The 83,500-nt window shown below is 60.3% G+C and carries 70 protein-coding genes and 3 tRNA genes; 49 read left to right on the top strand and 24 right to left on the bottom strand.

All coding sequences use genetic code 11. The features are described from left to right. The first annotated feature begins 831 nt into the window (after positions 1 to 831). From Q0I19_RS08870 to Q0I19_RS08830, 9 genes are all read left to right on the top strand, one after another. Positions 832 to 1,209, top strand: a complete 378-nt coding sequence (locus Q0I19_RS08870; RefSeq protein ID WP_294760888.1) for a hypothetical protein — start codon at positions 832 to 834, stop codon at positions 1,207 to 1,209. A 415-nt stretch (positions 1,210 to 1,624) separates the two neighbouring features. Further along, positions 1,625 to 2,026: an OadG family transporter subunit gene (locus Q0I19_RS08865; RefSeq protein WP_294760889.1), complete on the top strand. Its 402-nt coding sequence runs from the start codon at positions 1,625 to 1,627 to the stop codon at positions 2,024 to 2,026. Positions 2,027 to 2,044: 18 nt separating this feature from the next. Then, the gene (locus Q0I19_RS08860) at positions 2,045 to 3,235 is read left to right on the top strand and encodes a sodium ion-translocating decarboxylase subunit beta (RefSeq protein WP_294760890.1); all 1,191 of its coding nucleotides are present in this window, start codon (positions 2,045 to 2,047) and stop codon (positions 3,233 to 3,235) included. Positions 3,236 to 3,361: 126 nt separating this feature from the next. After that, a complete protein-coding gene (locus Q0I19_RS08855) occupies positions 3,362 to 4,069 on the top strand; it encodes a LytTR family DNA-binding domain-containing protein (RefSeq protein ID WP_294760891.1) in 708 nt (235 codons plus the stop codon). Further along, positions 4,069 to 5,298 carry a GHKL domain-containing protein gene (locus tag Q0I19_RS08850; protein ID WP_294760892.1) on the top strand — a complete coding sequence of 410 codons (1,230 nt, stop codon included), beginning with the start codon at positions 4,069 to 4,071 and terminating at the stop codon, positions 5,296 to 5,298. The genes Q0I19_RS08855 and Q0I19_RS08850 overlap by 1 nt, the downstream gene beginning before the upstream one ends. A gap of 782 nt (positions 5,299 to 6,080) precedes the next feature. Continuing rightward, a complete protein-coding gene (locus Q0I19_RS08845; protein WP_294760893.1) occupies positions 6,081 to 8,000 on the top strand; it encodes a glycoside hydrolase family 2 TIM barrel-domain containing protein in 1,920 nt (639 codons plus the stop codon). Positions 8,001 to 8,329: 329 nt separating this feature from the next. Continuing rightward, a complete protein-coding gene (locus Q0I19_RS08840) occupies positions 8,330 to 11,329 on the top strand; it encodes a glycoside hydrolase family 3 C-terminal domain-containing protein (protein ID WP_294760894.1) in 3,000 nt (999 codons plus the stop codon). A 347-nt stretch (positions 11,330 to 11,676) separates the two neighbouring features. After that, positions 11,677 to 13,239, top strand: a complete 1,563-nt coding sequence (locus Q0I19_RS08835; RefSeq protein ID WP_294760895.1) for an MFS transporter — start codon at positions 11,677 to 11,679, stop codon at positions 13,237 to 13,239. Positions 13,240 to 13,360: 121 nt separating this feature from the next. Then, complete coding sequence (locus Q0I19_RS08830) at positions 13,361 to 14,578, top strand: M20 family metallopeptidase (protein ID WP_294760896.1); 1,218 nt, start codon at positions 13,361 to 13,363, stop codon at positions 14,576 to 14,578. Positions 14,579 to 14,952: 374 nt separating this feature from the next. Here Q0I19_RS08830 and Q0I19_RS08825 read toward each other — a convergent pair whose 3' ends face one another. The 3 genes from Q0I19_RS08825 to trxA form a co-directional block, all read right to left on the bottom strand. Further along, a complete protein-coding gene (locus tag Q0I19_RS08825; RefSeq protein WP_294760897.1) occupies positions 14,953 to 16,188 on the bottom strand; it encodes a 6-phosphofructokinase in 1,236 nt (411 codons plus the stop codon). Between the two features lie 426 nt (positions 16,189 to 16,614). After that, positions 16,615 to 17,052, bottom strand: coding sequence for a MarR family transcriptional regulator (locus Q0I19_RS08820; RefSeq protein ID WP_294760898.1), 438 nt, complete (start codon positions 17,050 to 17,052; stop codon positions 16,615 to 16,617). An 11-nt stretch (positions 17,053 to 17,063) separates the two neighbouring features. Further along, positions 17,064 to 17,375 carry a thioredoxin gene (gene trxA, locus Q0I19_RS08815; RefSeq protein WP_294760899.1) on the bottom strand — a complete coding sequence of 104 codons (312 nt, stop codon included), beginning with the start codon at positions 17,373 to 17,375 and terminating at the stop codon, positions 17,064 to 17,066. Positions 17,376 to 17,803: 428 nt separating this feature from the next. Between trxA and Q0I19_RS08810 the strand changes: the two genes are divergently transcribed. The 5 genes from Q0I19_RS08810 to Q0I19_RS08790 all read left to right on the top strand — a co-directional run bounded on the left by Q0I19_RS08810 (position 17,804) and on the right by Q0I19_RS08790 (position 21,691). After that, a complete protein-coding gene (locus Q0I19_RS08810) occupies positions 17,804 to 18,235 on the top strand; it encodes an Lrp/AsnC family transcriptional regulator (protein ID WP_294760900.1) in 432 nt (143 codons plus the stop codon). A 12-nt stretch (positions 18,236 to 18,247) separates the two neighbouring features. Beyond that, positions 18,248 to 19,237 carry a glycosyltransferase family 2 protein gene (locus Q0I19_RS08805; RefSeq protein ID WP_294760901.1) on the top strand — a complete coding sequence of 330 codons (990 nt, stop codon included), beginning with the start codon at positions 18,248 to 18,250 and terminating at the stop codon, positions 19,235 to 19,237. Positions 19,238 to 19,381: 144 nt separating this feature from the next. Beyond that, entirely contained in the window at positions 19,382 to 19,927 is a 546-nt protein-coding gene (gene yfcE, locus Q0I19_RS08800) for a phosphodiesterase (protein ID WP_294760902.1), read from the top strand. Between the two features lie 13 nt (positions 19,928 to 19,940). After that, entirely contained in the window at positions 19,941 to 20,774 is an 834-nt protein-coding gene (locus Q0I19_RS08795; RefSeq protein ID WP_294760903.1) for an MYG1 family protein, read from the top strand. Then, positions 20,771 to 21,691 (top strand): GNAT family N-acetyltransferase, encoded by a 921-nt coding sequence (locus Q0I19_RS08790; RefSeq protein WP_294760904.1) that lies wholly within the window; start codon positions 20,771 to 20,773, stop codon positions 21,689 to 21,691. Before Q0I19_RS08795 ends, Q0I19_RS08790 begins: the two co-directional genes overlap by 4 nt. 364 nt (positions 21,692 to 22,055) lie before the next feature. Here the strand turns inward: Q0I19_RS08790 and Q0I19_RS08785 are convergent, their stop codons facing one another. The 3 genes from Q0I19_RS08785 to Q0I19_RS08775 all read right to left on the bottom strand — a co-directional run bounded on the left by Q0I19_RS08785 (position 22,056) and on the right by Q0I19_RS08775 (position 25,987). Next, the gene (locus Q0I19_RS08785; protein WP_294760906.1) at positions 22,056 to 23,429 is read right to left on the bottom strand and encodes a DUF3048 C-terminal domain-containing protein; all 1,374 of its coding nucleotides are present in this window, start codon (positions 23,427 to 23,429) and stop codon (positions 22,056 to 22,058) included. A 72-nt stretch (positions 23,430 to 23,501) separates the two neighbouring features. Next, positions 23,502 to 24,713: a DUF3048 domain-containing protein gene (locus tag Q0I19_RS08780; RefSeq protein ID WP_294760907.1), complete on the bottom strand. Its 1,212-nt coding sequence runs from the start codon at positions 24,711 to 24,713 to the stop codon at positions 23,502 to 23,504. 623 nt (positions 24,714 to 25,336) lie between these two features. Beyond that, positions 25,337 to 25,987, bottom strand: a complete 651-nt coding sequence (locus Q0I19_RS08775) for a hypothetical protein (protein ID WP_294760909.1) — start codon at positions 25,985 to 25,987, stop codon at positions 25,337 to 25,339. A 360-nt stretch (positions 25,988 to 26,347) separates the two neighbouring features. Here Q0I19_RS08775 and Q0I19_RS08770 point away from each other — a divergent pair, with 360 nt between their 5' ends. The 9 genes from Q0I19_RS08770 to Q0I19_RS08730 all read left to right on the top strand — a co-directional run bounded on the left by Q0I19_RS08770 (position 26,348) and on the right by Q0I19_RS08730 (position 33,778). Then, positions 26,348 to 27,184, top strand: coding sequence for a transporter substrate-binding domain-containing protein (locus Q0I19_RS08770; RefSeq protein WP_294760911.1), 837 nt, complete (start codon positions 26,348 to 26,350; stop codon positions 27,182 to 27,184). A 115-nt stretch (positions 27,185 to 27,299) separates the two neighbouring features. Then, positions 27,300 to 27,959: an amino acid ABC transporter permease gene (locus tag Q0I19_RS08765; RefSeq protein ID WP_294760988.1), complete on the top strand. Its 660-nt coding sequence runs from the start codon at positions 27,300 to 27,302 to the stop codon at positions 27,957 to 27,959. Continuing rightward, positions 27,946 to 28,692 carry an amino acid ABC transporter ATP-binding protein gene (locus Q0I19_RS08760; RefSeq protein WP_294760913.1) on the top strand — a complete coding sequence of 249 codons (747 nt, stop codon included), beginning with the start codon at positions 27,946 to 27,948 and terminating at the stop codon, positions 28,690 to 28,692. Before Q0I19_RS08765 ends, Q0I19_RS08760 begins: the two co-directional genes overlap by 14 nt. Before the next feature lie 340 nt (positions 28,693 to 29,032). Then, a complete protein-coding gene (locus tag Q0I19_RS08755) occupies positions 29,033 to 29,899 on the top strand; it encodes an ABC transporter permease (protein WP_294760915.1) in 867 nt (288 codons plus the stop codon). Positions 29,900 to 29,910: 11 nt separating this feature from the next. Further along, positions 29,911 to 31,197: an ABC transporter ATP-binding protein gene (locus Q0I19_RS08750; RefSeq protein WP_294760918.1), complete on the top strand. Its 1,287-nt coding sequence runs from the start codon at positions 29,911 to 29,913 to the stop codon at positions 31,195 to 31,197. Further along, positions 31,194 to 32,315 carry a glycosyltransferase family 4 protein gene (locus Q0I19_RS08745; protein ID WP_294760920.1) on the top strand — a complete coding sequence of 374 codons (1,122 nt, stop codon included), beginning with the start codon at positions 31,194 to 31,196 and terminating at the stop codon, positions 32,313 to 32,315. The genes Q0I19_RS08750 and Q0I19_RS08745 overlap by 4 nt, the downstream gene beginning before the upstream one ends. Positions 32,316 to 32,324: 9 nt before the next feature. Beyond that, positions 32,325 to 33,044: a glycosyltransferase family 2 protein gene (locus Q0I19_RS08740; RefSeq protein ID WP_294760921.1), complete on the top strand. Its 720-nt coding sequence runs from the start codon at positions 32,325 to 32,327 to the stop codon at positions 33,042 to 33,044. Position 33,045: 1 nt separating this feature from the next. Next, positions 33,046 to 33,426, top strand: coding sequence for a DUF2304 domain-containing protein (locus Q0I19_RS08735; RefSeq protein ID WP_294760922.1), 381 nt, complete (start codon positions 33,046 to 33,048; stop codon positions 33,424 to 33,426). Between the two features lie 64 nt (positions 33,427 to 33,490). Further along, positions 33,491 to 33,778, top strand: a complete 288-nt coding sequence (locus tag Q0I19_RS08730; protein ID WP_294760923.1) for a hypothetical protein — start codon at positions 33,491 to 33,493, stop codon at positions 33,776 to 33,778. 107 nt (positions 33,779 to 33,885) lie between these two features. Here Q0I19_RS08730 and Q0I19_RS08725 read toward each other — a convergent pair whose 3' ends face one another. The 3 genes from Q0I19_RS08725 to Q0I19_RS08715 form a co-directional block, all read right to left on the bottom strand. After that, a complete protein-coding gene (locus Q0I19_RS08725; RefSeq protein WP_294760925.1) occupies positions 33,886 to 34,419 on the bottom strand; it encodes an ECF transporter S component in 534 nt (177 codons plus the stop codon). 89 nt (positions 34,420 to 34,508) lie between these two features. Beyond that, the gene (locus tag Q0I19_RS08720) at positions 34,509 to 35,096 is read right to left on the bottom strand and encodes an AAA family ATPase (RefSeq protein ID WP_294760927.1); all 588 of its coding nucleotides are present in this window, start codon (positions 35,094 to 35,096) and stop codon (positions 34,509 to 34,511) included. Next, on the bottom strand, positions 35,093 to 35,509 hold the full coding sequence (locus Q0I19_RS08715) for a DUF3842 family protein (RefSeq protein ID WP_294760928.1): 417 nt from the start codon (positions 35,507 to 35,509) through the stop codon (positions 35,093 to 35,095). Before Q0I19_RS08715 ends, Q0I19_RS08720 begins: the two co-directional genes overlap by 4 nt. 187 nt (positions 35,510 to 35,696) lie before the next feature. On the opposite strand from Q0I19_RS08715, the gene Q0I19_RS08710 reads away from it, so the two are divergent. The 10 genes from Q0I19_RS08710 to Q0I19_RS08665 all read left to right on the top strand — a co-directional run bounded on the left by Q0I19_RS08710 (position 35,697) and on the right by Q0I19_RS08665 (position 43,060). Then, entirely contained in the window at positions 35,697 to 36,173 is a 477-nt protein-coding gene (locus Q0I19_RS08710; protein WP_294760930.1) for a small multi-drug export protein, read from the top strand. Between the two features lie 323 nt (positions 36,174 to 36,496). Further along, positions 36,497 to 37,318 carry a Cof-type HAD-IIB family hydrolase gene (locus tag Q0I19_RS08705; protein ID WP_294760931.1) on the top strand — a complete coding sequence of 274 codons (822 nt, stop codon included), beginning with the start codon at positions 36,497 to 36,499 and terminating at the stop codon, positions 37,316 to 37,318. Between the two features lie 33 nt (positions 37,319 to 37,351). Next, the gene (locus tag Q0I19_RS08700; protein WP_294760933.1) at positions 37,352 to 38,572 is read left to right on the top strand and encodes a 6-phosphofructokinase; all 1,221 of its coding nucleotides are present in this window, start codon (positions 37,352 to 37,354) and stop codon (positions 38,570 to 38,572) included. Then, a complete protein-coding gene (locus Q0I19_RS08695) occupies positions 38,569 to 39,309 on the top strand; it encodes a heparan-alpha-glucosaminide N-acetyltransferase domain-containing protein (RefSeq protein ID WP_294760935.1) in 741 nt (246 codons plus the stop codon). Before Q0I19_RS08700 ends, Q0I19_RS08695 begins: the two co-directional genes overlap by 4 nt. Positions 39,310 to 39,457: 148 nt before the next feature. Beyond that, positions 39,458 to 39,634, top strand: coding sequence for a 30S ribosomal protein S21 (gene rpsU / locus Q0I19_RS08690; protein WP_005928271.1), 177 nt, complete (start codon positions 39,458 to 39,460; stop codon positions 39,632 to 39,634). A 248-nt stretch (positions 39,635 to 39,882) separates the two neighbouring features. Beyond that, positions 39,883 to 40,392, top strand: a complete 510-nt coding sequence (locus Q0I19_RS08685) for a YqeG family HAD IIIA-type phosphatase (RefSeq protein ID WP_294760937.1) — start codon at positions 39,883 to 39,885, stop codon at positions 40,390 to 40,392. Beyond that, positions 40,385 to 41,239: a TIM barrel protein gene (locus Q0I19_RS08680; protein ID WP_294760939.1), complete on the top strand. Its 855-nt coding sequence runs from the start codon at positions 40,385 to 40,387 to the stop codon at positions 41,237 to 41,239. The genes Q0I19_RS08685 and Q0I19_RS08680 overlap by 8 nt, the downstream gene beginning before the upstream one ends. Before the next feature lie 117 nt (positions 41,240 to 41,356). After that, positions 41,357 to 41,917 carry an elongation factor P gene (gene efp, locus Q0I19_RS08675; RefSeq protein WP_256271613.1) on the top strand — a complete coding sequence of 187 codons (561 nt, stop codon included), beginning with the start codon at positions 41,357 to 41,359 and terminating at the stop codon, positions 41,915 to 41,917. A 75-nt stretch (positions 41,918 to 41,992) separates the two neighbouring features. Further along, positions 41,993 to 42,412: a CD1247 N-terminal domain-containing protein gene (locus Q0I19_RS08670; protein ID WP_294760941.1), complete on the top strand. Its 420-nt coding sequence runs from the start codon at positions 41,993 to 41,995 to the stop codon at positions 42,410 to 42,412. 129 nt (positions 42,413 to 42,541) lie between these two features. Further along, entirely contained in the window at positions 42,542 to 43,060 is a 519-nt protein-coding gene (locus Q0I19_RS08665; RefSeq protein WP_294760943.1) for a hypothetical protein, read from the top strand. A gap of 491 nt (positions 43,061 to 43,551) precedes the next feature. Here the strand turns inward: Q0I19_RS08665 and Q0I19_RS08660 are convergent, their stop codons facing one another. The 5 genes from Q0I19_RS08660 to Q0I19_RS08640 all read right to left on the bottom strand — a co-directional run bounded on the left by Q0I19_RS08660 (position 43,552) and on the right by Q0I19_RS08640 (position 51,814). After that, positions 43,552 to 44,382, bottom strand: a complete 831-nt coding sequence (locus Q0I19_RS08660; RefSeq protein ID WP_294760944.1) for an energy-coupling factor transporter transmembrane component T — start codon at positions 44,380 to 44,382, stop codon at positions 43,552 to 43,554. Then, positions 44,372 to 46,096 carry an ABC transporter ATP-binding protein gene (locus Q0I19_RS08655; protein WP_294760946.1) on the bottom strand — a complete coding sequence of 575 codons (1,725 nt, stop codon included), beginning with the start codon at positions 46,094 to 46,096 and terminating at the stop codon, positions 44,372 to 44,374. The genes Q0I19_RS08660 and Q0I19_RS08655 overlap by 11 nt, the downstream gene beginning before the upstream one ends. Before the next feature lie 346 nt (positions 46,097 to 46,442). After that, positions 46,443 to 46,991 carry an ECF-type riboflavin transporter substrate-binding protein gene (locus tag Q0I19_RS08650; protein ID WP_294760948.1) on the bottom strand — a complete coding sequence of 183 codons (549 nt, stop codon included), beginning with the start codon at positions 46,989 to 46,991 and terminating at the stop codon, positions 46,443 to 46,445. Between the two features lie 144 nt (positions 46,992 to 47,135). Further along, positions 47,136 to 47,720: a TetR/AcrR family transcriptional regulator gene (locus Q0I19_RS08645; protein ID WP_294760950.1), complete on the bottom strand. Its 585-nt coding sequence runs from the start codon at positions 47,718 to 47,720 to the stop codon at positions 47,136 to 47,138. Then, positions 47,717 to 51,814, bottom strand: a complete 4,098-nt coding sequence (locus Q0I19_RS08640) for an efflux RND transporter permease subunit (protein ID WP_294760951.1) — start codon at positions 51,812 to 51,814, stop codon at positions 47,717 to 47,719. Before Q0I19_RS08640 ends, Q0I19_RS08645 begins: the two co-directional genes overlap by 4 nt. Positions 51,815 to 52,033: 219 nt before the next feature. Between Q0I19_RS08640 and Q0I19_RS08635 the strand changes: the two genes are divergently transcribed. The 6 genes from Q0I19_RS08635 to Q0I19_RS08610 all read left to right on the top strand — a co-directional run bounded on the left by Q0I19_RS08635 (position 52,034) and on the right by Q0I19_RS08610 (position 59,667). Then, positions 52,034 to 53,659 (top strand): CTP synthase, encoded by a 1,626-nt coding sequence (locus Q0I19_RS08635; RefSeq protein ID WP_294760953.1) that lies wholly within the window; start codon positions 52,034 to 52,036, stop codon positions 53,657 to 53,659. Between the two features lie 391 nt (positions 53,660 to 54,050). Beyond that, positions 54,051 to 54,722, top strand: coding sequence for a phosphatase PAP2 family protein (locus Q0I19_RS08630; RefSeq protein WP_294760955.1), 672 nt, complete (start codon positions 54,051 to 54,053; stop codon positions 54,720 to 54,722). 369 nt (positions 54,723 to 55,091) lie between these two features. After that, the gene (gene glpK, locus Q0I19_RS08625) at positions 55,092 to 56,588 is read left to right on the top strand and encodes a glycerol kinase GlpK (RefSeq protein ID WP_294760957.1); all 1,497 of its coding nucleotides are present in this window, start codon (positions 55,092 to 55,094) and stop codon (positions 56,586 to 56,588) included. Between the two features lie 4 nt (positions 56,589 to 56,592). After that, a complete protein-coding gene (locus Q0I19_RS08620) occupies positions 56,593 to 58,023 on the top strand; it encodes an NAD(P)/FAD-dependent oxidoreductase (protein WP_294760958.1) in 1,431 nt (476 codons plus the stop codon). A gap of 14 nt (positions 58,024 to 58,037) precedes the next feature. Next, complete coding sequence (locus Q0I19_RS08615; RefSeq protein ID WP_294760959.1) at positions 58,038 to 59,297, top strand: FAD-dependent oxidoreductase; 1,260 nt, start codon at positions 58,038 to 58,040, stop codon at positions 59,295 to 59,297. Positions 59,298 to 59,301: 4 nt separating this feature from the next. Next, on the top strand, positions 59,302 to 59,667 hold the full coding sequence (locus Q0I19_RS08610) for a DUF1667 domain-containing protein (RefSeq protein ID WP_294760961.1): 366 nt from the start codon (positions 59,302 to 59,304) through the stop codon (positions 59,665 to 59,667). A 75-nt stretch (positions 59,668 to 59,742) separates the two neighbouring features. On the opposite strand, the gene sstT is transcribed toward Q0I19_RS08610, so the two are convergent. From sstT to Q0I19_RS08590, 4 genes are all read right to left on the bottom strand, one after another. Further along, positions 59,743 to 60,999: a serine/threonine transporter SstT gene (sstT, locus tag Q0I19_RS08605; RefSeq protein ID WP_294760964.1), complete on the bottom strand. Its 1,257-nt coding sequence runs from the start codon at positions 60,997 to 60,999 to the stop codon at positions 59,743 to 59,745. Between the two features lie 319 nt (positions 61,000 to 61,318). Next, the gene (locus Q0I19_RS08600) at positions 61,319 to 61,543 is read right to left on the bottom strand and encodes an HPr family phosphocarrier protein (protein ID WP_294760966.1); all 225 of its coding nucleotides are present in this window, start codon (positions 61,541 to 61,543) and stop codon (positions 61,319 to 61,321) included. A gap of 406 nt (positions 61,544 to 61,949) precedes the next feature. Then, positions 61,950 to 64,112 (bottom strand): Tex family protein, encoded by a 2,163-nt coding sequence (locus tag Q0I19_RS08595; RefSeq protein ID WP_294760968.1) that lies wholly within the window; start codon positions 64,110 to 64,112, stop codon positions 61,950 to 61,952. A gap of 39 nt (positions 64,113 to 64,151) precedes the next feature. After that, positions 64,152 to 66,512 carry a YfhO family protein gene (locus tag Q0I19_RS08590; protein WP_294760970.1) on the bottom strand — a complete coding sequence of 787 codons (2,361 nt, stop codon included), beginning with the start codon at positions 66,510 to 66,512 and terminating at the stop codon, positions 64,152 to 64,154. Positions 66,513 to 66,602: 90 nt separating this feature from the next. Here Q0I19_RS08590 and yfbR point away from each other — a divergent pair, with 90 nt between their 5' ends. Then, a complete protein-coding gene (gene yfbR / locus Q0I19_RS08585) occupies positions 66,603 to 67,190 on the top strand; it encodes a 5'-deoxynucleotidase (RefSeq protein WP_294760972.1) in 588 nt (195 codons plus the stop codon). A gap of 347 nt (positions 67,191 to 67,537) precedes the next feature. Here the strand turns inward: yfbR and dusB are convergent, their stop codons facing one another. After that, the gene (dusB, locus tag Q0I19_RS08580) at positions 67,538 to 68,515 is read right to left on the bottom strand and encodes a tRNA dihydrouridine synthase DusB (RefSeq protein ID WP_294760974.1); all 978 of its coding nucleotides are present in this window, start codon (positions 68,513 to 68,515) and stop codon (positions 67,538 to 67,540) included. Between the two features lie 109 nt (positions 68,516 to 68,624). Here dusB and Q0I19_RS08575 point away from each other — a divergent pair, with 109 nt between their 5' ends. Both Q0I19_RS08575 and tsaD read left to right on the top strand, forming a co-directional pair. Next, on the top strand, positions 68,625 to 71,129 hold the full coding sequence (locus Q0I19_RS08575) for a DNA polymerase I (RefSeq protein ID WP_294760976.1): 2,505 nt from the start codon (positions 68,625 to 68,627) through the stop codon (positions 71,127 to 71,129). 44 nt (positions 71,130 to 71,173) lie between these two features. Beyond that, entirely contained in the window at positions 71,174 to 72,181 is a 1,008-nt protein-coding gene (gene tsaD / locus Q0I19_RS08570) for a tRNA (adenosine(37)-N6)-threonylcarbamoyltransferase complex transferase subunit TsaD (RefSeq protein WP_294760979.1), read from the top strand. Positions 72,182 to 72,467: 286 nt separating this feature from the next. Here the strand turns inward: tsaD and aroF are convergent, their stop codons facing one another. Continuing rightward, on the bottom strand, positions 72,468 to 73,487 hold the full coding sequence (gene aroF, locus Q0I19_RS08565; RefSeq protein WP_294760981.1) for a 3-deoxy-7-phosphoheptulonate synthase: 1,020 nt from the start codon (positions 73,485 to 73,487) through the stop codon (positions 72,468 to 72,470). Positions 73,488 to 73,616: 129 nt separating this feature from the next. Here aroF and ybaK point away from each other — a divergent pair, with 129 nt between their 5' ends. After that, the gene (gene ybaK / locus Q0I19_RS08560; RefSeq protein ID WP_294760982.1) at positions 73,617 to 74,111 is read left to right on the top strand and encodes a Cys-tRNA(Pro) deacylase; all 495 of its coding nucleotides are present in this window, start codon (positions 73,617 to 73,619) and stop codon (positions 74,109 to 74,111) included. Then, a complete protein-coding gene (locus tag Q0I19_RS08555) occupies positions 74,108 to 74,824 on the top strand; it encodes a pseudouridine synthase (RefSeq protein ID WP_294760983.1) in 717 nt (238 codons plus the stop codon). Before ybaK ends, Q0I19_RS08555 begins: the two co-directional genes overlap by 4 nt. Positions 74,825 to 75,407: 583 nt before the next feature. On the opposite strand, the gene Q0I19_RS08550 is transcribed toward Q0I19_RS08555, so the two are convergent. Continuing rightward, on the bottom strand, positions 75,408 to 76,877 hold the full coding sequence (locus Q0I19_RS08550) for a UDP-N-acetylmuramoyl-L-alanyl-D-glutamate--2,6-diaminopimelate ligase (protein WP_294760984.1): 1,470 nt from the start codon (positions 76,875 to 76,877) through the stop codon (positions 75,408 to 75,410). A gap of 111 nt (positions 76,878 to 76,988) precedes the next feature. On the opposite strand from Q0I19_RS08550, the gene Q0I19_RS08545 reads away from it, so the two are divergent. From Q0I19_RS08545 to Q0I19_RS08530, 4 genes are all read left to right on the top strand, one after another. Beyond that, positions 76,989 to 78,155, top strand: a complete 1,167-nt coding sequence (locus Q0I19_RS08545) for a helix-turn-helix transcriptional regulator (protein ID WP_294760986.1) — start codon at positions 76,989 to 76,991, stop codon at positions 78,153 to 78,155. Positions 78,156 to 78,248: 93 nt separating this feature from the next. After that, positions 78,249 to 78,322: transfer RNA gene (locus Q0I19_RS08540), tRNA-Arg, on the top strand. A gap of 6 nt (positions 78,323 to 78,328) precedes the next feature. Then, a tRNA-His gene (locus Q0I19_RS08535) sits at positions 78,329 to 78,405 on the top strand. Positions 78,406 to 78,452: 47 nt separating this feature from the next. Continuing rightward, a tRNA-Gln gene (locus tag Q0I19_RS08530) sits at positions 78,453 to 78,527 on the top strand. A gap of 639 nt (positions 78,528 to 79,166) precedes the next feature. Here the strand turns inward: Q0I19_RS08530 and hisH are convergent. The 3 genes from hisH to Q0I19_RS08515 are packed head-to-tail and all read right to left on the bottom strand — an operon-like array spanning position 79,167 to position 81,999. Then, on the bottom strand, positions 79,167 to 79,808 hold the full coding sequence (hisH, locus tag Q0I19_RS08525; protein ID WP_294761766.1) for an imidazole glycerol phosphate synthase subunit HisH: 642 nt from the start codon (positions 79,806 to 79,808) through the stop codon (positions 79,167 to 79,169). Further along, on the bottom strand, positions 79,805 to 80,569 hold the full coding sequence (locus tag Q0I19_RS08520) for an imidazole glycerol phosphate synthase cyclase subunit (RefSeq protein ID WP_366012671.1): 765 nt from the start codon (positions 80,567 to 80,569) through the stop codon (positions 79,805 to 79,807). Before Q0I19_RS08520 ends, hisH begins: the two co-directional genes overlap by 4 nt. Before the next feature lie 56 nt (positions 80,570 to 80,625). Further along, positions 80,626 to 81,999 (bottom strand): N-acetyl sugar amidotransferase, encoded by a 1,374-nt coding sequence (locus tag Q0I19_RS08515; RefSeq protein WP_294761764.1) that lies wholly within the window; start codon positions 81,997 to 81,999, stop codon positions 80,626 to 80,628. A 729-nt stretch (positions 82,000 to 82,728) separates the two neighbouring features. On the opposite strand from Q0I19_RS08515, the gene Q0I19_RS08510 reads away from it, so the two are divergent. Then, the coding region (locus Q0I19_RS08510; protein ID WP_296023598.1) for a phosphoenolpyruvate carboxykinase (ATP) at positions 82,729 to 83,500 on the top strand (772 nt) is incomplete at its 3' end.

The raw sequence follows: 83,500 nt of genomic DNA, 5'->3' as shown, positions 1-83,500 counted from the left end.
GGAAAAGATAGGGAACAAGGATACCATATCTCTTAATCAGTGGGTCCTGGGTTCGAGTCCCCGATGGTGCACCAAAGTACAGCCTTACGGAAAACGTAGGGCTGTTTTTTGTTTTGTGCGTTATTGAAAAGCAGTGCCGGGTGCACCATCGGGGGCGAGAGTGCCCCAGAGGGGCAAATAATAGATAATAGATAATAAATAAGAAATAATAAATATGGAGTGCGCGCCGTGCGCGCACATTTATACGACGGAGATGCGGGCGGGGAGACTGCGATGAAATTGCGATGTAGGGCGGGTTGCCCGATAGGTTGGCGTTGGCGCAATGCGGCAAGGAGGGGTCGAGACCCCTCCCTACGAACAACCGGGAGGTAAGCGGTCATAGGGGAAAACGCCTGGTTCCGGTAGGCTTGTAGGGGACGCATAGTTGCGTCCCGGGCGGATTATCCGTTAGGTTGAGTTGTCGGGATGGTTGCGGCGGGCGGCATAGTAGCCGTGCCTACGGAGTACCCGTAATGTTGTTATTGCCGCAAAGTCGCGGGCGGTCGATGACCGCCCCTACGGGGTGGTGCTGTTTTGGTTTGGTGTATTTATCGAAAAGCGCGCCAAAAGGCTGAAAAATCGTGATTGTGCTGCAAGGTTTGCGGTAATTTATGTGCAGCTATACAATTCTGAAAAATTTTGTGGACAAACGAAATAAATTGGGTTTAAATTTAGTTATACCGATAAGAAACGCAAGAGCTTTTTGGAGTGTATATGAGATAGGCTTTTGTGCCGGAGCGGTTTACGTTAAGCAAAGACACCTGCAAAAGCGAATACAGGGAGGTTGGCAACATGAAAAAAGGAATTTGGGTACGAAATAAAATCATTCCCTGCTACTTAAACGGGGCAAAACTGGCATTGGCAATGTTGCTGAAAGAAAAGCCGTTGTCGGAAACGCAGATCGCAACGGCGATTTCGGAAAAAGGGAGAAACTGTGACCGAAAAGAACTGGGCAAGATGCTGGCAAGCCTAGAGCGGATGGGGGTTATCACCCTGTCGGACGGGGTCTATTCGTGCAGTTCTGAGAAGTTGAAAACCTGTCAGGTTTCATATTCTGAGGATCAGTTGATCGATTGGATCGGCATGACGCAGAACACAGTGAACGGAAAGGCCTTTTACAGCGCAACACCGCCCATGAGCGTCAGTTCTCATGAAAATACCGGCATATAATAGGGGCGACGGAGGATAGCACTCTGTTTGCGAAGGTGGCAGGGGCGGCATAGTGGCCGTGCCTACGGAGTACCCATTATGTTGTTGCAAACGAAAAGTCGCGGGCGGGGCATGCCCCGCCCCTACCGCAAAAGGCTTCCCCCAAAAGTGGGAAGCCTTTTGCGGTTTACCCGTTATATCGCATTACCGGGACGGTTGCAACGGGCGGCATAGTAGCCGTGCCTACAAATCAACCCATAAAATTATCATCACCATAAAACTGCGGGCGGGGCATGCCCCGCCCCTACCGTGCATTGTTTTTTTCGCAAGTTTTTTGCCGAAAAGTCTACACAAAACGGGGATTGTGTGTTATAATCATAACAAATAGCCTTTTTTATGAGAGAGAAAGGTTTGTATGATAAAGGAGGATCCCCTTATGCCCACTATTGCCCTGCTGGCGCTCGAAGCTGCCGACGGAACAGTTGTGCTGACCAGCATTACGCTGGTGTTTGCCATGCTGGTCGCCCTGTGCCTGATCATCACGGCCGAAGGCAAACTGTTCGATGCACTGAACAACAAGAAAAATCCCAAGCCTGCCCCCAAGAAGGCGGACAAGCCCGCCGCTGCTCCCGCTGCCAAGCCCGCCGCTGCCCCTGCCCCCAAGGCTGAGGGCGGTATCCCCGGTGAGATCATTGCCGCTATCTCCGCTGCCGTTGCCACGGTCGTGGGCGGCAACGCCGTGATCCGCGGCATCAAGCGTATCCCCAAGAACGGCGGCAGCCGCCGCGGTGCCTGGGGCGATGCCGGCGTGCAGGAACATACCACACCGTTTATGTAAGGAGGGGCAGAGAATACCATGGGTGCTATTTTAACCAATATCAGTGAGATCTTTGCCAACTCCGGCTGGGCGCAGATCTTCTTTGTCGAGGGCGGCTGGAAGTATGCTGTCATGATCGCCGTGGCCTGCGTGCTGCTGTACCTGGCCATTGCCAAGCAGTTTGAGCCGCTGCTGCTGTTGCCCATCGGCTTTGGCATGTTGATGACCAACCTGCCGCTGGACGGCATTTTCCACATGAACATCTTCATCAACGAGACCAACCACATCGACTGGGCCTTGCTGGGTTCCACCGGCGGCATGGCCGACTACATCTACCTGGGCGTCAAGCTGGGCATTTACCCCCCGCTGATCTTCCTTGGCATCGGTACCATGACCGACTTCACCCCGCTGATCGCCCGCCCCTCCAGCCTGCTGCTGGGCGCTGCCGCACAGCTGGGCATCTTCTTCACCTTTGTCGGCGCTAAGATCCTCGGCTTCACCAACCGCGAGGCTGCCTCCATCGGCATCATCGGCGGCGCCGACGGCCCCACCGCCATCTACGTTACCACCAAGCTCGCCCCGCACCTGCTGGGTTCCATTGCCGTGGCGGCGTACTGTTATATGGCGCTGGTGCCGGTCATTCAGCCGCCCATCATGAAGGCGCTGACTACCGAAAAAGAACGTCAGATCGTTATGGAGACCCCGCGCAAGGTTTCCAAGACCGAGAAGATTTTGTTCCCCATCATCGTTACCATCATCGTTTCCCTGACGCTGCCTGACGCCGCCCTGCTGGTCGGCTGCCTGATGATGGGCAACCTGATGAAGGAATCCGGCGTGGTCGAGCGTATCACCAAGACCGCCGGCAACGAATTGATGAACATCATCACCATCTTCCTGGGCTTCACCGTCGGCTGCACCACCAACGCCGCCACCTTCCTGAACCTGCAGACTGTTGAGATCATCGTTCTGGGCATCATCGCCTTCGGCGTCGGCACCGCAGGCGGTGTGCTGCTGGGCAAGGTGATGTGCGTTGTCACCCACGGCAAGGTCAACCCGCTGATCGGCTCTGCCGGCGTTTCTGCCGTGCCTATGGCCGCCCGTGTTTCCCAGAAGGTCGGCCAGGAGTACAACCCCAGCAACTACCTGCTGATGCACGCCATGGGCCCCAACGTGGCCGGCGTTATCGGTTCTGCGGTTGCTGCCGGTATCCTGATCAATATGTTTGCCTGATAACCGAACTTTTACGGCCCCTGCCAAACGGCGGGGGCTGTTTTTTTGTTGCGGCGGAACTTGCATCGGCGCGTAAATTATCCTATAATATAGACAAAAACAAATCCGCGAAAGGGAGGTGCGGCGATGCTGAATATAGCGGTGGTGGACGACGAACGGGAAAACCGCGAACGCTTGAGCGGTTTTATAAACCGCTACGCGCAGGAAAACAACCTGCCCTTAGTCGTGACGGATTTTGCCGACGGTGCGCAGATCGCCCAGCCGTACCAAGGCGGGTTTGACATTATTTTTCTGGATATCGAAATGCCGCTGCTGGGCGGCATGACGGCCGCCGAGCGTATCCGCGCCGCCGACCCCGACGTGGTGTTGGTGTTCGTGACGAATCTGGCGCAGTACGCCATCCGCGGCTATGAGGTCGAGGCGTTTGATTTTGTCTTGAAGCCCGTGGAATACTACCCGTTTTCGGTCAAGCTGGGGCGGGCGGTGCGCCGTGTGCAGAGCCGCCGCGGCAGGCAGCTGGCCTTGCAGACGCCCGACGGGCTGCGCATGGTGGATTCCGAGCAGGTGTTGTATCTGGAAACCCACGACCGTATGCTGCACTACCACACGGCGGACGCGGTGTACTCGGTGCGGGGCAGCCTGCAAAAGGCCGAGCAGGAGTTGGCGGGGTATCACTTTGCCCGCTGCAACCAGTGCTATCTGGTCAATTTGAAGTACGTCAGCGGCGCGGACAACGAGTTTGTCACGGTGGCCGGTGAAAAACTGGAAATCAGCCGCCGCCAGCGCACTGCGTTTTTTGCGTCCATGGCGGGGTATGTCGGGGGTATGCTGTGATGGCGACGGTGCTTTCGACGTGGGTGTATATGGCGGGGGCGCAGCTTTGTTTTTGGCTGCCGCTGAACCGCCACCCGGATTTTGCGCGCCGCGCGGCGCTTTGCCTTGCGGCGGATCTTGCGCTGGCGGCCTTCGTTATTGCACTGGTGACCCGCTGCGGGCTGAGTATACCCGGCTTTGTGGCGGCCGGCGCGGGCTTTATGGTGTGGTCGGCGGTGGCCACGCGGCTGTGCACGCCGCTGAATACGCCCGGCAGCGTGTACTGCGCAGTCTGGGTGCTTCTGGTGACCGAGACCGCCCACGAGCTGTGGCTGATGCTGGTATGGGCGGCCGAACAGCGGCTGCACTGGACCTTTTTGCCCACCATGCAGCCCGTAACGCTGGTGCTGTATTACCTGCTGCTGCGCTACACTGCCGCGCGCACCATGCCGCAGGCGGGCAGTTACCGCATCGGGCCGCGCCAGCTGGTCAGCGGTTTGCTGTTGAGCGCGATTTTTGAAGTGCAGAGCGTGATGCTGCTGTTCCAGCGCGGCGAGGACGTGAACTCCGCGCTGGTGGTTTCGGCGGTTTTGACGCAGCTGTACTGCCTGACGCTTTTGTATTTGCAGACCGAGCTGTTTAAGAAATCGGCCATGAAAAAAGAGATGGATATGCTGAACCTTTTGTATGAGCGCCAGCGCCGGCAATACCTGGTGGCGCGCAAAAATGTACAGCTTATCAACAAAAGATGTCACGATTTGAAGGTGCAGATCGCCGATCTGCGCCGCCTTGCGCCCGCTGCCGCCGAGGCGCAGCTGCGCGAGGCCGAGGCTGCCGCCGCTGCCTACGACACTGCCGCCGACACCGGCAACGAGGTGCTGGACGTGGTGCTGACCGAAAAGACCCTGCTGTGCCAGGCCGACGGCATACGGCTGCACAGTGTGGCGGACGGCGCCTGTGTGCGGTTTTTGGAGGCGGGCGACCTGTACACGCTGTTCAGCAACGTGTTAGACCTGTGCATCCAGCAGGCCAAGGCCGTGCCCGAACCGGAGCATCGGATGATCGATTTGGTGGTGGTGCATCGGCAGGGGTTTGCGGTCATCAGTGCGGCGGTGCCCGTGCAGGGCCAAGAGGTGAAGGAGGATTACCCGCTGAAGGTGATACGCCGCATTGTGGAGGGTCACAACGGCGTGCTGACCTGCGAGTGCGCGGGCGGGTTTTATATGGTGAAGATTTTGTTCCCGGCGTGAAAACTGTACTTTCTTTGGACGCCCAAAGAAAGTACCAAAGAAAAGCGCCGCTACTTCCGAGGCGCGGGGCACGGCCAGGGGGGCCAGCCCCCCTGGACCCCCAAATGGGTGGGTCGCGGACGGGCGGGGCTAAAAAATCGTCAAGACACATTTTTTGACGCCCCGCCCACCCGCTCCCATCTTACGGCTCCGCCGAAAAATTCACCACCCGGTAGGGGCGGGGCATGCCCCGCCCGCGACATAACGGCAACGCCAACCTAACGGGTAAACCGTCCGAAAGGCTTCCCCCTCCGGGGGAAGCTGTCACCGCAGGTGACTGATGAGGGGGTGCCTGCCGGATACCTCCCCCTCATCCGGCGCATACGCGCCACCTTCCCCCCAAGGGGAAGGCTTTTGTACTCTCCACGCCACGCAACAGCCCTTCAATTTTTGTGCCATTTGCACAAAAATCGTGGGGCGTTTTTGTGCGCCTGTGACCGAATATCCCGCAAAATGACCGTTCTTCGCAAGGGTATTGCGAATTTTGCCTACATATTATACAATACTTGCAGAAAAATAAGGAATACCTAGGGCGATACCGCATAATTCTAAGTGCCGATACGGCGAGCGAGGTGCGGCAGATGCTAAGCCAAAAGCGCAGATAATACTTTGTGTCTTATCGAGCATTTTGGCAACGCAGATGCCGTGCCGCAGCCGCCGGAGCGGTGCTTAAGCCGTCAGGCGGGAATTGTGCGGTGTTACCCTATCTATCGATACAAACCAACCGATGAGGAGAGCGGACGATGCGCACTGTTACCAAGCTGATGAAAAACTGGCAGTTCACCGGGCCTGACGGCAAGGTGACGGCGGTAGACCTGCCCCATACCTGGAACAACATCGACGGCCAGGACGGCGGCAACGACTACAAACGCTGCACCTGCCTGTACCAAACGAGCTTCGCCAAGCCCGAATATGACGCGGACTCCCAGCAGGTATGGCTGCAGTTCGAGGGCGTCAACGCCAGCGCCGCCGTTACGCTGAACGGCACCGAGGTCATCTGCCACGACGGCGGCTACTCGACCTTCCGCGCCGATGTTACCGCCCTGCTGACCGACGAAAACACCCTGACCGTCGCCGTCGACAACAGCAAAAACGACCGCGTCTACCCCCAAAAGGCCGATTTCACCTTCTACGGCGGCATCTACCGCGACGTCAGCCTGCTGGTCGTCAGCAAAAATCACATCGCGCTGGATCACCTCGGCAGCTGCGGCGTGCGCATCACCCCCACCGTCAAGGGCAGCAGCGCCGACATCCGCGTGCAGACCCGCGTCGAGGGCGAGGGTGAGGTGGAAATCACCGTCACCGATGCCGCCGGCAGCACCGTGCTGAACGGCAGCGGCACCGACACCACCCTGACCATGCAACACCCCCGCCTGTGGGACGGTGTGCGCGACCCGTATCTGTACACCTGCGTTGTCCGCCTGATGAAAGACGGGCAGCCTGTCGATGAAGTCCGCCAGCGCTTCGGCGTGCGCAGCTTCCGTGTTGACCCCAAGCAGGGCTTTTTCCTGAACGGCCGCGCCTACCCGCTGCACGGCGTTTCCCGCCATCAGGACCGCAAGGGTCTGGGCAACGCCATCACCCGGGAAATGCACGACGAGGATATGCAGCTCATCAAGGAGATGGGTGCCAACACCGTGCGCCTGGCCCACTACCAGCACGACCAGTACTTCTACGACCTCTGCGACGAGGCGGGCATGGTCGTCTGGGCCGAGATCCCTTATATCAGCGAGCACATGCCGAACGGCCGCGCCAACACCATCAGCCAGATGCAGGAGCTGATCGAGCAGAACTACAACCACGCCTGCATCGTCTGCTGGGGCGTGTCCAACGAGATCACCATCTCCACCAAGGACAAGCGCGACATGCTGGACAACCACCGTGTGCTCAACGACCTCTGCCACGAGATGGACGACACCCGCCTGACCACGCTGGCCTGCTACGCCATGTGCGGACCCTTTAACCCCGTGGCGCACATTACCGACCTCGTCAGCTGGAACCTGTACCTGGGCTGGTATGTGCCTGGGCTGTTTTTGAACGATCTGTGGATGGATTTCTTCCACCTGTGCTACCCGAACCGCCCGCTGGGCTTCAGCGAGTACGGCGCCGAGGGTATGCCCAACCTGCACAGCGAGCATCCCCGCCGCGGCGACCACACCGAGGAATATCAGGCGATTTACCACGAATATATGCTGCGCTGCTTTGAGCGCCACCCCTGGCAGTGGAGCACCCACGTCTGGAATATGTTCGACTTTGCCGCCGATGCCCGCGACCAGGGCGGCGAGCCGGGCATGAACCACAAGGGGCTTGTCACCTTTGACCGCAAAACCAAGAAGGACAGCTTCTACCTGTACAAGGCGTGGTGGAGCGAGGACCCGTTTGTGCATATCTGCGCCAAGCGCTTTGCCGAGCGCACCCGCAATGAGATCGAGGTCAAGGTCTACTCCAACCGCAAATCCGTTGCGCTGTTCGTGAACGGCGAAAAGCTGGCCGAGCAAAACGGCGAACACGTCTTTACCTTTAAGGTCAAGCTGAACGGCAAAACCAAAATTCAGGCTGTGGCAGGGGACTGCATTGATGAGGCCGTGTTTACCAAGGTAAGCACGCCGAACCCCGATTACAAGCTGACTAAAGGCAAGACCAAGAGCGCAAACTGGGTGTAAGCAAGGCTTTTCATAGATAATAGATAAAAGATAATAGATAAGAAATGTGGAGTGCGCGCCGTGCGCGCACATTCAAAAAACGCGGCGGCTTGCCCGCGTGGTTCGTGTTGCCGCAAAATCGCGGGCGGGGCATGCCCCGCCCCTACGGTGCGGCGTAGGTTTTGCGGCAGCTGCCTGTTTGGTTGTAGGGGCGAGCATTGCTCGCCCGTGCCGCCTGCCCGTCAGAAGAAACTCTGCGGCGCAAACACCCCTTTACCCCCCAGTAACGACCCGCTGCTAAGCGGTTTGTTTATAGAAACCCATGGAGAAAACAACAAGGAGAAAACAAGATGGAAGACGTAAAGACCCAAAAAAAGGCTTTGAAAAAAGCCTACAAAAAGGCTAAGCGTAAGACCATTACGCTGTGGAAAGTCCTGACGATCCTCTGCGCGATCGTTATGATCATTTCCGTGCCTTTGTCCGTACTGGCCGCAAAGTTTGACAACACCATGGCTGCCCGCTTTGGCGGCAGCTTCTGGGATCTGGAGAACGAGGACACCAACGCCCAGTATTACACCAGTGACTTCAACTCCGCCGAGGAGATGGTCAACTACGGTCTGGCTTTGACCCAGCAGGTCGAGGCCGAGGGCGCTGCCCTGCTGATGAACAACAACAACGCGCTGCCTCTGGCTGCCGACGCTAAGGTCAGCACCTTCTCCAACAGCAGCGTCAACCTCGTGTACGGCGGCACCGGTTCCGGCAACATTGATGCCTCCACCGCCGACACCCTGCGCACCGCCCTCGAAAAGGTCGGCGTCACCGTCAACCCCACCCTGTGGGACTTCTACACCACCGGCGCCGGCAAGGACTACGCCCGCTCCAAGAGCGGCACCGTCGCCACCGCCAGTGAGGTCACCGCCGAGGTGCCTTGGAGCGTCTACACCGACGAGGTCAAGGACAGCGTTGCCCAGTACGGCGATGCCGCCATCGTGACCCTGTCCCGCGTCGGCGGCGAGGGCGCTGACCTTTCCTACGGCGAGGTCAACTATCTGGCGCTCGACGACAACGAGAAGGAAATGCTGCAGAACGTGGCCGAGATGAAGAAGAACGGCATCGTCAAAAAGACCATCGTGCTGATCAACTCCGCCAACGCCCTGCAGGTCGATTTCCTCAAGAACAACGAGTACGACATCGACGCCGCACTGTGGATCGGTGACGTGGGCATCTCCGGCATCAATGCCGTGGCCGAGATCCTGACCGGCAAGGTCAACCCCTCCGGCAGCCTGGTCGATACCTACTGCTACGACAACTTCAGCGCCCCCGCCATGTGGAACTTCACCCCCACCACCTACGAAGGCTATGTCGAGGGCGGCGATGTGTCCGCCAAGGCTAAGTCCTACATGATCTACCAGGAAGGCATCTATGTGGGCTACAAGTACTACGAGACCCGCTACGAGGACTTCGTCACCGGCAACGGCAACGCAGGCGACTACGCCTACGGCGACATCGTGGCTTACCCCTTCGGCTACGGCATGAGCTACACCGACTTTGACATCAGCGACATGAACGTCAACTACAATGCCGCCGATGATACCTACACCGTCACCGTCAAGGTCACCAACACCGGCGACATGGCCGGCAAAAAGACCGTGCAGGTCTATGTCCAGAGCCCCTACACCGACTACGACAAGGAAAACGGCGTCGAGAAGTCTGCCGTTTCTCTGGTCGGCTTCGGCAAGACCGGCATGATCGAGCCGGGCGCTTCCGAGACGCTGTCCATGACCGTCAACAAGCGCGATATCGCTTCCTACGACACCTACGGCGCCGGCACCTACATCCTGGACGCCGGTGACTACTACTTCACCGCCGCCACCGATGCCCACGACGCCGTCAACAACATTCTGGCTGCCAAGGGCTACACCGTCGAGTCCACCAACGGCAAGATGACCGCCGACGGCAACGCCGACCTGACCTACACCTGGACCGAGGATGCCCTCGACACCACCACCTACGCCACCAGCGAAAACGGCACCGCCATCACCAACCAGCTGTCCTGCGCCGACCCCAACCTGTACGAGGGCGTCGACGAGACCGTGACCTGGCTGAGCCGCTCTGACTGGAACGGCACCCTGCCCACCGAAACCGTCAAGCTGACCCTGACCGAGCTGCTCAAGAAGGATCTGAAGGACATCCGCTACGATCCTGCCGACTACGAGAGCGTTGAGATGCCCACCCTGGGCGCCAAGAACGGCGTTAAGCTGTACGACATGATCGGTCTGGACTACAACGATCCCAAGTGGGACGAGCTGCTGGATCAGATGACCTTCGACGAGATGAACTCCCTGATTGGCGACGCCTTCCACTGGACCATGCCCGTCAAGAGCGTGGAAGCCCCCGGCACCCGTGATGAGAACGGCCCCCAGGGTCTGACCGCCAGCCTGCTGAGCAGCGACAAGACCCAGCTGACCGCCACCGCCTTCACCTCTGAGGACGTGATGGCTGCCACCTTCAACACCGAGATCATGACCGAGATCGGCAAGGTCATCGGCAACAACTGCCTGGAAGCCGACATCGCCTGCCTGTACGGCCCCGGCAACAACATCCACCGCACCCCCTACGGCGGCCGTAACTTCGAGTATTACTCCGAGGACGGCTTCCTGTCCGGCATGATGAGCGCCTACGAAGTCGCCGCCATTCAGGCAAAGGGCGTCCACGTTGTTATGAAGCACTTTGCCCTGAACGACTGCGAGCAGGACCGTATCGGTCTGGGCGTCTGGCTGAACGAGCAGGCTGCCCGTGAAGTCTATCTGAAAGCCTTCCAGGCTCCCGTCGAGGTCGGCAACGGCAACGGCGTCATGATCGCCTACACCCGCTGGGGCGCTGTCTGGTCCGGCGGCAACTACGGCCTGGTCACCGGCATCCTGCGCAACGAGTGGGGCTGCGAGGGTATGATCATCACCGATAACGTTCTGACCAAGTATGTCAACGGTCCCGACGGTGTGCTGGCCGGTGTGTCCATCTACGACGCTATGATGTCCTTCGTCACCGACACCCTGCCCCAGTACAAGAACGACCCCGTCATCGTCACCGCCATGCGCGAGGCCTGCCACCACAACCTGTACGCCATCGCCAACTCCTGCGGCATGAACGGCGTCGGCGCCGACACCACCGTCAAGGTGCATGAGCTGCCTTTGGTAAGCCTGCTCAAGAACATTGCCCGCATCTCCGCGGTGCTGTTCGTTGTCTTTGCCGTGCTGTGGGTGCTGGGCGGCAAGAAGTTCCGCAAGACCGCCGAGTACACCGCCTACAAGACCTTTAAGAAGGAACTGAAGGCACAGAAGAAGAAGTAAGATTCCTTCGCAAATGCCTTCCCTTTTTGGGAAAACTAAGCCTGTTGAAAAGCCCTTTTGCGGGCAGTAATGTAGGGCGCGTGTCTTGACCGCGCCGTACATCTGGCTGCGCGCAGCGCATAAAATCGCGCCGAATGGCGCGTGGTTTCCCGATATATCGTACTATCGGTTAGGCTGCACGGAACGGTCAAGACCGTTCCCTACAAACCAGCCGGAAGTTCGCAATCGTCCTGTTGGGTTTATCGACAGTCTGATTCCATCCGCAACATCCAAACGACCGTGCAGGGGCGGGGCTTGCCCCGCCCCTGCTATTTTTTCAACTTTAACGCACAGGAGTTGGTCTTACTATGAGTGAAACAACAGCCCCCAACGCCAATGGTATGAACCGCGCCAAGCTGTACCAGCTGGTGCTGTTCCCGCTGAACAACGGTGCCACCAACGTCTACTATGTTCTGGTGCTTTCTTATATTGCAACCTTCGGCAGCAAGGTGCTGGCACTCAGTATGCTGTTTGCGTCGGTCATGGTCACCGGTATGCGTCTGTTCGACGCCATCACCGACCCCGTCATCGGCGCGCTGATGGATCGCACCAACGGCAAGTTCGGCAAATTCCGTCCGTTTATGGTCATCGGCAACCTGATCATGGCCGCCAGCGTTCTGGCGCTCTACTGCCTGACCCCGCAAATCCCCGCCGCTGCCACCGCCGCCCGCTATGCCGCCTTTGTGGCGCTGTATGCGGTGTGGGTCATCGGCTACACCTTCCAGACCAGCTGCACCCGTTCCGGGCAGACGGTCCTGACCAACGACCCCAAGCAGCGCCCGCTGTTCACGATTTTCAACACCGTCGGCTCTCTGCTGGGCATGGGCGCGATGCAGTTCTTTGCCCCCATCCTCGCCAAAAAGTTTGAGGGCGGCTATGCCTCCGCCGGGTTCTTCCGCACGCTGGCGCCCGTGGGTGTCGTCATTTCGCTGCTGCTGACCTGCTTGGCGGTCATCGGCATCTGGGAAAAAGACCAGCCCAAGTATTTCGGCGTCGGCGGCAGCACCGAAAAGGTCAAGATCAGCCAGTATATCCGCATCATCAAGGAAAACACCCCCATGCAGCGCCTGATGGTGGCGGGTGCCGGCTGCAAGCTGGCGCTGTCCATCGCCACCAACACCACCGTGCTGTGTATGCTGTACGGCTGCATGATGGGCGACTACGACGGGCTGTACCTGCCCATGATGGTGCTGGGCTATGTGTTCAGCGTGCCGTTCTTCCTGCTGACCGTGCGCACCAGCCAAAAGCACGGGCAGAAAGCCAGCCTGATGAAGTACGTCACCGTGGCGCTGGTGTGCTATGTGGGCGTGTTCGTCCTGCTGCTGCTCTGGGGCAAGGGCGACGGTTTCACCCTGTCCATCTTGGGTGAAAACGGTCTGGCGCTCAATCTCTACACCGTTTTGTTTATCGCTTTCTTCGGCGTCGGCTACGGCGCGTACTACGCCACCGCCGATATGCCCATCCCCATGGTCGCCGACTGCTCCGACTACGAAACCTACCGCAGCGGCAACTATATCCCCGGCATTATGGGTACGCTGTTCAGCCTGGTTGACAAGCTGGTGTCCAGCCTGTCCGCCACGGTGGTGGGTATTGCCGTCAGCTTTGTGGGCTTGCAGAGCCTGCCCACCCAGTATGACCCCTACACCCCCGGCATGAGCGTGGTGGTCATTGCGCTGTTCTGCGTCATCCCGATGGTCGCTTGGGCTGCCACCCTGATCGCCATGAAGGGCTACAGCCTGACCGGCGAAAAGATGAAGGAAATTCAAGCCGTCAATGCCTGCCGCCGCGACGCCGTGGCGAACGGTATGACCTTGGAGGATGCCATGCAGAAATGGCAGACCCTTGACCAGCTGCCCGAAAGCTACCGCTAAAAATGCGCTGTCCCGCCCCCGCAGGGGGCGGGATTTTTGTTTACCCGGCAAAAATTAACAAATACCCGTTGACTGCCGCGCGGTTTCTGGGTATGCTACTATACAAAGGAAGGTGTTTTGTATGCTGAACCAACAAATTTTGTCCGAAGCCCGCGCCGACGCCGCTGCCATCGCCGCCGACCGCCACGCCCTGCACGCCCACCCCGGCACAGGGTTTGATATCGACTATGCCGTGCAGTACGTCACCCGCCGCCTGACCGAGCTGGGCTATGCCCCGCAGCCCTGCGGACGCGCGGGCGTTACCGCCACGGTGGGGCAGGGGGGCAAGACCTTTTTGCTGCGCGCCGATATGGACGCCCTGCCCGTGCAGGAGGCATCCGGCGTGGACTTTGCCAGCGAGGTACCCGGCAAGATGCACGCCTGCGGACACGATATGCACACCGCCATGCTGCTGGAAGCCGCGCGCCTGTTAAAGCAGCACGAAAGCGAGCTGCAGGGTACCGTCAGGCTGATGTTCCAGCCTGCCGAGGAAATTTTTGAAGGCTCGGCGGATATGATCGCCGCCGGAGTTTTGCAGGGGGTCGATGCCGCGCTGATGATCCACGTCACCGCCGCCATGCCCTTTGCCCCCGGCACCGTGATCGCCTGCGACGGCGGCGTCAGCGCCCCGGCGTGCGACATCTTTGACGTGACCGTGCAGGGCAAGGGCTGCCACGGCTCGATGCCCAACCAAGGCATTGACCCCATCGCCGCCGCCTGCGCCATGGTCACCGCCCTGCAGGAGCTGCCCGCCCGCGAGTTTGCCATCAGCGACGAAGCCGTGCTGACGGTCGGCTACCTGAACGCCGGCAACACCAACAATGTCATCCCGGACACGGCGCGTTTCGGCGGTACGCTGCGCACCTTTGACGAGGAACTGCGCGCCAACGTCAAAAAGCGCATGCAGGAGATGGTGCGGGGCATCGGCACCGCCTACCGCACGGGGGTGGAGCTGGCTTGGCCCAGCAGCTGCCCCACGCTGCTGAACAACGCCGACTTAGCGGCGTGCATCCCCGGCTACCTGCGCGAGCTGCTGGGCGAGCAGGGCTGCTTTACGGCAGGGCAGCTGGCCGCCATGGCGGGGCCCGGCAAGCCGCAAAAGGGCACCGGCAGCGAGGATTTTGCCTGTGTCAGCCAAAAGGTGCCCAGCCTGATGCTGGCCTTGGCGGCAGGCCGCCCGCAGGACGGCTACTGCTACCCGCAGCACCACCCGCAGGTGCGCTTTGACGAAGCCTGCCTGCCCGCCGGTGCCGCGGTCTACGCCTACGCCGCCGCACGTTGGCTGGAGGAACACAAGTAAATAGATAAGAGATAAAAGATAATAGATAATAAATAAGGAGTGCCCGCGGTGCGGGCACATTAAAAAACGCAAAGTAGGGGCGAGCATTGCTCGCCCGTGCCTGTTTGCCTTGTAAGAAAACCGACCCGGAAAAACGCGATGCTGCGCCAGGTTGGCGGGCGACCAATGGTCGCCCCTACACATTCCATAGACCAAGAACGTGTTTTTTGACAGCCTGAGTGCCCGCGGTGCGGGCACATTGAAGAAAAACGCCAAGTAGGGGCGGGGCATGCCCCGCCCGCGACCTTGCGGAAAACGCAACCCGCCCACACCAAACCGACAAACAAAATGTGCCGCCCCGACGGGGCGGCACATTCTTGTTGCAGCGGTAAATTTTATGCTTCGGGCAGGTAAATGTGGTGGGGCAGACCCTCGACGTAAATCGGGGTCAGCTCGGCCTGCACCAGCGGCAGGGCATAGGCGATAAACTCATCGGTCATGGCGGTGTGGTCGGCGTTGACCCATTCCAGGGGCACCTTCTTTTCCAGGTTGGCAACCTCGCTGATGGGGTGCAGGCTGGTGCCGCACTGGTACGGCGCGTTGGAAATGCGGTCCAGCGCGACCATCTCGCCGGTGTGACCCTCAAAGGCGGCCTTGGCGGCGGCACCGCCGACCTGATATGCCTCGGTGATGTCGGTGCGGCTGGTCAGGTGGCCGGCGCAGCGCTGCAGGGTCGAAAGCTCAATGCAGCGGGTCTTGGTGTCCAGACGGCGGGCGACCGTGTTGGCCAAAAAGCGCGCCGTGCCGGTCAGCGCCTTATGGCCGAAAGCGTCCACCGCGTGTACGTCGTCGGCCAGCTCGCAGACGTAGCGGCCGTCCTCCAGCTTGACGCCCTCGGACACGGCGATGACGATGCTGGGCTTGTCCTTCTGCATACGCTCGACCTTTTCCACAAAGCGGTCGACGTTAAAAGGCACTTCGGGCAGGCAGATCATGTCCACGCCCTCGCAGTCCTCGGCCTTGGCCAGGGCAGCGGCGGCGGTCAGCCAACCTGCGTTGCGGCCCATGATCTCGACAATGGTGACGTACTTGGTGCCGTACACCGTGGCGTCGCGGATGATCTCCTTCATCACAACGCCGATATACTTGGCGGCGCTGCCGTAGCCGGGGGTGTGGTCGGTGATCATCAGGTCGTTGTCGATGGTCTTGGGCACGCCCATAAAGCGGATATCGCTGCCGATATGGCTGCCGTAATCGGCCAGCTTGCCGATGGTGTCCATCGAGTCGTTGCCGCCGATGTAGAAGAAGTAGCCGATGTCCAGCTCCTTCAAAATCTCAAACAGCTTTTGGTAGACAGCCTCGCCCTCGGCGGTGTGCCAGTCGGGCAGCTTGTAGCGGCAGGAACCGAGATAGCTGGACGGTGTGCGCTTGAGCAGCTCAATGTCCAGCGCGGATTTCAGCTTGTCGTCCAGCACGCAGGTGCGGCGCTCCAACAGGCCGGCCACGCCGTGCAGCATGCCGTATACCTTGCCCGCGCCGCGGCGCTTGCAGCTTTCATACACGCCCGCCAGGCTGGCATTGATGACCGAAGTGGGGCCGCCGGACTGGCCGACGATCGCATTTTTACCCATAGTTCTCCTCCTTGTTTGCAAAAACCAAAGCCAACGTTTCTTGTGGTTTCAGTGTATCACGCCAAGGGGGATTTGACCATTGCGGCAGTTGCTTAAAATTTGCGTGCGATTTGTGCAGTGTGTACGTTCCGTCTGGCGGAACGCATCAATTGCCGCTGGGCGGGTTATAGAAAAAAATTCCATAGTATGGAATTTTACACCGTCAATCCATGCAAGAACCGGGCATAAACCTTGCAAAAATTGCGGTTTACGCCCGGTAATTGTGCATTGTTACTAAACTTTTTTACGAAAATTCGTTGTTTTGACAAAACGGCGAACGGATTTTGCGCCCGGCGGGACGTCGGCAAAAATTCACAGCAAAATATGTGCGATTTTGCGTCGGCAGTAAAACCCTGCGGCGGGGGCGGCCCGCTTGCGGAACCGCCGTCACTGCCCCGAAAGACAGCCCAGCAGCTTGTTCAGGGTCGCGCGCAGGTTGGCGGCCTCCTCGCAGGAAAGCTGCATACAGCACATCATGCGCGCGGGCACGGCGGCGGCGCGCTGCTGCAGCGCCTGCCCGGCGGGGGTCAGCTCCACCAGCAGGTTGCGGGTGTCCTGTGCGTCGCGGGCGCGGCGCAGGTAGCCCTTTTGCTCCAGCTTTTTCAGCAGCGGGGTCAGCGTGCCGGAATCCAGATACAATAGCTGCCCCATCTGCTTGCTGCTGACCGTGCCATACTCCCACAGCACCAGCATGGCCAGATACTGCGTGTAGGTCAGATCCAGCTCGTCCAAAAACGGCTTGGCGCGGCGGGTGATCTCTTTGGCGCAGGCGTACAGCGGAAAGCAAAGCTGGTTTTCCAGCTTGAGTTCATCCTTGCAGGGCATGGCGCGCCCCCTTACAGATACTTTTCGATCATGGCGCGCACGGCGGACTTGGGGCGGAAACCGACGGCCTGCTCCACAGGTACGCCGTTTTTCAGCACGACCAGGCAGGGGATGCTGCTGATGCCGAATTGCTGCGCCAGGGCGTTGTTTTCGTCCACATCAACGCTGTAAAACTCGGCACGGTCGTCCAGCTCATCGGCCAGCTGGTCCACGATGGGGGCCAGCATACGGCAGGGGCCGCACCAGGTGGCGTTGAAATCCACAACAGCCAGCGGCTGGGTCTTGGCGGCGGAAAGGTCGTTGTTTTTTACGGTAGTAAGCATGAGAAAGCCTCCTTGAATTGTGTGCGATTGATTGTATGCAATTAGTTTAGCAGAACATGCGGCATTTGTCAAGTGTTTTGGTAGGAATTGGCTTCGGGCAAGACCCGGCAGGCATTTTTATACAAAAACACAAAAGCCCGCAGTTACCTGCGGGCTTTTGTGCATAGAGGGGTGGGAAAGTATATAAAGGTCAGTGAATGTCTTTGTTGATTACAATAATTATTATACCCTTTTTTCTTAAAATGTCAAACTTCCCCCTTGTATTTTCTTTTTCAAAAGATTATAATATTGCAGAAATGACTTTATTTTATTTAGCAATTTCCCGTTAAATTCACTTTTGAAGCAATACGCAAACCGCACAAGGCGTTTTTTCTTGATTTTATTTTTTTTGTGCGCATTATACAAACCCAGGAAAGAGGAAATTCCGCATGGATGAATTAGACCACAAAATCGTTCAACTCTTGGCCGAAAATGCACGCATGCCCGTCAAGGACATTGCCCAGCACGTCAGCCTGACCAGCCCCGCCGTGTCCAGCCGTATCCACCGCCTGGAGCAGGAGGGCGTCATTGCGGGGTACACCGTGGTGCTGCACCGCCCCGAATCCCCCGCGCGGGTCGAGGCGCTGATCTCGGTTCTGGTGGATGCCGCCACCCGCGCCGATTTTCTGTCGCTGGTGGACGAGGAACCGCAGGTGCTGCAATGCTACCGCGTGACCGGCAGCTACAACTTTATGGTCAAGGTCAGCTGCACCGACATCGACGCGCTGGAGCATCTGCTGACCCGTATGCAAAAGCTCGGCTCGACCAACACGCAGATCATCTTGAATACCCAGCTGGACCGCAGCCTGGCGCTGGACTAAAAGGAGCCCGACGTGAAAGCAACCGTTATCATTCCGAACCTGAACGGCGCAGGCTGGCTGCGCGATTCCATCGAGAGCATCTGGCAGCAGACCGAGCAGGACTTTGCGCTGATCGTCGTGGACAACGGCTCCACCGACGAAAGCCTTGCCATCGCCCGCAGCTACCAGGGGCACCCGCGCTATACGCTGATCGAAAATGCCGAAAACACGGGCTTTTCCCACGCCGTGAACCAGGGCATTGCACTGGCCAAAAGCGAGTATGTGGCGCTGTTCAACAACGACGCCTTTGCCGAGCCGACCTGGCTGGCCGAGCTTTTGCGCACCGCCGACGCCGACCCCCGCATTTTTGCCGTGAGCAGCCTGATGCTGCGCTACTATGAGCCGCATCTGGCCGACGATGCGGGCGACTATATGACGATTTTGGGCTTTGCCTGCAAGCGCGGCGACGGCCTGCGCGCCGAACGTTACACAAAACCCTGCCGCGTGTTCAGTGCTTGCGGCGGCGCGGCGCTGTACCGCAAGGCGGTGCTGGACGAGATCGGCACCTTTGACGAAAACTTTTTTGCCTATTACGAGGACGTCGATTTAAGCTGGCGCGCCAACAACCGCGGCTGGCGCAACGTCTACTGCCCCACAGCCCGCTGCCGCCATATCTGCGGCGCAACCACGGGCGCGGTGCGCTACAACCCGTTCAAGAGCATCCAAAGCGGCCGCAACAGCATTTTGCTGCCCTACAAAAACCAGCCGCTGCTGATGCTGGTGCTGAACTTTGTGCCGATGCTGCTGGGATATCTGTTAAAGGTGTTCATGTTCCGTCTGCGCGGTTTCGGCAACGACTACGCCAAGGGCTTTCATGAGGCGTGGATCGCCCTGCCCAAGCTGGATAAGCCGCGCTTTCGCTGGCGCGATCTGCCCAACTACCTGTGGGTGGAATGCAGCCTGATCGCGGGGCTGTTCCGCTACCTTGTGTACCGCGTGCAGCGCGCGCTGAAAATTACCTGAGGCTGTCGATTTTGATGCCCGCCCGACAAGGCGGGCGTTTTTGTTTGGCGGGCAGGGCGGGTGAGCCAAACAAATCCACATGCCCCCTTGCAATTCACCCCCGATTCGCGGTAAAATAAAGCGATAGATTGAGAGGTCTTACCCATGAAACTGATGATAGCATCCGATATCCACGGCGCGGCGGGGTACTGCCGCGACCTGCTGGCCGCCCATGACCGCGAGGGCCGCCCCCGGCTGCTGCTGTTGGGCGATATCCTGTACCACGGCCCGCGCAACGACCTGCCGCCCGCCTACGCCCCCAAGGAGGTATTGGCCATGCTGAACGCCCGCAAGAACGAGCTGTTCTGCGTGCGCGGCAACTGCGACGGCGAGGTGGATCAGATGGTGCTGGAATTTCCCATTCTGGCGGACTACGCGCTGCTGGAATCCGGCGGGCGGCTGATCTACGCCACCCACGGCCACCACTACAACACCGCCTGCCTGCCGCCGCTGCAGCCCCGCGATATTTTGCTGCACGGGCATACCCATGTCCCCGCGTGGCAGCCCTTCGGCATGGACAATTATTACCTGAACCCCGGCTCGGTGTCCATCCCCAAAGAGAACACGCCCCACGGCTATATGCTGCTGGACGACCATGTTTTTACCTGGAAACACCTCGACGGCACGGTGTACCACACCCTGACTGTATAAAAGGAGCATTGCTATGAAGATCCCCGCAAAAGGCTTTACCCACGGCGGAAAATTCCATGCAGACGACGTTTTTTCCACCGCGCTGCTGCAAATTCTGCGCCCGGACATCCAAATTATCCGCGGCTTTACCGTGCCCGACGGCTTTGACGGCATCGTCTATGACGTGGGCGGCGGCATGTTTGACCACCACAGCGAACCGCGCGAGACCCGCGCCAACGGCATCCCGTATGCCGCATTCGGCCTTTTGTGGCGGGTGCTGGGCGCGCAGCTGGTGGGCGAGCATCAGGCCCGCCTTATGGACGAAAATTTCATCCAGCCGCTGGACCTGAACGACAACACCGGCGAGCAGAACTCGCTGGCGGACGCCATCGGCAGCTTTAACCCGCTGTGGGATTCCAAGGACGACCCCGACGCCTGTTTCCTGCGGGCGGTGGCCGTGGCCAAGCAGGTTCTGGAAAACGAGATTGCCGCCGCCAATGCCGTAAACCGTGCCGACGACGCCGTGCGCCGCGCCTACGCCAACATGCGGGACGGCATCGTTGTGCTGCCCGCCTACATGCCGTGGAAAAACGGCCTGTACAAGACCGACGCCCTGTTTGTCGTCTACCCCAGCCAGCGCGGCGGGTACAGCGCGCAGTGCGTCAACGACCACCGCACCAAGCGCAGCAAGCTGCCGTTCCCGCCCGCGTGGGCCGGCCGCCCCGAGGAGGAGCTGCGCCGTGTCAGCGGGTTGGGGCTGCGGTTCTGCCACCCCAGCCGTTTCCTGATCACCGCCGATGACAAGGCCACCGCCATCGAGGCCTGCCGCCGCACCCTGCGCGCCGCCGGCCGCCCCGTAAGCGAATGACGCCGGAATTCGGCCCCGCCGCCAGCACCGCCGCCGACCGCGCCCCGATGCCGGAACCGGCGTGGGTGTATCTGCTCCGCTGCCCCGACGGCAGCCTGTACTGCGGCTGGACAAACGACCTGGCCCGCCGCCTGAAAGCCCACCAAACGGGCAAGGGCGGGGCTAAGTACACCAAAAGCCACGGCACCGCCGCTGTGCGCCTGACCTACGCCGAGCGCTGCGCCGACAAAAGCGCCGCGCTGAAACGCGAGGCCGCCGTAAAAAAACTGCCCAAGACCGAAAAGGAGGCGCTGGCCGCCCGCTGGCTTGCCGACAACGCCGTGACGCTGCGCATGGCCACCCCCGACGATGCCGCCGACGTTGCCGATTTGTATAATTGGTATGTGACCCACGGGCTGCAGACGTTCCAGTACGCGCCCAGCACAGTGCAGGAGTACCGCCAAAACATTGCCGACGTGCTGACCGCCGCGCCTTTTCTGGTGGCTTACGCCGCCGACGGCCGCCTGCTGGGCTTTGCCTGCGCCCACCCCTGGCACAGCCGCACGGCCTTCGCCTGGGACGTGGAGACCACCGTCTACTGCGCGCAGGACGCCGTGGGGCAGGGCATCGGAAAACGACTGTACACCGCGCTTTTGTCGCTGCTGACGCGGCAGGGCTACCGCAACGCCTACGCGCTGGTGACGGGCGGCAACAAGGCCAGCGACGCGCTGCATAAGGCGCTGGGCTTTAGCCGTTTCGGCGTGGAAAAGCGCACAGGGTACAAGTTCGGCCAATGGCTGGATTTAACCTATTGGGGTTTGCCGCTTGTGCCTGGCAGCGAGGAACCCGCCCCCGTGCGCAAGCGGTTGAGCGAGGGGGAAATTGAGGAAATCCTTGCGCAATGCGAAAGTGGCGGGGAATTCAGAGTTAAGAGTTAAGATATTGTATGCCCGCCTTGGCGGGCATTTTTTTATGGAAAAACGCCCTTGTTGTGCCGTGCGGTGTGCTCAGCTTGTAGAAAAAAGCCTGTTACCGGAAGATTTGTAGGGATGGGTCTTGACCCATCCGCACATCTGGCCGCGCGCAGCGCATAAAATCGCGCCGAATGGCGCGCGGTTTTCTAGTTACGTCGTGCTTTTGGCAAGGCAGCACGGAACGGTCAAGACCGTTCCCTACAAACCAATCGTTAGGCCGCAAATGCTTGTTGTGCCGTGCGGTGCGTCCCAAAAACAAAAAATGCGCCGCTTGCGCGGCGCACCGTATCTGAACTCTAAACTCTTAACTCTTAACTCTCGCCAAAGCTCATCCCGCCAGCAGGGCCTGATTTGCGGCGATGGTCTGGTTCAGTTCGTCGATTTTGGCGGTCAGCTCGTCCCGCTTGGCGATAAGCTCGGCGTTTTCGGGGTCGTCAGCCAGGGCGGTGTTGACCTCCTCCAGCTCCGACTGCACCGATGCCAGATCCGCGTTGGCGCGGTCCAGGTTGTCCTGCGCGTCGGTCAGGGCCTGCTGGGCGTCCAGCTGGGCCTGTGCCGCGGCGGCTGCCTCATCGGAGATGCCGCTTTCCAGCAGGGCGGGCTTGGCGGGCAGCTCCTGCGGGGTGCCGTCGGCGGCGGTCACAGCCAGCGTCTGGCCGTAGTAGCCGCCCCAGACGGCGATATAACTCTTGCCGGGGCTGACCGTCAGCGGGGTGCCGTCGGCCTCTTTCAGCTCCAGCGGGGCGGTGGCGTCCTCCTTGCTCCAGGTGATGGCGCGCCATGCGCCGCCGTACAGGTACAGCCCGTCGCCGCCGGTCAGGTCATATTGGCGGGTGTGGCCGTCGTCCTTGACGCCGCTGGACGCATACAGCACAAACACGTTGGTAAACCGCGCTGCTTCGCCGTTTTCTGCGTCTGTCAGCGGGGTGCCGTCGGTGTTCAGCTTGGTGTACAGCGCCGTTTCGGCGTCATAGACCAGCTGCTCGGTGCCGTCGGCCGAGAAGGCGATGCTCAGCGTCGTGCCGTTTTGGGTTTGCGGCATCGGCGCAGGCTCGGCAGAAAAGCGGAACAGCGGCGCGGTCTCGCCGTTGGCGGAGGCACCGTAAAATTCCAGCCCGGCGCGCACGCCGTCGGCGGTGGTGTAAAAGCAGTTTTCCTCGCGGTAGCCGGCCAGCTGGCGGTCGGTGTCAAAGGCAAAGGCCGTCTTGCCCACATGCAGGCCGTCCACGTCCTGATACCCCAGCGTGTTGAGCAGGTTGGAGGCGTAGACGTTTTTGCCGATATGCACGGGCACGGCGTTCAGCGGCAGGGCAAATTGCAGCAGCAGGTCGCCGGCCTCGCCCACGGGGCCGACCTTGCCGATCTCATCCACCTTGCCGTACAGCGCCAGCATGGCGGGCGTGGTGCCCACAACGGTGCCCTGCATCAGCACGTCCGCCGAGGCCACGCCCCACTGGGGCTGTGCGCCGTAGATGGTGCGCAGCGTCACGGCCACGGGGCGGCAGTTGGCGTAATCCGCGTCGGCGATGCCGGTCAGCGGGTTGAAGTTCAGCGCCGGTTCCGCGGGCGTCGGTGTCGGGGTGGGGGTCGCCGTGGGTGTCGCGGTGGGCGCAGGGGCGGCAGAGGAAGTGCCCGACGCGCCGCAGCCCGCCAGCAGGGCGGCAGCCAGCAGCACGGCCGCCAATTTTTGCAGTTTTTTCATAAGCAGTACCATTTACATTGCGAAAAGGCGCGGCCGGCCGCACAGGCCGCCGCGCCGGGTTGCAGATTGTTATCAGCCCACGCTGTTGGAGGTGTGGACGAAGTTTTCGGCGCTGTCCACGTCCACGACGGTCAGGTAGCTCTTGCCGACGTTGACGTCCAGCTGGGTGTCGCTGCACTGGCCATCCTCGTTGGCGTAGTACAGGCGCAGCGGGTCCTGCGGGCCGCCCTTCTTCCAGAAGATCTTCTCGCACTTGCCGCCGTAGCAGTAGTAGCCGACGCCGCCGTCGCCGTACTCGGCGCACTGCAGGTCCGTGCCCTCGTGGCCGGGGTAGACGTGGATGTCGGTGTACAGGATAACCAGGTTGGTGAACGCCAGCTGCGCATTGTCGGCAGCCTCGTCGATGGTGTCGCGCCAGCTTTTGTCGGGGTAGTAGTACATCTGCATCTTGTAGCTGTTGGACGCAGCATCGTAGTTAAAGCGGGTCTTGTAGCTCTGGCTGTGCTCGATCTCGACATACTCGCCGTCGGAAACGATGGGGCCGTACTTGTCGCTGTAAGCGCTGTCCCGGCTGTTGGAAAGATCGCGCGCAGGCTCGTTGTAATCCACAAACTTAAAGAAGGTGGAGTTGTAGCTGCGGTTCATATCGGTGCCGCGCTTTTCGATCTGCTCCTGCAGCAGGTCGGAGTTGGCGTACAGGGTGTGCTCGTAGGCAAGGCCGCCGGCGCGGGTGGTGCCGGCCCAGTTGACGCGGTTGTTGTCGCGGTAGCCCCAGTTGCCGACGTTGCCGATGTTCAGATCCTGATAGTTGAAGTTGCGCTCATACTCGTCCATAACGACGGACTGACCCTCGTGGACGTACAGCCCGGCAAAGGGCAGCAGCAGCTGGAAGAACTGGTCGCGGCCGGAACGCACGGGGCCGAACTCACCGATGTCCTTGTAGTCGACGAACATGGGCATAAAGCGGGTGATACCGCCCTCGACCTTGATCTCGACCAGGATATCGGCCTTGGACAGGCCGCGCTGCGGGCGGGCTGCCACGATGTTGTTGATCATAATACCGGTGATGCGCTGCCCTTCGGGGTAGTTTTCGTCCTTTTTCTCGCCGGTCAGGACGTTGGCCTCATACGGTTCGGGGGTGGGTTCGGGGGTAGGCTCGGCGGTGGGTGTTGCCGCGGACGGAGTCGACGGCGACGCCGAAGAACCGGAGGCGGAGCCGCCGCAGGCTGCCAACATCACGCACAGCGAGAGCATCGCCACAACAAAAGCGATTAAACGTTTCATTCTGTTTTCCTCTTTCCTGCGGCATAGCGCCGCAAAATCATTTACAAATATTGTACCCGCTTTTGTTGTGTTTGTAAAGGTGCGCGGTGGAATTTTACATATAGCCGGGCAGGAGGGGAAAATTTGAGAGTGGAGAGTTTGGAGTTTAGATAAGGCAGAGGCGGGCAAAGCCCGCCTCCTGACTGTTGAAAAACTGAATGGGAATATTGCGAACATTCGGTTGTTTTGTAGGGAACGGTCTTGACCGTTCCGTGCCGCCTTGCCAAAAGCACGACATGGCGAGAAAACCGCGTGCCATTCGGCGCGATTTTATGCGCTGCGCGCGGCCAGATGTGCGGATGGGTCAAGACCCATCCCTACAAATCTTCCGGCAACAGGCTTTTTCTACAAGCTGAGAGCGCCTCCTGACTGTCGAAAAACTCTTGTAGGGGCGAGCATTGCTCGCCCGTGCCCGTTTGCCTTGCAAGAAAACTGCCCCGGAAAACGCGTTGTTACGCCAAGTTGGCGGGCGACCAATGGTCGCCCCTACACATTCCATAAACCAGGAATGTGATTTTTGACAAACAGACGTGCCCGCCAAGGCGGGCACACCGTATCTTAACTCTCAACTCTAAACTCTCGAATCAAAGCGGCCTTACCAGCAGCTCCATTCCGTCGCTGCTCCAGCCGAAATCCGCCGCTGCGTAGCCGCGCTCCAAAACGCGGGGCAGGGCGGGGTCGTTCAGGTGCAGGCGGCGCAGCGGTTCGCGCCAATGTGCCAGACCCCGCGCCGAGTAGATCAGCAGCCCGTCGGTGTCCTTCAGGGGCAGCACGGCGCGCAGCGTTAAACCCGTGGACAGGTACTGCGCGCAAAGATCCTCGCAGGCGGGCAGGTTTTCAAGATCCAGCACCTGCACCGCCCAGACATGGTAGCTGGCGTAGCGCTCAATCGCCCAGCGCAGCGACAACCGCAAAAAGTTGCGCAGCTGTGTGTAATTGCCGCGCAAAAGCGGCGGGGTCAGCACCGCGCCCTGCCCATCGGCACCAAAACCGGCGGCGCGCAGCAGGGTGGGCAGCTCGTCCTGCGCGTACAGCGGCAGCAGCGCGGCGGCTGCCTGCAGCTGCTCCTGCCCGGCAAAGTCGCCCACGATCTGCCCGTTGTCCAAAGCGGGGCGCAGGGTTTCCAGCATGGGCAGCCCGGCGGGGCCGGCCAGCGTGCGCAGGGCGTCAAATTGCGCGGGGGTAAGTACCTGTGCGTCAAAGGTATGGGGTTTACGTTCTAAGGTTTGCAGCATGTGCATCGCTCCTTCTCAAAATATCACATGCCCTATTATAAAGGGTACACATTGCCGGAAATGCCGAAATCGGGCGGCAAAACCGCATTTTCCGCACGCGGTTTTACCGCTTGTTTAAGTAAAGTGCGGCGCGAAAAAACAAGAAGAAACTAATCTTTATTTTAGAAAAAAAGATAAAACTTTATTTTATTAACCAAAATCCCCGAATTTTTCTTGACTTTTGAATCGGCGGTGCTATAATAAAAGTGTACTTGCAAATCGTGTACGTCCGGCGCGGTCAAACAGAGGGTCCGCACCGAATGTCACGCCCGCTGTGCGGCGGGTGCGGTACCATTTTGTTTTTGAGGGAAGGTATTACACATGAAAAAACTCATTGCTTTGGGTCTGACCTCCGTCCTGGCTGCTTACCTGGTTGCCTGCGGCGGCGCAGCCTCCACCGCGTCCTCCTCCGCTGCCGAAAGCGCAGCCCCTGCCGAGAGCGCCTCCACCGCCGAAAGCACCGCGGACTCCACCGCTGCCGACAAGACCTGGGTCATCGCCACCGACACCGTCTTTAAGCCGTTTGAGTACACCGACGCATCCGGCAACTTTGTGGGCATCGACGTGGACATCGTCGCCGCCATTGCCGAGGATCAGGGCTTTAAGTACGAGATGAAGTCCCTGGGCTGGGATGCCGCCATCGCCGCCTGCCAGTCCGGCCAGGCCGACGGCATGATCGCCGGTGCTTCCATCACCGAAAAGCGCAAGGCCAGCGGCTGGACCTTCAGCGACGGCTACTATGATTCCAACCAGACGCTGACCGTCCCCGCCGATTCCGACATTGCGGGCTTTGCCGACCTGTCCGGCAAGATGGTCGCCGTCAAGACCGGCACCCAGGGCGCTACCTACGCCGAGAGCCTGAAGGACGAGTACGGCTTTGACCTGACCTACTTTGAGGATTCCCCCACGATGTATCAGGCCGTTCTGGGCGGCCAGTGCGTCGGCTGCTTTGAGGACACCCCCATCATGAAGGCGTCCATCAAGGACGGCGGCCTGGCCCTGAAGGTGCTGGACGACACCGCCAGCGACCCCGCCCCCTACGGCTTCGCCATTTTCAGCGAGGACAGCCAGGAGCTGCTGGATATGTTCAACAAGGGTCTTGCCGACATCAAAGCCAACGGCAAGTATGACGAGATCCTGAAAAAGTATCTGGGCTAATTATTGAATAGCGCGGGGACGCCTGTTTTCGCAGGCGGCCCCGTTTTTTCGCAACAACCAAACCCGAAAGGAGTCCTTCGCCTTGGTTTTTAAGATCCTTGCCGAGTACGGCCCCATGCTGCTGGCCGCCATGGGGCAGACCCTGCTGCTGGCCCTGTGGAGCCTGTTTTTTGCCTGCCTGATCGGCCTGTTTGTGGGTATTTTAAGCGTGCTGAAAAACCGCGTCTGCAACGTGATCGCCACGATTTTCGTTGACATCATCCGCGGCGTGCCGATGATCGTGCTGGCGTTTTTTGTGTTTTTCGGTGTGCCGATGCTGATGAACGACACGCTGCACTGGTCTGACCTGTTCGGCAGCAAGTTTATGTTCACGGCGCTGCAGGCGGGCATCATCTGCCTGTCGCTGAACTGCGGCGCGTACATGGCGGAAATTATCCGCGCAGGTATCGAGAGTGTTGACAAGGGTCAGATGGAGGCCGCCCGCAGCCTGGGCCTGCCGTACTGGAAGGCCATGGCCAAGGTCGTGCTGCCGCAGGCCATCCGCACGATGATCCCCTCCATCATCAACCAGTTCATCATCACGCTGAAGGATACCTCGATCCTGTCGGTCATCGGTTTCCCTGAGCTTGTCAACACCGCCAAGAACGTCAACGCCAACGTCATGCGCGCGTTGGAGGTCTGGTTTATCGTAGGTGTGATGTATTTGATCGTTATTACGCTGCTGTCGCGTCTGGCAAAGCGTTTGGAGAGGGGGCTGAACCGTGGCCGTGAATAAGAACAACGTGAAAATTCACGTCGAGCATCTGAAGAAAAACTTCGGCAGTCTGGAGGTCCTCAAGGACGTGTCCGCCGATATCTGTGAGGGCGAGGTCGTCGTCATTCTGGGACCGTCCGGCAGCGGCAAGTCGACCTTTCTGCGCTGCCTGAACCGGCTGGAGGACATCACCGGCGGCACCGTGATCGTGGACGGCCACGACATGACCGACAAAAAAACCGACCTGAACAAGGTGCGCGAAAACGTCGGCATGGTGTTCCAGCACTTTAACCTGTTCAACAACCTGAACGTGCTGGGCAACATGATGCTGGCACCCGTGGAGCTGAAAAAGGCCGACAAGGCCGCCGCGAAAGAGGAGGCTTTCCGCCTGTTGGAGCGCGTGGGCCTGGCCGAAAAAGCCGAGGCTTACCCTGCACAGCTTTCGGGCGGGCAGAAGCAGCGCGTGGCGATCGCCCGCGCCTTGGCGATGCACCCCGACATCCTGCTGTTTGACGAGCCGACCAGCGCCCTGGACCCCGAAATGGTGGGCGAGGTTTTGCAGGTCATGAAGCAGCTGGCCGCCGACGGCATGACGATGGTCGTGGTCACCCACGAGATCGGCTTTGCCCGCGAGGTCGCCTCCCGCGTGATTTTTATGGAGGGCGGCTATATCGTGGAGGAAGGCACGCCCGAGGAGGTCATCGGCCACCCGAAACAGCAGCGAACCGTGGATTTTTTGAGCAAGGTGTTGTGAGAAAACTGCTTTGACTTTATGCACCCTTTGCAACCTTTCGGCTGGTTTGTAGGGAGGGGTCTCGACCCCTCCTTGCCGCCTTGCCAAAAGCACGACGTAACGAGAAAACCGCGCGCCATTCGGCGCGATTTTATGCGCTGCGCGCGGCCAGATGTGCGGATGGGTCAAGACCCATCCCTACAAATATCCCGGAAACGGATTTTTTCTACAAACTGATGTGCCCGCTTGCGCGGGCACATTTTTTGTTGACGCGCCCCTGCGGTGCGGCGTCTTGTAAAATGCGTCGATATGTGGTATAATCTAAACACATATGCAAATTTTACACAGAAAGGCTTTTCTTATGAGCGAAAAACCGCAAAACACCGCCGAATGGACCACCGTGGTGCGCCCGCGCACCGGCTGGTTTGACATAGACCTCGCCGAGCTGTGGCGTTACCGCGACCTTATCGTCATGTTCGTCAAGCGCAATTTTACCGTGCTGTACAAGCAGACCATCCTCGGCCCCGCGTGGATCATCCTGAACCCGCTGCTGACCACCGTCATCTTCAATGTTGTGTTCGGCGGGCTGGCCGGGCTTTCTACCGACGGCACCCCCGCGTTCCTGTTTTATATGGCGGGCAACACGGTCTGGACCTTCTTTGCCAACTGCGTCAACAACACGGCCAACACCTTTGTGACTAACTCGGGCGTGTTCGGCAAGGTGTACTTTCCGCGCCTGACCACCCCCATCAGCCAGGTGCTTACGGCGCTTATCAACTTTCTGGTGCAGTGCGCCATGTTCGCCTGCTTCTGGGTGTACTTTGCCCTGAGCGGTGCGCCGGTACACCTCAGCCTGTGGGCGCTGGCGCTGCCTGTGGTCATGCTGCAGGTCATGCTGCTGGGGCTGGGCGTGGGCATCATCGTGTCCAGCCTGACCACCAAATACCGCGATCTGGCCATCGCCGTCGGCTTTGGTGTGCAGCTGTGGATGTACGCCTCCCCCGTGGTGTATCCCGTTTCGATGCTGGACGAAAGCCCCCGCCTGCAGGCGCTGCTGCAATTCAACCCCATGACGGCCCCCATTGAGGTGTTCCGCGCCGCGACCCTGGGCGGCGGCACCGTGACCGCGTGGGGCGTCGGCTACAGCCTGGCATTTACCGCTGTGACGCTGGTTTTGGGCGTTGTACTGTTCAGCCGCATTGAAAAAACCTTTATGGACACCGTGTAAGGAGGGGGACTATGCAGCAAACCGAAAAGACCCCCGTGATCCAAATCGAGGGGCTGAAAAAACGATACAAGCTCGGGCAGATCGGCGGCGGTACGCTGACGCATGACCTGCAAAGCTGGTGGGCGCGGGTGCGCGGCAAGGAGGACCCCAACACCGTCATCGGCACCGATGCGCGGCTGTACGGGCAGACCTTTATGGCGCTCAACGGCGTGGACCTGACCGTGTACAAGGGCGAGGCGCTGGGCATTATCGGCCGCAACGGCGCGGGAAAATCCACCCTGCTCAAGCTGCTGACCCGCATCACCGCCCCCACCGAGGGCGAAATCCGCATCAAGGGGCGCATTTCCAGTATGCTGGAGGTCGGCACGGGCTTCAACAACGAGATGACCGGCCGCGAAAACATCTATATGAACGGCGCGATCCTGGGCATGTCCCGCGCCGAGATCGACGCAAAACTGCCGCAGATCATTGAATTTTCCGAGTGCGGCGACTTTATCGACACCCCCGTCAAGCGCTATTCCAGCGGCATGTTTGTCAAATTGGCGTTCGCTGTGGCGGCGCATCTGGACAGCGAAATTCTGGTCATGGATGAGGTGCTGGCGGTCGGCGATATGAAATTCCAGCAGAAATGCCTGGGCAAGATGAGCAACGTCGCCAACGAGGACGGCCGCACCGTGCTGTACGTCAGCCATAACATGAGCACCATCCGCCAGCTCTGCACCCGCTGCATCGTGCTGGATCAGGGGCGCATCATCTACGACGGCGACGTCGAAAAGGCCATTGCCATCTACATGGATACCACCGACGTCAACGTCGTACACTACGACCTGCGCAAGGTCGGGCGTATGAACCTCGGCGCCGGGCAGCGCCTGCGGCTGGAAAGCCTGCGCTTTTTGGGCAAGGAATCCAGCGTTTTTGCCGACAATGAGCCGGTGCGCATACAGGTGTGCTACGATGTCAACCAGTCCTTTACGGGCGTCCGCGCGAAGCTGGAAATTCGCAGCCGCGACGGCTCCTCGGTGGGCATCACCCAGCCGATCGAGCTGGGCGCGGTGGAATCGGGCAAGCGGTACACCTCGACGTTTGAATTTGACCCCTCCCTGCTGGGAGAAGGGCAGTATTTCTTCTATCTGGATATCTACGAGGCTACGCTGACCCACCCTGTCTGCCTGGACAAGCCGGTGACGGAGTTTGCCTTTGAGGTCCATACCGCTGACCCCGCGCTGGCGGACTGGCAGCCGTACTGGGGGCACACCCATTTTCCGCCGCTGAAACTGCGGGAGATGCGCGAACTATGACCATCTGCTTTTTCTCGGCGCAGTACCTGCCCACACCCGGCGGGGTCGAGCGCTATACCTGGAATCTGGCGCGGCGGTTCACCGCGGCGGGGCATCGGGCGCTGGTCGTTACGGCGGCGCTGCCGGGGCTGCCCGCGCGGGAGACCGACGAATACGGCATTGAAATTTACCGCCTGCCGTCCTTTCCCGTGATGAACGGGAGGTTCCCCGTGCTGAAACCGTGGGCCGATGCCGCCGATCTGTGGGCGCAGGACATCGACTTTGCCGTGATCCAGACGCGGATGTACACACAAAGCATCTGGGCGGCGCGGCAGTGCCGGCGGCGGGGCATCCCCGCGCTGGTGCTGGACCACTCGACAGGATATATGATGCACGGCGGGCTGATGGGCCTGTTGGGGCGGTGGTACGAGCATTTTGCCTGCCGCTGCATTGCCCGCTGCGGGTTTGATTTTTACGGCGTGTCCGCCGACACCTGCTGCTGGCTGCAAACCTTCGGCATACAGGCGGCGGGTACGCTGCCCAACGCCGTGGACCCCGACGAGCTGGCACAGGCAGCCCGCGCAGAAAACCGCGTGGATTGGCGCAAAAATATGCCCGCCGGCACTAAGCTGGCGGCCTTTGTGGGGCGGCTGATCCCCGAAAAAGGCGCACTGCCGCTGGCACAGGCGGTGCTCAGCCTGCCGGACTGGAGTTTGGTCATTGCGGGCAGCGGCCCGCAGCGGGACGAGCTGCAACAGCTGGCACAGCAAAGCGGCGGGCGCATTGCCGCCCCCGGAGCGCTGCCCCATGCACAGATCGTGCAGCTACTCAGCCAGGCCGACTGCTACTGCCTGCCCACCCTGTACGCCGAGGGATTCCCCACAACGCTGCTGGAGGCCGCCGCCTGCGGCTGCCCCATCCTCTGCACGCACACGGCGGGCACGGGGGAGCTGCTGCCCGACGCAGAGCACGCCCTGTTCCTGCAAAGCGCCGACGCGGCGGAAATTGCCGCCGCCCTGCAAAAGACCGCTGCCGACCCGGCAGCCGCCAAGGCGCGCAGCCAACGGGCCAAGCAAACGCTGCTGGGGCGCTTTACCTGGCAGGCTGTGTATGAAAAACTGCGCAGCATCGTAAACTAAGGAGCATCTATGCAAAAGCTACTGATTGTTATCCCCGCCCATAACGAGGAGGCCAGCATCGTGCCGGTGGTCAGGGATCTGATAGATAACTACCCCCAGTACGACTATGTGGTGGTCAACGACGGCAGCCGCGACAAGACCGCCGCGCTCTGCCGCCAAAACGGGTTCAACCTCATTGACCTGCCCGTCAACCTGGGGCTGGCGGGGGCGTTTCAGACGGGGCTTCGCTACGCCGCCGAGCACGGCTACGACTGCGCCATGCAGATGGACGCCGACGGCCAGCACAAGCCCGAATACATCGCCGAAATGCTGGCAGCGCTGGAGGACGGCAGCGATATCGTCATCGGCAGCCGTTTTTTGACGGTCAAAAAGCCCAAGACCCTGCGCATGGCGGGCAGCTATATCATCAGCTGGTCCATTCGGCTGACGACGGGCCGCGCCATCTGCGACCCCACCAGCGGTATGCGGATGTTCAACCGCGCCATGGTGCAGGAATTTGCCGAAAACCTCAACTACGGCCCCGAACCCGATACCATCAGCTACCTGATCAAAAACGGCGCCAAGGTCAGGGAAGTGCAGGTAAAAATGGGCGAGCGCACGGCCGGGCAGAGCTACCTGACCTTCTGGCGCAGTGTGCAGTACATGGTAAAAATGTCGGTGTCCATTTTGCTGATCCAGTGGTTCCGCAAGCGCGACACCGAGACCCCCTACCCGGAAAGGAGCCTGTGATATGACCGACCAAACGGTTTTGCGTGTCTGCCTGATTCTCGGCAGCTTTTTCACGGCGGGGTATGTGCTGTGCCGTGTGCGGCAGGCCCGCGTACAGATCGAGGATACCATCTACTGGCTGGCTCTCAGCGCGGTTTTGCTGCTGGTGGCGGTGTTCCCCGGCATTGCGTACTGGGTGTCGGATTTGATGGGGTTTGTAAGCCCCATCAACTGTGTGTACCTGATTGTCATATTTTTGCTGTTGGCACGTCAGTTTTCGCTGTCCATCAAGGTCAGCCAGCTGGACAGCCGCCTGCGTATTCTGACCGAGCGCATCGCCCTGAACCAGCAGCGGCAGGAGCAGGACGGGCAGAAATCACCCGATGATAAAATGGATTTGTAATTCACGCTGTTTTGTGCTATACTAGTATATTAAGGACATAATTTACAGAAAGAAGGTCTCTGCTATGGCTTACACTCCCAAACTGACCTATAAAGGCCGCCCGCTGGTGCGCTGCGGCAATGATATCTACTACGGCTCCATGACCGACCCGTACATCATCTACCTGCAGGTGCTCAGCAACAAGCAGGAAAACGGCGTTGAGGTGGCCGACAAGGTGCACATTGTGCTGCTTTCCACCGATGACTCCAAGCCCCTGCCGGAGCGCATCGTCCGCCAGGCCAACAAAGTGGGCTTATACAATGCGCTGTCCTTCGGTGACATTATGCTGCAGGGTGCATTGCAGAAAAAGTAACGGTAAAATGTGAAAAATGCCCGCCTCCGCCGTTCGGCGGGGGCGGGCGTTACCGTTTGCCAAAAACAAAAAGCCGCGCTTCCTGCGCGGCTTTTTTGCATAGGGCGTTACTTTTCGACGGCACCGGCCTTTTGCAGGGCGGCCATCACGGCGGGGATCAAAATCAGCTGCACGATGATGCCGGGCACGGCGTTCAGCAGCGCACCCGCCAAAAATGCCTGCGCGGTAAAGGCGTTGCCGTTAAGGCCCAGCAGCACGACCTCGGCCACGCCCCAGACCAGACGCCCCGCCACCATGGCGGTGACCAGCGCCGCGTACACCCCGACCATGCCCTTTTTGGCCAGGCGGCGGTACACCAGCCCGATGACCAGGCCGTAGGTCAGCAGCTCAAAGGCCATGGCGATGGCCACGGGGTACAGCTTCGGCATCGTGAACAGCAGCGAGCGCAGCAGCGGCGCCACAAAGCCCACCGCCGCGCCGTACTGCCAGCCGCACACAAGGCCGCACAGCAGCACGGGGATATGCATCGGCAGCAGCATACTGCCGATTTGCGGGATCTGCCCCGTCAGCAGGGGCAGTACAAGGCACAGCGCCAGAAACAACGCTGCATAGGCCAATTTTTTGGTTCTTTCGTTTTTCAAGAGAAATCATCCTTATCAAAAAAGTTTCACCCGCGCACCCTTCTGGGCGCTGCCTTCCTGGCTTTTTCTCTAAGGGTCAATATACTATTTTACACGAAAAACGTTGAAGTGTCCAGCACAAAATCGCAGCGGGCGGCGGGGTCATGTGCGGCAAAATACCCCTCCTCCAGCGGGATCCAGCGCTGCACAAACTGCGCATAGCGCGCCCCCTCGCGCGCCTGCAGCCGTGCGGCCTGTACGTCGGGCGGGCAGGTCACAAACACCCGCAGGGCAAATTTCGTTTGCAGCGCGGGGTGCAGGCTGTAGCTGCCCTCCACGATGGTCAGCGGCGCGGCGGGCAGGGGAACGGGCGGCAAAAACGCCCCGTCGGCGCAGCTGTAGGCGCGGTACTGTGCGGTCTGCCCGCGCAGCAGCGGCTGCAAAACCTCCTGCCGTAAACGACAAAAATCCATATTGGCGCCGGGCTGCCGCTGCCAGCCCTCGCACCGTTTGGCAGGGGGCAGGTAAAAGTCGTCGGTATGCACGATTCGGCAGCCGAGCTGCTGTGCCAGTCGGTTTGCCAGCGTGGTCTTGCCGCTGCCGCAGCGTCCGTCGATGGCCAGCAGCGCAGGGCCGTGGGCGGCGGCCTTTTGCGCCGCCTGCACAAGGGGCGCGGCGGCGGAAAACAGCGGCATCATGCGTCCAGCGCGCGCAGCGTCAGCGCTACGGCGTTCTGCAGGTAGTCGTCCAGGCGGCAGTCCTGCGTGCCCGCCACCAAAATTCCGCAGCCGGACGCGGGAATCAACACCTTGGCTGCCTCACTGCCCGACACCGCCACCGACATTTTGGGCGAGACCTCCCCCAAAATGCCGTTGGCCATCAGGATGCCGATAGGCCCCAAAATTACATCTGCCCGCGCGGCGTTGTACACCACGGCGTTCTCACCCGTGGCACCGCGCGCGGCACCCGCCTTTAACATGGCGCTGGTGGCCAGCACGTTGGTGCCCACCGCCAAAAGCTCGCAGTCGGCGGGCAGTTGGGGCAGCAGCAGCTTGGCCAGCTGCGCGCCCATGCCGCCGCCCTGGCCGTCTATCAGTAAAACACGTTTCATTTTGTGCACCTTTTGTCCATATGTAATGCCGCCACAGCGGCAAAAGGGTTCCGCCTTTATTATACGCCGCAGGGCAGGGGATGGCAAGTGTAAAATCGGCGTAGAGGGCGGCGGCGCGGTTGCCAAACAGGCGTGTGTATGGTATACTGTAAGTTACACGCTGATTTTTACCGACGAGAGGTTTTGTATGTTGAATCGTTATTTGTATGTGTTTTTGGTTTCCATGGTGCCGCTTATCGAGCTGCGCGGCGCCATTCCCATCGGTGTGGGGCTGGGCTTGCCGCTGTGGCAGGTGTACGTCATCTCCATCATCGGCAATATGATCCCCGTGCCCATCATCTTCTTCTTTGCGCGCCGCGTGCTGGAATGGGGCGCCGACAAGCCGGTCATCGGCAAGTTTTTCCGCTTTTTCCTCGAAAAAGGCCACAAGGGCGGCGAAAAGTTGAAGCAAAAGGCGGGGCGCGGGCTGTTCTGGGCGCTGCTGCTGTTTGTGGGCATCCCTGTGCCGGGCACCGGTGCATGGACGGGCACCCTGGCCGCCAGCCTGCTGGACATGGATTTCAAATCCAGCGTGCTGGCCTGCATGGGCGGCGTGCTGCTGGCGGGCTGCATCATGGGTGCGGTCAGTCTGCTGGGTTTTTCTGCCATTGGGGCGATTTTGTAAAACCGTCTTTGACTTTATGCAGCATCTGCAACCTATTGAATGGTTTGTAGGGAACGGTCTCGACCGTTCCGTGCTGCCTTGCCAAAAGCACGACGTAACGAGAAAACTGCGCGCCGTTCGGCGCGATTTTATGCGCTGCGCGCGGCCAGATGTGCGGATGGGTCAAGACCCATCCCTACAAATTTCCCAGAAAAGGACTTCTTCTACAAGCTGTTGGGGGCGCAAGCCCCTTTTTTTATTGGGTAAAAACGGCGGGGATTCTCTCTTGCATTTCTGCCCGTTTTGCGGTACTATTATGCTGAGTAAATACGGAGGTGCAACCTATGCAGGATATCCGCGTCGTAGCGCTGGATCTGGACGGCACCGTCTTTGACGATGCCAAGACCATTTCCCCGCGCAATGCCGCCGCCATCAATGCCGCCTTGCAAAAGGGCGTGCTGGTCTTGCCCGCAACGGGCCGCCCCGCCACAGGGGTGCCGCAGCAGTTTCTGGACTGGCCGGGCGTAGACTATGCCATTACCAGCAACGGTGCCACCGTCACCGAGCTGGCTACCGGCAAAAAGCTCGTAGAGCAGCCGTTTGACCCCGCGCTGGCCCTTCGCCTGTACGACCTTTTGCAGCCGTTCGGCGGGCTGATCAGCGTGTTTGTGGACGGGCAGAGCTACTCCCAGACAGGCAGCGTGGACGCCTGCGATGCCTTTTTGCCCCCGAACCTGAGAGCCTACTTCCATACGACCCGCGGTGAGGCCGAAAATTTGCGGCAGTTTCTGCGGGACCACGCGCAGGAAATTGAAAAGTTCAGCATCATCTACCCCGACGATGCCGCCCGCGACGCCGCCTGGCAGGCGGTGCTGACGGCCGGCCCCACCGAGATCACCACCAGCCTGGATTCCAACTTAGAGATCAACGCCCCCGGCGTGACCAAGGGCAGCGCGCTGCTGGCGCTGGCCAAGCATCTGGGCCTTGCCCGCAGCCAGCTGATGGCAATGGGCGATTCCGGCAACGATTTGGCCATGCTGCAGGCCGCCGGGCTGGGGGTCGCCATGGGCAACGCCACCGAGGAGGTCAAGGCTGCCGCCGCCGCCGTAAGCGCCGACAATAACCACGACGGTGTGGCGGCTGCTATCGAAAAATACGTTCTGTAAAGCACAATTTGCGATTATACAAGGAGTAATTTTATGAAAAACGTTCTGGTAGGTCAATCGGGCGGCCCCACCGCCGTCATCAACGCAAGCCTCGCCGGTGTGTACGAAACCGCCAAGGCCTGCGGCGCCCCCCGCGTGTACGGTATGCAGTACGGCATCGAGGGTGTTTTGAAGGGCAACCTCATCGACCTGGACGAAAAGCTGGCCGACAAGATGGACATTGAGCTGCTCAAGCGCACCCCGTCCAGCTACCTCGGCTCCTGCCGCTGCAAGCTGCCCGACCCCAAGGTGGACGCCGCCCCGTTTGAAAAGCTGTTCAAAATTTTTGCCGAGCATGACATCGGCGCGGTGTTCTACATCGGCGGCAACGACTCGATGGACACCATCGCCAAGCTGTCGGTGTACGGCAGCGGCATCGGCAGCGATATCCGCTTTATCGGTGTGCCCAAAACCATCGACAACGACCTGATGCTGACCGACCACACCCCCGGCTACGGCAGCGCCGCCAAGTACATTGCCACCATCTTAAAGGAAGTCATCTGCGATTCCAGCGTGTACGACCTGCGCAGCGTCACGGTGGCGGAAATTATGGGTCGCCACACCGGTTGGCTGGCCGCCGCTGCCAGCCTGGCCGCCGGCCCCGACTGCGACGGCCCCGACCTGATCCTGCTGCCGGAGGTCCCCTTTGACGAGGACGCCTTCCTTGCCCGCGTCGCCGACTTGGCGCAGACCCGCCACAACGTTATCATTGCCGCCAGCGAGGGCGTCAAAAACAAGGACGGCGTGTTCCTGTGCGATCTGGTTTCCACCGCCGGGCAGCTGGACGCCTTCGGCCACAAGGCCATCTTGAGCGGCACCAGCCGTTACCTGGCCGATCTCATCCGCGTGCGTCTGGGCTGCAAGACCCGCGCCATTGAATTTTCGACGCTGCAGCGCTGCGCCAGCCACCTTGCCAGCCGCACCGACATCACCGAGGCCTATCAGGTGGGCGGCGGCGCCGTGGAGGCTGCCGTGCGCGGCGAAACCGGCAAGATGTGCGCCATCAAGCGCGTGAGCGACCAGCCCTACCGCGTGGAAACCGAGATGGTCGATGTGACGCAGGTCGCCAACTACGAAAAGAAGGTCCCCGCCGATTGGATCACCGAGGACGGTATGCACGTCAACGAAAACTTTGAGCGCTACGCCCGCCCGCTGATCCAGGCCGAGCTGAACCCCATCTACATCAACGGCGTGCCCCGCCACATCCACCTGTGAGCGAGCCGCGTCCCCGCGTCTGGCAGGCGGACGCCCTGCGCGGGCTTGCCCTGCTGAATATGCTTGCCTACCATTTTATGTACGACTGGGTGTACATTTTTGGGCAAAGTGCGCCGTGGTATAACATCAGTGCGCCCGGCTGCCACGCGTGGCAGCAGTATATCTGCCAGAGCTTTATCCTGCTGTCGGGCTACAGCTTTGCGTTTGCCCGCAAGCCGCTGAAAAACGCCGCCGTCGTGGGCGGGTGCGCTGTGCTGTTAAGCGCCGTGACCCTGCTGTTTTTGCCGGCAGAGGGGATTTGGTTCGGTGTTTTGCACCTGAACGCCGCCGCGCTGCTGCTTACCGTGCTTGCCCGCCCCGTTTTGCAGCGCACCCCTGCGCCCGCGGGCTTGGCAGGCTGCGCCGCGCTGTTTTTGCTGACGAACCAACTGCCCTACGGCTTTTTGGGCTTTGAGGGGCTGCATCTGGTCACCCTGCCCGCCGGGCTGTACCGCGTTAATTTGTGGTGGCTGGGGCTGCCGGACCTGACAAAATTTACCTCGGCGGATTATTTCCCGCTGATACCGTGGCTGTTCTTGTTCTGGGCGGGGCTGTTTGCCGCACGCCTTGTGCGCCTGGCCCCTGCCGCACCGCCCGCCGTTTTGCGCCCGCTGTGCTTAGTCGGGCGGCACACCCTGGCGGTGTATATGCTGCATCAGCCGATTTTATACGGGGCGCTGTGGGCAGTTTTCCACTAAAAGGCATAAAAATGTTAAAAAATTAAAAATAAACCCGCTTTCGGCAAAAAATAAGGTTGACAGACCCCCTGTACTTATAGTATAATTTCTGTTACTGGTTGATATTTTGACCGGCAAACTCCTGTCTCAGGTCAAGGGAGGGAAAAAGATGTCGGAGATCCGTGTCAAAGAGGGCGAGTCCCTCGAGAGCGCTCTGCGCCGTTTCAAGCGCAGCACTGCCCGCAGCGGCGTATTGGCTGAGGTTCGCAAGCGTGAGGCTTATGAGAAGCCTTCCGTCAAGCGCAAGAAGAAGTCCGAGGCTGCCCGCAAGCGCAAGTTTAAGTAAGAATATCTTACAAGGAACGACTGTGCAGATCCACGCAAATTGCGGGGGTCTGCACTTTTGTTTTTTGTGGGCGGAACAAAAGGCTTCCCCCCTGGGGGAAGCTGTCACCGCAGGTGACTGATGAGGGGGTGCTTGCCGGACAGCTCCCCCTCATCCGGCGCATACGCGCCACCTTCCCCCAAAGGGGGAAGGCTTTCCTGCACCGCATCGTAATTCTCCACTCTGATTTTCCCCCCCGAGGTATTTCTATGATCTTAACGCCCGAATATGTTTTTCGCCGCATTGAATCCATCACGCCGGAATTTCTGGCGCAGCACGGCATCACCGCGCTGGTGCTCGACGTGGACAATACCCTGACCGCTGACGGCAGCCAGGTGCTGGACGACTCGGTACGCCAATGGCTGGATACCATGCGCGCCGCCGGTGTCAGCCTGACCATCGTGTCCAACAATACCGACAAGCGGGTGCGCCCGTTTGCAGGGCGCGTCGGGCTGGCGTATGTGCCGCTGGCGTGCAAGCCGTTCTCGTTGGGGCTGCGGGTGGCGCGCCGCCGTCTGGGCGTTGCCAAATCCCAAATGGCGATGATCGGCGACCAAATTTTCACCGACCGCCTTGCCGCGGGGCTGTACGGCATCCCCTGCCTGTTTCTGCTGCCCCGCACCCCGCACGACAAAAACCGCGTGGTGCGCTTTAAGCGCAAATTTGAGCCGTACTGGCTGAATAAATTTTACCGAAACGGGGGCAAGATCCATGAATGATACCCCAAAATTCGGCACCGCCGGGCTGTCCGATTCCTACACCGCCAAGGGGTTCGACCCGCAAAAAATCGCCGCCTACACGGCGTCCTTCGGCCTGACCGCCTTCGAGTACCAGTGCGGGCGCGGCGTGCGTCTGGCGCACGACAAGGCGCAGGCGCTGGGCAAGGCTGCCGCCGCGCAGGGCATTGCGCTGTCCGTCCACGCGCCGTACTATATCAGTATGTCGGGCCTGGACGACGAAAAACGTCTGCACAGCGTCGATTACCTGCTGCAAAGCTGCGCTTTGGTCAAGGCGCTGGGCGGGCGGCGGGTGGTGTTCCACCCCGGCAGCTGCGGCAAGCAAAGCCGCGAAGCAGCACTCGAAAAGGCGCTGGACACCATGCGCCGCGCCGTGGCCGCCTGTGACGAGGCAGGCTACGGCGACTGCATCCTTTGCCCCGAAACGATGGGCAAAATCAACCAGCTGGGCACCGTGGACGAGGTGCTGGCGCTCTGCGCGGTGGACGCGCGCATCACGCCCTGCATCGACTTTGGGCATATCTACGCGCGCAGCGGCGGCACGGAACTGACCGACACCGCCTCCTACGCGGCGCTGCTGGACAAGCTGGGGGACGCCCTGGGCGATGACCGCGCCGTGCATTTTCACGCGCATTTCTCCCGCATTGCCTACACGGCGGGCGGCGAAAAATGCCACCTGACTTTTGCCGACACCGCCTACGGCCCGCCCCACGCCCCGCTTTTGCAGCTGCTGAAGCAGCGCAAACTGGCGCCGACCGTCATCTGCGAGTCCGCCGGTACGCAGGCCGAGGACGCCCAAAAGCTGGCGGCGGCCTTTGCAGCGCTGTAAAAACCGCAAAAAATTAAAAAAACACCGCAAAAAGTCCCGCAAGGGGCTTGCAAAAAGGCCCGATATCCTGTAAAATAAATACAGGTATGTTTAATCTATTATTGGAGGAATTTTAATATGATTTCTGCAGGCGAATTCCGTAACGGCGTCACCTTTGAGCAGGACGGCCAGGTCCTTCAGGTCGTTGAGTTCCAGCACGTCAAGCCCGGCAAGGGCGCTGCTTTCGTGCGCACCAAGACCAAGAACGTGATCACCGGTTCTGTTGTTGAAACCAGCTACAACCCCACCGCCAAGTTCCCTCAGGCTTTCATCGAGCGCAAGGAAGTCACCTACTCTTACGAGGACGGCGACCTGTACCACTTTATGGACGTTGAGACCTACGACGATATCCCCGTAGGCGCCAACGATGTGCCCGACAACTTCAAGTTCTGCAAAGAGAACGATACCTGCAAGCTGCTGAGCTACAAGGGTAAGGTTTTCAGCGTGGAAATCCCCAACTTTGTTGAGCTGGAAGTCACCGCCACCGAGCCCGGCGTCAAGGGCAACACCGCTACCAACACCCTGAAGCCCGCCACCGTCGAGACCGGTGCCGAGATCCGCGTGCCCCTGTTCATCAACGAGGGCGACAAGATCCGCATCGATACCCGCACCGGCGAGTATATGGAGCGCGTCAACTGATTTGGCTTTTTTGCCGGGTACTGGCTTGTGCCGTGCCCGGCATTTTTGTTCACAAAACAATAGGGAGGCAACACTATGGCTATGGATTTGAACGCAAAGGCCGCCTACATCCGCGGCTTGATGACCGGCATGGAATTTGACCCCGAAAGCAAGAACGGCAAGATCATTGCCGCCATGATGGACCTGCTGGAGGAAATGGCAGCCACCGTGGTCGAGCATGACGATGCACTGGATCAGGTCTACGACGAGCTGGAAACGCTGGATCAGGATCTGGACGACGTGATCTCTGACGTGTACGAGCTGGAGGACGACGACGAGGACGACGAGGACGAGGAGCCTGCTGACCTGTATGAGGTCACCTGCCCCAACTGCGGTGCCGTTGTGACCGTGGACGAGGACACCCTGCTGAGCCAGGACCTGACCTGCCCCAACTGCCACGCCGCCTTTGATATTGAGATCAAGGACGAAGAGGACGAGGACGACACGCAGGAATAAAACGCTGCGTTTTGGGCGCGGGCTTAAAGGCCCGCGCCTTTTTTGCGGAAATTTGCCCGCCTGCCCTTGTCTTACCCTGCCGAAATATGGTATACTGAATATATATCACTGCAAGGAGGCGCCCGATTTATGGGGTTGATATCGGCGATTCAAAATAAAACAGAAGAAGTGCGCGCCAAGGAACGCATCCGCCCGCTGCTGGAAAGCCGCATGATGCGCGACATCGTGCTGGAGATCGGCCAGCGCGGCACCGAAAAGCTGGACCCCCAAAGTGTGCCGCTGGAGCTGCGCGACCGTGCGGCCAAGATGGCGGCTGAGTGCGGCACCGCAGGGCTGCATCAGAGCGTGATCCGTGAGGTCGTTCTGGACGAGGAGGGCATTGTGCTCTACGCCGGAAACGACGAGGTCGCCTTCCGCTATGCCGACTACAATTACGAAAATATTGAGGACACCGACGCCCTGCCCGCCGTGGCGCAATATCTGGTTCAGCACCTGCGCGGGTATTACAATATAAGCCGGACGTTCTACACCGTGCCCAAGCGCGGCGGGCGCGCCAGCGCCGAAAAGACCAAGCAGGTTTTCATCTGCCGCCACCACGAGGACAGCCCCTTTGACCCCCAGCCCACCAAAAAACAAAAGTTGTTTTGAGATATACAGAAAAACTGCCGCCCCGCAAGGGACGGCAGTTTTTGGTTATCAGGCAGCAGAGCTGAGATTTCGTGTGTTCGCTAAGCGAACACGGTTTTATAAGATGGTTTGTTTTTGTTGCTGCGGTATTTTCGGCAGGTTTGTAGGGGACGCATATATGCGTCCCGCAGTTTGTCAAAAAAGTCAGTTTTCGGGATATTCGTAGGGATGGGTCTTGACCCATCCGCACATCTGGCCGCGCGCAGCGCATTAAAATCGCGCCGAATGGCGCGCGGTTTTCTCGTAATGTCGTGCTTTTGGCACGGCGGCACGGAACGGTCAAGACCGTTCCCTACAAACCAAACGAAAGGTTGCAATCGTCCCGTTAGGTTAATTTACCGGAACGGCTGCAACGGGCGGCATATATGCCGCCCCTACGGAGTACCCGTAACGTTGTTATTACAGCAAAGCTGCGGGCGGGGCATGCCCCGCCCCTACCTCGCTTGCATCCCTTACATAAACGGGTTGTAAAACCGCCCGAATTTGATGGTGATGCCAAGGCTGATCGCCAGCAGCGCCACGCCCAGCGCCATTACCGCATAGTCGCTTTTGGCAAAGGGGCAGCGGGTGTACCAGGTGCGGGTCTTGTTTTTGCCGAAGCCGCGCAGCTCCATCGCGTTGGAGATGGTGTCGATGCGGTTCAGGCTGGTCAAAATCAGCGGCAGCAGGATATGTACGGTGTTTTTCAGCCGCTTAAAGAACGGTTCGTTTTTGCCAAGCTCGACGCCGCGCGCCTGCTGCGCCTGGCTGATGGCGTGGAAATCGCGCTGGATGTCGGGGATATAGCGCAGCGCAATGGCCACCGAATACCCGATTTTATACGATACACCGATACCGTTCAGGCTGGCGGCAAACTCGCTGGGGTTGGTGGCGCTGATAAACAAGATCGCCACAGGCAGCGTGACAAAATATTTCAGTGTAATGTTGAACATATAAAACAGCTGCTCGGCGGTGATGTCGTACCGCCAGAACAGGTGGCACAGCACCGTGCGGGTGCCGTACAGCGCGGTGCCCTGGTTGGGGTCAAACAGGTAGATAAAAAAGTTGTTCAGCAGCAGGAACACCAGCATGAACACGAACATAAACCGCACTTCTTTGTAGCGCAGGCGGCTGAGCCTGAACGCCGCCAGGCTGACAGCCAACAGCGCCAGCAGCAGCCAGGTGTTGTAGGTGATCATGCCGGCAAAGGTGAACAGCAGAAAAAACGCCAGCTTGGCCGTGCCCGTCAGCCGATGGACGACACTTTCGCGCGGGAGGTAATTCAAAACCGTTTTAGCAGCCATGGTTGCGCACCTCCCGGTCGGCGGCGATGAATCGCTCGACAAAATCTTCCGCCGGGGCAATGCCGCAGCGGTTCGCCAGCGTGTACAGGCTGGTTTCCTTCAGCGCCGCGCGCTCCACCAGGGCGGGGTCGCACAGCACGGCGGCGGGGCTGCGGTCGGCAATCAGCGCACCATCGCAGAAAACCAGCGCCCGCGCGGTGTATTCCAGCATCAGGTGCATATCGTGGGTGATCATCACCACGGTCACGCCGCGCCGGTTCAGCCCGCGCAGAAACTCCATGATTTCTGTGTAATGCTTAAAATCCTGCCCGGCAGTCGGCTCGTCCAAGAGGATCAATTCCGGCTGCTGCACCAGCACACTGGCGATGGTCACGCGCTTTTTCTGCCCGAAGCTCAGCGCCGAGATCGGCCAGTTGCGGAAAGGGTACAGCCCGCAAATTTTCAGCGTGTCCTCCACGCGGGCGCGTACCTCCTGCTCGGTCAGACCCAGCCCCTGCAGACCCATGGCGACCTCGTCAAAAATCATGGTCTGGGAAATCATCTGGTTGGGGTTCTGCATGACGTAGCCGATGTGCTTGGCGCGGCGGCGGATGTTGACGTCCTGCAGGTCCTGCCCGTTGAGGAAGATCTGCCCGCTGTCCTGCGTTTCAAAGCCGCAGATCAGCTTGGACAGCGTGGATTTGCCCGCGCCGTTGCGCCCCACGATGCTGACCATCTCGCCCTTGCCGATGGCAAAGCTGACGTTTTGCAGCGTGTGCATGGATTTTTCGTACCCAAAGCTGACGTCGCGCACCTCCAGCAGCGGGGCGGGCGCGGGCTGGGCGGAGGGCAGCGGCTCGGCGGTGAACCAGCGCTGCACGGCGGCGGTGTCGGCATCGTTCAGCAGCAGGGTATCGATGTGGGCGGGGCGCTTTTGCGGCGTGATGTCCACCCCCGCGTAGCGCAGCGCCGTCAGGTACAGCGGCTCGCGGATGCCGTTTTTCGCCAGCAGGTCGGTGCTGAGCAGCTCGTCGGGGCGCAGGTCGGCCAGGATGCGGCCTTCCCCCATCAGGACGATGCGGTCGACGCTGCGCCACAGCACGTCCTCCAGACGGTGCTCGATGATCAGCACCGTGGTGTCGGTTTTTTGCTGCACGGCGTCGATCAGCTCCATCGTCTGCTTGCCTGTGGCGGGGTCGAGGTTGGCCAGCGGCTCGTCAAACAAAAGCACGCTGACCTTGTCCACCATGACGCCCGCGAGGCTGACGCGCTGTTTTTGCCCGCCGGAAAGCTCGTGCGGGGCGTAGTCGAGATGGTTCTCGATGCCGACAAGCTCGGCGGCGCGGCGGGTGATGGCGTGCATTTCGTCCTGCGGGGTGCAGCTGTTTTCCAGCGCAAAGGCGATATCCTCGCCCACGGTCAGCCCGATAAACTGGCCGTCGGGGTCCTGCAGCACGGTGCCGACATGGGCGCTCAGCGCAAAGATGCTGCTGTGCATGGCGTCCACGCCGTCCACCGTCAGGGTGCCGGTGGCTTCGCCGGGGTTGGCGTAGGGGTTCAGCCCGTTGATGCAGCCCGCCAGCGTGCTTTTGCCGCTGCCGGAGGGGCCGGCGATGAGCACACGTTCGCCGGGGTAGATATCGAGGTTGATATCGTGCAGCGTGGGCTGCTTTTGCGCGCGGTACTGAAAGCTGAAATTTTGAAACGAAATAATGGGTGTTTTGGTTTGAGCCATAGGGCACCTCTTGGAACGTAGGGTGAAAGACAACAAAATGCCTTCCCGGCGGGGAAGGCGGAAAAAGCATAAATGAGAGTTAAGAGTGGAGATAAGGTGTGTCCGCGGTGCGGACACATTTATGTTTTATTGCAAGGATTCCTTTGGCTGTAGGGGCGAGCATTGCTCGCCCGTGGGGGCTACCCGATAGGTTGGCGTTACCGTAAGGCAGCAGGGGCGGTCAATGACCGCCCCTACAAATGACCCGTAGTGTTCACGTTGCCGTTAGGTCGCGGGCGGGGCATGCCCCGCCCCTACCGGGTGGTGATTTTTAATTTGCTGCCAAAAGAGAGAACATAATGCCCTTTTATTCCTTATCCAGAGAGCCTTTCTTAGCAACCGTCTTGGTGAAGGCCACGATCAGCAAACTGCCGACGATGACGGCGGTCAGCGTGTTGACGATGGCGGCAAAGAAGCCCTGCGCAAAGACCTTCTTGACAGGCTCCTGATAAATCAGGATATCCAGCACGGGGGCCAGGCCGCACCAGGCGACCACATGAGCAATGACGTTGGAGATGGCAAAGGTGATGACTTCCTTCTTGCCGAACTCGCCTTCCTGAATGTTCATCTTCTTGGCGAACAGGCCGACGATGACGCCCACCAGCGCAGAGGACAGAACCCAGCTCCACCACGGTGCACCGCCCCAGGACAGGTCAATCAGGGTGTGGCCGATAAAGCCGATCAGGCCGCCGGCAACGGGGCCGTACATGGCGGCCAGCAGACCCAGAACAGCATACTGCAGGCTGATGTTGGTGTTGGCGATCGGGCTGGGGATAGCCACAAAGCGGCCCAGCACAAAGAACAGGGCAGCGCCGATACCGATGGCGACAAACGTTTTTACATTATTGTTTTTCATAATTCCGTAACTCCTTTTTTCCGCAATGATTGTTCACACTCGGAACAACAATACACAGTATAAAAGCGCACCGCGGCAATGTCAATGGGCAAATGGCGGCTTTTGCGCGAAACAAAGCGGTTTTCGGCACTTTTGAGGTGCATTTTACCGTAGCGCGCGGTCCAGCAGGCGGCAGATATGCCCGCCCACGGCATCGGGGTCGATGCCCGGTTCGTCGGCCAGCGCCAGAAATCCGCCCGCGGCGGCGCTTATCAGCGCATAGACGCAGTAATCTATATCCAGCGCCGCGTCGATCTGCCCGGCGTCCTGCAGACGCTGCAGTGTGCCGCGCACCAGTGTGCGCAGCGCCTCGGTGCGCAGATTTTTGCCGGGGTCGTCGCACAGGTGGAAACCCGTGGCACTGCCGGCAATGATGCGGTACACCCCCATGCGGGTCCCGGCCAGATCGGTCAGGTAATCCCGCACGGCGGCGGCAAGCTCGGCGCGGGTGGTGCAGCTTTGCAGGCGGGTTTGCAGGCGGTGCAGCTCATCGTCGAAAATATACAGCGTCATGCCGTACAAAATTTCACTCTTGGAAGAAAAATACTCGTACACCGTGCCCTTGCCGATACCGGCGGCCTCGGCAATTTGCTGTACCTTCATGGTTTTGGGGTCGCAGCCCTGTTCGATCAGGTGCAGGGCGGCGGCGTACAGGGCGCGTTCGCGCAGGGTGCGGACATCGCGGTTCATGGCTGTTCCTCCTCCTTTTCGGCGGGTTCGGCGGTTTCGGCGGCGCGGCGGGCGGCAAATTCGGCCGCAAACTCGGCGGCGTCGTCGGGCAGGTCGTCCAGGCCGTCGTCGCCCACGTCCACGTTCACGGGCGGCTTGCGGTAGAAGCTGTCATACAAGACCGGCACGACAAACAGCGTCATCAGGGTGGCGTAGCTGAGTCCGCCGATGATGACAATGGCCATGCCCTTGCCCATCTCGCTGCCCGCGTCGGTGCTCAGCAGCATGGTCACCATGGCCAGCACGGTGGTCAGGGTGGTCATCAAAATGGGGCGCATACGGGTGCGGCCTGTGGCCACCAGCGCGTCCTGCCGCTGCAGCCCGCCGATGCGCAGCTGGTTGGCGTAGTCCACAAAGACGATGCCGTTGTTGACGACAACGCCCATCAGCACCAGGAAACCCATCAGCGAGATCAGCGAAAGCTGTTCGCCGAAGGCCATCAACCCCAGCATACCGCCGGTGAACGCCAGCGGCACCGTGAACAGAACAATAAACGGCGAAAGCAGGCTCTGGAACTGCGCCACCATGACAAAGTAGACGAAAACCAGCGCCAGGGCGAGCATTTTTGCCATCTGCACCAGCATGTCGCTGACCTGCGTGCTCTCGCCGGCGATCTCGGCGGTGCAGCCCGCGGGCAATGTCAGCGCGTCCAGCTTGGGGGCCAGCTCGCGGGTGAGCAGGGCGGTGTTGTATCCGTCGGCGGTGGCGGAGGTGACGGTCATCTTGCGGGCGCCGTTCTCGCGCGCAATGGTCGTGTAGCCGGGGTGTACGCTGCGGGTGGCAAACTCGCCCAGCGTGTGGGTGGTCTGCACCTGCTGGCCGCTGTCGTCCATGGCGGTGGCGGTCAGCTCTATGTCAAACAGCGCGTCCAGCGTGGGCACGTCGGCGGCGTTGATGACCTTGACGGTGTAGGTTTCGTTGTTGACGGTCAGGGTGGTGGCGGTGGCGTCGGTGGTCAGGGCGGCGGCAATTTTTTGGTAAATCTGCGCCACGGTCAGCCCGCTGCGCATCGCCTTGTCCTTGTCGATGGTCAGCAGAATTTCCTCGTCGCCCGCTTCCTGCCCGTCGGAGATATCCTCAATGCCGGGGATCTCCGCCATAACGGCCTTTACCGCGTCGGCGGCGGTGCGCAGGTCGTCCAGATCGTTGCCGTAGATATCCACCTCGGTGCCGCTGCCGGACAGCGCGCTCATGTCCATCATGCCGTTGGCGTTCAGGCTGATTTCGCCGTCTATGTCGGCGGTGCTTTGCAAAATATCCTGCTGCACGCGCGCCCCGTGGGAAGCGCCGTCATCGGTCAGCAGAATGTAGAAGGTCATTTCGGTGTTGTTGGCGGCCGTGTCGGCGCCAAGGCCGACGGTGGCGGCCATTGAGTTGCTGCCGCCCGACATCGCGCCCACGGTCTCCACGCCGTTCACGCCCGAAACGGCGGCCATGGCGGCATCGGCGGCGGCAAAACAGTCGGCATCGGGGGTGTCGGCGGGCAGGGTCAGGCTCATCGAAAGCTGGTTGCTGCTCATCTCGGGGATCAGCACAATGCCCATGGTGGCAATGCGCCACACCGACACGCCCAGCAGCACCACAGCCAGTGCCAGCGGCACGGCCTTGCGGCGCAGGCAGAAGCGCAGCAGCTTTTCGTAGCCGTTCAGCATACGGTCAAACAGCGGGTGGCGGATATCCTTGGGCTTTTTCAGCACGGTGGAGCCGGCGCAGGGCACCACGGTCAGCGCCACGACCAGCGACGCCAGCAGGCTGAAGGTGATGGTCCACGCCATGTCGTCCATCAGTTCCATGACCATGCCGGAGCTGAACACCAGCGGCAAAAACACGCAGACGGTCGTCAGGGTGGACGAGATGATGCTGCCCTGCACCTGCCGCGCACCCTGCACGGCGGCGCGGGCGGCGGGCAGGCCGCGGTTGCGCAGACGGTAGATGTTTTCAATAACAACGACAGAGTTGTCCACCAGCATACCTACGCCCAGCGCAAGACCCGAAAGACTTAAAATATTTAACGTAATACCGGAAAAATACATCAGCACAATGGCAAACAGCACGCTCAGCGGCATACTGATGGCCACGACCAGCGTCGGGCGCAGGTCCTTCAAAAAGAGCGCCAGCACGATGACGGCGAGGATCGCGCCCTCGATCAGATTGCTCATGACGCTGTTGACGATGAGCTTGATGTAATCGCCCTGATCCATGAGGGCGGTCAGGTGCAGGGCGCTGTTGTCGGCCTGCAGCGCGGCCATTTCGGCGTTCATCGCCTTGGACACGGCGGAGGTCGAGGCGGTCGAGCCTTTGAAAACCGACAGCAGCACCGCGCGGTTTTCGCCCACCTTGGCGTAGCTGGCGTCGGCGTTATCGGTCAGCTTGACGTCGGCCACGTCCTGCAGCTGCACGTCGCCCACGCCGGGCAGTTCGCACAGCACCATGTCGCCCAGCGCGTCCACGCTGTCGTAGGGGGTGCCTACCTTTAATACATAGCTGTCCCCGTCGGCATCGTCGATGTACCCGGCGGGCATCGAAAAGTTCTGCGCCATGATCAGCTGGGACAGGGTGGTGATGCTCAAAAGCTGGTCGAGGTTGGCGTTTTCCAGCGCCTCCTCGCGGGCGGATTCGTACTGCTCGCGGGCGGCGTCCAGCTGCGCCTGCCCGGATTGCAGCTGGCTCAGCCCGCTGGTGATCTGGAACTCGCCCAGACCCAGCTGCGCCTCGCTGCCGCTGAACAGCAGCTGGCCGGCCAGCGCCCCCAAGGAGGGGTCGATGGGGTTTTGCACCAGCCCCTCCAGCGTGGTTTGCATCTGGGCGCGCCGGTCGTTCAGGGCGTTCAGCTGCGCGTTCAGCTCGTCAATTTTGGTGTTGAGGTCGGTGATGGCGGCGGCGGTATCCTGCTGCTGCTGTTCCGCGGTCAGCGCGGCGGAAAGCGCCGTCAGGTACATCTGCTTTTCCAGCAGGGCGGGCAGGGTGCTCTCGTCGGCGTTCTCCATGGCGCTGCGCAGGGCGGCGTCGGCATCGGTGCAGGCGGCTTGCAGCGCGGCGCGCTTGGAGGCGTCGGCCTTGGCCTCGGCCCAGGTGGCGGGCAGCGTTTCGGCGGCATGCTGCGGGGCGTACTCGGCCACGACGGCCAGCGCCTTGGCGTAGGTGTCCTCGTCCATGGGGGCGTCCAGGCCGGGCAGCTTGTCGGCATCGATTTTCAGGGCGTCCAACTTTTGCTGCAGCTCCTGCAGCTGTGTGCCTGCCTCGGTGATCTGGCGGGTCAGTTCGGGAATCTGGTCGTCGATTTTCTGTATGGCGTCCTTCAGTTGCGCGGTCAGGCTGTCCTTCTGGGCATTCAGCTGCTGCTTGCCCGCCTCCACCTGGGTCTGCGCGTCCTGCAGCTGCTTTTTGGTGGCGTCCAGCTGCGCCTGGCTCTTGTCCAGCTCGGCCTTGGCCACGGCCAGACGGTCGTTGGTCTGCACCAGCAGCTTGTCGTTGACGGCGTCAATTTTTTCGCGGTTCAGCGTGATCTCCACGGTCTTTTTTACCAGACCTGTCGTGGAAATGCGCGCCACGCCGTTCACGCGCTCCAGCTTGGGCAGCAGCGTGCTTTCGACATAGTCGGACAGTTCGTAGATGTCCATGTCGTCGCGGCTGACCGCAATGTACTGGGTGGCCAGCATGTCGGGCGACATTTCGATGAGCATCGGCGTGGAGCATACGTCGGGCAGCGCATCGCCCAGCTGGTTCAGCGCGGTGCTGGCCTTGACCATGGCGCTGTCCATGTTGGTCTTGTCCTCGTATTCCAGGGTGACAAGGCTGTAGTTTTCGTTGCTTTGGCTCGTGACGTTTTTGACGCCGTTTAAGGTGGCCAGGCTGTCCTCGATGGGCTTGGTGACGTCCGCCTCGACCTGTTCGGGGCTGGCACCGGGGTAGGTGGTGACGACCATCAGGTACGGCAGGTTCATGTTGGGCAAAAGGTCGGTCTGCATACCGCTGAGGCTGACAAACCCCAGCACGATGACCAGAATGACGGCCACCAGCACGGTAAACGGTTTTTTGACGCTGAATTTCGGCATATAGGTTCCTCTTGGGTGATGGTTTGGACAGTTCAATTTTACCGACCGACCGGTCGGTCGGAAGTGAAACCAGTATACCACAGTTCAAAAGGCCGTGCAAGCGGGTTCGGGAAAAAATCACTTTATATTCTTCACGATTTGCGCTGCCCTATTGAAAATATAGGAATACCGGGTATATAATAATTGTGTGTTTTTTGCGCATTTGAGGGAGGTATATTTATGGCAACCAAGTATATTTTTGTCACAGGCGGTGTCGTGTCCGGGTTGGGAAAGGGCATCACCGCCGCCAGCCTGGGACGGCTGCTGAAAACCCGCGGGCTGAAGGTCGCCAGCCAGAAGCTGGACCCGTACATCAACGTGGACCCCGGCACGATGAGCCCCTTGCAGCACGGCGAGGTGTTCGTGACCGACGACGGCACCGAGACCGATCTGGACTTGGGCCATTATGAGCGTTTTATCGACGAAAACCTGAACAAGTATTCCAACCTGACCACCGGTAAGGTCTACTGGAACGTGCTGAACAAGGAGCGCCGCGGCGAATATCTGGGCCAGACCGTGCAGATCATTCCCCACATCACCGATGAGATCAAGAGCTACATTTATAATCTGGCGCAATCCACCGAGGCGGACGTCGTCATTACCGAGATCGGCGGCACGACCGGCGACATCGAGAGCCAGCCTTTTCTGGAGGCCATCCGTCAGGTCGGGCTGGAGCAGGGCGCCGAAAACTGCTGCTATATCCATGTGGTGCTGGTGCCCTACATTTCCGGCTCGGACGAGTACAAGTCCAAGCCCGCGCAGCATTCCTGCAAGGAGCTGCAGGGCATGGGCATTGCGCCCAACGTCATTGTACTGCGCGCCGACGGCCCCGTGGGCAACGATATCAAGCACAAAATCAGCATGTTCTGCAACGTGCGCCCCGACTGCGTCATCGAAAACCTGACCATGCCCAGCCTGTACGAGTGCCCGCTGATGCTGGACGCCGCCGGGCTGACCGACGTCGTGACCCGCCAGCTGCATCTGGACACCCCCGCCAGCGACCTGACCGAGTGGAAGGAGCTGATCGGCCGCATTGCCGCGCGCAGCCATACCTGCCGCATTGCGCTGGTGGGCAAGTACGTCAAGCTGCACGACGCCTACCTGAGCGTGATGGAAAGCCTGTACCACGCGGGCTTTGAAAACGAGTGCAAGGTGGATATCCGCTGGGTGGACAGCGAAACGCTGACCGACCAGCAGCGCTGCGCCGAGGAATTTGCCGAGGTGGACGGTATCATTCTGCCCGGCGGCTTTGGCGACCGCGGCATTGAGGGCATGATCCAGGCGGCCCGCTACGCCCGCGAAAACGAGCTGCCGTATTTCGGCATCTGCCTGGGTATGCAGATCATGGTCATGGAGTACGCGCGCGGCGTGCTGGGCTATGCGGACGCCAACTCCGGCGAGTTTACCCCCGACGGTGCGCACAACGTCATTGCCCTGATGCCCGACCAGCAGGGCAATATCCCCAAGGGCGGCACGATGCGCCTGGGCAAGTACCCCTGCGTGGTGACCCCCGGCACCAAGATGGCGGAATGCTACGGCACCGACCATATTGAGGAGCGCCACCGCCACCGCTATGAGTTCAACAACGAATACCGCGCCGAGTTCGAGGCCAAGGGGCTTGTGATCGCGGGCACCGGCCCCGACGGACATCTGGTGGAGGCCGTGGAGATCCCGAACCGTGCGTTCCATGTGGGCGTGCAGTTCCACCCCGAATTCAAGAGCCGCCCCAACCGTGCCCACCCGCTGTTCAAGGGGTTTGTCGCGGCAGCGATGAAGCACCAGGCCCAGGCAAATAACAAAGCATAAAGTTGATGTGCCCGCTGTGCGGGCACATTTTTTTTTGGGTAACAAAAAATCATGGCGCGGTAGGGGCGGGGCATGCCCCGCCCGCGGCTTTGCGGTAATAACAACATTACGGGTAAACCGCCTGTAATGGCTTCCCTCCAAGGGGAAGGCTTTTGCACTGCGGCAAACAAATTTCCCAAATTGTTTACAACTTTTTTGAAACATACTCCCACTGAATCTCGTACTATACAATATAGCGGTTCAAACAGACAAGGGACATTTCAAATCCGCACAATTTTCGCGGGTTTCCCCCGCGCAATCTTGGCGGGTTTTTCTCTTGTTTTTCGTAGCTGCGTTGGTATATAATAGTGCATCGTCCGAAAGGACGCAAACGTTCAAAAGGAGCTTACTTATGCGTAATTGGTGCGCACGCCACCCCGTTGGTTTTATGACGCTTTATGCCTTGTTTTACTTGACCTTTTTTGCACTGCTGGAAAAAACCGTCACGGTGCCCGATCTGTGGGTACACTGCCGGCTGGACGATATGATCCCGTTTTGCAAGTACGCCATTGTGCCGTATGCCGCGTGGTTTCCGTGGATACCCTTCACGCTGTTCTACCTTTTATATAAGGCACCGCGTCGGGACTTCTGGCGGCTGTGTCTGCCGCTGTTCGGCGGCATGACGCTGGCGCTGCTGTTCTACGCCATTGTGCCCAACGGTCTTGCCCTGCGCCCCGCCTATGTGCCGGGGCAGGATATCTTTGCCTGTGCCGTGCGCCGCCTTTACCGCACCGATACACCCACCAACGTCTGCCCGTCCATCCATGTGTTCAACTCGGTCACGCTGATGCTGGCGTACCTGCGCTCGACCTGCTTTGCCGCACCGCGCCGCCGCTGGATGCGCCCCGCCGCCGTGGTGCTGTGCCTGTCCATCACGGCGTCCACCATGCTGCTGAAGCAGCACAGCGTCATTGACGTGCTGTTCGGCGCGCTGCTGGCGCTGGCGCTGGACTACGCCGCCGCCGTGCTGGAGCGTCAGGGTATCCCCGAGCGCCGCTCCCGCCGCCTGCCGCAGCGAATTTAACAAGCCTGATTCCCCGTGCCTTTGCACGGGGAATTTTTTTGCTTATCACATTAGACATTGTGTCTAAATAATAACCCCCGCCTTTGGCGCTAATGCTGATTTTTTGGTCAGTTTTCACAGAATGCTTGCACATTTTTCCCTGCGTGTTATGATATGTTTAATAAATAACAAAGACAAGGGCAATACCGCATAATTTTAAGTGCCGATATGGCGAGCGAGGTGCGGCAGCTGCTAAGCCAAAAGCGCAGATAATACTGGATGTCTTATCGAGCATTTTGGCAACGCAGATGCCGTGCCGCAGCCGCCGGAGCGGTGCTTAAGCCGTAAGGCGGGAATTGTGCGGTGTTGCCCAGGGAAAGGTGGCTTTGTATGCAAAAGTATATCATGGCGCTGGACGCAGGCACCACCTCCAACCGCTGCATCCTGTTTGACCACAACGGGCGTATGTGCAGCGTGGCGCAAAAGGAATTTACCCAGTATTTTCCCAAGCCGGGCTGGGTCGAGCATGACGCCAACGAGATCTGGACCACCCAGTTGGGCGTGGCGCTTTCGGCGATGAACCAAATCGGTGCCTCTGCCGCCGACATTGCGGCCATCGGCATCACCAACCAGCGCGAAACGACCATCGTCTGGGACCGCGAGACCGGCGAGCCGATCTGCCGCGCCATCGTCTGGCAGTGCCGCCGCACCGCCGCCATCTGCGACGAGCTGAAGGCGCAGGGCTACACCGAGATGATCCGCCAGAAAACCGGGCTTGTGCTCGACGCGTATTTTTCGGCAACCAAGCTGAAATGGATTTTGGACAACGTGCCCGGCGCGCGGCAAAAGGCCGACGCGGGCGAGCTGATGTTCGGCACGGTGGAAACGTGGCTGATCTACAAGCTGACCTGCGGCAAAATTCATGTGACCGACTACTCCAACGCCAGCCGCACGATGCTGTTCAACATCCACACGCTGGACTGGGACGACGACATTCTGCGGCTGCTCAATATTCCGCGCTGCATCCTGCCCACGCCGGTGCCCAACAGCCGGTTTTACGAGTACGCCGACCCCATGCACTTCGGCGGAGAGATCCGCATTGCGGGCGCGGCGGGCGACCAGCAGGCGGCGCTGTTCGGGCAGACCTGCTTTGCGGCGGGCGACGTCAAAAATACATACGGCACGGGCGGCTTTTTGTTGATGAACACCGGCGAAAAACCCGTGGAAAGTCGCAACGGGCTGGTTACGACCATTGCCTGGGGGCTGAACGGCAAGGTCAACTACGCGCTGGAAGGCAGTATCTTTGTGGCGGGCGCGGCCATACAATGGCTGCGCGATGAGCTGAAAATCATCGAAGATTCGCGGGATTCCGAGTATATGGCCCTCAAGGTCAAGGACACCAACGGCTGCTATGTCGTGCCCGCGTTCACGGGGCTGGGCGCACCGCACTGGGACCAGTATGCCCGCGGCACCATTGTGGGCCTGACCCGCGGCTGCAACAAAAACCACATCATCCGCGCCACGCTCGACAGCCTGTGCTATCAGGTCAACGACGTGCTGAAAGCGATGGAGGCGGACGCGGGCATCCGCCTGAGCAGCATCCGCGTGGACGGCGGCGCTTCCGCCAACAACTACCTGCTGCAGGCGCAGGCGGACATCAGCGGCGCGGCGGTCGAACGCCCCCGCTGTGTCGAAACCACGGCGCTGGGCGCGGCGTATCTGGCAGGGCTTGCCGTCGGCTACTGGGACAGCCCCGCCGACGTGCTGCAAAACCGCGAGGTCGACCGCGTGTTTACCCCGCAAATCACCGAGCAGGACCGCGAAAAACGTATTCGCGGTTGGAACAAGGCCGTGCGCTGCTCTTACGCATGGGCCAAGGAGGACTGACACGATGAAGGACGTTATCATTATCGGGGCGGGCGTGGCAGGCTGCGCCGCCGCCCGTGAAATCAGCCGATACAACGCTGATATTCTGGTTCTGGAAAAAGAGGAGGATGTCTGCTGCGGCACCTCCAAGGCCAACAGCGCCATTGTGCACGCGGGCTTTGACGCCGCCGCCGGCAGCCTGATGGCAGAGCTGAACGTGCAGGGCAGCCGCATGATGCCCGCCCTTGCCAAGGAACTGGATTTTGCCTACGACCAATGCGGCAGTCTGGTGGTCTGCCTGTCGGACGCGGACCGCCCTGCCCTGCAAAAGCTGTACGAAAACGGCGTGGCCAACGGTGTGGAGGGGCTGCGCATCATCGAGCGCGACGAGCTTTTGGCGATGGAGCCGAATATCTCGGACGAAGCCGTCGCCGCGCTGTGGGCACCCACCGGGGGCATCGTCTGCCCGTTCGGGCTGACCTTTGCCTTTGCCGAAAACGCCGCCAAAAACGGCGCGCAGTTCCGATTTGACACCTGCGTGACCGGGCTGGAAAAAATCGACGGCGGCTGGCGCGTGCATACCGACAAGGGCGACTTGGACGCGCGAAGCGTCGTGAACGCCGCCGGTGTCCACGCGGACGAGCTGCACAACATGGTAAGTGACGATGCTATGACAATTATACCGCGCCGTGGCGATTACTTCCTGCTGGATCACAGCGCGGGCGGGCACGTCAGGCACACGGTGTTCCAGCTGCCCGGCAAGTACGGCAAGGGCGTGCTGGTCACCCCCACGGTACACGGCAACCTGCTGGTGGGACCCACCGCCACCGACATTGACGACAAAGAGGACACCGCCACCACCGCCGCCGAGCTGGACGAGGTGCGCCAAAAATCCGGTTTGGCGGTCAAAAACATCCCGCTGCGCCAGACCATTACCAGCTTCAGCGGCTTGCGCGCGCACGAGGTACACCACGAGTTTATCATCCGCGAAAGCGCCCCCGCCTTTGTGGACTGCGCGGGCATCGAGTCGCCGGGGCTGTCCGCCAGCCCTGCCATCGGGCAAAAGGTCGCGGGCCTCGTGGCGGACATCCTGCATCTGGAAAAGAACCCCGCCTTTGACGGCACCCGCAAGGGCATTCTGGACCCCAAAACGCTGCCGCTGGCCGAGCGTGCCGAGCTGGTGCGCCGCCAGCCCGCCTACGGGCAGATCATCTGCCGCTGCGAGTCGGTGACCGAGGGCGAAATTCTGGATGCTATCCGCCGCACGCCGGGCGCGCGCAGTCTGGACGGTGTCAAGCGCCGCACCCGCGCCGGTATGGGGCGCTGCCAGGCCGGCTTCTGCAGCCCGCGCGTGATGGAAATCCTGGCGCGCGAGTTGGGCGAACCCATCGAAAACGTTACCAAATCCGGCGGTGCATCGCGCATTATCGTGGGCATCGACAAGGACAGCCTGTAAGGGGGGTGACCTAAGTGAAAAACGCAGATCTCGTGATTTTGGGCGGCGGTCCTGCCGGGCTTGCCGCAGCACTGGCCGCGCGGGAGGCGGGCGTGCAGGACATTTTGATTCTGGAGCGCGACGCCGAGCTGGGCGGTATTCTGAACCAGTGCATCCACAACGGCTTCGGGCTGCACACCTTTAAGGAGGAACTGACCGGCCCCGAATACGCCGCCCGCTTTGCTGACAAGGTCAAGGCGCAGGGCATCCCCTACAAGCTGAACACGATGGTGATGGACCTGTCCGCCGACAAGGTCGTTACCGCGATGAACCGCACCGACGGGCTGTTTCAGGTGCAGGCCAAGGCGGTCGTGCTGGCCATGGGCTGCCGTGAGCGCCCGCGCGGCGCGCTGAATATCCCAGGCACCCGCCCGGCGGGCATCTTTACCGCGGGCACGGCGCAGCGCCTGGTCAACATGGAGGGCTACCTGCCCGGCCGCCGCGTGGTCATTTTGGGCAGCGGCGATATCGGGCTGATCATGGCGCGCCGCATGACGCTGGAGGGCGCCAAGGTGCTGTGCGTGGCCGAGCTGATGCCCTATTCCGGCGGCTTGAAGCGCAACATTGTGCAGTGTCTGAACGACTTTGATATCCCGCTCAAGCTCAGCCACACCGTGGTGGACATCGAGGGCAAGGAGCGTGTGACCGGCGTGACGATCGCCGAGGTCAAAAACGGCAAGCCCGTGCCCGGCACCGAGAAACATTTCGACTGCGACACGCTGCTGCTTTCCTGCGGACTTTTGCCCGAAAACGAACTGAGCCGCACGGCGGGCGTGGCGCTAAGCCCCATCACCGGCGGCCCGCAGGTGGATGAGAGCTTGCAGACCAGCATCCCCGGCGTGTTTGCCGCGGGCAACGTGCTGCACGTCCATGATTTGGTGGACTATGTTTCCGAGGAGGCTGCCGCTGCGGGAACCAACGCTGCTGCGTATATTTTGCAGGGCGCTGGCGAGGCGGGGCGGAGCTTGCCCGTTGTGGCGCAAAACGGCGTGCGCTACACCGTGCCGGTGACGGTGCACCCCCAGGCGACCGAAACGCTGACGCTGCGTATGCGCGTGGATAACGTGTACAAGGGCAAGGCGCTGGCAGTCTACGCGGGCGAAACCTGCCTGTGGCGGCGCAAGCGCCCCGTGATGGCACCCGGCGAGATGGAAACCGTGGTGCTGAAGGCGGACGCGCTGGCGAAGATCCCCGCCGATGCCGCCAACCTGACCGTGACTTTGGAGGAGGTGTAACGCTATGGAACAACGCGAACTGACCTGTATCGGCTGCCCGCTGGGCTGCCCCCTGACCGTTACGCTGGAAAACGGCGCGGTGCAGAGCGTGCAGGGCAACACCTGCCCCCGCGGCGACGCCTACGCCCGCAAGGAAGTGACGGCCCCCACCCGCATCGTGACCAGCACCGTCAAGGTGACGGGCGGCACACTGCCCGCCGTCAGCGTGAAAACGGCGGGGGATATCCCCAAGGGCAAAATTTTTGATTGCGTCCGCGCGTTAAAGGACGTTGCCGTGCCCGCGCCCGTGGTCATCGGGCAGGTCATCGTGCCCGACGCTGTCGGAACCGGCGTGGCTGTTGTGGCCACCAAAAACGTCGACAAGGCGTAAAAAAGCGGTGCAATTTCCCCGATAAGCAAAAAGCAACCCCCGCCGTTCGGCGGGGGTTGCTTTGCTGTTACGCGATCAGTGCAAAAATTCCGGCAGGGGCTTTCCGACTTTCAGCCACTGGTGATACTCGGCGGTGGCGGCAAATTCCACGTCACCGGCGGAGTTCAGCGCCGTCTCGACAGAGTCCTGAATGACGCCGATGATAAACCCGACGCCGACCACCTGCATGGCAATATCGTTGGAAATGCCAAACAGCGAGCAGGCCATCGGGATCAGCAGCAGCGAGCCGCCCGCCACGCCGGACGCACCGCATGCGCCCAGGGCGGACATAAACGCCAGCAGAACGGCGGCGGGGATAGAGACCTTCATGCCCAGGGTGTTGGCGGCCGCCAGCGTCATGATGGTGATGGTGATGGCCGCGCCGTCCATGTTGATGGTCGCGCCCAGGGGGATGGACACCGAGTAGATGTCCTTATCCAGACCCAGCTTTTCGCACAGGGACATGTTGACGGGGATGTTGGCCGCCGAGCTGCGGGTGAAGAAGGCGGTCAGGCCGCTTTCACGCAGGCAGCGCAGCACCAGCGGGTAGGGGTTGCGGCGCAGGTAGATAAAGATGATCAGCGGGTTGACGACGAGCGCCATAAACAACATAGTACCGACCAAAAGCAGCAGCAAACGGCCGTACTGGGTAAAGATGGACAAGCCGTTGCCCGATACGTTGGTGTACACAAGACCCATGATGCCGAAGGGGGCCAGGTTGATGACCCAGCGCACAATGCTGCTTACGGCATCGGCGGTGTCGGCCAAAAAGGCCTTGGTGGTGTCGCCGGCCAGCTGCTTCATGGCCAGGCCGAACAGGCAGGCCCACAGCAAAATGCCGATGTAGTTGCCGTTCATGATGGAGCTGACGGGGTTGGCCACGATGTTGCTGAGCAGCGTGTGCATGACCTCGCCCAGGCCCTGCGGAACGACGTCGGCGCTGGCAGCCTCAGGCAAAGCCATTGTCTGGGGGAACAGCTCGCTGGTAATGACGGACAGCGCCGCGGCCAAAAAGGTGGTCAGCATATACAGCCACACCACGGTGCCGAAGCGGCGGTCCAGCTTGGAGGAACCCTGTGCCAGCGCGCTTGCCACGATGACAAACACCAGCACGGGGGCAATGCCCTTCAGCGCGCCTACAAACAGGTTGCCGAACTCCTGCACCCACGCGGCACCGGGGAACAGCACCGCCAGCACGGCGCCCACCACAAGACCCAGCGCAATGCGCAGGATCAGGCTGACCGAATTGTATTTTTCGGCCACGATCTTTGCTACTTTGGAAATTGTATCCATAAACCCAAAACCCTCTCTTTTGTATCGGCGAATGTCCGCAGATAACTACATTTGCCCGCGCACACGGAACATATTGCCTATTATACAAGCCCTGCGGGAAAATGCAAGCGCCCGACGGAGCTTGCGGGCGCAAACTGCCTGTTTTTCTGCGCTGGAACGCCACAAAAAAAGTTGAAAAAATGTTTGCACGGTGTATATAAATGTACGCCGTACAAATACAAACCGCGCAGCGGCGGGCGCTGCAGCCCGACAAAACAAGTGTGCCCCCGTCCGTAAAACGGACGGGGGCACAGCGTTCCTATTTCGGTTTCGGTAAACTTTACTGTTTCAGCGCGCGGATAACGTGGTTCAGATCCTGCTCGTTCTCGCAAACGATCTTGACAGGGTGGCTGTAATCCAGGCTCATCATGCCCAGGATGCTCTTGGCATCGGCAATGCTGCCCTTCATGTCATGCACGCCGACATCGTTATAACACTTGGCGGCAGCAGACACGATTCCCTTCACTTCAGCAAAATTGGAAACCTTGACTTGTTTCACCATCATAATGACCTCCAAACGTAATTGTGCGGCGATGTTTTTCCCACAAACAGGCGCCGTGCTGTAAGGCACCGGGCCATCATGCCCGCGTGTATCTTCCTTACGCGGGATATTATAGCACAAATTCGGCGCGCCAATCACCAAACACACACAACAACGTTGTTTTTCTATTTTCCGTACAAAAGCTACAAAAGCCCATATTTGGATTTTGGGTATTTCCACCAAAAAGGCGGGCTGTTTTTTGGCTTTGTTCACATACTTTATGCGTTTGCAAAAGAAATGTTATGCGTTTGCAAACAAGAAGCCCCAAAGAATATACAAAAGTAGTAGTTTTGCAAAACTTTGATGGTAAGGAAATTATAAGCAAAACAACAAAAGTACATAATTTGCACCAAAAAACCGCAAAATCCGCTTATTGCAGGCCCTTCATGGTCAGGGCAATGCGCTTTTTGGCGGTGTCCACGCTCAGGACTTTAACGCGCACGATGTCGCCCACCTTCAAAACCTCGCGCGGGTGCTTGATGAACTTGTCGCTGATCTGCGAAATATGCACAAGGCCGTCCTGGTGCACACCCAGATCCACAAACGCGCCGAAGTCGATGACGTTGCGCACGGTGCCGGTCATCTCCATGCCGGGCTTTAAGTCCTCCAGGCTCATGATGTCGCTGCGCAGCAGGGGCTTGGGCAGGCTGTCGCGCACGTCGCGGCCCGGCTTGCACAGCTCGGCCACAATGTCGTTCAGCGTCGGTTCGCCCACGCCCAGGGTCTCGCACAAGGCGCGGGTGCCCTTGGCCTTGACCACGCCGGGCAGCCCGGCCAGCTTGTCGGTGCCGATCTCGGCGGCGGTGTAGCCGCAGGCGTCCAGCAGGGCCTTGGCGGCGGGGTAGCTTTCGGGGTGGACGGCGGTGGCGTCCAGACGGTTTTTGGCTTCGGGCAGGCGCAGGAAACCGGCGCACTGCTCGTACGCTTTGGGGCCGAGACCCTTGACCTTTTTCAGCTGTGCGCGGGAGGTAAAGGCACCCTCCTCCTCGCGCCATGCCACAATGTTTTTGGCGGTGGCGGCGGTCACGCCCGCCACGCGGCGCAGCAGGGGCGCACTGGCGGTGTTTAAATCCACGCCCACCGAGTTGACGCAGTCCTCCACCACGCCGTCCAGCGTTTCGTTCAGGCGCTTTTGCGGCATATCGTGCTGGTACTGCCCCACGCCGACGGCCTTGGGGTCGATTTTGACCAGCTCGGCCAGCGGGTCCTGCAGGCGGCGGGCGATGGACACGGCGCTGCGCAGGTTGACGTCAAACTGCGGGAACTCCTCCGCCGCCAGTTTGGACGCCGAATACACCGATGCGCCCGCCTCGCTGACGACCATATATTGTAAGTGCGGCCCGTTTTCCTCGGCCAATTCGCGGATGACCTCGGCGGCAAATTCCTCGGTTTCGTGGCCGGCGGTGCCGTTGCCGATGGCCATGACCTCGACACCACTTTTCAAAACCATCGACTTGATGATCTTTTTTGCCTGGTCAACGCGCTTGAACTCCGGCACGGGGTAGACAACGCTCGTGTCCAGCACCTTGCCCGTGGGGTCCACAACGGCGACCTTGCAGCCCATGCGGTAGCCGGGGTCCAGCCCCATAACGGTTTTGCCGCGGATGGGCGGCTGCAGCAAAAGCTGGCGCAGGTTGTCGCCGAAAACCTTGATGGCACCCTCGGCGGCATCGTCGGACAGGGCGGTGCGCAGCTCGTTTTCCAGGCTGGGGTGGATCAGGCGGCTGTAAGCGTCGCGGGCGGCTTCGTCCACCAGCAGGGCGCTGGCACCGCCGGTCTTTTTGCGGGCGAACATCCAGCTTACGATGCCGGCGGCGCGCTCGGCGTCCACCTCCAGCGCAACCTTCAAAAAGCCCTCGCGCTCGCCGCGATCCAGCGCCAGCACGCGGTGGCCGGGGATCTTGTTCAGCGGCTCGGCGTAGTCGTAGTATTGGGCGTAGACGCTGTCCTCATCCTTGGCTTTGGCGGCGGTGATGCGGCCGAACGCGCGGTAGTAGCGGCGCAGCTCGGCGCGGCAGGCGGCATCGTCCGAGACGGCCTCGGCAATGATGTCCTTGGCACCCTGCAGCGCGGCGGCAGCGTCGGGCACTTCGTCATTTAAGTAATCGGCAGCGGCGGCAAGCGGGTCAAAAGCAGCGTCCTGACGCAAAATCGCGTCCGCCAGCGGCTGCAGCCCGCGCGCCTTGGCAATGCCCGCGCGGGTCTTGCGCTTGGGCTTGTAGGGGCGGTAGATGTCCTCGACCTCGGCCAGCGTTTTGGCGTTTTGCAGCGCGGCGGTCAGCTCGGCGGTCATGACGCCCTGCTCGGTGATGGAGTTGGTGACCTCGGTCTTGCGCTTGTCCAGACCGCGCAGATATTCCAAGCGGTCGCCCAAGTCGCGCAGCACCTGGTCGTCCATCGAGCCGGTGGCCTCCTTGCGGTAGCGGGCGATGAACGGGATGGTGTTGCCTTGGTCGATCAGTTCAATGGCACCCTGCACGTTTTTGACGTTCAGGTTCAGTTCGGCGGCAAGTTGTTCGGCATGGGTTTGCATAGGTTGGGTTCCTTTCCAAAAAATAGTACGGTACAATGTTTATTGGCGGGCTTGCTGCTTTTTTCTGCGGCGCACGGCGGCGGCGCACAGGTACACAAGGTACAAAACACACGCAGCTGCGGTGATTTTTGACGATACAGCCAACCCCGGCGTGTGGTAGGTCACGCGGATATCGCAGGTTCCCGCAGGCACATACAGGGCGGTCAGGCCGTTGTCCACCTTTTCGAGTTGGGCGGGGCTGCCGTTGATGGTGGCGGTAAAGCCCTCGTCATACGGCACGCTGAAAAATACCAGACGGTTGGTGTCGTAGTCGGTGCGGGCGGTAAAGCCCGTGTTGTCGGCGGTAAATTCCGCCACGGCGGCGGCGCGGCGGTCGGCGCAGTCCTGCGCGTAGGCGGAGGTCGTGCGGTGGGTCAGCTCGTTGTCGGGCAGGGGCTGCAGCGTCTCGGCGTAGGCCTCGATTTGTGCGTCGTCCAGCAGCACGGCGCGCATCAGGATTTGGGCGCGTTCGCTGTCGGGCACGGTTTCCAGCTGCTCGGCGGTGACGTAGTAGTCGTAGGTAAAGCCCATAGGAACGTAGTTTTCGTTCTCGTAAATGTTATATTGGGCGGTTTCGCCCCACAGCGTCCAGCCCTCGAGCTTTTCCTTTTGCCAGCCTTCGTCCTCGTCCTTGGCCACCAGCGTGTAGCGCACACTCAACAGGCCGCGCAGGGCGTAGTTTTTGGCCTCCGGCTTGGAGTTGACGTCCCGCTTGACCCCGACATAGGGATAAAACTCCATAATAGAGGGGGAGACGGTCGAGTTGAAAAATTGCAGGCAGGGGCGGTGGAACCACAGCCCCAGATTGTTGTGCGCGCCGTAGGCGTCCAGCCGGTAAAAGTCGTCATCGGGCAGAGTCTGCTCCATTTCCTGCACAGAATCGTAGGTTTGCGGGATCAGGTCACTGTCGTTCTGCCACTGGGCGTACTTGCCCAGCGAAAGATGCACCGTGCCGTACACAAAGCTGAACCCCAAAATCCCCGCCAGCAGGATACTGCACCAGCGGCGCTTGTCGCGGGCAAAATGCCACAAAAGTCCAAACAGAACAACCCCCAGCAGCGTCACGCCCCAGATGCCCCAAAAGCGGGCGGGTTCGTCGGTAACGCCGAGGATAAAATTGCCGTCCTTGTCCTTGTTGGGCACCAGCGCAAAGGCGGCGGCGCTGAGGGTGACCAGCAAAACCAGCCGCCACGCAGGCGGTATCTCTTTTTCCGCCAGATGCGGGCGCGAGAAAGAATACGCCGTTGCAGCGCACAAAATCAGAATGGGCATATAGTACCAGCGGGCATAATAGCTGGAATTCAAGGCGTAGAAGGCGCTGTTCAGCACCGGCACAAAGGCGCAGACAACGCACGCCTTGAGGATGTAAGTGAAGGGATGGCTGCGCTTGGCACGCACAAACGCCAGCCCGCCCGCCAGCCCGACCAGCGGCAGGTAGGCGGTCATGCTGGTGTGCTTTAAGATGCCCTCCTGGAACATATCCTTAAAATAGGGGGAGTCGGGCATCAAAAAGGCGCTGTAAAAAATGGCGGGGTACTGCTGGGATTTGCCGTACACAAGATAGCCGTACCCGGTAAAAGGCGCGATGGTGCGCGGATTTTGCAAAAGCGAAATGCCCGCGGGCAGCAGCATCAGGCAGCCCATGGCGCAGCCCAGCAGGGTTTCCAACGCCAGGGTGCAGAACTTGCGCACACTTAGCTTGTATGCCCCGGCGGCGACCATGGCGAAAAAGTAGATGACCAAAAACACCGCCTGCCCGGCGAAAAAGAAGTAGTTGTTCAACAGGTTTACGGCCACCCAGAAGGGGAACGCGCCGCGCTTGTCGTCCAGCACGGCGGCGTCCAGCGCGGCCAGCATGAACGGAAACAACGCAATAACGTCAATAAAGTGGTTAAAAAAGATGTTGTAGACCGAGAACCCGCAAAAGGCGTACAGCACGGCGGCAACGACGCTCCAATTTTCCACACCGACCCAGCGCCGCGCCCACAGGTAGGCGCCGCCGCCGGCCACGGCGAATTTCAGGCAGAGCAGCGGCACCAGCATATAGGGCATAAACCGCGCAGGTACGAAGAAACTCAGCCAGAAAAACGGACTGCCCAGCAGGTAGAACGAGTAGGAGTTCATAAACCCGGAGCCGAGATCCGTCTCCCAGCTGTAACTGCCCCCCTGCTTGAGAAAGCTGTTGGCGTACTGGTAAAAATTGATCTGCTGGTCGTTAAAATCCCCGGCGTAGTGGAAGTACCCGCCGCCGCGCACGGCGTCCATAAGGCAGTGCGGCAAAAACAGCAGCGCCGCCAGCACAAAGCAGATGCCGAACACCTGCCAGAATCGATTTTTGGGTTTTGATGGCAAAACTTTCATTTTCGGCTCCATTGTCCCGTTTATCGGATTTCTGAAAACGCAAAATCGTGGTATACTGGTACTATACCACATCGAAAGGAAAGAATAAAGATGAAAACTTTTCCGTTCAGTGCCCTGTTGGGGCGCATGAAATATATCACCCGCTGGAGTTTGATGCGCTCTGCCCGCCCCGAAAGCCTGAGCGAGCACACCGCCGACACGGCGCTGCTGGCGCACACATTGTGCCTGATTGCCCAAAAATGCACGGGCACGGGGGCAAACATCCGCCCCGACGTGGTGGCGACAGCGGCGTTATATCACGATGCAGCGGAGATTTTGACGGGGGATATGCCCACGCCGGTCAAGTACAAGAACGAGGCACTGCGCACGGCGTACAAGCAGGTCGAGCAGGAGAGTGCCCGTTTGATGGCAAGCCTGCAGCCGCCGGAGCTGCGCCCCGTGACCGAAGGCTACCTGACCGGCAGTGTGCTGAACGCCGACGAGGCTAAGCTTTTGAAGGCGGCGGATCGGCTTTCGGCGCTGATCAAATGTATGGAGGAGGACTCGCACGAGTTTGCCGCCGCCAAGGCGCAGCAGACGCAGGCGCTGCACGAGATGCACTGCCCGGAGGCAGAGTATTTTATGCAGTATATGCTGCCCTGCTATGCGGAAAATTTGGACGAACTGACGAAGATTTGAGAGCTTAGAGTTTAGATTTGGTGTGTCCGCGCAAGCGGACACATTTTTATATAGCGGGATGTAGGGCCGCGCGCAGCGCATAAAATCGCCGAATGGCGCGCGCTTTCACGATATATCGTGCTATTGGCTAGGCGGCAAGGAGGGGTCAAGACCCCTCCCTACAAATAACCGGGAAGTAAGGTATAATTGGGGAAAATGCAAATTTCCGGCAGGTTGTAGGGGACGCATAGTTGCGTCCCGTGCGGTTTGCCCGTTATAGCGCAATAACGGTGTGGTTGCACGGGCGGCATTTATGCCGCCCCTACTGAGTACCCGTAAAATTGTTGTTGCCGCAAACCCGCAGTCGGTCAGTCCTGCAATTTATACACCGCGTCGATCAGGGTGTCCACGTCGGTGAAATGCTCCAGCATCGAGCAATAGCGGCGCAGGGCGGCGGCACCGCGCAGGCCCTTCATATAATGCATGGCCTGGCTGCGGGCCTGGGGCATGGCCAGCCATTCGCCCTTGTCCTCGCACATTTCGTAAATCTGCGCGCGCAGGGTGTTCATGCGCTGGTTCAGCGTCGGCGCGGCGGGGGCGGGCTGCCCCAAAAGCGCCGCGCGCACGCGGTCAAACAGCCACGGTTCGCCCAAGGCACCGCGCCCGATCATCACACCGTCGCACCCGGTGCGCTGCAAAAGTTCCAGCGCACCCTCGGCGGTGGTCACGTCGCCGTTGGCCAGCACAGGGATCGCCACCGCCGCCTTGATCTCGGCGATCGCCTCGGCGTTGATGGGCGGCACATACATCTGCTCGCGCGTGCGGCCGTGCACCGCCAACAGGTCGGCACCGTTCGCCTCGCACTGCTTGGCAACCTCCACGCCGGTCAGGTTGGCTTCGTCCCAGCCGATGCGCATTTTTACGGTCAGCGGCTTTTCGTCCCCCAGGGCGCGGCGGGCGGCGGCGACCATCTGCCCGCACAGCGGCGGGTCCTGCAGCAGCTTGCTGCCCGCCCCGCTATTCGTGATCTTGGGCGCGGGGCAGCCCATGTTGATGTCCAGAATATCAAAGTCGATGCCCTTTTCCTGCACGGCGTAGACGGCCTTTTCCAGCGCGGCAGGCTCGGCCCCGAACAGCTGGATGGCGTACAGCCCGTGGGGGTGCTTGTCCTTTAACAGCGCAAAGGACTTGGCATCGTTAAAATTTAATGCCTTGGCGCTGGCCATCTCGCTGACGGTCCACGCCGCGCCGTGGTCTGCCATCAGGTGGCGGCAGGCGGCGTCGGTCAGCCCTGCCATCGGCGCAAACACCGCGCCGACGGGAATTTCCAGATTGCGTAACTGCATACAAAAGTTCCTTTTTTCCAAATGCTATAAAAAATACCACTTTATTCTACCACAAATCCGCCGTTTGTGGTATACTTATTTTATATATTGTGATTGTAAGGAGTACGCTATGAAACTTATGGTACTGGACGGCAACAGCCTGGTCAACCGCGCGTTTTTCGGCATAAAGCTGCTGACCACCAAGGATGGCCGCTACACCAACGCCATATTTGGTTTTCAAAATATTTTGCTGAACCTGCTGGCGGCGCACAAACCGGACGCCGTGGCCATCGCGTGGGACATGCGCGCGCCGACCTTTCGCCACAAGGCTTACGACGGCTACAAGGCGACCCGCCACGGTATGCCCGACGAGCTGGCCCAGCAGATGCCCGTGTTAAAACAGCTGCTGACCGACCTCGGCTTTGTGCAGGTCAGCTGTGAGGGCTGGGAGGCGGACGACATTCTGGGCACGCTGGCCGCCGCGTGCGAGGCGCAGGGCGGCACGACGCTGCTGGCCACGGGCGACCGCGACAGCCTGCAATTGGTGGACGATGCCACCACCGTGCTGCTTGCCACCAACAAGGAGACAGTTCCCATGGACCCCGCGGCCATCCGCGAAAAATACGGCGTGGAACCCAAGCAGCTCATCGACGTAAAAAGCCTGATGGGCGACAGCTCCGACAATATCCCCGGTGTGCCCGGCATCGGGGAAAAGACCGCCTTAGCGTTGATTTCTAAGTTCGGCAGCCTGCAAAATGTCTATGACAATCTGGAAGATAAGGCCATCAAGCCGGGGCAGCGCGCCAAGCTGGGCGACAACCGCGACAAGGCCGAGCTTTCCTATATGCTGGGCACCATCCGCACCGATGCGCCCATTGAAAAGAACCCCGAAGCCTATCGGCGCGGGGCGGGCGATGCGGCGGCAGCCGCCCAGCTTTTGGCAGAACTGGAAATGCACAAGCTGACCCAGCGCTGGCAGCTGGACACCTCCGCCCCCGCCGCTGCCGCCGCGCCTGTGGAGGAGATTGAGCCTTCGCCGCTGCCGTTCCTGGTGGAGGGGGTGCTGTACCTTGCCCAGAACGCCGACGGCAGCTGGTACGCCGTGCAAAACGGCGAGGTTTTTCTGCCCGAAGCCGACCGCCTGCCCGCTTTGCTGGACAGCGGCTGCGAGCTGCGCGTCTTTGACGCCAAGCCCCTGTTCCGCCTGGCGCTGGAAAACGGCGGCGAGGGACGCGCCGTGAGCTTTGACGGCAAGCTGGCAGCCTACCTGCTGAACCCCTCTGCCAGCGGGTATGCCGTCAAGGAATTGGCGGCAGAATACGGCATAGCACCGCAGTTTTCCTGCACTGCCGCGCCCGATGCCGGGGTGCTTTGCCCGCTGCTGGACAAGCTGCGGGACGAGCTGAAAGCCGACGGGCAGGACAAGCTGCTGACCGAGATGGAACTGCCGCTGGCGCGGGTGCTGGCGGATATGGAGCGCATCGGCTTTGCCATTGACGCCGACGGCATTGCGCAGTTTGGCGACAGCCTGCGCGGCGAACTGGACGGTATTCTGCAAAAAATTTATACAGAAGTTGGCTATCCGTTCAACGTAAACAGCCCCAAGCAGCTGGGCGACGCGCTGTTTGACAAGATGGGGCTGCCCCCGCGCAAAAAGACGCAGCGCGGCTATTCGACCGATGCCGAAACGCTGGAAAGCCTGCGCCCCTACAGCCCGGTCATTGATGACATCTTAAAATATCGCACCTACGCAAAATTGCTCTCCACCTATGTGGACGGGCTGCTGGCGGCCAAGGCCGAGGACGGGCGCGTACACTCGACCTTTATCCAGACCGAGGCGCGCACCGGGCGCATTTCCTCCAGCGAGCCGAACCTGCAGAACATCCCCATTCGCACCGAGCTGGGCAGCCGCCTGCGCGGGTATTTTGTGGCAGCGCCCGGCTGCACGTTGGTGGACGCCGACTACTCCCAGATCGAGCTGCGCATTTTGGCGCACATCACGGGGGACGAGCATATGCAGCAGGCGTTTTTGAACGGCGCAGATATCCACCGTTCCACCGCTGCCAAAATTTACCACATCCCCGAGAGCGAGGTCACACCCCAGCTGCGCAGCGCCAGCAAGGCGATCAACTTCGGCATTATGTACGGCAAGGGCGCGTATTCGCTCAGCAAGGATCTGGGCATCTCGGTCAAGGAGGCGGACGCCTTTTTGAAAACCTATCTGGACACCTTCCCCAAGGTGGACGGCTACATGCAAAGCTGCATTGCCGACGCCAAGGAAAAAGGCTACGTTGCTACGCTGTTTAACCGCCGCCGCGCTTTGCCGGAGCTGGCCAGCAGCAACTTCCAGGTGCGCGCGGGGGGCGAGCGCATGGCCCGCAACACGCCCATTCAGGGCACGGCAGCGGACATTATCAAGCTGGCGATGGTACACGTCTGGCAGCGTCTGCGCGACGAAAAATTGCAGGCGCGGCTGCTGCTGCAGGTGCACGACGAGCTGATCGTGGAAGCACCGGAGGCCGAGACCGAGCGCGTCAAGCAGATCTTGCAGCAGGAAATGGAAAACGTGGTGCATTACAGCGTGCCCCTGACCACCGAGGTGGGCGTGGGCAAAACATGGCTGCAGGCGCATTGAACGTTGTAAAAATAACGAAGCAAAGCGAAAAATGGTGAAAGTGTATGTATGTTTTAGGAATTGAATCCACCTGCGACGAAACCGCCGCCGCGGTGGTGGAGGACGGCCGCAGGGTCGTTTCCAACGTGATCGCCACCAGCGTCAAGGAACAGGCGCTGTACGGCGGCGTTGTGCCGGAAATTGCCAGCCGCCGCCATGCCGAGTATATCAGCGCCACCGTGGACAAGGCGCTGGCGGACGCGGGGCTGACCATGCAGGACATCGGCGCGGTGGCCGTGACCTTTGCGCCGGGGCTGATCGGCGCGGTGCTGGTGGGCGTCAACTACGCCAAGGGGCTGGCTTACGCCGCCGGCAAGCCGCTGGTGCCGGTGCATCACCTGCGCGGGCACATTGCCGCCAACTACCTGACCCACCCTGAATTAAAGCCGCCGTTTTTGTGCCTGGTGGCCAGCGGCGGGCATAGCCACATTGTGATGGTGGAGGATTGGTGCCGCTACAAAATTTTGGGGCGCACGGTGGACGATGCCGCCGGCGAAGCCTACGATAAGGTCGCCCGCACCTTGGGGCTGCCGTACCCCGGCGGCCCCAGCGTGGCGGCTGCCGCGCGCGGCGGCGACCCCAAGGCGTACAAGCTGCCCGTGCCGCATGTGGAGGGCAAGTACAACGTCAGTTTCAGCGGGCTGAAAACCGCCGTCATCAACGAGGTACACAACGCCGAGCAAAAGGGCGATACCGTGAATGTGGCCGATATGGCCGCCAGCTTTCAGGAGCGCATCGACCAGATTTTGGCCAAAAAGCTGCTGGCCGCTGCCGCCGACACGGGGGCCAAAACCATCTGCCTGGCGGGTGGCGTGGCCGCCAACGGACGTCTGCGCCAGCTTGTCAACGACGGCGCGCAAAAGCTGGGCTGCCGCGTGTTTTTGCCGGAGCTGAAATACTGCGGCGACAACGGCGCAATGATCGCCGCGCAGGGGTACTATGAGTATCGGGACGGCAATTTGGCCGATTGGACGCTGAACGGCCTGCCGACTTTGCCGATCGATTACCGATAAAACGACGATAAAACGAAAAAACCGCCGCCCCGAACGGGGCGGCGGTTTGGTTATGGCACGATGTAGGGCGGGGTGACGGTGGAAAAGCCTTCTCCCTTGGGGGAGAAGGTGGCGCGGAACGCGCCGGATGAGGGGAGAGGTTCCCGCAGACTTGCCCCTCATCAGTCACCTGCGGTGACAGCTTCCCCCAGAGGGGGAAGCCATACACGCGGTTTCCCCGTTAGGTTGCGCTGCCGGGATGGCTGCACGGGCGGTCAATGACCGCCCCTACAGCGGTGCCTGCCTTTTAATTCAGCTGCATTCCGAAAAACTCCAGCTCGGGGCGGATGGTCGCCATCAGCGAGTCGAACTGGTCGGGGGTCAGGCTCTGCGCGCCGTCGCTTTTGGCCTTGGCGGGGTCGTTGTGCGTTTCGATCATCAGGCCGTCCGCGCCCACTGCCACGGCTGCCTTGGCCAGGGCGGGCACCATAAACGCGATGCCCGCGGCGTGGCTGGGGTCGATCACGACCGGCAGATGTGTCATCTTTTTCAGCATAGGTACGGCGGAAATGTCCAGCGTATTGCGCATACTGGTTTCAAACGTGCGGATGCCGCGCTCGCACAAAACGACGTTGGGGTTGCCCTCGGCCATAATGTATTCGGCGCTCATCACCAGCTCCTCCAGCGTGGCGGACAGCCCGCGCTTGAGCAAAACCGGCGTCTGCAATTTGCCCACCGCCTTCAGCAGCTCAAAGTTCTGCATGTTGCGCGCGCCGATCTGGATCATATCCACGCCCGCTTCCTCAAACAGAGGGATATGCTCGGCGCTCATCAGCTCGGTCACGATGGGCTGCCCGGTCACCGTGCGGGCGTGCTGCAGCATCTCCAGCCCTTCGGCGCGCAAGCCTTGAAAGCTGTACGGGCTGGTGCGCGGCTTGAACGCCCCGCCGCGCAAAATGCTGGCACCGGCAGCCTGCACCCGCTGCGCCACATAGGTGATCTGTTCGCGGCTTTCAACGCTGCACGGACCCGACATCACCACAAAATGTCCGCCGCCGATCTTATGCCCCGCCACGTCCACCACGGTGTCGTCGGGGTGGAATTTGCGGTTGGCCTTCTTGTACGGCTCGCTGACGCGGCGGCAGGTCTCGACCACGGGGTTGGCCAGCACCCAGCTTTCGGACAAGGCCTTGGTGTCACCGATCAGGCCCAGAATGTGGGTATCGCTGCCGACGGAATCATTGATCTGGAAGCCCATGCTTTCCAGCTCTTGGCAAAAGCCCGCGACCTGCTCGGCGGGGGCGTGGGGTTTTAATACAACAATCATCGTTTAGACGCTCCTGTTTCTGTAGTACACACAGTTTAACACTGTAAAGCGATAAAGTCAAGCCCTCTTGTAAAATTTCCCTTATGGAAGTATAATAAAGGCGAATTTGCACAAAAGAGGGGAACGATTATGGCAAAGGAAGCAAAAACCAACGCAATGCGCATGTTGGAGCGCGCAAAAATTCCGTACACCGCCCACGAATACCCCCACGAGGAGGGGCAGGCGGTGGACGGCGCCAACGTGGCGCGTCTGACCGGGCAGGACCCTGCGCGGGTGTTCAAGACACTGGTCACGCAGGGCGCCGACCGCAACTATTATGTGTTTGTGGTGCCCGTTCTGGCGGAACTGGATCTGAAAAAGGCTGCTAAGGCAGCAGGCGTCAAGAGCGTGGCGATGATCCATGTGGCCGACATCAACAAGGTCACGGGGTATATACGCGGCGGCTGCAGCCCCGTGGGCATGAAAAAGCAGTACCTGACGGTTTTTGACGAAAGCTGCCTGACGCAGGACACCATTTTGGTCAGCGGCGGGCGCATCGGCACGCAGATCGAGTGCGCACCGCAGCAGCTGATCGCCGCCGTGCGCGGCAAGACCGCCGCCATCACGCAGGAGCACGCAGAATGAGACTGGACAAATACCTGGCCGAGCGCAGCGGCATGCCCCGCAGCGAAAGCCGCAAGGCCATCACCAAGGGGCGCATCATGGTGGACGGCGCGGTCGTGCGCAAGGCGGACGCCGCCGTAGCGGAAACCGCCGCCCTGGCCGTGGACGGTGTGCCGCTGGCGGGCAGCTACCAAAAAAACGTCTATGTTATGTTGTATAAGCCCGCAGGGGTCGTCAGCGCCAGCCGCGACAAAAAGGATACGACGGTGGTCGATCTGGTGGCGGGCAGCTTTCCCCGGCGGGAGCTGTTCCCGGCGGGGCGGCTGGACAAAACCAGCACAGGCTTTGTGCTGCTGACGGACGACGGCGCCCTGGCGCACGATATTTTGGCACCCGCCCACCATGTGGAAAAGCAGTACCTTGTCACGCTGGATACCCCTTTGACCGAGGAAATGCGCCGCGGCTTTGCGGCGGGCGTGACCCTGGCGGACGGGCAGACGCTGGCACCCGCCGCCGCCGACCCGGCGGGGGACGACCCCTGCACCGTGCGGGTGACGCTGCGGCAGGGGGTGTACCACCAGATCAAGCGGATGTTCGGCGTATACAACGCGGGGGTCAACACCCTGCACCGCGAGAGCATCGGCGGTGTGGCTTTGGATGCTGCGCTGGCTCCCGGCGAATGGCGGGAGCTGACGGACGCGGAAGTGGAGCGGTTGAAAAACAGGATAGAATGACGGCGTGCCGCCCGGAAGGGGCGGCACGGTTTTTTAAATAATAGATAAGAAATAAGAAATAATAAATGTGGTGTGTCCGCCGTGCGGACACGATTTTAACGATGCTGCGTTTTTCCGGGATGGCGGTGCTGAGATTGACAAACCGCGCCAACTTGCAGCAGAAAAACGGCGGTTGTACGCTTTTTTAAAATGTGCCCGCACGGCGGGCACACCAGCTTGTAGAAAAAGTCCGTTTCCGGGATATTTGTAGGGATGGGTCTTGACCCATCCGCACATCTGGCCGCGCGCAGCGCATAAAATCGCGCCGAATGGCGCGCGGTTTTCTCGTTACGTTGTGCTTTTGGCAAGGCAGCACGTTTTATTAAATAATAAATAAGAAATAATAGATAATAAATATGGTGTGTCCGCCGTGCGGACACGATTTTAACGATGCTGCGGTTTTCCGGGGTGGCGGTGCTGAGGTTGACAAACCGTGCCAATCTACGACAAAAACGGCGTCTGTATGACTTTTTTGAAATGTGCCCGTGCGGCGGGCACACATTCTTTCTTATTTCTTATTTATTCTTTATTATTTCTGAAAAAATTATCCTGATAATTTTTTCAGTATGATTTCCCTTTCATCAAACGGCAAACGTTCCCCGGCGCGCTCCAAAAATGTTTCGTGGCCCTTGCCCAGCACCGCGATCATATCCCCCGCCCGGGCGTGGTCCAGCGCGTAGTACAGCGCCGCGCGTCGGTCGGGGATTTCCAGAAACGGCGTGTCGGGGTTGCCCTTGCGCAGCCCCGCCTTGATGTCGGCAAGGATACTTTCCAACGGCTCATCGCGGGAATTATCCTCGGTCAAAATGCAAAGGTCCGCCAACTTGGCGCACACCTCGCCCATGCCGAACCGCCGTAGCTTGCTGCGCTGCCCCCCGCAGCCGAACACCGCCACCAGCCGCTTGGGGGCGTACCCGCGCAGTGTGGTCAGCAGCCCGGCGGCGGACGCGGCGTTGTGGGCGTAGTCCAGCACCACGGTGTAGGGCGCGTGCAGGGGCAGCACCTCGCACCGCCCGCGCACGGCGGCGGTTTGCAGCCCTGCCGCAGCCGCACCGTCGGGCAGGTGCAGCACATCGGCGGCGGCCAGCGCCGCCAAGGCGTTGTATACGCTGAAACGCCCGGGCATGTGTACGGTATATTCGCGGGCGGTGCCGTCGGGCGCGGCGGCGTAAAAGGCTACGCCCAAAGCATCCGGCAGGCGCAGCAGCCGAAACGGCGGCAGGGCGCGCCAATCGGCCTCGCGGGTGATGCCGTACCGCACCACCTTGCAGCTGTGGTTGGCCAGAATTTCCTCGCAGTGGGGGTCATCGGCGTTCACAATGCCGGTCGCGCAGCGGCGGAACAGCACGCTTTTCCAGGCGCGGTACTCGGCAAAGCTGGCGTGTTCCTCGGGTGAAATATGGTCGGGCGTTAAGTTGGTAAAGATGCCGATGTCAAAATAAATGCCGGTGACACGTTCCATTTTTAGCCCTAAGCTCGAAACCTCCATCACGCAGGTGTCGCAGCCGTCCTGCGCCATTTGGTGCAAAAGCCGCTGCAGGTCGCAGCTTTCGGGGGTGGTGTGGGCTAAATCATGGCGGTGTCCGGGCCAAAAAACGCCGTTGGTGCCCAGCAGCCCCACGCGCCGCCCGGCGGCGGTCAGCACGGCCGCCAGCAGGTGCGCCGTGACCGTCTTGCCCTTGGTGCCCGTGATGCCGATCATCGTCATGCGGCGGGCGGGTTCGCCGTACAGCCGCACCGAAAGCCACGCCATCGCACGGCGGGCGTTGGCCACCCGTATGACCGCGACCTCCGGCGGCAGGTGCAGCGGGCGTTCGCACACCACGGCCACAGCGCCCTGCGCCACCGCCTGGGGTGCAAAGTCCGCACCGTCCCGATGCTGCCCCGGCAGGCAGACAAACAGCGCCCCCGCCGTGACCGCCCGCGAATCGCAGCAGATGCAAAGCACGTCCGCCTCGGTGCTGCCCCGCACCGAGATACGCTCCAGCCCGTGGAGTAATTGCCGCAAAAGCATGGTAGACCCTCCCTCTGTAACCGGCGGTTGCCCTTTTGCCAAGCCGCCTTGCTGGTATTTTACCGCTGTCTGTGCTAAAATAATGTCACAAACAAGAACGGAGGAACCCCTATGACACTCGGACAGAACATCCAGACGGCACGCAAGGCCAAGGGCATCAGCCAGGAGGTGCTGGCAGAAAAAATCGGTGTCAGCCGTCAGGCGCTGGGCAAGTGGGAGAAGGACACCGCCCTGCCCGGCGTGGACAATCTGCAGGCACTCGCCAAGGAGCTGGGCGTCAGCGTGGACGCGCTGCTGGGCAGTGCCGCACCCGATACCGCCGCGCCCGCTGTTACGCTGAACGCCCTGCGCGACCTGCTGGATGCCCGCGATGCCGAGGCACGCCGACGCCGCCGTGGCGCGTGGCTGGCTGCGGCTGCCGCTGCGGCGGTGCTGCTGGCGGTGGGCGGCTGTATGGCAGCGCGGCTGCAGACGCGGCTGGACGGTCTGGCGGGGCAATATGGATATTTGAGCAGTGAACTCAGCCGCACCAACAGCGACCTGAGCGCCCGTATGCAGGAGCTGCAAAATGCCGTGCGCCAGGGCGAAAGCACCGTGCTGGACTGGGACTGGCACCCGCTGGCAAGCCTGCAGGACGACGGCACAATGCCGGTGGAGGTTTTTGTGAAGCCCCGCACCGAGCAGCAGGGCGCTGCCGTGACGCTGTGCGTGACCACAGGAAACGACACCGCGCTGTACGCGATGCAGCGCGGGCAGGACGGTGTGTACACGGCGCAGGAGTTGGTGTTTGCGCTGGGGCAGGATTATGCACTTTCGGTGCAGTGGACAAACCCCGACGGCACGACGGTGAATGAAAATCTGGACACCGTGCATTTTACAAGGGACTGCGTCGAGCCGGAAATTCTGATGGTGCAAACCTACGGCACATCTGACCTCTACCGCGTCGAAACCGTCAACGGCGAACAGCGCCTGACGCTGGCGGTCTACCCGATTACGCTGGAGGTCTGTGCGCCCGGCTGGATGCAGATCGATGCGGTGGAGGCGCAGCTTTGGCAGGACGGCGCGGACGAACCCACCGCCGTGGCAGCGCTGCAAAGCGAGAGCGGCACGGCGCCCGACAGCAGCGTGACAGTCTATACCGAGTGGAACGGTACCTTTTATAATGAGGACAGCGCCGAGGGCTGGACATACTTGGGCGGCGGGGCGCATTACACGCTGTGCGTGCGCGATGCGAACGGCAACGAGTGGACGCGCGATGTGCCGCTGTATCGGGATTAAAAAACAAATTTGAAAAAAGTTGAAAAATCGCTTGACAAATGCGCCCGGCATTGCTATAATATCCCTTGCAAATGCCTTTGTGGGCAAGAATCTGCGCCCGTAGCTCAGCCGGATAGAGCAACTGCCTTCTAAGCAGTGGGCCGGGGGTTCGAGTCCCTTCGGGCGCATGTATGGTGCCTATGGCGCAGTTGGTTAGCGCGCCAGATTGTGGCTCTGGAGGCCGAGAGTTCGAATCTCTCTAGGCACCCCACCAAAAAACCGTGTAGGCAATGCACCCGCACGGTTTTTTATTTTTACTGGGCCGTCGCCAAGCGGTAAGGCAGAGGACTTTGACTCCTCCATCCGTCGGTTCAAATCCGGCCGGCCCAACCAAACGCAAAAAGGACGCAGCTTCGTAAGAAGCTGCGTCCTTTTTTGCAGAGTGCAGAGTTTAGAGTTGAGATAAGGTATGCCGCCCGTGGGGCGGCATTTTTTGTAAAGAAGCCTAATGGGACGGTTGCGAACTTTCGGCTGGTTTGTAGGGGACGCATATATGCGTCCCGTGCAGTTTACCCGTTAGGTCGATTTGCCGGGATGGCTGCAACGGGCGGCATATATGCCGCCCCTACTAGCCAACCCATTATATTCATTATAAAATACAGTCGCGGGCGGGGCGTGCCCCGCCCCTACCACGCGGTGTATTTGTATTGCCCCGTAGGGCGGGGTGAGGTCACCCCGCCGAAAAGCCTTCCCCTTGGGGGGAAGGTGGCGCGGAACGCGCCGGATGAGGGGGAGATGCCCGGTAGTTGCCCCCTCATCAGTCACCTGCGGTGACAGCTTCCCCCAAAGGGGGAAGCCTTTCGTGCGGTTTACCCGTTAGGTCGATTTGCCGGGACGGCTGCAACGGGCGGCATTTATGCCGCCCCTACAAATAACCCGGTAAATAGTGGTTATCGTTATGTCGCGGGCGGGGCATGCCCCGCCCCTACACATCCTTTGCCTGTTGAATGAGATTTTTTACGGGATTCCGCATTACCGCATCTGCAAAAATTGCTGCAAGATGCGCAGGCCGACGTCACCGGATTTTTCGGGGTGGAACTGGCAGCCCAGCACGCTGCCGCGCATAGCGGCGGCGCACACCGCGCGGCCGCCGTAGCGCGTATCGGCAAGGCGGTCGGCATCGTCGGCGGGTTTTGCCTCGTAGCTATGGATAAAATAACACTCCTCGCCGGGGTGCAGCAGCGCCAGCGGTGTGCCGGAAAAATCCGTGTGTCCTCCGGCGGGCAGCAGCGGGTCCCAGTTGATATGCGGCACGCGCTGCGGTGTGCCGTCGGCGGCGGTGTCGGGCAGGCGCACCACGCGGCCAGGGATCAGCCCCAGTCCTGCGTAATGCCCGAATTCCTCGGACTCGTCAAACAGCATCTGCATACCCAGGCAAATGCCCAAAAGCGGTGTGCCCGCCTGCGCCTTTTGCCGCAGCGGCTCCACAAGGCCGAGCTTGGCAAGCCCCGCCATGCCGTCCCGAAATGCCCCAACGCCCGGCAAAACCAACGCATCAGCGCGCAAAATGTCCTGCGCGTCGCCGGTGGTCAGCGTTTCGGCACCCAAATGCGCAAAGGCGTGCTGCACACTTAACAGGTTGGACAGGCCGTAGTCCACGATGGTCACTTTCATACTATGCGCACCTCCACACCCTCGGCGCGGAGATCGTCCTTCAATTCCGCGACCGTTTCTTTGTTGTAATGCAGGACTGCCGCGCAGGCTACGGCGTCCGCCCCCGCGTGGGCCGCATCGGCAATGTCATCGCCGCAGCCTACGCCGCCGCCGCAAATTACGGGAATGTTTACGGCGTCGGTCACGGCGCGGATCAGCTCCAGATCCATGCCGGCCTGCAGCCCCTCGCAATCGACGCTGGTAAGCAGAATTTCGCCCGCCCCCAACGCCGCGCCGCGCTTGGCCCACTCGACAACATCATAGCCGGAATGGGCGCGTCCGTTGTCGTAGTAGGCCTCCCACCGTCCCGGCCAGGTGCGGCTGCGCTTGGCCTGAATGGACAGCACCATGCACTGGCTGCCGAAGGCCTCGGCCACCTCGGTGATGAGCGCGGGCCGTTTGATGGCCGCCGTGTTGATGGCCACCTTGTCGGCGCCCGCCGCCAGAATGGCGCGCACGTCCTCGACGCTGCGCAGGCCGCCGCCCACGCAGACGGGAATAAACACATCATCGACGGTTTTGCGCACAATATCGCTTAAATTGTTGCGGTTGTACAGGCTGGCAACGATGTCGATGTACAGCAGCTCGTCGATGCCCTGCTCATAGTAGCGCTTGGCGAAATCGTTGGGGTTGCCGAGCTTGCGCAGCCCCTCAAGCTGGATGCCCTTGACAAGGTTTTCGTCCTTGACGTCCAGCCGGGCGATCAGGCGGAGTTTTTTCACAATTCAGGTCCCCTTTGTTGAAAAGTTTGAAGATGCGGGTGGTGGGTGTGCTGCCGTTACATCTCGTGGTGCGTGCCCTTGGGGTCGCCCCACAGCACCTCGCTGTCGCCCTCGTAGGGGGTGTGGCGCAGTTTCCACATGCCGTCCTCCCACTTCCACAGATGCGGCGAGCGGAAGCGGTCGGCCAGGTGCATAAAGTACTCACGGTCCATCTTGGGCTGCTCAAAGCAGCGGGACGCCTGCGGGAAATTCTTGCGGTCGATCGAAAGATACTGGAAAATCTCCTTCTCGAAGCGGTCGGGGTATTCGCCGTCAAACTTCTTGCACAGCGCCTTGGCCTCGTCCAGCGTGATCTCCTCGTTGCGGATCTCCTGCGCGGCGTCGTAGGTCGTGCGGCCGATGCCGTACTTGATGTAGGTCGTGTAGTAGAAGAAATCGTCGATCTTATCATCAATGGAATTGTACTTGGAGTAGGTGCCCTGTGTGCGCTCGGGCGCGGGGCGGAAACCGCCGTGCTCGACGCTGTAATAGTACGCGCCCTGCGGGTGCCATTTTTCGTAGTAGCCCAGATACCGCACCTGAATGTGGTTCTTTTCCAGGTTGCTGGTTTCGCCCGGCAGGTAGATGGCAAGGTCGGCCTTGTCCACCTTGTAGTCCTCCTCCAGCTCGCGCAGGCTGACGCCGCCCAGATAAATGTGGTCGTAGTCGTTCACGGCAAAAAAGTGCTCGTCGCGCAGGGCGGAGTTGTTGTCGGCAATGGGGTTGCCGAACTCGGCCTCGTTCTCGCCGTAGAACACCAGCGGGATACCGAACTTGGCGGCCATCTTGGGCGCCAGCTGCTTTTGCCCCAGGATAAACGGCTGGAACGGGTGGAACAGGTTTTCGGTGGCAAGGCGGGTCAGCAGGCGGTGGGTCTGGCCGTTGGGCGTGCACAGGTAGTTGTCGAACCCGGCATGGATCCACGCCTGCATGTTATCCCAGCCCCACGGCGTGTAGATGTGGGGTGCCCACGTCACGGTCAGCGGGTGCATACCGTACTTGTATTTCAGCAGGTGGGCGGCGTAAAAGCTGTCCTTGCCGCCGGAGCCGGGCACAAGGCAGTCGTAGCTGCCGTCGGTCTTGCGGTATTCGTCGCACAGCTCGCGCAGCTCTTTTTCGCGCAGCGCCCAGTCGATGTGGCCGTTGGCCTTGTTGTGGCAGGCATGGCAGGCATCGCAGACGCCGTCGTCCTGAATGACCATCGTCTTTTTCAGCGATTTGGCGGTGTGCTCGAACTCATAGCAGGAGTTGGGCTTCTGGTTGCTCATGACGCACTCTTTGCAAAACTGCACATGGCGGGGCAGGCCGTAGTAGACCTCGCGCTGATCCTCCGGGATGTCGGGGGCGTATTTGGCGTAGTCGATGTCGATATAGCGTGGATTCTTTTCCATATTTTCTGCACTCCTATCCGCGGCAAAACAAAAAAGGCGCTGTCTGACAGGGAAATCCTGTCAAACAGCGCCTTTGCCGTTACGGTAATTATAGCACGGAAACGGGGGAAATGCAAGAGGGAAGAAGAATTTTATAGAATTAGGAGTTGGGAGTTAGGAGTTAGGAGTTGGTTTGCCCGCCGTGCGGGCACATCAGACTGTCGATAAATCTTCTTTGACCTTGTGCAGCATTTGCAACCTAACGGTTGGTTTGTAGGGAACGGTCTTGACCGTTCCGTGCCGCCTTGCCAAAAGAACGGCATAACGAGAAAACCGCGCGCCATTCGGCGCGATTTAATGCGCTGCGCGCGGCCAGATGTGCGGATGGGTCACTGCGCCCGCAGGCGCGTTTCGGAGCGCAACCGCCGCACAGCGGCGGCTCTTAGCGCGGAGATAGACCCATCCCTACAAATCTTCCGGTAACAGGCTTTTTCTACAAGTCGGCTTGCCCGCCGTGCGGGCACATTGTGACGGGGCGAGCCGCTGACCCGCGCGAAAAACCCCGCAAATACGGCGTTTTGCCCAGGGTTTGCCGAAAAAGTCAAAAAATTAACAGATTTTTCAAAGGTTTCCATATTGCCTTTTGCCGAGAATATCGGTATAATATGAATCAGGATGGGAGATTAGGCGGAAATCTTTTATTTCCGAGGTATCTCAACCCCAAAGTATAGAGAAAGAGGTATGTGTAACATGGCAAATCTCGATTTAACCAAGTATGGCATCACCGGCACGACCGAAATCGTGCATAACCCCTCCTACGATGTTCTGTTCGCGGAGGAGACCAAGGCTGATCTGACCGGCTACGAAGTCGGCAAGGTCAGCGAGCTGGGCGCCGTCGACGTTATGACCGGCGTTTACACCGGCCGTTCCCCCAAGGATAAGTACATCGTCATGGACGAGAACTCCAAGGACACCGTGTGGTGGACTTCCGACGAGTACAAGAACGACAACCACCCCATGACCGAGTCCACTTGGGCTGTTGTCAAGGACATCGCCAAGAAGGAGCTGTGCAACAAGCGCCTGTTCGTTGTCGATGCCTTCTGCGGCGCCAACAAGGACACCCGCATGGCCATCCGCTTCATCGTGGAAGTGGCCTGGCAGGCACACTTTGTCACCAACATGTTCATCAAGCCCACCGCTGAGGAACTGGAAAACTTTGAGCCTGATTTCGTTGTTTACAACGCTTCCAAGGCCAAGGTTGAGAACTACGAGGAGCTGGGCCTCAACTCTGAGACCTGCGTTGCCTTCAACATCACCAGCCGTGAGCAGGTCATCATCAACACCTGGTACGGCGGCGAGATGAAGAAGGGCATGTTCTCCATGATGAACTACTACCTGCCCCTGAAGGGCATTGCTTCCATGCACTGCTCTGCCAACGCCGACATGAACGGCGAGAACACCGCCATCTTCTTCGGCCTGTCCGGCACCGGCAAGACCACCCTGTCCACCGACCCCAAGCGTC

It is taken from the genome of uncultured Gemmiger sp. (assembly GCF_934561205.1).
GTDB lineage: Bacteria > Bacillota > Clostridia > Oscillospirales > Ruminococcaceae > Gemmiger.
Note: the sequence above shows the minus strand (reverse complement) of the source record. Positions and strands in the feature narration are given on the sequence as shown.

Bases quoted from the DNA above. Each gene is read 5' to 3' on its own strand.
- Q0I19_RS08870 (WP_294760888.1), top strand. From the start codon at position 832: ATGAAAAAAGGAATTTGGGTACGAAATAAAATCATTCCCTGCTACTTA.
- Q0I19_RS08865 (WP_294760889.1), top strand. From the start codon at position 1,625: ATGCCCACTATTGCCCTGCTGGCGCTCGAAGCTGCCGACGGAACAGTT.
- Q0I19_RS08860 (WP_294760890.1), top strand. From the start codon at position 2,045: ATGGGTGCTATTTTAACCAATATCAGTGAGATCTTTGCCAACTCCGGC.
- Q0I19_RS08855 (WP_294760891.1), top strand. From the start codon at position 3,362: ATGCTGAATATAGCGGTGGTGGACGACGAACGGGAAAACCGCGAACGC.
- Q0I19_RS08850 (WP_294760892.1), top strand. From the start codon at position 4,069: ATGGCGACGGTGCTTTCGACGTGGGTGTATATGGCGGGGGCGCAGCTT.
- Q0I19_RS08845 (WP_294760893.1), top strand. From the start codon at position 6,081: ATGCGCACTGTTACCAAGCTGATGAAAAACTGGCAGTTCACCGGGCCT.
- Q0I19_RS08840 (WP_294760894.1), top strand. From the start codon at position 8,330: ATGGAAGACGTAAAGACCCAAAAAAAGGCTTTGAAAAAAGCCTACAAA.
- Q0I19_RS08835 (WP_294760895.1), top strand. From the start codon at position 11,677: ATGAGTGAAACAACAGCCCCCAACGCCAATGGTATGAACCGCGCCAAG.
- Q0I19_RS08830 (WP_294760896.1), top strand. From the start codon at position 13,361: ATGCTGAACCAACAAATTTTGTCCGAAGCCCGCGCCGACGCCGCTGCC.
- Q0I19_RS08825 (WP_294760897.1), bottom strand. From the start codon at position 16,188: ATGGGTAAAAATGCGATCGTCGGCCAGTCCGGCGGCCCCACTTCGGTC.
- Q0I19_RS08820 (WP_294760898.1), bottom strand. From the start codon at position 17,052: ATGCCCTGCAAGGATGAACTCAAGCTGGAAAACCAGCTTTGCTTTCCG.
- trxA (WP_294760899.1), bottom strand. From the start codon at position 17,375: ATGCTTACTACCGTAAAAAACAACGACCTTTCCGCCGCCAAGACCCAG.
- Q0I19_RS08810 (WP_294760900.1), top strand. From the start codon at position 17,804: ATGGATGAATTAGACCACAAAATCGTTCAACTCTTGGCCGAAAATGCA.
- yfcE (WP_294760902.1), top strand. From the start codon at position 19,382: ATGAAACTGATGATAGCATCCGATATCCACGGCGCGGCGGGGTACTGC.
- Q0I19_RS08795 (WP_294760903.1), top strand. From the start codon at position 19,941: ATGAAGATCCCCGCAAAAGGCTTTACCCACGGCGGAAAATTCCATGCA.
- Q0I19_RS08790 (WP_294760904.1), top strand. From the start codon at position 20,771: ATGACGCCGGAATTCGGCCCCGCCGCCAGCACCGCCGCCGACCGCGCC.
- Q0I19_RS08785 (WP_294760906.1), bottom strand. From the start codon at position 23,429: ATGAAAAAACTGCAAAAATTGGCGGCCGTGCTGCTGGCTGCCGCCCTG.
- Q0I19_RS08780 (WP_294760907.1), bottom strand. From the start codon at position 24,713: ATGAAACGTTTAATCGCTTTTGTTGTGGCGATGCTCTCGCTGTGCGTG.
- Q0I19_RS08775 (WP_294760909.1), bottom strand. From the start codon at position 25,987: ATGCTGCAAACCTTAGAACGTAAACCCCATACCTTTGACGCACAGGTA.
- Q0I19_RS08770 (WP_294760911.1), top strand. From the start codon at position 26,348: ATGAAAAAACTCATTGCTTTGGGTCTGACCTCCGTCCTGGCTGCTTAC.
- Q0I19_RS08765 (WP_294760988.1), top strand. From the start codon at position 27,300: ATGCTGCTGGCCGCCATGGGGCAGACCCTGCTGCTGGCCCTGTGGAGC.
- Q0I19_RS08755 (WP_294760915.1), top strand. From the start codon at position 29,033: ATGAGCGAAAAACCGCAAAACACCGCCGAATGGACCACCGTGGTGCGC.
- Q0I19_RS08750 (WP_294760918.1), top strand. From the start codon at position 29,911: ATGCAGCAAACCGAAAAGACCCCCGTGATCCAAATCGAGGGGCTGAAA.
- Q0I19_RS08745 (WP_294760920.1), top strand. From the start codon at position 31,194: ATGACCATCTGCTTTTTCTCGGCGCAGTACCTGCCCACACCCGGCGGG.
- Q0I19_RS08740 (WP_294760921.1), top strand. From the start codon at position 32,325: ATGCAAAAGCTACTGATTGTTATCCCCGCCCATAACGAGGAGGCCAGC.
- Q0I19_RS08735 (WP_294760922.1), top strand. From the start codon at position 33,046: ATGACCGACCAAACGGTTTTGCGTGTCTGCCTGATTCTCGGCAGCTTT.
- Q0I19_RS08730 (WP_294760923.1), top strand. From the start codon at position 33,491: ATGGCTTACACTCCCAAACTGACCTATAAAGGCCGCCCGCTGGTGCGC.
- Q0I19_RS08720 (WP_294760927.1), bottom strand. From the start codon at position 35,096: ATGATGCCGCTGTTTTCCGCCGCCGCGCCCCTTGTGCAGGCGGCGCAA.
- Q0I19_RS08715 (WP_294760928.1), bottom strand. From the start codon at position 35,509: ATGAAACGTGTTTTACTGATAGACGGCCAGGGCGGCGGCATGGGCGCG.
- Q0I19_RS08710 (WP_294760930.1), top strand. From the start codon at position 35,697: ATGTTGAATCGTTATTTGTATGTGTTTTTGGTTTCCATGGTGCCGCTT.
- Q0I19_RS08705 (WP_294760931.1), top strand. From the start codon at position 36,497: ATGCAGGATATCCGCGTCGTAGCGCTGGATCTGGACGGCACCGTCTTT.
- Q0I19_RS08700 (WP_294760933.1), top strand. From the start codon at position 37,352: ATGAAAAACGTTCTGGTAGGTCAATCGGGCGGCCCCACCGCCGTCATC.
- rpsU (WP_005928271.1), top strand. From the start codon at position 39,458: ATGTCGGAGATCCGTGTCAAAGAGGGCGAGTCCCTCGAGAGCGCTCTG.
- Q0I19_RS08685 (WP_294760937.1), top strand. From the start codon at position 39,883: ATGATCTTAACGCCCGAATATGTTTTTCGCCGCATTGAATCCATCACG.
- Q0I19_RS08680 (WP_294760939.1), top strand. From the start codon at position 40,385: ATGAATGATACCCCAAAATTCGGCACCGCCGGGCTGTCCGATTCCTAC.
- efp (WP_256271613.1), top strand. From the start codon at position 41,357: ATGATTTCTGCAGGCGAATTCCGTAACGGCGTCACCTTTGAGCAGGAC.
- Q0I19_RS08670 (WP_294760941.1), top strand. From the start codon at position 41,993: ATGGCTATGGATTTGAACGCAAAGGCCGCCTACATCCGCGGCTTGATG.
- Q0I19_RS08665 (WP_294760943.1), top strand. From the start codon at position 42,542: ATGGGGTTGATATCGGCGATTCAAAATAAAACAGAAGAAGTGCGCGCC.
- Q0I19_RS08660 (WP_294760944.1), bottom strand. From the start codon at position 44,382: ATGGCTGCTAAAACGGTTTTGAATTACCTCCCGCGCGAAAGTGTCGTC.
- Q0I19_RS08655 (WP_294760946.1), bottom strand. From the start codon at position 46,096: ATGGCTCAAACCAAAACACCCATTATTTCGTTTCAAAATTTCAGCTTT.
- Q0I19_RS08650 (WP_294760948.1), bottom strand. From the start codon at position 46,991: ATGAAAAACAATAATGTAAAAACGTTTGTCGCCATCGGTATCGGCGCT.
- Q0I19_RS08645 (WP_294760950.1), bottom strand. From the start codon at position 47,720: ATGAACCGCGATGTCCGCACCCTGCGCGAACGCGCCCTGTACGCCGCC.
- Q0I19_RS08640 (WP_294760951.1), bottom strand. From the start codon at position 51,814: ATGCCGAAATTCAGCGTCAAAAAACCGTTTACCGTGCTGGTGGCCGTC.
- Q0I19_RS08635 (WP_294760953.1), top strand. From the start codon at position 52,034: ATGGCAACCAAGTATATTTTTGTCACAGGCGGTGTCGTGTCCGGGTTG.
- Q0I19_RS08630 (WP_294760955.1), top strand. From the start codon at position 54,051: ATGCGTAATTGGTGCGCACGCCACCCCGTTGGTTTTATGACGCTTTAT.
- glpK (WP_294760957.1), top strand. From the start codon at position 55,092: ATGCAAAAGTATATCATGGCGCTGGACGCAGGCACCACCTCCAACCGC.
- Q0I19_RS08620 (WP_294760958.1), top strand. From the start codon at position 56,593: ATGAAGGACGTTATCATTATCGGGGCGGGCGTGGCAGGCTGCGCCGCC.
- Q0I19_RS08610 (WP_294760961.1), top strand. From the start codon at position 59,302: ATGGAACAACGCGAACTGACCTGTATCGGCTGCCCGCTGGGCTGCCCC.
- sstT (WP_294760964.1), bottom strand. From the start codon at position 60,999: ATGGATACAATTTCCAAAGTAGCAAAGATCGTGGCCGAAAAATACAAT.
- Q0I19_RS08600 (WP_294760966.1), bottom strand. From the start codon at position 61,543: ATGATGGTGAAACAAGTCAAGGTTTCCAATTTTGCTGAAGTGAAGGGA.
- Q0I19_RS08595 (WP_294760968.1), bottom strand. From the start codon at position 64,112: ATGCAAACCCATGCCGAACAACTTGCCGCCGAACTGAACCTGAACGTC.
- Q0I19_RS08590 (WP_294760970.1), bottom strand. From the start codon at position 66,512: ATGAAAGTTTTGCCATCAAAACCCAAAAATCGATTCTGGCAGGTGTTC.
- yfbR (WP_294760972.1), top strand. From the start codon at position 66,603: ATGAAAACTTTTCCGTTCAGTGCCCTGTTGGGGCGCATGAAATATATC.
- dusB (WP_294760974.1), bottom strand. From the start codon at position 68,515: ATGCAGTTACGCAATCTGGAAATTCCCGTCGGCGCGGTGTTTGCGCCG.
- Q0I19_RS08575 (WP_294760976.1), top strand. From the start codon at position 68,625: ATGAAACTTATGGTACTGGACGGCAACAGCCTGGTCAACCGCGCGTTT.
- tsaD (WP_294760979.1), top strand. From the start codon at position 71,174: ATGTATGTTTTAGGAATTGAATCCACCTGCGACGAAACCGCCGCCGCG.
- aroF (WP_294760981.1), bottom strand. From the start codon at position 73,487: ATGATTGTTGTATTAAAACCCCACGCCCCCGCCGAGCAGGTCGCGGGC.
- ybaK (WP_294760982.1), top strand. From the start codon at position 73,617: ATGGCAAAGGAAGCAAAAACCAACGCAATGCGCATGTTGGAGCGCGCA.
- Q0I19_RS08555 (WP_294760983.1), top strand. From the start codon at position 74,108: ATGAGACTGGACAAATACCTGGCCGAGCGCAGCGGCATGCCCCGCAGC.
- Q0I19_RS08550 (WP_294760984.1), bottom strand. From the start codon at position 76,877: ATGCTTTTGCGGCAATTACTCCACGGGCTGGAGCGTATCTCGGTGCGG.
- Q0I19_RS08545 (WP_294760986.1), top strand. From the start codon at position 76,989: ATGACACTCGGACAGAACATCCAGACGGCACGCAAGGCCAAGGGCATC.
- hisH (WP_294761766.1), bottom strand. From the start codon at position 79,808: ATGAAAGTGACCATCGTGGACTACGGCCTGTCCAACCTGTTAAGTGTG.
- Q0I19_RS08515 (WP_294761764.1), bottom strand. From the start codon at position 81,999: ATGGAAAAGAATCCACGCTATATCGACATCGACTACGCCAAATACGCC.